82 protein-coding genes, 4 tRNA genes and 2 pseudogenes (1 of these 88 only partly in view) are annotated in these 97,141 nt (G+C 46.8%); 51 read left to right on the top strand and 37 right to left on the bottom strand.

Annotation, left to right across the window (positions count from 1 at the left end; translation table 11 throughout):
• On the bottom strand, positions 1-489 hold the beginning of the coding sequence (locus DWY57_RS09975) for a leucine-rich repeat domain-containing protein (RefSeq protein WP_117601473.1). It extends 564 nt beyond the left edge of the window; 489 of the gene's 1,053 nt are visible here — the first part of the coding sequence; the start codon lies at positions 487-489; its stop codon lies off the left edge, out of view.
• Between the two features lie 113 nt (positions 490-602).
• Between DWY57_RS09975 and DWY57_RS09980 the strand changes: the two genes are divergently transcribed.
• Positions 603-1,499: a type II CAAX endopeptidase family protein gene (locus DWY57_RS09980; protein WP_119961680.1), complete on the top strand. Its 897-nt coding sequence runs from the start codon at positions 603-605 to the stop codon at positions 1,497-1,499.
• Between the two features lie 39 nt (positions 1,500-1,538).
• On the opposite strand, the gene DWY57_RS09985 is transcribed toward DWY57_RS09980, so the two are convergent.
• On the bottom strand, positions 1,539-3,674 hold the full coding sequence (locus DWY57_RS09985; protein ID WP_119961698.1) for a Tex family protein: 2,136 nt from the start codon (positions 3,672-3,674) through the stop codon (positions 1,539-1,541).
• A 120-nt stretch (positions 3,675-3,794) separates the two neighbouring features.
• Between DWY57_RS09985 and DWY57_RS09990 the strand changes: the two genes are divergently transcribed.
• The 6 genes from DWY57_RS09990 (at position 3,795) to DWY57_RS10015 (ending at position 12,114) form a co-directional block, all read left to right on the top strand.
• A complete protein-coding gene (locus tag DWY57_RS09990) occupies positions 3,795-5,705 on the top strand; it encodes a HAMP domain-containing sensor histidine kinase (RefSeq protein ID WP_117601476.1) in 1,911 nt (636 codons plus the stop codon).
• A 26-nt stretch (positions 5,706-5,731) separates the two neighbouring features.
• A complete protein-coding gene (locus DWY57_RS09995; RefSeq protein WP_119961681.1) occupies positions 5,732-7,477 on the top strand; it encodes a bifunctional metallophosphatase/5'-nucleotidase in 1,746 nt (581 codons plus the stop codon).
• A 45-nt stretch (positions 7,478-7,522) separates the two neighbouring features.
• A complete protein-coding gene (locus DWY57_RS10000) occupies positions 7,523-7,861 on the top strand; it encodes a hypothetical protein (RefSeq protein WP_034525598.1) in 339 nt (112 codons plus the stop codon).
• Positions 7,862-8,012: 151 nt separating this feature from the next.
• A complete protein-coding gene (locus DWY57_RS10005; RefSeq protein WP_057258986.1) occupies positions 8,013-10,337 on the top strand; it encodes a TonB-dependent receptor in 2,325 nt (774 codons plus the stop codon).
• A 74-nt stretch (positions 10,338-10,411) separates the two neighbouring features.
• On the top strand, positions 10,412-11,290 hold the full coding sequence (locus tag DWY57_RS10010; RefSeq protein ID WP_005827957.1) for a helix-turn-helix domain-containing protein: 879 nt from the start codon (positions 10,412-10,414) through the stop codon (positions 11,288-11,290).
• 62 nt (positions 11,291-11,352) lie between these two features.
• The gene (locus DWY57_RS10015) at positions 11,353-12,114 is read left to right on the top strand and encodes a creatininase family protein (RefSeq protein ID WP_117966601.1); all 762 of its coding nucleotides are present in this window, start codon (positions 11,353-11,355) and stop codon (positions 12,112-12,114) included.
• Between the two features lie 187 nt (positions 12,115-12,301).
• Here DWY57_RS10015 and DWY57_RS10020 read toward each other — a convergent pair whose 3' ends face one another.
• The 4 genes from DWY57_RS10020 to DWY57_RS10035 form a co-directional block, all read right to left on the bottom strand.
• Positions 12,302-12,724 (bottom strand): hypothetical protein, encoded by a 423-nt coding sequence (locus tag DWY57_RS10020; RefSeq protein ID WP_117601479.1) that lies wholly within the window; start codon positions 12,722-12,724, stop codon positions 12,302-12,304.
• 22 nt (positions 12,725-12,746) lie between these two features.
• Positions 12,747-12,980 carry a phage integrase SAM-like domain-containing protein gene (locus tag DWY57_RS10025; protein WP_117601480.1) on the bottom strand — a complete coding sequence of 78 codons (234 nt, stop codon included), beginning with the start codon at positions 12,978-12,980 and terminating at the stop codon, positions 12,747-12,749.
• Positions 12,981-13,124: 144 nt separating this feature from the next.
• The gene (locus DWY57_RS10030; RefSeq protein WP_117966598.1) at positions 13,125-13,709 is read right to left on the bottom strand and encodes a cyclic nucleotide-binding domain-containing protein; all 585 of its coding nucleotides are present in this window, start codon (positions 13,707-13,709) and stop codon (positions 13,125-13,127) included.
• An 87-nt stretch (positions 13,710-13,796) separates the two neighbouring features.
• A complete protein-coding gene (locus DWY57_RS10035; RefSeq protein WP_117601482.1) occupies positions 13,797-15,146 on the bottom strand; it encodes an MATE family efflux transporter in 1,350 nt (449 codons plus the stop codon).
• Positions 15,147-15,373: 227 nt separating this feature from the next.
• On the opposite strand from DWY57_RS10035, the gene DWY57_RS10040 reads away from it, so the two are divergent.
• The 9 genes from DWY57_RS10040 to DWY57_RS10075 all read left to right on the top strand — a co-directional run bounded on the left by DWY57_RS10040 (position 15,374) and on the right by DWY57_RS10075 (position 21,927).
• A tRNA-Ser gene (locus DWY57_RS10040) sits at positions 15,374-15,463 on the top strand.
• Between the two features lie 3 nt (positions 15,464-15,466).
• Positions 15,467-15,539, top strand: a tRNA-Lys gene (locus DWY57_RS10045).
• 15 nt (positions 15,540-15,554) lie between these two features.
• Positions 15,555-15,626, top strand: a tRNA-Glu gene (locus DWY57_RS10050).
• Positions 15,627-15,725: 99 nt separating this feature from the next.
• Positions 15,726-16,139, top strand: coding sequence for a hypothetical protein (locus tag DWY57_RS10055; RefSeq protein WP_117601483.1), 414 nt, complete (start codon positions 15,726-15,728; stop codon positions 16,137-16,139).
• A 135-nt stretch (positions 16,140-16,274) separates the two neighbouring features.
• Complete coding sequence (locus tag DWY57_RS21540; RefSeq protein ID WP_255425209.1) at positions 16,275-16,403, top strand: hypothetical protein; 129 nt, start codon at positions 16,275-16,277, stop codon at positions 16,401-16,403.
• A gap of 42 nt (positions 16,404-16,445) precedes the next feature.
• A complete protein-coding gene (locus DWY57_RS10060) occupies positions 16,446-17,093 on the top strand; it encodes a DUF47 family protein (protein WP_119961682.1) in 648 nt (215 codons plus the stop codon).
• Between the two features lie 12 nt (positions 17,094-17,105).
• Positions 17,106-18,119 (top strand): inorganic phosphate transporter, encoded by a 1,014-nt coding sequence (locus DWY57_RS10065; protein ID WP_117601485.1) that lies wholly within the window; start codon positions 17,106-17,108, stop codon positions 18,117-18,119.
• Positions 18,120-18,212: 93 nt separating this feature from the next.
• A complete protein-coding gene (locus DWY57_RS10070; protein ID WP_117601486.1) occupies positions 18,213-19,883 on the top strand; it encodes a putative transporter in 1,671 nt (556 codons plus the stop codon).
• A gap of 55 nt (positions 19,884-19,938) precedes the next feature.
• Positions 19,939-21,927 carry a fructose-1,6-bisphosphatase gene (locus DWY57_RS10075; protein ID WP_005828043.1) on the top strand — a complete coding sequence of 663 codons (1,989 nt, stop codon included), beginning with the start codon at positions 19,939-19,941 and terminating at the stop codon, positions 21,925-21,927.
• 1 nt (position 21,928) lies between these two features.
• On the opposite strand, the gene DWY57_RS10080 is transcribed toward DWY57_RS10075, so the two are convergent.
• From DWY57_RS10080 to DWY57_RS10105, 6 genes are all read right to left on the bottom strand, one after another.
• Complete coding sequence (locus DWY57_RS10080) at positions 21,929-23,215, bottom strand: hypothetical protein (protein WP_119961683.1); 1,287 nt, start codon at positions 23,213-23,215, stop codon at positions 21,929-21,931.
• Between the two features lie 21 nt (positions 23,216-23,236).
• On the bottom strand, positions 23,237-24,895 hold the full coding sequence (locus DWY57_RS10085; protein WP_119961684.1) for a long-chain fatty acid--CoA ligase: 1,659 nt from the start codon (positions 24,893-24,895) through the stop codon (positions 23,237-23,239).
• Positions 24,896-24,995: 100 nt separating this feature from the next.
• A complete protein-coding gene (locus DWY57_RS10090) occupies positions 24,996-27,410 on the bottom strand; it encodes a TonB-dependent receptor (RefSeq protein ID WP_119961685.1) in 2,415 nt (804 codons plus the stop codon).
• 20 nt (positions 27,411-27,430) lie between these two features.
• Positions 27,431-28,507: a GDP-L-fucose synthase gene (locus tag DWY57_RS10095; RefSeq protein ID WP_022401522.1), complete on the bottom strand. Its 1,077-nt coding sequence runs from the start codon at positions 28,505-28,507 to the stop codon at positions 27,431-27,433.
• 26 nt (positions 28,508-28,533) lie between these two features.
• Positions 28,534-29,610, bottom strand: a complete 1,077-nt coding sequence (gene gmd, locus DWY57_RS10100) for a GDP-mannose 4,6-dehydratase (protein ID WP_005836261.1) — start codon at positions 29,608-29,610, stop codon at positions 28,534-28,536.
• A gap of 74 nt (positions 29,611-29,684) precedes the next feature.
• On the bottom strand, positions 29,685-30,845 hold the full coding sequence (locus DWY57_RS10105; protein ID WP_005837656.1) for a dicarboxylate/amino acid:cation symporter: 1,161 nt from the start codon (positions 30,843-30,845) through the stop codon (positions 29,685-29,687).
• Positions 30,846-30,973: 128 nt separating this feature from the next.
• On the opposite strand from DWY57_RS10105, the gene gnd reads away from it, so the two are divergent.
• Genes gnd through pgl form a run of 3 tightly spaced genes read left to right on the top strand, consistent with a single transcriptional unit; the run spans position 30,974 to position 34,676 of the window.
• Complete coding sequence (gene gnd / locus DWY57_RS10110; protein WP_117601498.1) at positions 30,974-32,449, top strand: decarboxylating NADP(+)-dependent phosphogluconate dehydrogenase; 1,476 nt, start codon at positions 30,974-30,976, stop codon at positions 32,447-32,449.
• 17 nt (positions 32,450-32,466) lie between these two features.
• The gene (gene zwf / locus DWY57_RS10115) at positions 32,467-33,963 is read left to right on the top strand and encodes a glucose-6-phosphate dehydrogenase (protein WP_034525610.1); all 1,497 of its coding nucleotides are present in this window, start codon (positions 32,467-32,469) and stop codon (positions 33,961-33,963) included.
• A complete protein-coding gene (pgl, locus tag DWY57_RS10120; protein ID WP_005836269.1) occupies positions 33,960-34,676 on the top strand; it encodes a 6-phosphogluconolactonase in 717 nt (238 codons plus the stop codon). Before zwf ends, pgl begins: the two co-directional genes overlap by 4 nt.
• On the opposite strand, the gene DWY57_RS10125 is transcribed toward pgl, so the two are convergent.
• The 3 genes from DWY57_RS10125 to DWY57_RS10135 form a co-directional block, all read right to left on the bottom strand.
• Complete coding sequence (locus DWY57_RS10125; RefSeq protein WP_119961686.1) at positions 34,669-35,712, bottom strand: DUF2776 family protein; 1,044 nt, start codon at positions 35,710-35,712, stop codon at positions 34,669-34,671. The genes pgl and DWY57_RS10125 overlap by 8 nt on opposite strands.
• Before the next feature lie 99 nt (positions 35,713-35,811).
• Positions 35,812-36,456 carry a pyridoxamine 5'-phosphate oxidase gene (gene pdxH, locus DWY57_RS10130; RefSeq protein WP_119961687.1) on the bottom strand — a complete coding sequence of 215 codons (645 nt, stop codon included), beginning with the start codon at positions 36,454-36,456 and terminating at the stop codon, positions 35,812-35,814.
• A 212-nt stretch (positions 36,457-36,668) separates the two neighbouring features.
• Complete coding sequence (locus DWY57_RS10135) at positions 36,669-37,355, bottom strand: energy transducer TonB (RefSeq protein WP_117966565.1); 687 nt, start codon at positions 37,353-37,355, stop codon at positions 36,669-36,671.
• A gap of 437 nt (positions 37,356-37,792) precedes the next feature.
• On the opposite strand from DWY57_RS10135, the gene DWY57_RS10140 reads away from it, so the two are divergent.
• From DWY57_RS10140 to DWY57_RS10150, 3 genes are all read left to right on the top strand, one after another.
• Complete coding sequence (locus DWY57_RS10140) at positions 37,793-38,641, top strand: mechanosensitive ion channel domain-containing protein (RefSeq protein WP_117601494.1); 849 nt, start codon at positions 37,793-37,795, stop codon at positions 38,639-38,641.
• 313 nt (positions 38,642-38,954) lie between these two features.
• On the top strand, positions 38,955-39,593 hold the full coding sequence (locus DWY57_RS10145; protein ID WP_117601499.1) for a porin family protein: 639 nt from the start codon (positions 38,955-38,957) through the stop codon (positions 39,591-39,593).
• A gap of 110 nt (positions 39,594-39,703) precedes the next feature.
• The gene (locus DWY57_RS10150; RefSeq protein WP_117601495.1) at positions 39,704-40,219 is read left to right on the top strand and encodes a porin family protein; all 516 of its coding nucleotides are present in this window, start codon (positions 39,704-39,706) and stop codon (positions 40,217-40,219) included.
• Between the two features lie 107 nt (positions 40,220-40,326).
• On the opposite strand, the gene DWY57_RS10155 is transcribed toward DWY57_RS10150, so the two are convergent.
• Both DWY57_RS10155 and DWY57_RS10160 read right to left on the bottom strand, forming a co-directional pair.
• The gene (locus DWY57_RS10155) at positions 40,327-40,854 is read right to left on the bottom strand and encodes a hypothetical protein (protein ID WP_117601496.1); all 528 of its coding nucleotides are present in this window, start codon (positions 40,852-40,854) and stop codon (positions 40,327-40,329) included.
• Entirely contained in the window at positions 40,851-41,102 is a 252-nt protein-coding gene (locus tag DWY57_RS10160; protein ID WP_117601500.1) for a YtxH domain-containing protein, read from the bottom strand. The genes DWY57_RS10155 and DWY57_RS10160 overlap by 4 nt, the downstream gene beginning before the upstream one ends.
• 1,053 nt (positions 41,103-42,155) lie before the next feature.
• Here DWY57_RS10160 and DWY57_RS10165 point away from each other — a divergent pair.
• The 6 genes from DWY57_RS10165 (at position 42,156) to DWY57_RS10185 (ending at position 48,808) form a co-directional block, all read left to right on the top strand.
• Positions 42,156-45,113: an AsmA-like C-terminal region-containing protein gene (locus DWY57_RS10165; protein WP_117601497.1), complete on the top strand. Its 2,958-nt coding sequence runs from the start codon at positions 42,156-42,158 to the stop codon at positions 45,111-45,113.
• 23 nt (positions 45,114-45,136) lie between these two features.
• Positions 45,137-45,274, top strand: coding sequence for a hypothetical protein (locus tag DWY57_RS20885; RefSeq protein ID WP_158562861.1), 138 nt, complete (start codon positions 45,137-45,139; stop codon positions 45,272-45,274).
• Between the two features lie 665 nt (positions 45,275-45,939).
• On the top strand, positions 45,940-46,266 hold the full coding sequence (locus DWY57_RS10170) for a hypothetical protein (protein WP_117600670.1): 327 nt from the start codon (positions 45,940-45,942) through the stop codon (positions 46,264-46,266).
• 634 nt (positions 46,267-46,900) lie between these two features.
• Complete coding sequence (locus tag DWY57_RS10175; RefSeq protein ID WP_117966556.1) at positions 46,901-47,182, top strand: hypothetical protein; 282 nt, start codon at positions 46,901-46,903, stop codon at positions 47,180-47,182.
• 1,181 nt (positions 47,183-48,363) lie between these two features.
• Entirely contained in the window at positions 48,364-48,546 is a 183-nt protein-coding gene (locus tag DWY57_RS10180) for a hypothetical protein (RefSeq protein ID WP_117600658.1), read from the top strand.
• 19 nt (positions 48,547-48,565) lie between these two features.
• Complete coding sequence (locus DWY57_RS10185) at positions 48,566-48,808, top strand: hypothetical protein (protein WP_117600657.1); 243 nt, start codon at positions 48,566-48,568, stop codon at positions 48,806-48,808.
• A gap of 732 nt (positions 48,809-49,540) precedes the next feature.
• Here the strand turns inward: DWY57_RS10185 and DWY57_RS10190 are convergent.
• The 6 genes from DWY57_RS10190 to DWY57_RS10220 form a co-directional block, all read right to left on the bottom strand.
• The gene (locus tag DWY57_RS10190) at positions 49,541-50,242 is read right to left on the bottom strand and encodes a LytTR family DNA-binding domain-containing protein (protein WP_117600602.1); all 702 of its coding nucleotides are present in this window, start codon (positions 50,240-50,242) and stop codon (positions 49,541-49,543) included.
• Complete coding sequence (locus DWY57_RS10195; RefSeq protein WP_117600601.1) at positions 50,239-51,306, bottom strand: histidine kinase; 1,068 nt, start codon at positions 51,304-51,306, stop codon at positions 50,239-50,241. Before DWY57_RS10195 ends, DWY57_RS10190 begins: the two co-directional genes overlap by 4 nt.
• A 245-nt stretch (positions 51,307-51,551) precedes the next feature.
• Entirely contained in the window at positions 51,552-52,772 is a 1,221-nt protein-coding gene (locus tag DWY57_RS10205) for an ABC transporter permease (protein ID WP_119961688.1), read from the bottom strand.
• Positions 52,773-52,825: 53 nt separating this feature from the next.
• Positions 52,826-53,572, bottom strand: a complete 747-nt coding sequence (locus DWY57_RS10210; protein ID WP_005828066.1) for an ABC transporter ATP-binding protein — start codon at positions 53,570-53,572, stop codon at positions 52,826-52,828.
• Positions 53,573-53,588: 16 nt separating this feature from the next.
• Positions 53,589-54,818 (bottom strand): efflux RND transporter periplasmic adaptor subunit, encoded by a 1,230-nt coding sequence (locus tag DWY57_RS10215; protein WP_117600599.1) that lies wholly within the window; start codon positions 54,816-54,818, stop codon positions 53,589-53,591.
• Between the two features lie 12 nt (positions 54,819-54,830).
• Positions 54,831-56,231: a TolC family protein gene (locus DWY57_RS10220; RefSeq protein ID WP_117600598.1), complete on the bottom strand. Its 1,401-nt coding sequence runs from the start codon at positions 56,229-56,231 to the stop codon at positions 54,831-54,833.
• A 211-nt stretch (positions 56,232-56,442) separates the two neighbouring features.
• Between DWY57_RS10220 and DWY57_RS10225 the strand changes: the two genes are divergently transcribed.
• From DWY57_RS10225 to DWY57_RS10235, 3 genes are all read left to right on the top strand, one after another.
• Entirely contained in the window at positions 56,443-56,664 is a 222-nt protein-coding gene (locus DWY57_RS10225; RefSeq protein ID WP_117600597.1) for a DUF4492 domain-containing protein, read from the top strand.
• Positions 56,665-56,788: 124 nt separating this feature from the next.
• Positions 56,789-58,351 carry a cytochrome ubiquinol oxidase subunit I gene (locus DWY57_RS10230; protein ID WP_035449218.1) on the top strand — a complete coding sequence of 521 codons (1,563 nt, stop codon included), beginning with the start codon at positions 56,789-56,791 and terminating at the stop codon, positions 58,349-58,351.
• A 32-nt stretch (positions 58,352-58,383) separates the two neighbouring features.
• Positions 58,384-59,532 (top strand): cytochrome d ubiquinol oxidase subunit II, encoded by a 1,149-nt coding sequence (locus DWY57_RS10235; protein WP_117600596.1) that lies wholly within the window; start codon positions 58,384-58,386, stop codon positions 59,530-59,532.
• 109 nt (positions 59,533-59,641) lie between these two features.
• On the opposite strand, the gene mtgA is transcribed toward DWY57_RS10235, so the two are convergent.
• The 7 genes from mtgA to DWY57_RS10270 form a co-directional block, all read right to left on the bottom strand.
• Complete coding sequence (mtgA, locus tag DWY57_RS10240; RefSeq protein WP_117600595.1) at positions 59,642-60,346, bottom strand: monofunctional biosynthetic peptidoglycan transglycosylase; 705 nt, start codon at positions 60,344-60,346, stop codon at positions 59,642-59,644.
• A 97-nt stretch (positions 60,347-60,443) separates the two neighbouring features.
• Positions 60,444-61,118 (bottom strand): OmpA family protein, encoded by a 675-nt coding sequence (locus DWY57_RS10245; RefSeq protein WP_117600594.1) that lies wholly within the window; start codon positions 61,116-61,118, stop codon positions 60,444-60,446.
• 100 nt (positions 61,119-61,218) lie between these two features.
• On the bottom strand, positions 61,219-62,547 hold the full coding sequence (locus DWY57_RS10250; protein WP_117600593.1) for an MATE family efflux transporter: 1,329 nt from the start codon (positions 62,545-62,547) through the stop codon (positions 61,219-61,221).
• Between the two features lie 32 nt (positions 62,548-62,579).
• Positions 62,580-63,917, bottom strand: coding sequence for an ABC transporter substrate-binding protein (locus tag DWY57_RS10255; protein WP_207805174.1), 1,338 nt, complete (start codon positions 63,915-63,917; stop codon positions 62,580-62,582).
• Positions 63,918-63,961: 44 nt separating this feature from the next.
• On the bottom strand, positions 63,962-64,753 hold the full coding sequence (locus DWY57_RS10260) for an ABC transporter permease (protein ID WP_117600591.1): 792 nt from the start codon (positions 64,751-64,753) through the stop codon (positions 63,962-63,964).
• Positions 64,750-65,523, bottom strand: a complete 774-nt coding sequence (locus tag DWY57_RS10265) for an ABC transporter permease (RefSeq protein WP_117600590.1) — start codon at positions 65,521-65,523, stop codon at positions 64,750-64,752. Before DWY57_RS10265 ends, DWY57_RS10260 begins: the two co-directional genes overlap by 4 nt.
• A gap of 137 nt (positions 65,524-65,660) precedes the next feature.
• Complete coding sequence (locus tag DWY57_RS10270; protein WP_117600589.1) at positions 65,661-67,046, bottom strand: ABC transporter ATP-binding protein; 1,386 nt, start codon at positions 67,044-67,046, stop codon at positions 65,661-65,663.
• Between the two features lie 343 nt (positions 67,047-67,389).
• On the opposite strand from DWY57_RS10270, the pseudogene DWY57_RS21290 reads away from it, so the two are divergent.
• The 5 genes and pseudogenes from DWY57_RS21290 to DWY57_RS10300 form a co-directional block, all read left to right on the top strand.
• Positions 67,390-67,542, top strand: a pseudogene (locus tag DWY57_RS21290) (mobilization protein); the annotation flags it as partial.
• 274 nt (positions 67,543-67,816) lie between these two features.
• Positions 67,817-68,707, top strand: coding sequence for a DUF4377 domain-containing protein (locus DWY57_RS10285; protein ID WP_117600587.1), 891 nt, complete (start codon positions 67,817-67,819; stop codon positions 68,705-68,707).
• A gap of 99 nt (positions 68,708-68,806) precedes the next feature.
• Positions 68,807-69,937 carry a DUF4852 domain-containing protein gene (locus DWY57_RS10290; protein WP_229135093.1) on the top strand — a complete coding sequence of 377 codons (1,131 nt, stop codon included), beginning with the start codon at positions 68,807-68,809 and terminating at the stop codon, positions 69,935-69,937.
• Positions 69,938-70,318: 381 nt separating this feature from the next.
• On the top strand, positions 70,319-71,080 hold the full coding sequence (locus tag DWY57_RS10295) for an SDR family oxidoreductase (protein WP_117600585.1): 762 nt from the start codon (positions 70,319-70,321) through the stop codon (positions 71,078-71,080).
• Positions 71,081-71,180: 100 nt separating this feature from the next.
• Entirely contained in the window at positions 71,181-73,385 is a 2,205-nt protein-coding gene (locus DWY57_RS10300) for an alpha-galactosidase (RefSeq protein WP_117600584.1), read from the top strand.
• Positions 73,386-73,709: 324 nt separating this feature from the next.
• Here DWY57_RS10300 and DWY57_RS10305 read toward each other — a convergent pair.
• Positions 73,710-73,782 (bottom strand) — tRNA-Lys (locus DWY57_RS10305).
• A gap of 139 nt (positions 73,783-73,921) precedes the next feature.
• Between DWY57_RS10305 and ettA the strand changes: the two genes are divergently transcribed.
• From ettA to DWY57_RS10365, 12 genes are all read left to right on the top strand, one after another.
• Positions 73,922-75,619: an energy-dependent translational throttle protein EttA gene (ettA, locus tag DWY57_RS10310; RefSeq protein ID WP_005828098.1), complete on the top strand. Its 1,698-nt coding sequence runs from the start codon at positions 73,922-73,924 to the stop codon at positions 75,617-75,619.
• Positions 75,620-75,843: 224 nt separating this feature from the next.
• Entirely contained in the window at positions 75,844-78,591 is a 2,748-nt protein-coding gene (locus DWY57_RS10315; protein WP_005828100.1) for a TonB-dependent receptor, read from the top strand.
• A gap of 12 nt (positions 78,592-78,603) precedes the next feature.
• Complete coding sequence (locus tag DWY57_RS10320; RefSeq protein ID WP_243634670.1) at positions 78,604-81,096, top strand: choice-of-anchor J domain-containing protein; 2,493 nt, start codon at positions 78,604-78,606, stop codon at positions 81,094-81,096.
• Between the two features lie 97 nt (positions 81,097-81,193).
• The gene (locus tag DWY57_RS10325) at positions 81,194-82,483 is read left to right on the top strand and encodes a DNA/RNA non-specific endonuclease (protein WP_035448193.1); all 1,290 of its coding nucleotides are present in this window, start codon (positions 81,194-81,196) and stop codon (positions 82,481-82,483) included.
• Between the two features lie 156 nt (positions 82,484-82,639).
• Entirely contained in the window at positions 82,640-83,977 is a 1,338-nt protein-coding gene (locus DWY57_RS10330) for a DEAD/DEAH box helicase (protein WP_119961691.1), read from the top strand.
• A 274-nt stretch (positions 83,978-84,251) separates the two neighbouring features.
• Positions 84,252-85,319 (top strand): 3-phosphoserine/phosphohydroxythreonine transaminase, encoded by a 1,068-nt coding sequence (serC, locus tag DWY57_RS10335; protein WP_005828105.1) that lies wholly within the window; start codon positions 84,252-84,254, stop codon positions 85,317-85,319.
• A gap of 110 nt (positions 85,320-85,429) precedes the next feature.
• A complete protein-coding gene (locus DWY57_RS10340; protein ID WP_117600581.1) occupies positions 85,430-86,353 on the top strand; it encodes an NAD(P)-dependent oxidoreductase in 924 nt (307 codons plus the stop codon).
• A gap of 47 nt (positions 86,354-86,400) precedes the next feature.
• A complete protein-coding gene (locus tag DWY57_RS10345; protein WP_119961692.1) occupies positions 86,401-87,648 on the top strand; it encodes a DUF1015 domain-containing protein in 1,248 nt (415 codons plus the stop codon).
• A 134-nt stretch (positions 87,649-87,782) separates the two neighbouring features.
• The gene (locus tag DWY57_RS10350) at positions 87,783-88,358 is read left to right on the top strand and encodes a flavodoxin family protein (RefSeq protein WP_119961693.1); all 576 of its coding nucleotides are present in this window, start codon (positions 87,783-87,785) and stop codon (positions 88,356-88,358) included.
• An 18-nt stretch (positions 88,359-88,376) separates the two neighbouring features.
• Positions 88,377-88,778: an FKBP-type peptidyl-prolyl cis-trans isomerase gene (locus DWY57_RS10355; RefSeq protein ID WP_016273512.1), complete on the top strand. Its 402-nt coding sequence runs from the start codon at positions 88,377-88,379 to the stop codon at positions 88,776-88,778.
• A gap of 64 nt (positions 88,779-88,842) precedes the next feature.
• A complete protein-coding gene (locus tag DWY57_RS10360) occupies positions 88,843-89,025 on the top strand; it encodes a hypothetical protein (RefSeq protein ID WP_005828120.1) in 183 nt (60 codons plus the stop codon).
• Positions 89,026-89,134: 109 nt separating this feature from the next.
• Positions 89,135-90,475 carry an MATE family efflux transporter gene (locus DWY57_RS10365; RefSeq protein ID WP_117600579.1) on the top strand — a complete coding sequence of 447 codons (1,341 nt, stop codon included), beginning with the start codon at positions 89,135-89,137 and terminating at the stop codon, positions 90,473-90,475.
• On the opposite strand, the gene DWY57_RS10370 is transcribed toward DWY57_RS10365, so the two are convergent.
• A complete protein-coding gene (locus tag DWY57_RS10370; RefSeq protein ID WP_119961694.1) occupies positions 90,472-91,623 on the bottom strand; it encodes a glycerate kinase in 1,152 nt (383 codons plus the stop codon). The genes DWY57_RS10365 and DWY57_RS10370 overlap by 4 nt on opposite strands.
• Before the next feature lie 130 nt (positions 91,624-91,753).
• Between DWY57_RS10370 and DWY57_RS10375 the strand changes: the two genes are divergently transcribed.
• The 3 genes from DWY57_RS10375 (at position 91,754) to DWY57_RS10385 (ending at position 94,215) form a co-directional block, all read left to right on the top strand.
• Complete coding sequence (locus DWY57_RS10375; RefSeq protein ID WP_117964485.1) at positions 91,754-92,350, top strand: YigZ family protein; 597 nt, start codon at positions 91,754-91,756, stop codon at positions 92,348-92,350.
• A gap of 157 nt (positions 92,351-92,507) precedes the next feature.
• Positions 92,508-93,632 carry an HpaII family restriction endonuclease gene (locus DWY57_RS10380; RefSeq protein ID WP_117964484.1) on the top strand — a complete coding sequence of 375 codons (1,125 nt, stop codon included), beginning with the start codon at positions 92,508-92,510 and terminating at the stop codon, positions 93,630-93,632.
• Positions 93,633-93,699: 67 nt separating this feature from the next.
• On the top strand, positions 93,700-94,215 hold the full coding sequence (locus DWY57_RS10385) for a nitroreductase family protein (protein ID WP_317126743.1): 516 nt from the start codon (positions 93,700-93,702) through the stop codon (positions 94,213-94,215).
• Positions 94,216-94,324: 109 nt separating this feature from the next.
• On the opposite strand, the gene DWY57_RS10390 is transcribed toward DWY57_RS10385, so the two are convergent.
• From DWY57_RS10390 to DWY57_RS10410, 5 genes and pseudogenes are all read right to left on the bottom strand, one after another.
• Positions 94,325-95,185: a DNA adenine methylase gene (locus DWY57_RS10390; protein WP_007562461.1), complete on the bottom strand. Its 861-nt coding sequence runs from the start codon at positions 95,183-95,185 to the stop codon at positions 94,325-94,327.
• Positions 95,182-95,820, bottom strand: coding sequence for a thymidylate synthase (locus DWY57_RS10395; protein WP_007562465.1), 639 nt, complete (start codon positions 95,818-95,820; stop codon positions 95,182-95,184). The genes DWY57_RS10390 and DWY57_RS10395 overlap by 4 nt, the downstream gene beginning before the upstream one ends.
• Before the next feature lie 66 nt (positions 95,821-95,886).
• Positions 95,887-96,129 (bottom strand): hypothetical protein, encoded by a 243-nt coding sequence (locus DWY57_RS10400; protein ID WP_007562467.1) that lies wholly within the window; start codon positions 96,127-96,129, stop codon positions 95,887-95,889.
• Positions 96,130-96,314: 185 nt separating this feature from the next.
• A complete protein-coding gene (locus tag DWY57_RS10405; protein WP_007562469.1) occupies positions 96,315-96,800 on the bottom strand; it encodes a hypothetical protein in 486 nt (161 codons plus the stop codon).
• Positions 96,797-97,141: pseudogene (locus tag DWY57_RS10410) on the bottom strand (hypothetical protein); the annotation flags it as partial. The pseudogene DWY57_RS10410 and the gene DWY57_RS10405, both read right to left, overlap by 4 nt.

Raw genomic sequence — 97,141 nt, forward strand, 5'->3', positions numbered from 1 at the left:
TGCTTCGGACAACAGATTGGGAGCCGTTTTCTTCCGTATCTGGCATATCTTGAGATTTTTGCATCCCTTAAAGGCAGCATCTTCGATGTTCTTGGTCTTGTCGGAAAGGATAACCCTAGTCAGTGTCTCCTTGCCAATGAAGGTACTGTCGTCCATTTGCTTGCAGAAGGCATATGCCGGAATGCAATTGGCAGGATATACGTAAAAACGGTTTGGATAAGTTCCGTTCTTGCCTGCATACGTGCTGATAGATGCGTTCGAGATGTCCAACTGCTGCAGATTCTTGAATTCATCTCTTAGATGCCTGAAGTCTATGGCATTCAGTTTGCCCTGCAGGGTTAGTTGGGTAATTTCATTAGCTTCCGCTTCAGTCATCAGCTCCACCAAGGTACCGGGTTTGGCTACGTAGTATCTTTTGGATTTTTGTGCCGAGGCATTCAGCATTAACGCCAGTCCGGCAATGGCTAAAAGTATTTTTCTTAGTTTCATGTTTATTGATTCTAGATTGATTTTTCAAATATAGGAAGAAAACGGCAGGAATACATGAGGTTTTTTCTTTTTATTATTATTTTTGTCGGATATTAATCAATATTGAGATACAAATGGAGACAGAAGAGACGGTAAAGGAAGGGCTTGTTACAGCAAGTAAAGCAAAAAGTATTTGGTTGGCATTCGTTGATATAGTACTGTTTGCTGTACTTTCAATGATTTTTCTGTTTTTGTTTGCCATACCTTTTGCATTAGTTTTTCCGGAGTTGAAGACGGAAGTTGGTGAAACAAACATTTACTTTCAGATGCTGAATGAAGTCTTGATGCTGGTCAGTGGGCTGATTGCCGCTTGTATGGTGTTGGGCTTTAGGAAGCTTCCTTTTTCGGGTTTGGGCTTGTCTTTGAAGGGATGGGGCAGGAGCCTGCTGAGAGGAGCTTTGTTTGTCGTGTTCTTGTATGTAGTCGGTTTTGGCTTGTCTTTGCTGTTAGGGGCAGTGGAGGTGGTAGGGTTCTTGTTTTCTCCCATATCTCTGCTGGTCAGTCTTTTGCTTTATTTTTTTGTGGCGCTTACGGAAGAAGTTATCGGACGCGGTTTTATTTTAGGGCGTATGCTGGATGGAGGCATCAATAAGTTTGTGGCATTGTTTATCTCTGCGGTGTTATTTTCGTTGATGCACCTTTTCAATCCTAACTTTGCCTTTGTCCCGTTTCTGAATATCATGCTGGCAGGTTGTTTCTTGGGGGCTTCCTATATATATACGCGTAACCTCTGTTTCCCCATTGCCTTGCATTGGTTCTGGAACTGGATTCAAGGTTCCGTTTTGGGATATAAAGTCAGTGGAAATGAATTCAGCAATGAGAATCTGCTGATTCTTCACTTTCCGGAAGAAAATTTGATAAATGGAGGAACCTTCGGGTTCGAAGGCTCCATTCTGTGTTCACTACTTTTAGTGCTTGGTACAGTAATTATCTTAAGACACTATTATAAGGGATTAGAGATTAAGGATTAATACGGAAACCATTAACCATTAATCCCTAATCCTTAATCCCTAATTCTGTTCCACTCCTTTCATTGTCAGCTGTATGCGTTTCCGGTCCATATCTATGCTGAGTACCTTTACGCGTATATGCTGGTGAATGGACACTACTTCATTAGGGTCTGATATGAATCTGTCGGCGAGTTGGGAGAGGTGTACCAGTCCGTTTTCCTTGATGCCTATATCGACAAATGCGCCGAAGTTGGTGATGTTTCCTACGATGCCGGGCAGTTCCATGCCTTCGCGCAGGTCGTTGATGGTGCGCACGTTCTTATCAAATTCAAATATCTTTATCGGTCCGCGCGGGTCACGTCCGGGCTTGTCCAGCTCTTGCAGGATGTCTTTCAGTGTCGGCATGCCCACGGTGGGGGAGAGGTAGCGTTCCGGATTAATCTTCAGACGCAGCTCCCGGCTGGCTATCAGTTCGGCTACGCTGCAATCCAAGTCCTTTGCCATCTGTTCTACGATGCAATAGCTTTCCGGGTGCACGGCAGTGTTGTCCAGCGGGTTCTTTGCCTGCGGAATGCGTAGGAAGCCGGCACATTGCTCAAATGCCTTGGCGCCCATGCGCGGCACTTTCATCAATTCTTTACGGGAGGTGAAGGCACCGTTTTCGGCGCGATAGTTCACAATGTTCTGTGCCAGTTGAGGACCCAATCCCGAGATATAGGTCAGCAGGTGGCTGCTTGCGGTGTTTAGGTTGACACCTACCAGGTTTACGCAGTTCTCTACAGTTTGGTCCAGCGACTTTTTCAGTTTTGTCTGGTCCACGTCATGCTGGTATTGCCCCACACCAATAGATTTCGGGTCAATCTTTACCAACTCTGCCAGTGGGTCCATCAGTCGTCTGCCTATGGACACGGCACCACGCACGGTGACGTCGTAGTCGGGAAACTCGTCCCGTGCAATTTTAGAGGCCGAATAGATGGAAGCTCCCTGCTCGCTGACGATAAATATCTGCACATCGCGGTTGAAGCGCTGATGCTTCAAGAACTCTTCCGTCTCGCGGCTGGCAGTTCCGTTACCTATGGCTACGGCATCTATTTTATAGGATTCCATCATCATTTGCAGTTTGGCGAATGCCTCCTTCTGCTTGCTGACTGGAGGGTGGGGGTAGATGTTCTCATTATGGAGTAGATTTCCTTGTGCATCGAGGCACACAACTTTACAACCAGTACGAAATCCAGGGTCTATACCCATCACACGCTTTTGCCCCAATGGTGAGGCCAGTAGCAATTGACGAAGATTTTCCGCAAACACTTTGATGGCTTCCTCGTCGGCGCGCTCCTTGCTTTGGGTCGCGAATTCCGTTTCTATGGACGGTTTTAACAGGCGTTTGTAAGCATCTTGTACAGCTTCTGCTACTTGCTGTCCACAGGCGTTGTTGCTCCGTACGAACTGCCGTTCTAGGCGCTCTGCACACTCTTCGTCATTGGGGCTGATGCTGACTTTCAGCAAACCTTCCGCTTCAGCGCGCCGGATGGCGAGCAGACGGTGGGAACTGCATCGCCGCAAGGATTCGGAGTAGTCGAAATAGTCGCGATATTTGGCCGCTTCTTCTTCTTTGCCTTTCACCACCTTGGCGGTCAGTGTGCCTTGGCGGACAAAGGAACTCCGGACGCTGTTTCTAGCCCGTTCATCTTCACTTACATGCTCGGCTATGATGTCACGGGCACCTTTCAGTGCATCTTCCACGTTCTTCACGTCTCCTTTCACATAACCGGCGGCGCGTTCCTCCGGATGGGGCTCACGTTGCAGCATCAGCAGGGTGGCGAGGGGTTCCAGTCCTTTTTGGCGGGCTGCTTCGGCACGTGTTTTCCGTTTGGGTTTGTAGGGAAGGTAGATGTCCTCCAGTAGGGTGTTCTCCCAGGTCTCCTCGATACGCTTCTGAAGTTCGGCAGTCAGTTTGCCTTGTTCTTGAATGGTGCTGAGGATGGTTTCTTTACGTTTGGCGGTTTCGCTCAGCTTTTCGTAGTGGGTCTTTATGGATTCAATCTGCACTTCGTCCAGTCCTCCCGTCACTTCCTTTCGGTAGCGGCTGATGAAAGGGATTGTCGCTCCGTTTTCCAGCAAGCCGAGGGTCTGTCTTATTTGTTTTTCTGATATGCCGAGAACGGCAGATATCATTCGATGAAAATCTTGTATCATTTTGTATCTCATTTTATAAATAGGGATCAAAAGTACAAAAAACAATTGTTGTTTTTCCTTTAGATTCCAACTTTTATCTATATTTGTCAAAGCTATGGAGCAATTAAACGAATCAATCAATTGAAACACATATATCGTACAATATTACCATGCGTGGTAGCGCTTTTCTGCTGCCTTTTGCCTGTTTTCTCAATTACGGGAGAGCATCCGGTATTGATTATCAGCTCCTATAATCCGGATGCCGGTCGGACTTCCAGCAATATCTCTGACTTTATGGAGGAATTCCAACGTTTAGGAGGGACAAATACCGTTGCATTGGAAAACATGAATTGCAAAAGTTTTTCCGAAGCTCCTTTTTGGGAAAAGAGAATGGCAGGGCTATTATCCAAATACCAGAATGATAAAAGTCCGGCATTGATTGTTCTTATTGGGCAGGAAGCTTGGGCTGCCTACCTTTCTTTGGAAGACTCTGTACGCGGCAATACTCCGGTAGTGAGTGCGCTATCCAGCCGGAACGCCATATTGTTGCCGGGAGATACCATCGATTTGAAAACTTGGATGCCTGAATCCGTAGATTTTTTCACGGATTTTCCGGATTCGCCTATCAAGGCCGGTTTCGTTTATGAGTATGATGTGGAGGCGAATATCAACATGGTAAAGCAGATGTATCCTGACACCGAGAATATCGCTTTTATATCAGACAACAGTTATGGTGGTGTTGCTATGCAAGCCTATGTAGTGAAGGAAATGAAGAAATTTCCCGAATTGGATCTGATACTGCTTGACGGACGTGTCAATACAATATATACTATTTGTGATAGGTTGCATGAACTGCCGGAACATACGGCAGTATTAATGGGGACGTGGCGCGTGGATATGAATGATGGCTATTTTATGCGTAATGCTACTTATGCCATGATGGAAGCTGCTCCAGCCTTGCCCACATTCTCTTTGAGTTCTGCAGGTTTGGGATACTGGGCTGTGGCAGGCATCGTTCCTGCCTACCGTGCTTTGGGCAAGGAGATGGCAAGGCAATCTTATCGTCTGCTGACTGACCCACAGGATGGGAATACTCATATGGAAGTCATTCCGAATGAGACCATACTGGACGGCAAGCTCGTGAAGGAAAAGGAACTGAATATTGCCAACCTTCCGGAACCGGTAAAGATGCTGAATGTAACCCCTTCTTTCTATGAACAGTACAAGTATCATATCTGGTCTGTCTGTGCTGTGCTATTGGTGCTGTTGGGCGGTTTGTTCGTTTCCCTTTATTTTTATTATCATACAAAGAAGTTGAAGGATGAACTGGAGGTATCCGAAGGTGCTTTGCGAGAGGCAAAGGACCGTGCTGAAGAATCCAGCCGCCTGAAGAGTGCTTTCCTTGCCAATATGAGCCACGAAATCCGTACGCCATTGAATGCGATTGTGGGCTTCTCGGACGTGCTGTCTGCCGGAGGAGCCTCGGAAGAAGAACAGCGTGGCTATTTTGAAATTATCAGGACCAACTCTGATTTGCTGCTTCGGCTGATTAATGACATATTGGATGTGTCCCGTTTGGAGGCCGACCGCGTCATCCTTTCTTTGGAGAGCTGCAATGTAGTGCAGATATGCCAGCAGGTAGTAGCTTCCGTGGCCCAGGCACGTAGGTCGACCAATCAATTCCTATTTGAGTGTGAACGTGAGGTGGTGGAGATGCGGACGGACGTGCAGCGTTTACAGCAGGTTGTGATAAATCTGCTTTCCAATGCGGACAAGTTTACAAAGGAAGGTACGATAACCTTGAAGCTGGAACTGGATACAGCAGGGAATGTAGCAGTATTTTCGGTGACTGACACCGGTTGCGGCATTCCTTTGGACAAACAGAAACGGGTGTTCGAACGTTTCGAGAAGCTGAACGAATATGTGCAGGGAACCGGCTTGGGCTTGTCCATCTGTAAGCTGACCGTTGAGAAGTGGGGCGGTGAAATTTGGATAGATCCTGCCTATACGGATGGAGCGCGGTTTGTATTTACCCATCCCATGAATTTATAAGGACTGACAAGAAATAAGGAAATATAATGAAAAGATTTAGTTGTTTTTTTATCTGGATTTTTGTCCTGACAAGCATACTGCCTGCGCAGGAAAGAGAGGTGAAACTGAAAGTCGTACAGACCAGTGATATACACGGAAACTACTATCCCTACGACTTTATACGCCACCGGGAGGCAACCGGCAGTCTGGCACGCGTGCATGCTTTGGTGCAAAAAGAGCGTGAGACTTATGGCGAAAACCTGATTCTCTTGGACAATGGCGACATTCTGCAGGGACAGCCCACTGCCTACTACTATAATTACATAGATACTGTTGCTCCCCATCTGACTGCAGAGATGATGAATTTCATGGGGTATGATGCCGGTAATATGGGTAACCATGATGTAGAGACCGGTCGTGCCGTTTTCGACCGTTGGGCAGGTGATTGCCGTTTTCCGATATTGGGTGCCAATATTGTGGATATTGCTACCGGAGAAACCCATTTCAAACCCTATGAGGTGCTGGAACGTGACGGAGTGAAAATTGTGGTTCTCGGTATGATAACTCCTGCCATTCCCGTATGGCTTTCAGAGAATCTGTGGAAAGGGTTGCGTTTCGACGATATGGAGGAGACTGCCCGCAAATGGATGAAGATTATCCGTGAGCAGGAAAAGCCGGATTTGGTTATCGGTATGTTCCATGCCGGTCAGGATGCCCAGCTGATGGGAGGCAAGTATCGCGAAAACGCTTCGGTGGAAGTGGCATGCAATGTGCCGGGATTCGATATTGTCCTGATGGGCCATGACCATGCTCGCGAATGCAAGAGGGTGTGCAACATAGTTGGTGACTCGGTACTGGTGATGGACCCTGCCAGCAACGGTGTCGTTGTAAGTAATGTGGATATAACCTTGAAATTGCGTGACGGCAAGGTTGTTGGCAAGAAGATAGACGGCATACTGTCCGATACGAAAGACTACGGTGTCAGCGAAGAGTTCATGCAGCGCTTTGCCCCCGAATATGCAGCTGTGCAGAATTTTGTTTCCAAGAAAATAGGTTCTTTTACCGAGACCATCTCCACACGTCCTGCCTATTTCGGTTCTTCCGCTTTTATAGACCTTATTCATGAGTTGCAGTTGGCAATCAGCGGAGCGGATATTTCTTTTGCGGCTCCTTTGTCCTATGATACGGAAATCCGTAAAGGAGACATTTTTGTGAACGATATGTTCAATCTGTATAAGTATGAAAATATGCTTTACACCATGCGTCTGACGGGAAAGGAGATACGCGATGCCTTGGAGATGTCGTATGATTTGTGGACCAATCGGATGAAGTCTCCGGACGACCATATCCTTCTCTTCCGTGAGAAGCGCCGCGAAGGTGCTACGGATAGGGCCTCATTCAAGAATTTCAGCTTCAACTTCGATTCTGCGGCGGGTATTATCTACACGGTGGATGTGACCAAGCCGGATGGCGAGAAGGTAGCCATTCTCAGTATGGCAGACGGTACTCCGTTCGATATGGATAAAATGTATAAGGTAGCGGTGAATTCTTATCGCGGAAACGGTGGCGGCGAATTGCTGACAAAGGGGGCCGGCATCTCGCAGGATGAATTGAAGGAGCGCATCATCCACTCTACGGATAAGGACTTACGCTATTATCTGATGCAGTACATTGAGCAGAAGAAGGTGATTGAACCGCGTGCGCTGAATCAGTGGAAGTTTATTCCCGAAGAGTGGGCGGCTCCGGCTTCCAAGCGTGATTATGAGTTCTTGTTTGGCAAAGTTAAAGAATAATTCACTATCTTTGCGGCTCAAAATCTATAGTATAAGTTTTTGGACGTGAAGCAGAAGAAAAAAATTATAGGTGCATTGAGCTTGCTGGTACTGTTTATCATGTACCAGGCAAGTATCACTGCGTTCACTCACGTCCATTATGTGAATGGGGTGATGATAACGCACTCGCACCCTTTTCATGGCACACACTCTCACTCTCAGACTTCCCTTCTGGTTATCGGGCATCTGTCGGTATTCCACTCTTCCGGGGTGGATGTGTATGAGGTTCAGCACCCGATGCGTCCTTTGCTGTCCATGCTCAGAGCCAAACCGGCAACGCCTACTGTAAAGGGGGAAGTTATACGTACTCTTTCCCTTCGCGCTCCTCCCGCTCTTTTTTCATAGTCATTAGGTTTAAAAACGCCTGGATTTTTTGCATGTAGATACCAGGTGTTTTAGTCTCGAATGTCCGGTATTTCAGTGAAAGAAGTGCGGTATGTCGGATTATTATCTTTTTTCAGACTTGAATTATTTTTTTATTTAGAGCGCTAATTTGATGAAACAATACATTTTGGCGTTGGTACTTGCAGTGGTAAGTGCCAGCGTAGCTTTTGCCGTAAATCCTATAAAGGAAGGCAATATGATTTCCGGCCATGTGATAGTGAAAGGTACGGAGGAAAATATACCGTATGCCACGGTTTTGATTATCGGCAGCGGTCAGGGAACGGTTTCCAATGAAGAAGGACAATTTGAGTTCCGCAAGCTTCCGGCGGGAAAATACAAGCTCCGTGTGTCTGCCGTGGGCTATAAGACCCAAGAGAAGGAAGTGACGGTGAGCAAGGACTTTACTGCCGTCATACATTTCCCGATGGAAGAGGAGAGTTTTATGACCGATGAAGTGGTGGTATCTGCCAACCGCAACGAGGTAAGCCGCAAGGCAGCTCCGGTAGTCGTGAATGTGATGAGTACCAAATTGTTCGAGATGGTCAACTCCACCGACCTTGCCAAGACACTGAACTACCAGTCGGGCTTGCGTGTGGAGAACAACTGCCAGAACTGTGGTTTCCCCCAGGTGCGCATCAATGGCTTGGAAGGTCCGTATTCGCAGATATTGATAAACAGCCGTCCCATCATCAGTGCATTGAGCGGTGTGTACGGATTGGAGCAAATCCCCGTGAACATGATTGAACGGGTAGAAGTGGTGCGTGGCGGAGGCTCTGCCTTGTTTGGAGCTAATGCTGTGGGAGGCACCATCAACATCATAACCAAAGATCCCATCAACAATTCCTTCCAGGTATCGAGTATGTTCTCCAATATGGACGGCAAGTCCTGGGAGCAATATATGGGTGGCAATGTATCGCTGGTTGCCAAAGATAACTCCTACGGCATTGCCCTTTATGAGAGTTACCGCAACCGTAACCCCTACGACCGCGATGGCGATGGCTTTTCCGAGCTGGGCAAGCTGAACATGAATACCTTCGGTTTCCGTGCCTATTACCGTCCTACGCATTTCAGCCGCATCAATCTGGAATACCATACTACTAACGAACTTCGTCGCGGAGGTAATAAATTTGATTTGCAGCCGCATGAGACGGACATTACCGAGCAGACCAAGCATATCATCAATAGCGGAGGCGTGAGCTACGATTTATTCTGGAAAGAGTACAAGCATAAGATTTCAGCTTACACCTCCATCCAGCACACCGATCGCAACAGTTACTATGGTGCCCAAAAGGACATGAATGCCTACGGCAAGACGAAAGACTTGACTTGGGTTGCCGGTGGCATGTATGTAGGCAATATGGACAACTGTTTCTTTGCTCCCGCTACCTTCACCGGCGGACTGGAATATCAGAACAACTCCCTGCATGACATTATGACCGGCTATCATCGTGACATGGAGCAGGATGTCCGCATTGCCAGTGCTTTCGTGCAGAATGAGTGGAAAATGAATGTACTGACCATGTTGGTCGGCGCCCGTCTGGACAAGCACAACCTGATTGACAAGCTTATTTTCAGTCCTCGCGTCAACCTGCTCTACAAGCCGACAGATGATTTTCAGGCACGCTTGACTTATTCTACCGGTTTCCGTGCTCCGCAGGCATACGATGAGGACTTGCACGTAACGGCAGTAGGCGGTAAGGGTGTCCAAATCAAACTGTCCGACAATCTGCGTGAAGAGCGTTCCAACAGTTACAGCGGTTCGGTAGACTGGACTGCCCATTTGGGGCACTGGCAGGCAAACATTCTGGTGGAAGGTTTCTATACAGACCTGCGCCATGTCTTTGTGCTCGAAGATATCGGCAAGAACGAAGTAGGGGATGTTATTAAGGAGCGCCGCAACGGAAACGGTGCACGTGTATATGGTGCCAATCTGGATGCGAGGATTGCCCATGGTAAGGAGGCGCAGTTCCAACTCGGATTTACGGCACAGCGCAGCCGCTATACCCATGAGGAAGCTTGGACAAAGGTGGACGGAAAAGACCTTACCACTAAGCGCATGCCCCGTACACCGGATTATTACGGGTACTTCACTTTCTCTTCCGCACCGGTAAAGAATTTTGATTTCTCTCTTTCCGGCACTTATACGGGAAAGATGATTGTTCCGCACTACGCACCGGAAGATGCTCCCGAGGGTGCCTTCTGTAATATCACTTCAGACCGCATGGAGCATACTCCCCAATTTCTGGATCTGAATGTGAAGTTGAACTATACGTTTGTGCTTCACGACCATATCAAGCTTCAGTTGAATACGGGTGTACAGAATATCTTTAACAGTTTCCAGAAAGACCTGGATAAAGGGGAATTCCGCGATGCGGGTTATTTCTACGGACCGACGCAGCCGAGAACCTTTTTTATCGGTTTCAAGATAATGAACTAAAAGTTTCCATTTAAGAATTTTTAGAGCTAAATTCCGCAAAATAGTCCTACATTTGTCGCCAAAGCACAAAAACCATGGATACTAAGAGAATACGGAATGTAGACATTTCCCAGATACATCATTTGCCGATGATTGATTTCATCGGCAATGATTTTGCTATTTTTAATGACATCAAGGATATGCCTTTGAGCTCTTATCCCACCCGTTTGAATGCTGCTTGCCTGACTGTCTGTTTGAAAGGGTGGTGCAAACTGGAACTCAACCTGCAGCAATGTGAAATGCGGGAAGGTATGTTGGGCATTATTCTTCCCGACCAGATTGTTCTGCAACGGGAACGCTCCGAAGATTTTTCCGGACTTTTCATTGCTGTTTCAAAGGACTTTATGGATATGGTGATACCTACCATGCAGCAGCTTTTCCCTATGTTCTTTATGATTAAGGAACGGCCTTTTGTCCACATCACTCCGGAGGAATCCCAATCATTTCAGGAGTATCACTCTTTTCTTTGGAGCAAGGTGAAGCTGAAAGACAACCCTTTTCGTAAGGAAATCACTCAGGGGCTGCTGTTGGCCCTTTTTTATGAGATATATAACATTTATCAAGGACATGTCGTTCAGGAACGCATTCCCAAAAGCAGGAAGGAAGACTTGTTCGAGCGCTTTATCCGTGCCGTTTCAGAGTCTTATAAAGAAGAGCGAAGTGTGTCTTATTATGCCGATAAGATGTTTCTCACCGCCAAGCACCTCTCCACCGTAGTGAAAGAAATCAGTGGAAAGACGGCAGGCGAATGGATTGATAGTCTTGTAGTTTTGGAAGCCAAAGCCTTGTTGAAGTCTTCCGAAATGAGCATTCAGGAAATTGCGGACGAGCTGCATTTTGCCAACCAGTCCTTCTTTGGTAAGTATTTCAAGCATCACACTGGCATGTCACCTAAAGAATATCGCCGGCAATAGGTTCAATGTGACGGAATAATGTTTATTTTTGCGGTAAAGATTTACCCCCAAAATAAACTATCATGGAAAAAAGAGAAATTGACCTTACTGTTTCCTGCTATGGAAAGGTGAAAGGAGTGAAGTATGACGTTGTCATCTTGCCGTGGGGAGCTACGGAGCCCCATAATCTGCATCTGCCTTATCTCACTGATTGTATTTTGCCGCATGACATTGCTGTAGACGCGGCTGCGCTGGCTTTGCAGAATTCCGGTGTACGCTGCATGGTGATGCCTCCCGTACCTTTCGGTGCACACAATCCGGGGCAGCGCGAACTTCCGTTCTGCATTCATACGCGCTACTCCACCCAGCAGGCCATTTTGGAAGACATAGTTGCCTCCCTCTATGCACAAGGCATGCGCAAGCTGATTATTCTCAGCGGTCATGGCGGCAACAACTTCAAGGGAATGATTCGTGACCTGGCGTTTGTATATCCCGATTTTCTGATTATCGCTGCCGACTGGTTCAGCATCGTCTCTCCCAAAGACTACTTTGAGGCTGCTGTCGACGACCATGCCGGCGAGTCTGAGACTTCCGTCATGATGCATTACCATCCCGAGCTGGTGAATCTGGCTGAGGCCGGTGACGGAGAATCCCACCCGTTTGCCATTCCTTCCTTGAATGAAAAGGTTGGCTGGGCTCCCCGCCATTGGGATAAGGCTACAGTCGACAGCGGGGTAGGGAACCCCAAAAAAGCTTCTGCCGAGAAAGGAGAACGTTATATGAAGCCGGTGGTGGAGAAGTTGGCGAAGCTCTTTAAGGAAGTCGGTCAGGGAAGTTTGTATTGATATACTTGGCTTCCGGCTATATATAAAAATAGGCAATAACCGTTGTGGATATTGCCTATTTTTTAAGTGCACCCTAAAAACTAATCTCTTTACTCTTACAAAAACTAATCTTTCTCTATTTCGAGTACAAAATTAGAAGGTTTTTACGGGTTATGAATTGACATAAGTCAAAAATCTCCTTTGGATATTATTTTTTCAAACGTGCCCAAAAGCCTTTCTTTTTCTGCCGGACCGGTTCACTGTTTTCGCGAAACAGTTCTTCGTAGGTCAGTCGGTCATGTATCATGCGGTAAATGCTTCCCCAGTCAGGCAGTCCGCCCAGGTTGCGGTCATCGATAAAGAGATCGGCTTTTACTTTGCGTGAAAAACCGGTGTGTGCGATGTCTTCTTCCGGATAGTCCCGGTTGACGGCATAGAATTCCACACCCCGTTCCCTGCACCATTCCACAGCTTCCTCCAGGAGCTTCCCTTCACGTACCGACCATAAAATCAGCCGGTGACGCTCGTTTATCAGCATCTTCAGCGTAGCGGTGGCAAAGGGAATTTCTTCTCCTATCCGGGGGTAGCGGTGTTCTACAATGGTACCGTCAAAATCAACGGCTATGGTCATAAATGAATAGCTTTTATTGGTTTCAGACTGTGGAGAAAATTATCCTTGACCGCCTGTGGCGCCGCCCTTCGCCGAGCAACCGGTCTTCGTATTGCTTGATGAGGTTGGGGGTAAGCTCTTCAAAGGTGATGGAACGGTTGCCGGTGAAGCGGAGAAAACTGTTCAGTGTACTGGTGTATATGCCGGAGGTGCTATAGCGTCCGGTTTGCCTTATGCTTCGTATCAGTGAACTTGTAAATGTATATATAGAAGTCATAATCTGAATTTTAAGTTTTAGAATTGCATATAAACGCTTCCGGGACTGAAAAGATTTCGTCCCGGTGGAACTTTTCTTCAGGAAGAAAAGAGGGGTTTCCGTATAAAACTCAGATATGTGGCCTTCGGGCAGACAGGAGGAGGGTTACAGTATGCCCGAACGTACCCGGCTCAGTGTTTCGGGGGTCATCAGCAGATAGGACGCAATATGCGACAAAGGAGCCCGCTTGATGACCTCGGGCTGTTGTTCCATGAGTTGGGTGTAGCGTTCGCGTGCAGTCTCAAATCGCCAGGAATCAGCCTTTATTTGTGAGACAATCAGGGAATATTCCAGAATCTTTCGGTAGAACATATTTATTTCCCATGAAATTTCGGTGAGCGTCAACAGCTTGTTGTACGGCAACAGATATACGACGCTCGGCTCAAGCGCCTCAATCATGAGATGGGTGGGTTCCTGCTTCAGAGTACTTTCGATGCAGATGATGATGCAGCCTTCATAGGAAAAGTGCTCGGTGACGTCTTTGCCATTCTTATAATAGAATTGGCGCAGCATACCTTTTCCTACAAGTACGATATTATGGCTTACCTGCCCTTCATTGAGTAACAATGCGCCTTTCTCGACTTCCTTGCGGATGAGGATTTTCTCTATCAGCTTTCTTCCTTCGGGAGCCATACTCGGATAACGGGAATTGACAGTGGCGTCTACGGTTTCTTTCAATAATGCATCCATAAGACCATGATTTATTTGTTCGGTAAGCAAGACCGGTAAAGTTCGGTCCGCTTCTGCTTTCGGGGAGCAAAGATAGGACTTTTGGAATTAAAAACAATTTCGGATGAAGCTTTTGTTTACCCATTTCATGCCATACCAACGGCGGACGAAAATGAATCCACGGATATTCTCGTCCAATAGGAAGGCTACCCACATGCCGCAGATGCCCCATCCGAGGGGGATTCCGAAAAGGTAGCCCGCTCCTACAGCCACGCTCCACTGCACTACCAGGCCTACATAGAAAGGATAGTTGACGTCGCCTGCTGCACGAAGGGCGTTGGTGGCGAAAATGTTGATGGGGCGTCCAATTTCGAGGAGGATATCTATAATAAGGATGGTGGCCCCCATGCGTATGATGTCGGGATTGGAAGTGAGCCAGCCAAAGATGGCATGCCCCGAAAGGGCGAGGATGCAGGACAGCATGACGGTTATCATGACGGATTTCTTCATGACGTATTTTCCCATAAGGAAGGCTGCGTGAGGTTTCTTCTCGCCTATCAGATGCCCGATACAGATGGCGCCGCCCTGGGCCATGGAGATGCTGAACAGATAAGCGAACATGATGATGTTGACACAATAGGTACGGGTGGCGAGCGCTTCCACTCCCAGCATGTTGATGAAGTAGGTGATGACGACTTGCGACGAGCTGTACGACAATTGTTCGCCGGCGGAGGGCAGGCCTACCTTCATCAGATTCTTTAGTTCTATCCATGGGAAAGGGCGGAAGTATGCCACTGGGAAACGGTGGATGTGCTTGCGGAACAGTATGAGGAACAGGATAATCATGGAGACGCCCCGGCTGAAGGCTGTAGAGATGGCGGCGCCTTCTACGCCCAGTTCCGGAAAGCCGAAGCGGCCGAAGATGAGGGAGTAGTTGCCGATAATGTTGAGGATGTTGACCACAACGGTGACCATCATCGGGTAGATGGCTTTGTTGGCGCTGCGCAGGGAGGCGGAGAGAGTGAGGGATAATGCCTGGAAGAAGGCGAAAGCGCCTACGATACGCATATAGTCCGTGCCGTCCTGCATCAATTCGGCGGTGAGGCCCATCAGCCGGAGGATGGGACGGGCGCAGGAGAACAGTACCAGGCTGACCGTGATACCTACCGCCAGGTTGACGAGGATGGATACGCCGACCACTTGCACTACTTTCTTGTGTAGTTTCGCACCGAGATACTGGGAACACAGAACGGACGTTCCGAGATTGATGACTTCGAAAACGAGGAAAGTGAGCATGATAATCTGGTTGACTACCCCTACGGCGGCAACACTGTTGTCCGAGTGGCGGCTCAGCATGATGGTGTCCACCGCACCGAGCATCATGATGAGAAGTGTCTCTATAAAGATGGGGGCGGCCAGCTTGGCAAGCCGCTTTTTCAGGCTTTCTTGTTGTATCATTGTCCGTGTATGTGCACTATACTTTAAAAATCGCGCAAAGATAAGGAAAGGTTGAAAAGGACGGTTTGATATGTATCAAATTTTTTTTCTTGTTTTAGGGTTTGAGTGTTAACGTGTTATCTCAAATTGCATGAAAACGGTGAAAAAAATATGTAGGAAAGATTTGCACAGTCCAAAAGTTTGCCCTACATTTGCACCGCATTTGAAAAGAATGCTGGTTATAAAAAGGAAGTTTGGGTGAGTGGCTGAAACCACCAGTTTGCTAAACTGACGTACGGGTAACCGTACCGGGGGTTCGAATCCCCCAGCTTCCGCCAGATGCACTCTTAGCTCAGTTGGTAGAGCAACTGACTCTTAATCAGTGGGTCCAGGGTTCGAATCCCTGAGGGTGTACAAGACAAATGCGAGGGTGGGTTCATCTAACGGTTAGGATACATGCCTCTCACGCATGGTATACGAGTTCGATTCTCGTACCCACTACAAAAACAAGAAAGCGGTTGACTGATGAAACGGTTGACCGCTTTTTGTTTTTTATTTTTCTGTTGTAATCCGAAAATAGTTTCTATATTTGCACTCGCTATGGCGAAATGTATATTCTATACCTTGTTAGGGTTGTTCCTCATATCGAAGTTCACTTCCGTTTCTGATGATATGGAGGGATGTAAGACACTCCCTACCGCGGATGTGCATTATTTCTCCGGAACCCGGTACAACTTGTCGGGGGCAGATGGCAGACAATGCCAGGGAAAAGGGGAGGACGCGAATTACAATTGCCTGGCAGATGCCGGTTGCATAGGAAATACCTTCTCATTGCGGCATGTCTCTTGCTCGAAATTATTGAGGCTTAATCCTGACTTCATTGCTGTCAAGGTCGCGAGAACCCTGAAAACTCTGCTTCCGGAAGAAAAGACAACTTCTTTCCCTTTTACTTTCCATCCTCATAAGATTTCATATAGATATTATGTATATACGCTGAGGCGTATTCTTATTTAGTGCTTTTCCCCCTCTCTTTCGGGAGCCGGAGAGATTTCCCGTCTCCCCATGCCGAGTTTTTCTCTATTTTTAAGTACTGATAATCAATATATAATGGAATTTCTATTGGATTTTATTCTCCATATTGATCAGTATATGATTGATATAGTGCAGGAATATCATATGTGGGCGTATGTCATATTGTTTCTGCTGATTGTGGTCATTATTATGATTTCCATACTGCCGGCCGTGGTAGAAGTGCTGCGTGCAAGACTGAAACAATGAAAACAAAAATAAATTAATATACTTAGTACATTTTTATCCGTTATGAAGAATTCTTTTTTTAGCCGGTTCACACCGAAAGAACCGAAATTCTTTCCTTTGCTGAAGCAATTGTCTGAGATTTTATTGTCCTCGTCGGCTCTGTTGATAGAAATATTGGGCCATGACTCGCCTGAGAAGAGGGCGGAAGATTATAAACGAATCAAAGATTTGGAGCGCGAGGGCGATAAGCTGACCAATCTGATTCTGGATGAACTGGGCACTACTTTCATTACTCCTTTTGACCGGGAGGATATCCACGACCTGGCTTCGGGCATGGATGATGTGATTGATGGAATAAACAGCTGTGCCAAGCGTATCACTATCTATAATCCGCATCCTATTTCGGACAAGGGGAAAGAGCTGGGACATATGGTCCAACAGGAAGCGGCCCTCATTGACCAGGCCATGGATGAACTGGAAGCATTCCGCAAGAGTCCGGATAAGCTGCGCGCATACTGCAACCAAATGCATGACATAGAAAACCGGGCGGATGATGTCTATGAATTCTTCATCACCAGGCTTTTTGAAGAAGAGAAGGACTGCATTGAACTCATCAAAATCAAGGAGATTATGTATGAGCTGGAGAAAACGACGGATGCAGCCGAACACGTGGGCAAGATTTTGAGGAGCCTGATTGTGAAATACGCATAAACGGACGGACGTATGGAACTATTAGTGATTATCATTGTGCTGGCTCTGATATTCGATTATATCAACGGTTTTCATGATGCGGCCAATTCTATTGCCACCATTGTGTCTACCAAAGTGCTTACACCGTTTCAGGCGGTGATATGGGCGGCTTTCTTCAATTTTGTGGCCTTTTTTATCGCCAAGTGTGTCATCGGCGGTTTCGGCATTGCCAACACCGTATCGAAAACGGTGATGGAGCCTTACATTACTTTGCCTATTATTCTGGCCGGTGTGATTGCAGCCATTGCCTGGAATCTGTTTACTTGGTGGAAGGGGATTCCTTCCTCTTCTTCGCACACGCTTATCGGAGGTTTTGCCGGAGCTGCCATCATGGCACACGGTTTTGAGGCCATCCAGCTGAGTATCATTCTGAAGATTGCGGCATTCATTTTTCTGGCTCCCTTGATTGGTATGGTGGTGGCATTCGGTTTTACGTTGTTGGTTTTGTATATTTGCCGCAGGGCGCATCCTCATACGGCCGAGTTGTGGTTCAAGAAACTGCAGCTGGTGTCTTCGGCTTTGTTCAGCATCGGGCACGGTCTGAATGATTCACAGAAGGTAATGGGTATCATTGCTGCGGCCATGATAGCCGGACATTCGGAAGGATTGGGAATGGGGATAAACAGTATTGATGACCTGCCGGACTGGGTGGCATTCTCTTGTTTTACGGCCATTTCACTCGGTACTATGTCCGGTGGGTGGAAGATTGTGAAGACCATGGGAACCAAAATTACGAAGGTAACACCGCTGGAAGGGGTGGTTGCGGAAACTGCCGGTGCGTTTACGCTCTATCTGACGGAGTATCTGAAGATTCCGGTGAGTACGACACACACCATTACAGGAGCCATTATCGGGGTAGGGGCCACGAAGCGGCTTTCGGCCGTACGCTGGGGAGTTACGAAGAGTCTGATGACCGCCTGGGTGCTGACTATCCCCGTCAGTGCTTTGCTGGCAGCAGGGATTTATTGTATCGTATCTCTTTTTTAGAAGTGCTGCCGCATAAAAAATAGACGGGTTCGTTTTATTTTGCATTAGGTTTGCACTATCTTTGCAGCTTGAAACTGTAAAATAGAATGCACATTGGACTGGCTATATAGTTTATTCGTTGAACACTCCGCCTTGCAGGCGGTTGTGGTACTCTCGTTGATTTCCGCTATCGGATTGGGATTGGGAAAGATACATGTTTGCGGCATTTCATTGGGAGTGACGTTTGTATTCTTTGCCGGCATCATTGCCGGGCATTTCGGGTTGTCCATAGACCCGCAGATGCTGAATTATGCGGAAAGCTTCGGGCTGGTGATATTTGTGTATGCCTTGGGCTTGCAGGTGGGACCGGGCTTTTTCAGTTCTTTCCGTAAAGGAGGGGTACAGCTGAATATGCTCGCCACGGGTGTAGTGCTCATCGGCACCCTGCTGACTGTAGTGGGCAGCTATGGGTTGGGAGTATCCCTGCCGGATATGGTGGGTATACTTTGCGGTGCCACGACAAACACACCGGCACTCGGTGCGGCACAGCAGACATTGAAACAGATGGGATTGGAGTCCAGTACCCCTGCTTTGGGGTGTGCGGTGGCATATCCGCTGGGGGTGGTAGGGGTCATTCTGGCCGTACTGTTCATCCGTAAGACGCTGGCGCATAAGGAAGACCTGGAATTGAAAGAGAAGGATGACGTGAACAAGCCTTACATTGTTGCGTTCCAGGTGCACAATCCTGCCATCTTCAACAAGAGTATCAAGGAAATAGGCGGGCTGAACAGCTATCCGAAGTTCGTGATTTCCCGCTTGTGGCGGGATGGGAATGTGAGTATTCCTACTTCGGAAAAGATTATAAAGGAAGGTGACCGCCTGCTGGTGATTACCTCGGAGAAAAATACACCGGCACTGACCGTGCTCTTCGGCGAGCAGGAGCATACCGACTGGAACAAGGAAGATATAGACTGGAATGCCATTGACAGCCAGCTGATTTCGCAACGTATCGTGGTGACACGTCCGGAGCTGAACGGCAAGAAGCTGGGCTCTCTCCATCTGCGTAATCATTACGGTATCAATATCAGCCGGGTTTATCGTAGCGGCGTGCAGTTGTTGGCCACAGCGGAACTGACCTTGCAATTGGGTGACCGCCTGACCGTAGTGGGCGAAGCCGCTGCCATACAAAATGTGGAGAAGGTGCTGGGCAATGCAGTGAAAAGCCTGAAGGAACCGAACCTGGTGGCGGTATTTATCGGCATTGTCATCGGTCTGGCTTTGGGAGCTATTCCTATTTCCATTCCCGGCATCAGCGCTCCCGTACGGCTCGGATTGGCAGGAGGTCCTATCATCGTAGGTATTCTTATCGGGACATTCGGTCCGAGGATGCACATGGTGACTTATACTACGCGCAGTGCGAACCTGATGCTCCGCGCATTGGGGTTGTCTCTTTATCTGGCTTGCCTGGGACTGGATGCGGGTGCCCATTTCTTCGATACGGTATTCCGGCCGGAAGGACTGTTATGGATTGCCATAGGTTTTGCGCTGACTGTGGTTCCGGTATTGATTATGGGTATCGTTACCTTCAAGTGGCTGAAGATAGATTTCGGAACAATGGCAGGTATGCTGTGCGGAAGCATGGCAAACCCCATGGCGCTGAACTACGCCAACGACACCATCCCGGGAGACAATCCGTCTGTAGCGTACGCTACGGTCTATCCGCTGTGTATGTTTCTACGGGTAATCATAGCCCAAGTGCTGCTCATGTTCTTCATTAATGGATAATGGGGAATGGAGGGCACTATTAATTATCAACTATCAATTATTCAATTAAATAACTATGGGAAATATAACTCCGGAAAGTATTGTCAATGACTTGCGTTATTTGCAATTATTATCACGCAGTTTTCCTACCATTGCTGATGCCAGTACGGAAATCATCAATCTGGAGGCTATTCTAAATCTGCCGAAAGGTACAGAGCATTTTCTGACGGATATTCATGGCGAGTATGAGGCTTTTCAGCATGTGCTGAAGAATGCATCGGGGGCAGTGAAACGTAAGGTGAACGAAATATTCGGGCATACGCTGCGCGAAAGTGAGAAGAAGGAAATCTGTACGTTAATTTATTATCCGGAAGAGAAGCTGCAACTTATCAAGGAGCAGGAAACGGACCTGGATGACTGGTATTTGATAACACTGAACCAGTTGGTAAAAGTATGCCAGAACGTTTCGTCCAAATATACCCGTTCGAAAGTACGCAAGGCACTTCCAGCAGAGTTCTCGTATATCATTCAAGAGCTGTTGCACGAATCGAGCATCGAACCTAACAAACATGCCTATATCAATGTCATAATCAGTACCATTATCTCTACGAAGCGTGCGGATGATTTTATTGTGGCGATGTGCAACCTTATCCAGCGCTTGACCATCGACTCGCTGCATATCGTGGGCGATATATACGACCGCGGACCGGGTGCGCATATTATCATGGATACTCTCTGTGATTATCATAATTTCGACATCCAATGGGGTAACCACGATATTCTGTGGATGGGTGCCGCATCGGGTAATGATGCTTGTATAGCCAACGTAATCCGTATGTCGATGCGCTATGCCAATTTAGCAACGCTGGAGGATGGTTATGGCATCAATCTGTTGCCGCTTGCAACGTTTGCCATGGATACCTATGCGGATGACCCTTGCACCATCTTTGCGCCGAAAATGAACTTTGCCGATGCGGAATACAATGAGAAGACCTTGCGGCTGATTACACAGATGCACAAGGCGATTACGGTTATCCAGTTGAAACTGGAGGCGGAAATCATCAGCCGCCGTCCTGAGTTCGGTATGGAGAACCGGAAACTGCTGCATCTGGTGGATTTCGAGCGTGGTGTGTTTGTATACGAAGGCAAGGAATATCCGTTGCGCGATGTGAATTTCCCCACCGTAGACCCGGCGGACCCGTATCGTCTGTCGGACGAAGAGCGCGAACTGATGCACCGGATTCATTCTTCTTTCATGAACAGCGAGAAGATGAAGAAGCACATGCGCTGCTTGTTTACGTATGGCGGCATGTATCTGGTGTGCAACAGTAACCTGCTTTATCATGCTTCCGTGCCTCTGAATGCGGACGGCAGTTTTAAACATGTCCGCATCGGCCAAAAGGAATACTGGGGACGTAAGTTGCTGAAAAAGACCGACCAGCTGATACGTACCGCTTACTTTGACGAGGACGGTTCGGACGAGAAACAGTTTGCACTGGATTATGTCTGGTACATGTGGTGCGGACCGGATGCCCCTTCCTTCGATAAAGACAAGATGGCTACCTTTGAACGCTATTTTGTGGCCGACAAAACATTGCATAAGGAGACGAAAGGGCATTACTATGCTTTGCGCAACGAGGCTGAGGTGTGTGACCGCATTCTTGAAGAGTTCGGCGTGAAGCCGGGGCCACACTCGCATATCATCAACGGGCATGTACCGGTAAAGACCATTAAAGGTGAGAAGCCTATCAAAGCGGATGGTAAGCTGCTGGTGATTGACGGTGGTTTTTCAAAAGCCTATCAGCCGGAAACGGGAATTGCGGGATATACGCTGGTATATCATTCCCATGGCTTGCAACTGGTGCAGCATGAACCGTTCCAGAGCCGTCAGAAAGCCATTGAAGAAGGGCAAGACATCAAGTCGACAACCCTGGTTGTCGAATTCAATTCGCAGCGTATGATGGTGAAGGATACGGACAAAGGAAGTGAACTCGTTACGCAGATTCAGGATTTGATGAAACTGCTGGTGGCGTATAGGACGGGGCTGATTAAGGAGAAACAATAATTTATAATTTCAGTATCGTCACCCCGCCCTCTACAATGATGCCTTTGTCATAGGTTTTCCCTTGGGTGTAGTAGCGGCTGCCGCCATAACCGCCGGTGAGGAATATGCCGAAGCGGTCGGTCAGGTGGTATTCCAGATTGACACGTGCCTGGAGGGCATAGAGACGTGCCGGAATGCCGTAGTCCTTGTTCTTGAAGGTTTCTATATGTTGGTATCCCAGATCTCCGCTGATAAACAGCTGTTTGTAGAGCGGTAGTTCAAGACCGGCACGGTAGAAGAGGGAAGCGGAAAACTTGTCGCCGAAATCCAGATAATGGGTGCCGCCGCCGAGGATGGTATAGAAGAGCCGGTTCTTGAAACGGGCACCTACATTCAGCTTGGTGGCATTACCACCGAAAAACATCAGTTGAACTTTTGTTTGGGGATTGGCATTGACTAATCCCAACTGGAAACCGTCTAATTTCTCTTTGTAGTAGTTGAATAGACCTATTTGAAGCCCTTTGGCGCGTATAGCCATATTGGCAGCGCCTATTTGTAATCCCCGGGCTGTACCACCCACCACATTGCCCAGGCCGGAAACCTGAACACCGGTCATATCTCCGGCGGTGATGTTGGCAAGGGCGGACATCTGCATGCCATTCAAGTCTTCACCGATTACACTTAACAGGCCGGCCCCTGAAAATCCTTTGAAATTTCCGCCGGAAATATTGGCGAGTCCGGCAAAGTGTATGCCGGAAGCACCTTCTCCGCTGATATTCAACAAGCCGCCTATGGAGGCGCCACGATTATAGTCCCCACTGATGTTTGCCAGACCGGAAATGATGACACCTTGCGCATGGTTTCCGGTGATGCCTACCAGTCCCGAAACGGATACTCCGATAAGGTTGTTGCCATTGATGTTGGTAATTCCTGCTATCTGCATGCCTCGCATGCTTCCCCCCACCATATTTGACAGACCTGCCATCTGTACACCGTTCACATCCCTGCCGGTTACACTGCCAAGAATATTCATGCCGAGGCCATTCAGACGGTTCATGGAGGAGAACACACCCAGATTGAAGCAGGTGCTTCCTACGGTGTCAGTCCGCTGTGTGGAGATGTTTTTCCATAAGGAGATATTGATACCTACCGGGCCATGGTCTGTTTGTGGAGAGCGTTGTTTCCGGAAAGTATTTTCGGAGGATTTCTGAATCGTGTCCGGCTGTACGCTGCCCGGATTATGTTCTTGGGCAAGAGTTATCCCTGCAAAAAGCAGGGATGTAAAGAAGAATAAAAGAAGTTGTTTCATATTGGTTGAACCCTATTGGCTTTATCCTTTGGCCTCCTGATACAAGAAGCGCTTGATAGATTTCTTCGGCGTTTTTTCAAATTCTTCAGGATAGATTTTCATCTTGAATATCTGGCTGTATGCGGGCAGTTCTGCATTCAGTGCCACACGGTTTTCCTCCATGACGCGTTCGATGTCGTCATTGTTCAGCCCATGGGCAAAGGCATCATCGAAGTCGGGATAAACCAGACCTACCAGTTTCTCGTTCTGCTGCACGATGATGCTTTCGGCTACGTACGGCATATTGTTCAGTTTGTCTTCTATCTCTTCCGGGTAGATATTCTGACCGCTCGGGCCGAGGAGCATGTTCTTGCTGCGTCCCTTGATGCTAATGTTGCCTTCGGCATCCATCAGGGCAAGGTCTCCGGTGTGCAGCCAGCCGTCTTTGTCGAGTACCTGCACGGTGGCTTCGTCGTTCTTGTAGTAACCCAGCATGACATTGGGACCACGGCAGACAATCTCTCCCGGAATGTTTTCGGGATCGGATGATAGGATTTTCACCTCCATACGCGGTGCGGCCTTTCCGCAAGAACCGGGTTTGAAGCGGGTCCAATCCTCGTAACAGATGATGGGGCCGCATTCCGTCATTCCATAGCCTACCGTATAGGGGAAATCTATCATCTTTAAGAACTGCTCCACTTCCTGGTTGAAGGCAGCTCCTCCTACAATGATTTCTGTAAAGTTTCCGCCAAAGGCTTGAATCATCTGGTCGCGTACGGTCGCTTTTATCTTGTCGTTAATGATGGGTACTTTCAGCAACAGCTTCATGGCGGGAGTTTCCAGCTTGGGCAGTACGCTCTTCTTTATAATCTTTTCGATAATGAGCGGAACAGCCACAATCAGGTTAGGCTTCACTTCGGTGAAAGCCTGGAAAATGATTTTGGGGCTGGGCATACGAGTGAGGAAGAATATGTGGCAACCTACGGCGAATTCATACAGAAACTCGAATGCAAGTCCGTACATATGTGCCATTGGCAGCATGGAGACAATCTTGTCACCGGCTTTCAGCGGCAATACTTCGAAAGCAAAAGTGGTGTTTGACCAAAGGCTGCGGTAGGGCAGCATCACTCCTTTGGAGTAACTGGTGGTGCCGGATGTATAGTTGATGACCGCCAGTTCGTCGGGCTGGTCCTTGTGATAACTGACATGCTCCTTGCGGAAGTTCTTGGGGTATTTCTTACCGAACATTTCGTTGAGATGTTCGCGGGCATAGTCCAACTTTTCGCTGCGGGAGACAAGAATGTAGAAGTCTGCCATCATCATGATGCCCTCCAGCAGCGGCATGGCACTTTCGTTGAGGTTTTCCCAAACCTGGTCGCCTACGAAAAGCAGTTTGGCTTCGGAATGGTTCACGATGTTGTGTACATTGTCTGCCTTGAACTCGTGAAGGATGGGGACGATTACCGCACCGTAGGTCAATGTTGCGAGGAACGTTACGCCCCAGTGGGAACTGTTGCGGCCACAGACGGCAATCTTATCGCCTTTCTTGATGCCGCTTGCCTCGAAAATGATATGCAGCTTTTCTATTTTGCGGGCTACGTCCTTATATTGTAGGGTTGCTCCCTTATAGTCGGTCAGAGCGTCTAAATCCCAATTTTCCTTTATGCTATTCTCTATATAGGCGATAAAACTTTGTTCCATGATATTAATTGCACATTTGGTTGAAAATTGTGCAAATATAAGGGTTTATATATAGAAAGCAAACTTTTATAGGGAAAATAGTTTTTATGGCGGCTATTTGCTAAAACTCGACAGTTATACCTAAAGTAGGCAGGATAGTGCCGCTTTCCTGCTTGAGGTATTTCATTTTATAGCGCTGTTCGGCAACAGGAGCAGACGGATTTTCGATGATGCCCGTACTCATTATCACATCCGGCTGCTTCAGTTTGTTGCCGGTGATATTCTGTATGTCCAGATAGATTCCTATCATGCAGTGATGGAAGTAGAAGGACTTGTCCACACGCAAGTCTAACTGGGCAAAGTTGGGAAGCCGCCCGGTATTATAGTACGCATAGTCGTAGTAGGGCTGTCCTTTGGCATCCCATGCTTCTACGAGTGATGATTTGTCTTCATCATAGGGAGTGTAGGGGCTGCCGCCTATATAGCTTAGCTTGCCTCCTATGCTCCAGCGCCGGGGCAGGTTGTATGTACCGCTCATGTTGAGTATGAAACGGTTGTCCCAGGCAGATGGAATGAAGTCTCCATTTGAACGGTTGCGGTATTCGCTGCGGTATAAGGTGAAGGAGGATACGAGATTGAACTTGCCGGATGCCTGCCAGCGGAACATGGTTTCCAGTCCGTAGGCCCTGCCGCTGGCTGTAGGGGCGAGTGCTTCGTTGCCGGTGACACCGTAATCGTTTCCTTTGCATGCCAACGGAATGTTGTCTTGGAGGGAAAGTGGCATACGGCTGTAACGCTTGAAGAAACCTTCTGCAGAAACCATGAACCGGTCTTGCAGGTGCCAGTCCAGACCGAGGCTGCTTTCAAAGACCTGCATGTACTTCAAGTTTTTGTTGAGATATTGCCCTTCATTGTCTTTATATCCCAAAGCGGTGTAGGGAGGCAATTGGTGGTAGAGGCCGGTACTTCCGCTCAGGGTCCATTGTTCCGAGAGTTTGTAGGATGCAGAGAGGCGTGGGGAGAACTGTTTCCATAGCTGCCGCATCTTTCGGTTGTAAGTGTTGCCATCCATACGGATACCGGCAGAAAGGGCCAGACGCTTGTCGGCGGTGGTATAGTTGGAAGAGAAGAAAGCCCCCCAGCCGAAGATGTCGAGTGAGGTTTCGTAGATGGAAAGCGTACCCGAATGACTGCCGTATAGTCTTTGCCTGCTGTGGTTTGTATAGATGGAGTTGTTCAGTTCTGCTCCTTCTTTTAGGGTCCATGCTCCCAAGCGCGTTTGGTTTTCGAAACGCAGGGTGGTCTTTTGTTCTGTGGAGCGTAGGCGCAGGGTCAGGTTGTCTTCGGAAGAGTCATCGTTGTTGCGGTATTTCAGATTGCGGTTGTTCAGGTAGTTATGGCTCAGTATAAGGGATTGTACGTGCCTTCCATTGTAGTGTCTGTAAGAGGCTCCGAGAGTGAATGTTTCCTGATGGATAGTGGGGAGATAGCTGAGCAGATATTCGGCATCTTCTCCTTTTTCATCGGTATTCAGTTTCATCTTGTCAATGCCTGCAAGACCAAGCAGGGTCAGCTCGCTGTGCTCGTTGAAACGGGTTTTTGTTTTGAATTGTCCGTCAATGAAATTGGGCAGGAAGGGCAGTCCCAAAGCCTTGAACAAAAGTTGCAGGTAGGACTGGCGTGCGGAGAACAGATAAGTGGTGCGCTGCCCCAGATGGCCTGCTCCGCTGAGCGAGACTTCCGATGCGCCGATGGTGGCTTTGAACGCCTGCTTGTCCGGATTTCCGTCCTTGAGTTGGAAGTCGAGGACGGAACTCAAGGCTCCGGAGCGGTTGGCGGGGAAGGCGCCCGTATAAAATGTAATCTCGCGTATCAGGTCGGCATTGACAATACTTACCGGTCCTCCGGATGCACCCTGAGTGGCAAAGTGGTTGATGTTGGGGATTTCGATGCCATCCATATAAAAGCGGTTTTCGGAAGGAGAACCGCCCCGAACAATCAAGTCGTTGCGATAGCCGATGGGAGAGAAAGAGACGCCGGGATAGGAGCGTACGATGCGCGAAACATCCCGGTTGGCTCCGGGACTTTTCTCTATTTCCTGCAAGCCGATGATACGCATGCTGACCGGGCTTTCGATACTTCGCCGGAAGGGGGAAGGCACCACCACTACTGTGTTCAGCAGATTGGCATCCTCTTCCATCTCTATCTCGATGAACGGGGTTGAGGCTGAAACGATATATTCGGGGGTGGAAACAGTCTGGTATCCTATGCAGGATGCCTCAAGGCTATAGATGCCCGGAGGTACCTGCTCTATCTTGAATGTGCCGAGTGAATCGGTGGATGCCCCTTTCCCGGGGATGCCGGCAACGAAAACGTTGGCGTAGGCCACGGGTTGTCTGGACTGTCTGTCGATGACTTTGCCGCGAACGGAATAGGTCACGGGAGCTATCATGGCATTCATGGTTGGGCTGATACCTGATAAAAGTATCAGCAATATAAACAATACAGTTTCCACCTTGTACCGTATGGCATTCATGGCTAATCAGACGTCACTAATTACTTTCCCAAGTACCATCGGTACATGCGTTGCACACCTTCCTCGATATCAATCTTATGATGCCATCCCAATGCATGTAACTTACCGGGATCGGTCAGTTTGCGCATGGTGCCGTCGGGTTTGGAAGTGTCGAAGGTCAACCGGCCCTGATAGCCTACGGTGTTGACAATCAGCTCTGCCAACTGGCGGATAGTGATTTCCTTGCCCGTACCGATATTGATGTGACAGTTGCGGATTTCCTTGTCGCCCGGCTTGAAGGTATCTTTGAAGTCGACGTGTTCCATGACGAAGACGCTGGCATCTGCCATCTCCTCGCTCCAGAGGAATTCGCGCAAGGGGGTGCCGGAACCCCATAATCTCACTTCTTCTTCGCTGATGCCGTATTTCCGGAGGATATTCAGAATGTCCTCTTTGCTGCTGTCGCCGTTGATGCCTTCCACCGGACGCAGGTTCATGTCGTGGCGTACGGCATCCCAGTCGCCTTGTTTCAGGCAGTGGGCGAGGTGTATCTTGCGTATCATGGCAGGGAGCACGTGGCTGCGTTCCAGGTCGAAGTTGTCGTTGGGACCGTAAAGGTTGGTGGGCATCACGGCAATGTAGTTCGTACCGTATTGAAGATTGAAGCTTTCGCACATTTTCAGTCCGGCTATTTTGGCGATGGCATAGGGCTCGTTCGTGTATTCCAGCGGAGAAGTGAGGAGTGCGTCTTCTTTCATCGGCTGTTCGGCATCACGGGGATAGATGCAGGTGCTGCCCAGAAAGAGAAGTTTTTTCACTCCGTGGCGGAAGCTTTCGCCGATGACGTTCTGCTGTATCTGCAAGTTCTTGTAGATGAAGTCGGCACGGTAGATACTGTTGGCCATGATGCCACCCACAAAGGCGGCGGCAAGGAATACATATTCGGGCTGTTCCTCGTCGAAGAAGCGGCGTACGGCAACTCCGTCGAGCAGATCGAGTTCTGTGTGGGTCTTGCCGATGAGATTGGTGTATCCTTTCTCCTCAAGATTTTTCCAGATGGCAGAGCCTACCAGTCCCCGGTGGCCTGCTACATATATTTTGGCATTTTTGTCTAACATTGTTGTCTGAAAGTTTAATAGTTCATTCAAAGCTCTTTGCTTCTTAAATACAGTTTCTTCACAAATTTCATGTCGTGCTCTGCCATGATGCGTACCAACTCTTCAAAACTGGTCTGCCTCGGATTCCATCCCAGCAGTGTTTTTGCTTTGGTGGGGTCGCCCAGCAATTGTTCCACTTCGGCAGGCCGGAAATATTTGGGGTCGACTTCCACGAGGACTTTTCCGGTCTGTGTGTCGATACCCTTCTCATCCACTCCCTGGCCTTCCCAGCACAGAGTGATGCCTACCTCCCGGAATGCCAGTGTCGCAAATTCGCGTACGGTATGCATTTCTCCGGTGGCAATGACGAAGTCTTCGGGGGTGTCGTGCTGCAGGATGAGCCACATGCACTCGATGTAGTCTTTGGCATATCCCCAGTCGCGCCGGGCATCCAGATTGCCCAGATACAGCTTGTCCTGGAAGCCTTGGGCGATGCGGGCAGCCGCCAGTGTGATTTTTCTTGTCACGAAGGTTTCACCTCGGCGTTCGCTCTCGTGGTTGAAGAGTATGCCGTTTACAGCAAACATGCCATAGCTTTCGCGGTAGTTCTTTGTAATCCAAAAGCCATACTGTTTGGCTACGCCATAGGGGCTGCGGGGATAGAACGGGGTCGTTTCGCTTTGCGGCACTTCCTGCACTTTTCCGAAGAGCTCGGAAGTGGAGGCCTGGTAGATGCGTGTCTTCTTTTCCATACCGAGAATGCGTACGGCTTCGAGCATGCGCAGGGTGCCTACGGCATCGGTTTCGGCGGTATATTCGGGCACGTCGAAGGATACTTTGACATGGCTTTGGGCGGCAAGGTTATATATTTCGTCCGGCTGCACACTCTGGATGATACGGATGAGAGAGCTGGAGTCTGTCATGTCTCCATAGTGCAGGTTAATGGTACGTTTCTGTTTCATGTCGCGTACCCACTCATCGAAGTAGAGGTGTTCGATGCGGCCGGTGTTGAAAGAGGAAGAGCGACGCAGGATACCGTGCACTTCATATCCTTTCTGCAGGAGGAATTCGGCAAGGAACGAGCCGTCCTGCCCGGTAATGCCGGAGATAAGGGCTTTCTTCATAATGTATGCTTCTTGTTATTATGTCTTTTCGGACTGCAATATTCGTTATTTTCCACGAGATGGCAAAATATAAACTATTTCTTTCCCATCACTTTGTCGATAATCAGTGCGATTGCCCCGTCGCCCGTCACATTGCAGGCAGTACCGAAGCTGTCCATCGCTATGTATAGTGCAATCATCAGCGCTTGTGCCGACTCGTCGAAGCCCAGCATGGATTGCAGGATGCCCAGTGATGCCATGATGGCGCCTCCCGGTACCCCGGGAGCGGCTACCATAGTGATGCCCAGCATGAAGATGAATCCTGCAAATAGAGGGAAATCATGGGGCATGCCTTGCATTATCATCAGTGCCAGGGCGCATGCCACAATCTTCAATGTGCTACCCGACAGATGGATGGTGGCGCAAAGTGGGATGACGAATCCGGCAATATCGGCAGAGACGCCGTTCTTCCGACTTTGCTCCAATGTTACAGGGATAGTGGCGGCACTGGATTGAGTGCCTAGAGCCGTGAAGTAGGCAGGCATCATCCGTCCCAGTAGTTTGAGAGGGTTCTTGCGGACAAACAGTGCCGCAATGCTGTATTGGAATACCAGGAGAAAGATGTGAAGCAGGAAGATTACACCGATAATCTTAATAAAGACCATCAGGATGCCGAATACTTGTCCACTGTGCGTCATGTTGAGGAAAATGCCGAAAATATAGATGGGAAGCAGCGGCAATATCACTGCACTGATCATGCGGATGACAATCTCTTGAAAATCGCGTGCCGCATTTTTCAGTACCTCACTTTTCAGATGAGCCAGGCCCAGCCCCAGTGTGAAGGCAAGTACGAGTGCGGTCATAACATTCATCAAGGGCGGGATACCCACGGAAAAATAGGGAAGAATGCCTTGAGACTCACTGACTTCTTCTAACGGCACCCCGGTTTCTATGAGGGAAGGAAATACCGCCATACCGGTGAAATAGGAGAGAAAGCCGGAGAATAAGGTAGCTCCGTAAGCAATGAGCGCCGTGACGACCAGCATCCGTCCGGCTCCTTTGCCGATGTCGGCAATGGCAATCGTGACCAGTCCCACAATGATGAGGGGGATGGAGAAGTTCAGGAATTCACTGAAAATGGCATTGAATGTTACGAACAGCCGTACCAGCGAAGCCGGTAGGAAATTTCCGAAAAGTATACCTAAGATAATGGCAATGATGATGCGTGGCAATAGTCCGATGTGGAAGTTCTTCATGAGCATTGGTTTTCTGTCTGGTTGAAAAATAGGCTTTCGCTGACAAAAGTACTATTTTATTTTCGTAATTCATACGAACAAATGCTGTTAGCATTTTGTTTCCATATAAAGACAAAATTTACATGAATATGAAGAATTTAAATAAAACAGACATTGGACTTATCGGTCTGGCAGTTATGGGCGAGAATTTGGCCCTCAATATGGCAGATAAGGGATGGAATGTTTCGGTATATAATCGTACGGTTCCGGGAGTGGAAGAAGGGGTGGTGGAACGTTTTGTGAACGGCCGCGCCAAAGGGAAAAAAATTGAAGGCTATACAGATATAGCCGAATTTGTAACTTCCATTGCCATACCCCGCAAAATAATGATGATGGTTCGTGCCGGCAGTGCGGTGGATGAACTGATGGAACAGCTGTTTCCCCATTTGTCCGAAGGGGATATCCTGATTGACGGTGGCAATTCCAATTATGAGGACACCAACCGGCGTGTGGCATTGGCCGAAAAGAAAGGCTTCCGTTTTGTGGGAGCTGGAGTTTCCGGTGGAGAGGAAGGAGCGCTGAACGGCGCGTCTATCATGCCCGGAGGATCTGAAAGTGCCTGGCCTGAGGTGAAGCCTATCCTGCAGAGTATTGCGGCAAAAGCATCTGACGGTACTCCGTGCTGCCAGTGGATTGGTCCTGCCGGTTCCGGTCATTTCGTCAAGATGATACATAACGGTATCGAATATGGAGATATGCAGCTTATTGCCGAAGCTTATTGGGTGATGAAGAATCTGCTTGGTCTGGACAATGGACAGATGGCAGAAATCTTTGCTGATTGGAATGAGGGTAAGTTGCGTAGCTATCTCATTGAAATTACCGCCAACATACTGCGTCATAAGGACAAATCAGGAGGTTACCTGATAGATAAGATATTGGATACCGCCGGACAGAAAGGTACGGGCAAGTGGTCCGTTATCAATGCGATGGAGCTGGGCATGCCGTTGGGGCTGATTGCTACGGCTGTGTTCGAACGTAGTTTGTCGGCACAGAAGGGCTTGCGTGAAACGGCTTCCAAGCAATTTGTATGCCGACGCTCGCAGGCGGTGTACAACAAGTCGGAGATGGTGAAGGATATCTATTCCGCACTCTATGCTTCCAAATTAGTGTCATATGCTCAGGGATTCGCTGTGTTGCAGCGTGCATCCGACGCTTTTGCCTGGAACCTCGATTTGGCATCCATCGCACGCATGTGGCGGGGCGGCTGCATCATCCGTAGTATTTTCCTGAACGACATAGCTACGGCTTTCGAGGCTAAAGACAAGCCCAAACATTTGCTGTTGGCACCTTATTTCAAAAATGAAATGCAGCTGTTGCTTCCTGGCTGGAAACATCTGGTAGCACAATCCATGAAAGAGGAACTTCCGGTGCCTGCATTCTCGTCCGCCTTGAATTATTTCTATTCGCTGGTGTCTGCCAAGTTGCCTGCCAATATGATTCAGGCGCAACGTGACTATTTTGGTGCGCATACCTTTGAAAGGACAGACGAGTTGCGTGGACAGTTTTTCCATGAAAATTGGACGGGACACGGAGGAGATACGAAATCGGGTACGTACAATGTGTGAGAAAGGGGGAGAAGATGATGAATAAATTAGTGATTGTTATATTCGGCGCTTCGGGTGACTTGACGAAGCGCAAACTGATGCCGGCGCTCTATACTTTATATAGTGGCGGGCGGTTGCCGGAAGGATTCTCCATTCTGGGGATAGGACGCACCGAGTATACGGATGCCCGTTACCAAGAATATATAATGAGTGAATTGAGTAAGTTCGTAGCTTCCAAAGAGCAGGTGGAAGATAAAATGAGGGATTTTTGCAGCCATCTGCATTACCAGACATTGGATCCCGCCGAGGTTGAAGGCTATCATCTGCTGGACGGACGTTTACAAGAGTTTACCGGTGAGCAGAAACCGGACAACCTGCTGTTCTATCTGGCTACTCCACCTTCCTTGTACGGTGTCATTCCCTTGCACTTGAAGGCGGCCGGTCTGAACCGTCCTGATACGCGTATCATCGTTGAAAAGCCGTTCGGTTACGATTTGGAGTCAGCCAGAAAGCTGAATAGCATTTATGCTTCCGTTTTCAAGGAGCATCAGATTTACCGCATCGACCATTTTCTGGGTAAGGAAACGGCGCAGAACATTCTCGCCTTCCGTTTTGCCAACGGAATCTTCGAACCGCTATGGAACCGTAATTATATAGACTATGTGGAGATTACAGCCGTAGAGAATCTGGGTATCGAAGGACGTGGCGGATTCTATGAAGGTGCCGGAGCCCTGCGCGATATGGTACAAAACCACCTCATACAGCTTGTGGCGCTCACAGCATTGGAACCGCCTGCCGTTTTCAATGCCGATAATTTCCGCAACGAGGTGGTGAAGGTCTATGAGTCATTGGCCCCCTTGACAGAGGAGGATTTGGAGGAACACATTGTCCGCGGACAATATACGGCTTCGGGCTCGAAAGCCGGGTATAGGGAAGAGAAGAACGTGGCACCTGATTCGCGTACCGAAACGTATATTGCCATGAAAATCGGTATTAACAACTGGCGGTGGAAGGGTGTTCCTTTCTATATCCGTACCGGCAAACAAATGCCGACAAAGGTGACTGAGATTGTTGTACATTTCCGTGAGACGCCCCATCAGATGTTTCGTTGCGAGGGTGGACATTGTCCCCGCGCGAATAAGCTGATTCTCCGCCTGCAACCCAATGAAGGCATTGTGCTGAAATTCGGCATGAAGACTCCCGGACCGGGATTTGACGTGAAGCAGGTGATGATGGACTTCAGTTATGACCAGTTGGGTGGGTTGCCTACCGGCGATGCCTATGCCCGTCTGATAGAGGATTGCATACAAGGTGACCCTACACTCTTTACCCGCAGCGACGCGGTAGAGGCTTCATGGCGCTTTTTCGATCCCGTGTTGCGTTATTGGAAAGAGCATACGGATGCTCCTTTATATGGGTATCCCGTAGGTACGTGGGGACCTTTGGAAAGTGAAGCGATGATGCACGAACATGGTGCTGAGTGGACCAATCCGTGTAAGAATTTGACTAATACAGATGAATATTGCGAGTTATGAAAAGTTATGTTTACCATTCGGCTACAGCTACGGCACATGCGTTGATTGAACATTTGATTGCGATGATGGAGCGTGAGCCGGAAAAGACCTTTTATTTTGCATTCAGTGGGGGAAGTACTCCTTCGCTGATGTTTGACATTTGGGCCAACGAGTACAAGGAGGTGACTCCTTGGATGCGGATGCGGATTTATTGGGTGGATGAACGGTGTGTGCCGGCAGAGGATTATGAGAGCAATTATGGTACCATGCGCCGTTTGCTGTTGGATGAAGTAGGCATGCCCGATGAATACGTTTACCCTATTTATGGAGTGAACCGCCCGGAGATTGAAGCAAAGAACTATTCGACGCTGGTTTGCCGCACGGTTCCGCTTTGGGGTGGCTTCCCGGCCTTCGATGTCGTTTTGCTCGGTGCTGGAGACGACGGGCATACCTCCTCTATCTTTCCGGGGCAGGAATATCTGCTTTCTTCCTTTCATCCTTATGAGGTGAGTGTCAATCCCTATAATGGGCAGAAACGCATAGCCATGACCGGCTGCCTTTTGTTTGCTGCGAAGAATCTTATTTTCTTTATTACCGGCAAGAATAAGGCGGATGTGGTCCGCGATATTCTTGATTCCGGGGATACCGGTCCGGCAGCTTATGTGGCCCACCATGCCGAGCGTGTGGAATTGTTCCTCGATGCTCAGGCCAATGGCGGGAAAATGTCTACTTAGATGTACCGCTCTCCAGAATGCTTACGATGGAGAATAATGTAAAGCAGATGCCTCCCAAACCTGCCAGTACGCGTGCAGGGACAAAATAGGCATTGTGCAGGCTTGCCATCTCAAACAGAAAGGCGGAGAGAAACAGACAAGCCAGGGCCGTGAAGACCGGAATCAGCGGGATGCGGTTGGCCAGCTTGAAAGTGTTCCGCCAGATGGCGGCAAGCAGGATGACTTTGCTGGAAATGCTGTAGCATACCAGTCCCAGACCTATCATAATATATCCTGTGGAGGAGAGTGCCGGATTGCTGTTGGCTAAGACCAGAAGTCCCCAGAGAATGCTGATGCTGCCCATTATCAAAACAAGGGCCGGCCACCGTTTCCGCTCAGCCTTTGTATAGTTGTTGCGTATCTGGCGGACGATGGTTGCAACCAGCGCCACCAGGCTGGAACAGATACAAGCAAGTCCTGCCATGACATGGCCTGCTACATAATATGCATTGTGCCCGCTGCTTTTTGACAATAGCCAGAAGGCCCATATCCATGCCATTACTGCCATAAGGGTGGCAACTGCTATTAGGATATATCCCTGGGAGGAATTGAATGCATCGGCAGGTTGTAGCTGGTCGGTACGTTCCGAGTTGGCGGGAATGAGGGTGAAGCGGGTGGAGGCTGTGGCTGTGGTAGCTACACAAGCTGTGATGAAACCGACTCCGCAAATCACGTGTCCTGCTACGAAATTGCTTGCCGTGGCAGCTTCGTGCATATAATTCCAACCATAGATTACTGTGAGTACGGCTGCCAGGTAACCGATAACCGGAAGTGCGTATCTGGCTATCGGATTGTAGGTATGAATAATTTGTCTAATGATTGTTGCCGCTGTGGCGAACAAGGCAATGCAAATCATCCCTAAGGAAAATACTACCGGACCGGCCACAAATTTTGCCGAATCCAGTCCTTCGTGGAGCACAAAGGCTCCGTAGCCGAAACAGAAAAGGGCCATCAACAAGGGTATAGCCCTGAAAAGAATACTGATACCGTAATTCATAACTGTTGTTTTTAGAGTTTCCCCTTCAAACAGCGTTTCTGCGGCTTTGTTCCTCCTTTTAAGATTTATTTGTGATGAGAAGTGTTTCCCTGTCCGTATTTAGGGAGCCAGCCTCTCCTTTTTCCAGCTGCCATCCGCTTGTTGGGAATAGAGGAAACGGTCGTGTAGCCTGCTTTCCCGTCCTTGCCAGAATTCAAAACGGAAAGGGGTGACGGCAAAACCTCCCCAGTTGTCGGGACGTTTGATACTTTGCCCTATCCATGTTGCCGCTTCGCGGACGAACGCGCGCATTATCTCCATACGGCTGCCGATGACGTGACTTTGGGGTGAAATCCTCGCCCCGATTTTACTTTTGTAAGGCCTGCTTGCAAAATAGGCGTCAGAATCGGCAGGAGCGCATCTTTCAGCTTTTCCTTCAATGTGTATTTGCCTTTCCAGTTTGTGCCATACGAAAGATAAGGATATATACGGATTTGCAGTCAGTTGCCGGCCTTTCCTGCTTTCGTAGTTGGTGAAGAAGATGAACCGGCCATTTTCCACCCCTTTCAGCAACACTGTGCGTGTAGAGGGATGCCCGTCTGTCGAGGCTGTAGCTACCGTCATGGCGGTGGGCTTGTACTCATCACTATGGATAGCATCGTTCAGCCAATGGTCGAATTGCTCAAGGGGATTGTCGTTGAGGTTACCCGGCGTCAGTCTGCCTTTCTTATATTCTCTTCTGATGTCAAAGAGTTGTGATTTCATTATCGTGTGGTTTTATCAAGAATGATGTTTTTCTATGTAACAGTCTGAGAGGGCTGAATGTTTTTGTTTCTCTGCGGAAAGAAAATATGGAAGAAGGAAATGGTTGTGTTGATACTTAAAAAAATGGCATCCCGATTGTGGTGGCTATCGGGATGCCGGATATTGGAGATTACTTTATGGAGACAAGTGGGAAGTGGACACTGGCATGTCTGCTATTGTAATTTAAACATTACGGGAACTGTGAATTTACAACGGACCGGTTTGCCTCGTTGCTCACCGGGTTTCCATTTGGGCATGGTGGAAATCACACGGATAGCTTCTTTATCCAGGTAGGGATCTACGCCTCTTACTACTTTTACATCTACGATGCTGCCGTCTTTGTTGACAACGAATTGTACTATTACGCGCCCTTGGGTTCCGGTTTCTTGTGCAATAGTCGGGTATTTTATGCTCTTACCCAGATATTGCATCAGACTCATGCCATTATAAGAAAACTCAGGATTCTTCTCTACAACTTCAAAAATCTCGTCCTCTACCGGAATCTCTTCATCTACGGTTGGAGATATGGGTTTGATGATTACAGCTTCACCGATTTCTTCGGAAGAGGCAATGGCTGTTTCTTTCACATTGTCATTATCATCCACAATTGTCAATACCTCGGCAATTGCAGGAGCTTGAGGGGGTGGCGGAGCTGCTAATTCGGGTTGCTCCGTGATAGGAATTTCAATTTCCTGCTCAAATACGTTCTCGGTAATAGCACCGCTCATGTCAATCCTAACATCACGCTTCGACCATTCAAATGCAACGAACATGAAGACCAGCACAATTACATAACCTACAAGTAGCCAATTTGACTTCTTGTTTTCCAGGCTTGCTTTGGATGTTTTCTTGATTTCCATAATTTATAAGATTATTACTGTATAATGGTTGTCGCGAAACTAATATTATACAGATGTGATTAGTAAAATCATAAAACATGCGTGCCCACTTGTTTCTGCATTAAAGATAAGAAAATGAATGTTATGTTGTTGTTTGATATATGGTTATATATAGTTTTTTAAATTTGCTTTGATAATTTTTCCGCTTATGAATTAAATAGTGTTGAGGTGCAAAAAAGCGCTTCCAATGTTCGCTTATGGAGAAAGGCTTCACACAAAAACAAATTGTATTTATAGTATTGAAATGCGGTTATAGCTTTTGTATCAATTCTTTAGTATGTTGGTTGGAATCAGATGCTGGCAATAAATATAGATTATATATGATAGCCATTTGAATTTGACTATCTTTGTACGCTGAATTTAACCCTATTTTATAATCTTATTTTATTTATACGGAAATGATTTTGTTTTTATTGAACACGTCTGCCGCTGGAGGTAAACTTGAACAGGCATTGGAAAAATTGGTGGATTTTGGTATGGATGCCGGTAAGGATATATTAATCGCTATTTTAATCTATGTAATCGGGCGTTTCATCATCAAACAGATAAGTGCATTAGTAGCTAGGATACTTGAAAAACGGAAGATTGAAACCAGTGTACAGACCTTTTTGAAGAGTCTGATAAAGATACTGCTGAACATGATTCTTGCTTTTGCCATAATCGGCAAACTCGGTGTGGAGACCACCAGTTTTGCGGCGTTACTCGCATCTGCCGGTGTAGCTGTGGGTATGGCGCTGTCCGGTAATCTCTCAAATTTTGCCGGTGGACTGATTATACTTATTTTCAAACCGTTTAAAGTAGGTGACTACATAGACGGTCCGGGAGTAAGTGGTACGATAAAGGAAATACAGATATTTCACACTATACTTTCCACTCTTGATAACCGCATGATTTATGTACCTAATGGAAGTCTCAGTGGTAATGCCGTCACTAATTACAGTAAGCAGGACAAGCGTCGTGTTGAATGGGTATTCGGTGTTGAATACGGTGAGGATGTAAAGAGAGTCAGAGCCGTTTTACAGCGCATAATCAATGCAGACAGCCGTATATTGGATACACCGGCTCCCCTTATTGTCTTAGGTTCATTGAGTGCAAGCAGCATCGATATTACAGTCCGTGTCTGGGTAAAAAGTGTGGACTACTGGAATGTGCTGTATGATATCAATGAAATAGTTTATACTACATTTAATGAAGAAGGAATAGGATTTCCCTTCCCGCAGCTCACTCTACATCACGCAAAAGATTGAGCTTATTATCTATAACAGTTTCCATTTATCAAGAATTTGAAGCTTTATGTTTGCTCTGAAAAGTATGCTATACTGTTCATTAATTCCGAAAAAGAAATCATAAACTCCTTTTGTTTGCTTTTAAACATTATCGGTTGCTAATTTATTGAAGCTTTATATATAGATTTGCAAGTATTTCTTAATTAGGATATGATATAAAAAGATTATTTTAACTGTTTCAGCTTTTATAGCTGTTAGTGGTGTTTATGACAAAAAAGCGGTAGAAGGTTTTGACAAGAATAACAACCTAATATTTTTTTAATTTGTAATTATGATGAAAAAAAGTTTCTTGACTGTTCTATTTGCGCTGTTCTGCACGATGGGATTTGCGCAATTGTCTTTCAATGTAAAGGCCGGTCTTAATCTCAGCAGTTACATCGGTGAAAACTCTGACCATTCCAAATTTAAACCAGGAGCACGCATTGGAGTGGGAATGGAATACCAATTCAGCGACCTTGTTTCCTTACAGCCCTCGCTATTCTTCTCACAGAAAGGTGCGAAATATTCAAGTGGATATAGCGGTAGCGTCGTAGATGCGGATGCAGATGTGAAGATCAACCAGCTTTATTTGGAATTGCCCATCAATGTACAATTCCGTTTCAATATTGCAGACAATACTAACCTGGTCATTGCGACAGGGCCGTATCTTGCCTGTGGGGTAGGTGGTAAAGCCAAGTTCGATGGCAAGGCATCTGTTGGAGGTATCAATATCAATGGAGATGAGAAAGTCGATACATTCAGTGATGACGGCTTGAATTACAATAGGTTCGATGCCGGTTGGAACATCGGTCTTGGGGTAGAGTTTGGCCGAATTCTTGTGGGGGTTGACACACAGCTTGGCTTCTGCAAGATTATGGATGGGGATGCTCCGCACAATGCGAATATCGGTATTACTCTGGGGTATAAATTTTAAATAGTTCCCTTACGATCCCTTGATTGAGTATATTTTTATTAATAGTTTAACTTTTTTATTGTAGACAATCTATAAATTATTTTATCTGTTTTAAAATAAAACGGTGTAGTATGAAAAAATTATTCATTTTATTAGGAACTCTTTTTTTGTTGTCAGTAGGTGCTTATGCGCAGAAAGGGAAACAAGCCATAGGTTTCGGTCTTGGTTATGGTACAGAAATTGAAAGTATCGGATTGGGAATCAAGTATCAGTATAATATAACCAATCCTATGCGTATCGAGCCCTCTCTTAATTATTTTTTTGAAAATGACAATGTAAGCATGCTGGATGTGAACGTGAATTTTCATTATCTGTGTCCGGTAGCTAGCAATGTCAAGCTTTATCCACTGTTTGGGTTGACTTTGTCCAACTGGATGTTTGATATGTATGATGTTGACTGGGATGGGGATCATGTTCATGTGGATGGCGATGGGAATCATAATGAATGTCGTTTCGGTGTAAACTTGGGAGTTGGAGCCGAATTTGCATTGAGCCGTAATTGGGCCATGAATCTTGAATTTAAGTACCAGTTGGTCAGTGATTTTGATCAGGGTGTCATCAACATCGGGGCTGCGTACAGATTTTGAAGAAAATATCGGAACAGAAATCTCATTGATATAAAAGAGGGGATAGGCATAGTTTAATGCTTATCCCCTCTTTTTTAGTGTTTCAATGCTTGGATTTCAAAGCCAAATCAATCGTCATCATCATCATCATCGTCATCATCATCGTAATATCGATAGTGCTTCTTGTGGTGTCTCTTCGGTTTTTTATATTTGTGTTTCTTATGGTGAAATTTATCATGGCGCTCACAGTATGAATTATAGTATTCATGCCAGCAGTCACTATGGTGATGGACTCTGTCATAGAAAGGGGTATAATATACACTTCCCGGATTTATGCCAATCTCCACAAGAATACGGTTCCATCCGTAACGTTGATACCGGTTGTAATAATCGCATACATCATGCATCTTTTTTCCGGAAGTTCTGGCTACCTCAAGTGCAATCCCCACATTTCCCCAGTCTTTTCCACAGCGTTTGTAGTAATCGTCCAAGGAACGGCTTGAAATGTTGTATTCCAGACATAGCCGTTTCTTATAATCAGAAAGCTCCACGGCTGCGTAGCGGTTGGCTCTGCCAATAAAGATGGAAATACCATCCTGGGCAGACAAGGTGCAGGCTAATAGGAGGAAAAGCAGTAGTAAATTAATTTTTTTCATAATGTTTCTAAGTTAAATGGGTTCTTGTCTTTTGCTTTTTCAATTTCATCTCCAGCTTCATTCAGAGCCTTCTTTACATCATCTGTCCTTTCTTCAATCTGTTTCTGTGTCTTTTCAAGGTTTTCTTCGACGGATTCCTTTACATTTTCCAGATGCTCTTTAACTTTGTCTTTAGCCTTTTTCTCTCTGCATGATGCAAAGACAAGCGTAGCTGTACATGCCAACATGACAAATAATAACTTTTTCATATCCTTATATTTAGTGATACTATATAATTGGTTAAAATCCAAATGTAGAAATAAATATTGTTTTTAGCAAATTAGGGAAAAGCTTTTGAACATAATGTTGGGGTAAAATATCTTGTTTGTTAATGCATCCTATACTGGAAGTCTTTTCAAATCATCGGATGAATTAGAGATAAACTTGACTTTGAAATGTTGTTTGTGAATATATACAAAAAAGGCTATCTATCCCAGACAGCCAATCTTAGTTTAACCTTATATCTAATACTATGAAAAACACATTGCAAATGTACGGATTTGCAAGGACTGTGCAAATTTTCAACCTTTTCATTGCCATCTTATAACAAGGTTTAGCTGGTAAATATATTCGTTAACGATTTAATAGTGCAAATGTTAAATTTAAGCTCCAGATACGTTAAGGTATTGCTTTCTCAATTGCGGCACTGTAGAGCGATTCTGCAATATTGTGGAATATTCCGCACAATTCCACACTGGAGTAAAAAATTAAATTGTTTTATGTTGTTGAAAATGAGAATAACGTCGATGCGCTGATATTTTGGCATCAATTTTGTACTATGATTTATGTCCTAAAATTTATCAGTAACTTATAGTTGTTATGGTTAGACAATAGGTATTAGTTGCATTAAGGTTTAAAGCTATTTTGTTCATATTGATTTTCATTCGGAAACTCTCTTTGTTTAGTATTGCATCCCGGTCTGTGAAGCATCGGGATGTTTTTCATTTTGGAGGATTACAGTTTTCGACTGAATGCTGCAATCTTGTATAGTTAGTCAATACTGCTTTCATTATTCTTTGGGGGAATAATGAAAGCAGGCTTAGTCTATGAGGATTGGATACACTTTATTTAAAGGCTTTATATTTCTAATGAGGCAAGATATAAAAAATCAATCTGTGTTTATCTACTCTGAGAAGTATGCAGTACTGTTCATTAATTCCGAAAAAAAAATCATAAACTCTTTTTATTTGCTTTTAGACATTGTCGGCTGCTGATTTATCGATGCTTTATATGTAGATTTGCAAGTGTCTTTTTATCAAGATATGGAAAAACAAACTAGAAAAATTTTAAAAATATCCGGCATTATATCAGGAGGGCTGATTATAGCCGCCTTTATAGTAATTGCAATTGCTCTGAATTTTGTGTTTACTTCTGAAAAGTTAACTCCGGTGGTATTGAAAACTGCCAATCAGAATTTGAATGCAAAATTGGATATAAAAGATGTAGAACTTACTTTCTTTTCCACCTTTCCACGGCTCGGATTGAAACTGAAAGACGGAACATTGGTTTCAAAGGTTATCCGTGACACCATGTGGCAAAGGACTGACACATTATTGTCTTTCAAGAAAGCCGTATTGGTAATTGATGTAATGGATTATTTGCAACAGCAAAAGGTAAATATCCATCAGCTTGCCTTAGACAGTGCCAATATCTATGCATACAAGGACGGGACTGGAGCTGCAAATTGGGACATTTTGTTCCCCGACACGACAAATATAGCTTCATCATCAACAGATACGGCCAGGCATGTGAATGAACTTAATGTCGAACAGGTTGCCATAAAACATGCTACGGTAACCATGGATGACCGAGACACACATATCTTTGCCAATCTATGGGACATGAATCTGGACTTGAAGGCAAACATGAAAAAGGAACATTCTGTATTGGCTTTGGATTTCAAGAACAAGAATGTCCTTTTCTGGCAAAATGGGCAACTGATAACTAATCGTGTCGGCATTCATCTGAGGACTGACATTGAACTGGATGCCGTTCATCGCACTCTCCTTCTGCGTGACGCTCTAATCAATATAAACGGTACTAAATTAGGGGTAAAGGGAACATTGCGTCATGATGCAATAGCCCAAACCCTTGATTTAGACCTGCAATATGGGTTGCACGCTCCTTCGTTGGAAACCGTATTGCACATGATTCCAGAAAGTATTCTGCAAAAGAAAGAGGTATCTGTCAAAGGAGAGGTTGCTTTCAAAGGAGAGCTGAAAGGAACCTATGGAAAACAAAAATTACCATTGGCCACATTGGACATCAAAATTAAGGATGCCTCTGCCCGGTATGCCGGATTGCCTTATGGCATAGACAAATTAGAAGCCGATTTTTTTGCTCAAATAGATCTGATGCACGATAGCCCCTCCTATCTGAATCTGAAGGCATTCCATTTTAAAGGGGCAAATACCAGCATACAGGCTGATATGAAAGTAGAGAATCTGTTGGCTGATCCCGATATCACTTTCCATGCTGAATCAACCATAGACCTGAATGCGCTGAAGCATGCTTTTCCATTACAAGAAAGCATCAGTATGGAAGGGGAAATGGAAACCGATTTGGGAGTACGCTGCCGTATGTCCTCTATAAAGAAGCGGGATTGGGGACGTATCACGGCTGAAGGAAAACTCAAGACTGATAAATTCATGCTACGTGATACTCAGAGGAATTTTGAGTTCATAAGTAACGCATCTTTGGCCTTTGCCGGCAATGAATGGTTAGGGGGGCATGCCCAAATCAAGGATATGATTCTCCGTTCTCCTCAATTAGACTCTGATATGAAAAGTCTTGTGGCTACCGTCAGGACCATTCCTTCCAAAGACACAACCCGAATGGCTCAGGTAGAATGTAAAATGGAAATGCACAAGCTAAAAGTTGCTTTAGGGGATTCTCTTGGTTTGTTTTGCGGAAAATCCTCTGCTACATTGAAAGTACAGCCGGGGGAACATAATCCAAGCAAGCCCCAAATAGAACTTGTTATGGAGACAGACACCTTGTTTTGTCGCATGGGAGGAGTCAAAGCTGGAATGAACAAAGCAGGTATAGGAATCACCGCAGAAAAAATACGTGATTCATTGTGGATGCCCGATGGCATCGTGGGGTTTAATCATATGGCTGTCTGTATTCCGGAATGTGCACTTCCCATACATATGCAAAAAACCGCTGTAACAGTGGGAAACCGTACTGTCACCTTACGTAACGCTACCATGCGTATAGGTAGATCTGACATTACGGCAAGTGGGGTAATCCATGATTTGTATGGAGCTGCGAAACATCACAAAGTTTTACGTGCCAAGCTGAATGTTTCGTCGGAGCATTTAGACTGCAACCAGCTGATACATTCAATATCCTTTCCCTCGGATACAATTATGGCAGAAACAGATACAATTTCTACGAATCTCAAATTGTTTGTCATACCACCGAAGTTAGACTTTGAATTGCAAACCCATTTCCGACAAGTATTTTATGAAAAAGTGATCTTCAATGATGTCCACGGGGCCGTAGATATTCGTAACCAATCTGTGTACCTGAAGGAGCTTAGCATGAAGGGTATGGGTTCGGAAATGAACACTACGCTTGTTTATCAGGCAAAACGTCCGGAACAAGGATTTGCGGGTTTTGATTTCCGCTTGCATAACATTAACATAGGAAAGTTGGTCGACCTTGCACCCTCTTTGGATACAATCGTGCCCATGTTACGTTCATTCGAAGGAACTGTGGATTTCAATATGGCGGCAGCTGCGGCATTAGATTCCAACCTTAACATCAAGATACCGACCTTGCGCTCGGCCATTCATGTAAAAGGGGACAGTCTTGTACTGATGGACGGTGAGACTTTCGCTGAAATCTCAAAGAAATTCTTTTTCAAGAACAAAAAGAAGAATTTAATCGATAGTATTTCAGCAAATATTAGTATCAGAGACGGTAAAGTGACAATCTATCCTTTTGAAGTTTCGATGGACCGTTACAAAGCGGCGGTAGGGGGTACGCAAGGATTGGATATGAACTTTGACTATCATATTTCCATCTTGAAATCACCGGTACCGTTCAAATTAGGTTTGAACATATCGGGGACTTTGGACGACATGAAATTCAAGTTGGGCAAAGCCAGATACAAGGACGCTGTTACACCGGCAGAAATACATAAGGTGGATAGTGCTATAGTAAACATGGGACGACAAATTGAAATTGATTTCAAGAAAATAATGAAAAGATAACATAGACAAATTATCAAGTGGATATGGCGGTAATATCATTGATGTGGATGGCGAGGAGTTCAAGGCGGGAGTGCAACATGTTCATTCAGAAGTGGGTTTCAGAGAAGAAATGGCGATTTGTGAAACAGCTTGAACGGCTTCGTAAGGCGCAGGATGAATAATTGATGTTGAAAAAACTAATCTGGATTTAAAAATGGAGTTGGAGCTGAAACAGTGAGAGAAGAAGAAGCGTAGTGACAAAGAATCGCAAGATGGGTAATGATACGTGGAAAGGGATTGAAAAAAACACCTTCCTCTTGCGCTCAAAAGGAAGGTGGCCTTAAACGAAACATACAAAGCTTAAAAAAATGCGTTTTTTTGAAACTGCTACAGATAAAGGTGCTTTGATATGAAATTTTAGGCTAAAGTAGCTCTCTTTTTTCTTTTTCTCAAATATAGGCATAGAAAAATTGTTTTAATGTCCGTTTTATGTATCTTATTGTCTCTTTTTTGTAATTTTGTTCAGTCTTATGGAGGGAATAAGGCATAAGAAAGTTCCTTTTCCTTAGTCCAGACTTTCCCAAGTACGGACTTTATTGTTATCCAAGGTTTATGTAACTTTTAATGTCATCTCTCATTTCAGGAAATTAAAGCTATTCTACTGTGGTATTATTCCCCTTATGTGGTATTCTGTTCTACACATTTCTACACATGATAATTCCTTGCTTCTTTATTAAAACCCTATTTAATAGGTTATTATATTCTCATTTCTGTTTTGGCATTTGTTTTGTTCTATAATTACTGTAATGAAAGGCATAAAATTAATATCCATTTAAAAATTACGATTATGAAAAAAGTATTAGTAGCATTAGCAGTGGTTGTGGGATTAGGTAGTTCAGTAGCATTCGCTCACGTTACATCAGAAGTACAGTCTGTAATTCAGGCTTTGCAAGATCCCCAAGATGAATTTACAAAAATCGAAGTGAAAGATCTTCCCCAGGCTGTAGTAAACACATTGGCAAAGGACTATGAGAGGGCTACAATAAAAGAAGTGTTTGTTGCAGAGAAAGAAATCGGCAAGGTTTATAAAGTCGTATTGGTTCTTACTAAAGATGACCAGTCCGCTGAAGAGGTAACGGTTCTTCTGAACGAAAAAGGTGAATCTGTTGAATGACAATTTTCTTTTTCCCTATTGGGGAAAATTACATAATTGATGGAAATGAATGTCAATAAGTAATTGATATGAAAAATCGGTACCATTCATAAGATTGTGTAAATGATAACTCGGATATAAGATATCCGAGTTGTTTTTTACCTTTATAATTGAAAAAACGATGGATACTGGGTTAAAGAACACAAAGCTGTTTCTGCAGAACTATTGAGTAAAGAGTTTTAAGCCAGTTTAAGACTGAGTAGGAAGGCAGGCTATTGTCATAAATATTTGCAAGTCAGATATGTTAGAGAAGATGTTTGAGGGAAAGTTGGATGCTTATCTTGGTTACTTTCAGCCATTATTGTGTGCTTTAATTGATTGTATATATTGAAAGGAACATGCTGGACCTCAGCTTTTGTGTGGCTGAGGTTTTGTCGGAGATAAGAGAGCGTTGTTAAACGTGCGATAGTAGATATATGTTTTACTGATGATTAGTGGATATTTGTTGACTGTTTATGGAAAAGGCGACTGAATAGTCACTCTTTGGGTTTATAATTGTAATAATAGTTTGTTTCTTATTTGTCAGATATTTCTGTTATAGAGGGGTGTCTTATATAAATAATGTTTATATTTGTATTCTAATCTCTATTATGTTATGAATGACAAACAACGACTTCTAATTGATTGTATTTCCCTTCTTCCCGTTATAGGCATTCTGGTTTTGATAACTGTTGCCAATGACCAGTTTGTTACTATGGTTGCTGCCTATGTGCTTTGCGGAGAACTCTTATGTGTATTGGTTAGCAGGATATTAAATTTGTATTATATTGATGTGGCTTTTGTTTGGTTGGGTGGAGTTATGCTTTGGTTGTGGTATTGGTTCTGGTTGGAGTCAAGCCATGTAGTGATGGAAATTGTGGAAAAGACAGTTGGATGAATTGCTTCTTTTCATTGAAAAATCCCCGTAGCTTTCTGCATGTATTTGTTTATAATTTCTTTGGTTTACAGTGGGATAGAGAGTGCGGTTTTACTTTCACCGCTTTTGTTTCAAAGAAACAAATCTCATACAAGACATGCTGAGAAATAGAAAGTCAATGGCTTGTTTGAATTCTCTTGTAACCCGTCCAAGCCGTCACGGATAGAACGGGTAAAATACTTTTTGTCAATGCTGTCCGTTCATGGGGCAGACAACATAAAACCTAAACACTTAACTGGAATAATTGGCGGCATTACCCACCAAAAGCATCCGACCCTCACAGGCTGAGAATACTTTCATTATTCCAAAGAATAAAATAGTATTATATCGGCTAACTATACAAAGTTATAGTATTTAGTCGAAAACCGCAATCCTCCAAGGTAAAAACATCCCGATACTTCACAGACCGGGATGCAATACTAAACAAAGAGAGTTTCCGAATGAAAATCAATATGAACAAAATAGCTTTAAACCTTAATGCAACTAATACCTATTGTCTAACCATAACAACTATAAGTTACTGATAAATTTTAGGACATAAACCATAGTACAAAATTGATGCCAAAATGGCAATGTAACAATGTTGCATTCATTTTCAGCAATATAAAGCAAACTCTTTTTTACTTCCTTGTGGAATATCGTGGCGCATTCCACAGTATTGTAGAATAACTCCACAGTTTTAAGTAAGAGCTACTGACTCCCATTCGCTCCAAGTAAACGCACGAAAGTTCTTATACCTCCGTTTCCTCCCATTGTACTCATAATTTGAGTTATCCAAGCAGGGGAATAACCGGTTGTCGCTATGAAGCTATATCCATTTGGAATTGGGCATTTAACAAGTTTATGACAAATGCGGTATTTTTTTATTGTATAGTGTGCCTCGGCTTATGTCGAGGCTTTTTGTTTCATAATGAAAGCCTTCTCTTCTTTAGATTGAGGAGGGAAGGCTTTATACAGCTAAACAAGAATCATAAGCCTCACGGCTTCATGTGTACAAATATAATGCCTGCTTTTATCTTTTTAAAGGATGAGTGTTCTGAATTTATAGTCAAGTCCTCTGTTTTTTTACTATGGAAATCACACTGATATTTTTTTATATTCCGAATCTCCTTACCTTTGTGTAATTATATCTGCTTATTTCAATGAAAACTGAATTGATAGAGAATATAGCTTTTACAAAGGAAGACTATATTCAAAAGACAACGAATGAGAGCATGCCTTCCTTTGATGAGCTCTTGGATACCATAGTCGCATTTGTGGAGGAGAACGGCGGTAGTCTGGAGGATGCCGTTGATATGGCGAACGATACGTATTTTCAATTATAAATGATTAGATAAAGCAATTATGGCAGAAGAGAGTAAATATGCATACGACGAGGAATCCGTCAAGGTAATAATTGAATGGGCACAAACAGCCCAATTACCCAAAAAGGTGATGCTAAGTGAGGCGGAACATATCTTTGACACCTCTCTGTATGTTAATGCGAATATCTGCGATATTAAGCAACATTATCCGGATGCATTCTATAATCCGGCCATTGATAGATTGTGTCGGTTGAAGGAAATAATAGAAGGAGCGGCTAAATAGTCGCTCTTTTCATATCTTAAGTATAATAAAAGTCATCCTCTCTTTTCGCTAAAAGAGAGGATGATACAAACAAAACAAACATTTTTTGTGTCTTCACAGACACAAAAGAATAAAAATGTAAAATGTTCAGGAGAACATTTATATATGCAAAAGTATGACATGTTTTTTTATAAAACAGGACAAAATATATAAAAGTCTACAAATAATATTTAAGGAAGGTAGAGCTGTGCATAGATTTTATTGCTTTTGAATAAATTATACAATTTATCAGCCTGATGTGCTACATTGAGAGATGGCCATTATGGATAACTGGGAGCTGATATTGGGTAATTGATATAAAAATCCCAGGTACGCTCGAATGGTCTAATTCCACTTCTGCAAATCGCCCTCATACTTTACAAATGTTTTTGATGCAGGTCTATATAGCTTTTCTGATTTATTTTTGTTTTTGCAATTTTTCGGCAATTATTTAGCCCCAAAAGTGAAACTATTTTTAATTTGCTTGTTTTTCGTAAGTACTTGTTGCACCTAAAAAAGCACTTCCAACGTTCGCTTACGGAGGAAGTGCTTCACACAAAAACTAAACTAGACTTAACTAAACTATTCTATTGGGGGAGTTTCACAACTCCTATCTGTTCAGCGCAAAGATAAAAAAACATATTTTAATCTGCAAAAGGATTCTATAATAAATCGACGGCTTTTCCGATTTTATCGACGGATTGGTCGATTTTTTTAGCTTCTTTGGTCTAAAAATTCTTGAAAAGCTTGTTTGTAGCTGTCGCTTATCGGGATGTAATTCTTTCCGAATACGATGCGACCACGGTCTATAATACGTATTTTATCCTTTTGGACAATGTAGGAACGGTGAACGCGCATGAAACGCGAGGTGGGCAGGAGTTCCTCCATAGCCTTCATGCTCATTAAAGACAAGATGGGCTTGGGGGAATCTTCCTCGTAGATTTTAAGATAGTCTTTCAGCCCCTCTATGTACAGAATTTTACTTAGTTCGATTTGTACCAGCTTATACTCGCTCTTTACGAAAATACTCTGAATTTCTTCCTTTGGCTGTTGCAGCAGTTCGAACCATTGTACAGCCTTGTTGGCAGCCTGCAGAAAGTCGATGTAGGAGATGGGTTTCAGCAAGTAGTCCAGCGCATTGACTTTGTAACCGTCTATGGCGTATTGGTCGAAGGCGGTGGTGAAGACTATGCGGGTATTGAAATCGACCATCTTTGAAAATTCGAGTCCGTTCAGTTCGGGCATCTGGATGTCGAGGAAAAGCAGGTCGATGTGCTTTTCGGGCAACTCCTTGATGGCTTGCACGGCACTGGAGTATTTACCGGCCAACTCCAGAAACGGGGTTTTGTTGACGTAGCTTTCCAGAAGCCCCAAAGCAAGGGGCTCGTCGTCTACAATGGCACACTTCAGATTCATATCTTTATGATTAAAACAGATTTATACTCTTTCATGTTTTCGCTCACTCCTTGCTTCCAGTCATAATGACCGGGATAGGTCAGCTCCAGGCGTTTGCGCACTTGCTCCAGACCGATGCCGCTTCCGCTTTTGTCCGCCATGCTTTTGGGATGGTAACTGTTGGTTATTTCACAGTATATCTCTCCGGGGCTTTCACTGAAATGGATGCGGATAAAGCTGGGCTCGGTGGGAGAGATGCCATGTTTGAAAGCATTCTCTATGAGGGAAATAAAGATGAGCGGAGCTATTTCCGTACGGCTGTCCGGTCGAACGTCTATCTTTGTTTCCACAGTGACGTTGGCGGAGAGGCGGATGCGCATCAGTTCGATGTAGTTGCGGATGAAGTCCATCTCCTTGTCTAGGGTAACGAAGTTCTGCTGATTGTCATACAGCACATGGCGTAGCAACCGGCTCAGTTCCTGCACGGCAGTCTGTGCCTTGTCAGTGTCAAAGGCGATGAGGGCGTAGATGTTGTTCAGCGTATTGAGCAGAAAATGCGGGTTGAGCTGGTTGCGCAGGTTCTTCAACTCGGCTTCCGTGCGGCTTTTCTCGGCTTCGCGGCGGGCGGCGTCCATCTGCGCCCAGCGGCGGCTCAGCTTGATGGCAGCGCTGAGGCCGGCGGTGAGAATCATGGTCGAGACATCGCGCAAGATGAATATCCATTTGGGAGGACCCATGTGCTGACCGTCATCATCGCCGCGCAGATGGTTCTGGAATGTGTATTCTTGCCAAAGGTGGGCGCCGGTGGTAATGCAGATGATGAGCAGTGTGTTCAGCAGGAGGTACTGCCGGATGCGTCCTTCGAACAAGTAGCGGGGAATGAGGAGACAGTAGTTGATGTAGAATACAAGGAAGAACGAGAGGGTACTGCTGCTACCGTGGCGCAGATAGTCCGCAAGGCTGATGTTGAAGCCACTGCGTGTCATCATCAGAAAGGGGAAACCGATGACGATACCCCAGACAATGATGTGTATCAGGGTTTCGATGCCGCGGCGGCGTGGGTTAGGGAGCTGTTGTTTCATCATGATACAAAGATACGGATTTTAGGTGGATATTGGAAATATCCGCTGCCTGCGAAGCAAATCTCTGTTCGCAGGTTGCGGATAAGCGTTTCCAGGTTGCGGATATGTATCCCAAGCTTGCGGATGTCTATCCCAAGGCTTGGGATAGAGATTATCCTTGGTTTCGCATAACTTTTTTCCCTATTGCCGGAAACTTTTTTCCTAATACTTAAGAACTATTTGGCTAACTTCCGGCAAGGGAGAAAAGGTTATTCGTAGCGTATGGCCTCTATCGGGTCGAGGTCCGCAGCTTTCTTGGCGGGATACCAACCGAAGAATACTCCGGTGACGGTACATACGGCGAAGGAGAGGAATACGCTCCACGGCTGTATGAAGATGGGCCAATGGGCGACGCTCTTTACTATCCAACTGGCTCCGCATCCTATGATGACGCCTATGATGCCTCCCGTGATACTGATAAGAATAGCTTCGATGAGGAACTGGCTCAGGATGTCGACACCACGGGCGCCTACACTCATGCGCAGACCGATTTCGCGTGTACGCTCCGTCACCGATACGTACATGATGTTCATAATGCCGATGCCGCCCACTACGAGCGATATGCCGGCGATGCAGGCAAGCAGCGTGGTCATCAGGTCAGTAGTGGAGTTCAGCATGGTGCTGAGCTCCTGCTGGCTGCGGATAGTGAAGTCGTCATCGTCACTCTCCTTCAGCTTGTGGTTGCGGCGCAGTATCTCGGTGATTTCGTCGGTGGCATTGTCCGTCATGTCCTCGGTGAGGGCGGAGGCAAAGATGCCGCTGAGGTAGGTCTGTGCCAGCAGGCGTTTCATCACGGTGCTGTAAGGGGCAAGTACGACGTCGTCCTGGTCCATGCCCATGGAGTTGTAGCCTTTAGACTTCAGTACGCCCACCACGCGGAAAGGAATTTGGTTGAAACGTATGATACGTCCTACGGGGTCTTCTCCACCGGGGAAAAGGTTGTCTTGGATGGTCTTTCCGATGATGCACACCTTGGCAGAGGTCTGTATGTCGGTTTCGGTAAACATCTCACCGTTCTCCACGCTGAGCTGCCGGATTTCGAGATAGTCCGTGCCCACGCCGCTCACGGAGGAGGGGTAGTTGTTGTTGCCCGCGATGAGCTGCCCGCTGGAGGAGACATTGGGGCTGACGGCAACCAGGAAGTTGGTTTCGTTGCGCAGGGCTTCGTAGTCAGTCAGCTTCAAGGTCTGCATGGCGCTGGGGTCTTGGCGGACACCGCCGCGCATGTCGGCACCGGGGTGAATCATAATCATGTTGGAGCCCATCTCGGAGATTTGCGCCTGGATGCTTTTCTTCGAACCTTGTCCGATGGCAAGCATCGTGATGACGGACGCCACGCCGATGATGATGCCCAGCATGGTGAGGAATGCGCGCAGCTTGTTGTTGTTCAAGGCTCGCAAGGCTATTTTGAAAAGGTTTGTTCCGTTCATATCGTTTTAATGGAAAGTTTAAAATTAATCCCTAATCCTTAATCCCTTATCCCTCATTCCTCCTCCTGCTTAGGCAATGCTGCCAGGGCTTCGGCTGCATTCTGGATTTGGGTGTTGATGGTATCGTCCTTGATTTGTCCGTCGCGCAGCACGATGTTGCGGCTGCTGTACTGGGCTATTTCGGGGTTGTGGGTGACGAAGATGATGGTGCGTCCTTCGGCATGCAGCTTTTGGAACAGTACCAGAATCTCGAAAGAAGTACGGGTGTCCAGGTTACCCGTAGCTTCGTCTGCCAGGATAACGGCGGGATTGTTCACCAAGGCGCGGGCGATGGCTACGCGTTGCATCTGGCCGCCGGACATCTGATTGGACTTATGTTCCAGCCGGTCGCCCAGCCCCACGGCTTGCAGGGCTTCGATGGCACGTCTCCGCCTTTCGGAAGCCGAGACGGAGGAGTTGTACATCAGCGGTAGCTCTACATTCTCCACGGCAGTGGTTTTAGGCAGCAGGTTGTAGCTCTGGAATACAAACCCGATTTTACGGTTGCGCAATACGGCACGTTGAGGCTTGCTCATGGTGCGTACGGAGATGCCGTCCAGCAGGTACTCTCCGCTGGTGGGCGTGTCCAGGCAGCCGAGCGTATTCAGCAAGGTCGACTTCCCGGAGCCCGATGTACCCATGATGGTGACAAACTCACCTTCACGGATGGTGAACGAGACGCCGCGCAGGGCATGTACGGTTTCGTCCCCCACCTGGAAGTTGCGTTTGATATTTTGAAGTTCAATGACTGCTTTATTCATAATTCTTTTCTTTGTATTATTTTCCGTTCTTCTTCTTACTTCCCGGAGGGCCAGGCATGAACGGACTCTTCTCGCCGCCGGGAGCTTCCTGACTCATGGCCGGAGCGCCGCTGCCGGGCATGCTGCCGATGGTGGCTTCGGTCACCACTACGGTACCTTCGTTAATGCCGCTGATAATTTCCGTGTTGACTCCGTTGGAGATACCTATCTTCACCGGATGGGCGGTAAAGGTGTTGCCTTCGCGGGTCCAGAGTTTATGTTCCCCTTCGCAATCCTTCACGATATCATTGTCGCCGATAAGCGGTTTTTCGGGGTTGAAGCGCAGGGCACGGGCAGGAGCGCACAGTACGTCTTTGCGGTCGAGGGTGAAGATGGTGACGTTGGCTGTCAGGCGTGGTTTCAGTTTCAGGTCCGGGTTGTGGGCGGAGATGACTACTTCGTAGGTCACAACCGTGCTGGTGCTGGCGCTCGACGTGCTGCTTGAGCTGGCATCTCCCAGACGGATTTGTGTGACCACTCCTTCGAACACGTCATTCGGGTAGGCGTCTACGGTAAACGTGGCGCGCTGTCCCTCTTCCACACCGCCTATGTCGGCTTCATCCACGTCGGCCACAACCTGCATCTGCGTCAGGTCGGCAGCGATGGTGAACAGTGTCGGTGTCTCGAAGCCGGAAGCCACGGTCTGTCCTGCTTCCACGTCGCGGCTGATGACCACGCCGTCGATGGGCGAGGTGATGGTGGCGTAGGAGAGGTTGCGTTCAGCCTTTGCCAGTGATGCCTGGCTGCTTTCGTAGTTGCTCTTGGCCTTCTCATAATTATAGACGGACTGCTCATAGTCCGTGGCGGCGATGAGCTGCTTTTCGTTCAGCGTCTTGTTGCGTTCGTAGAGTTTCTTCTGGTACTCGTATTCGGCCTTTGCGCCGTTGTAGGCGGCGCGTTGCGAAGCGAGTTCGCTTTGCAGTGTCACGCGGTCCATCTCGGCAATGAGCTGGCCTTTGGTTACTACGGAATTGTAGTCTACATGAATTTTGTCGATGATGCCACTCACCTGGGTACCCACTTCCACTTCCGTCACCGGTTCGATGGTTCCCGTGGCGGTTACGGATTCGGAAATCTCGCCTTTATGGATGGTTGCTGTGGCGTAGGTCACCTTGTGCTTGGCCTTGGCACCACCGAAGAGCCATATGCCGCCGCCCACTATGATTACGGCAGCTATGGCAATGAGGATGATTCTTTTTTTGTTCATATATATAAGGTATTATAATTCGATTTTTTCTCCTTGATAGAATTTCAGCAGTTGCATGTTCAGTATCGCCATGTATTTGGCTTGCAGTGTCTCCTGCTGTGCGCTGAGCAGATTGCTTTTTTCCGTCAGCAGTTCTACGGTATTCTTCATGCCTAGGTTGAACTGCTCCTGAATCAGTTCATAGCTGGTTTGTGTGCTTTTCAGCTTCTCCGTGGCAGCGGCGTAGCGCTGCTGGGCGCTGTTGGCATCGAGCCAGAGGGTTTCGATGGTCTTGTACAGCGTTTTTTGGTTGTCCAGCAGGTCCAGTTCGCTGGTCTGTTTCTGAATCTTGGCTTTCTCTACGGCACTCTTGGTCTGCCGGTTGCTGAAGATGGGCACGCTTACGGTGAAGCCCAGCGAGTTGTTCCAGTTCTGTTTGACTTGCTCGCTGAAGGTGAAGTCATTACCGTTGGCATGGCTGGTTCCGATACCAGCACTGAGGCTCAGTGTGGGCAGATAGCCAGCACGGGCAATTTTGATGTCGAGGTCGGATGTCTGTATGTTCAGCTTGCCGGCTTCTATTTCCGGACGGAGCACGAGAGCGGATCGGTAAACGTCCGTTTTGGTGGGCAGGGGTGCCAGTACATTTTCCGTGCCGAGGGCGGGGATGTAGAGGTTCATCTCGGATTCGCCGTCCAGTTCCAGGAGTTGTTTCAGTTGCAGTTTGTAATCTTGTAGGGTGGCTTGCGCTGTCACCAGTTGGTACTTGTCGGTGCTTACCTGCGCTTCCAGTTGTGCCAGGTCGCTTTTGGCGATGCTTCCTGCTTCAAGAAGTTGGCGGGCACGTTCGCATTCGGCCTGGCTCACTTCCAGAGTCGATTCATTCACTTTCACGGCTTCGGAGGCATAGAGTATCTGTACGTAGGTCTGTGCGATGCTTTCCTTAATGCTGTTTTCGCTTTGGGCCACGTTGAGCTCGGCAACGCGGTTGTTCAGTTGCTGCTGTTTGATGGTGTTGAGGCGCTTTCCGCCGTTGTAGAGGGTCCAATTGGCATCGATGCCGTAGCTGCCGTTGTAGGAAGTCTTGCTCTGGCTGCTGGTGATGTTGTCGCCGTCAATGATGGTGTTTGTCTTGCTCTTCGGGCGATTTACGACACGCTGGCTCACACTGGCTGAAAGATTGGGGAAGAGGGCGGCTCGGGCGGTCTTTACATCTACCTGGGCACTTTCCGCGCTGAGGCGGTTCTTGCGGATGGTGATGTTTTGTTGCAAAGCATAGTCGATGCAGGTCTGCAAATCCCATTGGGCGGGCAGGCTGTCGGCAAGCTGCCCGGAGCTGCCGGGCGTTTGCGCGGAAGTGTCGTTTTGGGCGGCCACTCCCATGCAGCTTGCCACACATAGCGCTATCACTGTCAATCTCTTTACGTTCGTCATATCTTCGTTATTCTATGGTTTTACATTGGCAAATGTAGTGGGGGGGGAGAGAGGATTGCAAAAGTGATAGACGTTGGGGGAATTTTCCTCGCCTAAAATCTTTTTTGTACCGATGAATGGGAGAAGTCTTTTTTCTGTTCAACTTTTCACCTTTTTATTTGTTTTTTATATAAAAGTATTTTATATTTGTAATCATTATAATTTTATCAGCATGAAACGAACTGCGGTAAACATTTGGCGTTTTTATCTGGAAGGTTTTCGAAGTATGACGTTAGGGCGTACTTTGTGGCTTATCATCCTTGTGAAGTTATTCATCATGTTTTTTATTCTCCGTCTTTTCTTCTTCCCACGGTTTCTGAATACTCCCGTGGTGGGTGACGACAAAGAAGGCTATGTTAGTAATGAACTTATCCACCGGAGCCTGGGTGACTAAATACGGAGACACAGAGCCACAGAGTTTATGTCCTTGCCTTTATAAATTCTCCGTGTCTCTGTGTTCTTACTCGACAACCCAATAACTCAATAACTCATAACTTATAACTCATAACTTGATTCTTATGCTTGGACACATTGACACTTCTCTGATTGACTGGTCGAGAGCCCAATTTGCCTTGACCGCCATCTATCACTGGATTTTTGTGCCGCTGACACTTGGACTGGCGGTAATTATGGGCATCATGGAAACGGCGTACTACCGTACGGGTGACGAATTTTGGAAACGTACTGCTAAATTCTGGATGAAGATTTTCGGTATCAACTTTGCCATTGGTGTAGCAACCGGTATCATTCTGGAATTTGAATTCGGTACGAACTGGAGTAATTACAGTTGGTTTGTGGGCGATATCTTTGGTGCACCGCTTGCCATCGAGGGTATTTTGGCTTTCTTTATGGAAGCAACGTTTATCGCCGTCATGTTCTTCGGCTGGGATAAGGTGAGCAAGCGTTTCCACCTAGCATCTACCTGGCTTACGGGGCTGGGCGCCACGATTTCCGCCTGGTGGATTCTGGTTGCCAATGCGTGGATGCAGAATCCCGTAGGCATGGAGTTCAATCCCGATACGGCACGCAACGAGATGGTGGACTTCTGGGCTGTGGCCACTTCGCCGATGGCTGTCAACAAGTTCTTCCACAGTGTGCTGTCCGGCTGGGTACTGGCTGCCGTGTTTGTAGTGGGGGTGAGCTGCTGGTATCTGTGGAAGAAGCGCGAGAAGAAATTTGCGCTGGCAAGTGTAAAGATTGCCGCATGGGTAGGTCTGTGTGCCGCCGTGCTGTCTGCCTGGACGGGCGATGGCTCCGGCTATCAAGTGGCGCAAAAGCAGCCGATGAAGTTGGCTGCTATGGAAGGTTATTATGAAGGGCGGCAAGGTGCCGGATTGGTAGCGTTCGGGCTGCTGAATCCTGCCAAGCAGACGCCGCAAGACGGAGTAGACCCATTCCTTTTCCGTGTGGAAATCCCTAAGATGTTGTCGTTGCTTGCCGAACGGAAGACGGATGCCTTTGTTCCCGGCATCAATGACCTGCTGAAAGGCGGATACCCGTTGAAGGACGGTACTGTGGCGCTTTCGGCAGAAGAGAAAATAGAAAAAGGGAAAACGGCCATCAGTGCGTTTGCCGCCTATCGTGCAGCCAAGGCTGCGGGCAATGAGGCGGATGCGGAGGTGGCTGCCAAAGTGTTGAAAGATAATGTAGCCTATTTCGGTTACGGTTATATCAAGGATGTGAACGAATTGGTGCCGAATGTGCCTCTTACGTTCTACATGTTCCGTGTGATGGTGATGTTGGGTGGATATTTCATCCTCTTCTTTATCGTGGTGCTGTTCCTGGCCTATAAGAAAGACTTGTCGCGGATGCCGTGGATGCATTGGGTGGCCATGCTCACCATTCCGCTGGGCTATCTGGCCGGACAAGCCGGATGGGTGGTTGCCGAATGTGGTCGCCAGCCGTGGGCCATCCAAGACATGCTGCCCACAAGTGCCGCCATTTCCAAGTTGGATGTCGGTTCCGTGCAGACCACGTTCTTTATCTTTCTGGTACTTTTCACTGTCATGCTGATTGCCGAGGTGGGAATTATGCTGAAGGCCATTCGCAAAGGCCCGGAAACAGAAACGCATAATTCATAACATAACTCATAACTTATAATTCATAATTCACAATGAATACCTATATTTTTCTTCAACACTATTGGTGGTTCGTAGTCTCCTTGCTGGGAGCACTGCTGGTATTCCTGCTGTTTGTGCAGGGAGGTAATTCGCTTCTGTTCTGTCTGGGGAAGACGGAGGAGCAAAAGAAGATGATGATTAATTCTACGGGACGGAAATGGGAGTTTACGTTTACAACGCTCGTCACGTTTGGAGGCGCGTTCTTTGCTTCGTTTCCGTTGTTCTATAGTACGAGTTTCGGAGGAGCCTATTGGTTGTGGATGATTATTCTGTTCAGCTTTGTGTTGCAGGCTGTCAGCTACGAGTTCCAGTCGAAGGCGGGAAATCTGCTGGGCAAGACAACGTATCGCACGTTCCTGGTGATAAACGGAGTGGTAGGTCCGGTATTGCTGGGTGGGGCAGTGGCCACGTTCTTCACGGGGTCCGAATTTTACATCAATAAAGGGAATATGGCAGATACGGTGATGCCGGTCATCAGTCAGTGGGCCAATGCAGGACACGGGCTGGATGCGCTGCTCAATCCGTGGAATGTGGTGCTCGGGCTGGCTGTGTTCTTCCTGGCGCGCATCTTGGGGGCGCTCTATTTTATTAATAACATCAATGAGGACGACTTGGTGAGACGCTGCCGCCGGGCACTCTGGGGAAATACGGCATTGTTCCTGGTGTTCTTCCTGGCCTTCGTCATCCGTACACTGGTGGCCGACGGCTACGCTGTCCGTCCGGAAACGGGAGAGGTGTTCATGGAACCTTACAAGTATCTGACGAACTTCTTGCAGATGCCGGTAGTGCTGTTTGTATTCCTGATTGGTGTGGTGGCTGTGCTTTGGGGCATCATCCGTACGCTGTGGAAGCCGACGTTCGACAAGGGAATCTGGTTTGCCGGTGCAGGGACGGTGCTTGCGGTATTGGCATTGCTGCTTGTGGCAGGCTATAACAATACAGCCTATTATCCTTCCACCCACGACTTACAAAGCTCGCTGACGTTGGCAAACAGTTGTTCGAGCCAGTTCACACTGAAGGTTATGGCTTATGTCTCTATCCTTGTTCCTTTCGTTCTTGCCTATATCTTCTATGCATGGCGCAGCATTGATAATCGTAAGATTGATGCGAAGGAGATGGGAGAGGGAGGCCATGCGTATTAATTAAAAATTAAAGGGGATGTATCAACCCCCTTTGAACGCTTTTTTTTAGGCGCGGATTACGCAGAATAACATTATGAAAGTGCTCATGTACTTTGGGCACGTCCTCTTTTTATTCTTTTGTCTGTTTCTCATTTAGCTGGAATTTGGGTATCAGTTTCATCAATCGTAGAATCTGTCCTTGCCTTTTCTTTATGTAAGGGGAGGGGTGTGCTGAGTCGAAGCGTATGGGGTTGGGTAGTGTGGCTGCTATCAGTGCACATTGTCCGGCAGAGAGTTTGGCTGCTGTAGTCTTGAACTTGTATTTGGCGGCGGCTTGTGCGCCATAGATGCCTTTCCCCATTTCGATGGAGTTGAGATAGACCTCCATGATACGTTCTTTGGACCAGAAGAATTCTATCAGTACGGTGAAGTAGGCTTCCAGTCCTTTGCGTACCCAGGAAGATTGGGGCCATAGGAATACATTCTTTGCCGTCTGCTGGCTGATAGTACTGGCGCCCCGTTTCCGTTTTCTTGTTTCATTCTCCTTTATCGCTTTCTGTATCTCAATGAAATCGAACCCGTTGTGTGTGGCAAACCGGTTGTCTTCCGAAGCAATGACGGCCATCGGCAGGTGAGGGGATATCTTGTCGGAAGATACCCAAGTATGGTGCCAACGGGGACTTTCGCCCTTGAAGACTTGCTGCACGCTGCGGATAACCATCAATGGCGTGATGTAGACGGGTACAAAACGATAAACCACTACCGCCAGGATAGTGGAAATAAAGAAGAATAATATGATGTTGCGGAGGAACCGCAAAGGTTTCGGGAGTTTCATGGAGAGAGTGCCAGTGTGATTAATGTACTAATATGTCAATGTGATTAATGTGTCAATATGCCAATTAGCACATTGGCACATTGATCACATTAGCACATTAATTATTCGCCTCCGCATTCTTAATCATCTGTTCGCTGGCATACATATATACCTCTACGCGTCGGTTCTGGTCGGCAGACAGACTTTCATCGTATTCGTTGTATCCCACGCCTTCCACTTTCTTGAACTGGGCAGGAGATACACCGCAATCCTGCAAATAGTTTTCTACAGCATAGGCGCGGTTCTTGGAAACCTTCATGTTGGCTTCGTAGGTACCCACCTTGTCGGTATGGCCGATGATGGCAATGTCCGTTGTCGGGTCTTCCTTCAGAATCTGTGCAAGTTCGCGCAGGGAGGCCTTTGCCTCGTTGCTCAGTGCTGCGGAGTTGAAGCCGAACAGAATACCTGCCGCAAAGGATACTTTGACAGCCGGCAAGCCGTTGGCATCCGTTACCTGCTCCACTTGGGCACCTTCAATCTTGGCAGCTTCGGCAGCCTTCTTGTCCATTTTGTGTCCGATGGCAACACCGGCACCTGTACCTACTGCCGCGCCTACTGCCGCGCCAATGGCTGCCCCCTTGCCTTTACCTATCAGTCCGCCGATAATGGCACCTGCCGCTGCGCCGGAACCACCACCGATTATTCCACCTTTTGCCTTGTTGTTCATGGTGCCGCAACTGCCCAGCAGCAATGCACTGCATAAAAACAATACTGTAAATTTCATTTTCTTCATAACTCTTTTTTCTTTAAAAGTTGATCTTATCTTTAATGTTGCAAATTTATGTATATATAACCATATTTCTCTTCCTAAAGTTCGTCAGTTCTGTTCTTTTTTAGAGAATTTTCCTTTTGATGGATATGAACCAGGCTGTCAGTATCAGACCTTTGGCAATGGTGGTTCCACTCACTGCCCACCAGATGGCGTCCACTCCCATACCCATATGTACCAGTAGCAATGCTACCGGAATGCGCATATAGTTGCATCCGATACTGACAATAGCAGGCGGTACCGTTCGTCCCAGTCCGTAGAACACACCTTGCATGGTGATTTCCATCATCATGAACATTTGTGAATAACCGTCGATGCGGAGAAAGTCACCTCCCACACGGTAGGCTTCGGCTTCGGGCACGAAGATAGAGAACACTTCACTGCCAAAGAAGATAAAGAGCAGTGAGCAGAGACTTCCGAATACGCCCGTCATCCATAGGGTGGTGTGCCATGCCTGCTTCACGCGCGACTTTTGTCCGGCAGCATAGTTCTGTGCAATGAATGTACTCAGTCCTGTAGAGAATCCTTGTGAAGTGTTCCAGGTGATGGCCTCGATTTGTCCTCCGGTAGTGAATGCCATCAGTCCGATGTGCCCTCCCTGCTCCGAAGCGGTGCGCGAGAGGAACATGTTGACGAAAGCAAAGAGTGTGTTCAGTGTGGCCACGGGCAGGCCGAGCTTGAAGATACGCCGGGTGTACTTCTTCTTCAGACGGACGAGGAAGGAGAATCCGCCGAGTACAGCGCTTTTCCCCCGGAGTTTGTAGACGAAGATGCCGAAGACCATGGCTTCGGACAGCCAGGTGGCAAGTGCAGCCCCTACCGTCCCCCAGCCAAAGCCGAAGATGAAAAGAGGGTCGAGGAGGATATTCATAACCAGTCCCGTTCCGCTGATGTAGAACGGAATCTTGCTACGTCCTGCCGCGTTGTAGATGCCCGTGAAGGCAGCGGAGAGAAAGACAAACGGCAGTCCCGTCGACACGATGCGCAGATAGGTCACGGCGGCGTCTGTGATATGCTGTTTCAGTTCGAAGATGTTCAGGATGGGGCGGGCGAAAAGAAACAGCAGTCCTCCCCAGCAGACGGAGATGAGCAGGGCAATTGTAATGTTGTGTGAAGCAAAACTGCGTGCATCCTCTTCGCTGCGTGCACCGATGGACTGGCCTACGCTGACTTCGGCACCTACCTTGTTCAACAAGGCGATGGAACCGGACATCCACGTCAGTATGCCTACCGCACCTACTGCAGCCACGGACTCACTGCCCAGACGTCCTACCCATGCCATGTCTGTCAGGCTGTAGGCCATTTGGATGAATGAGGTGGCCATGATGGGCATTGCCAGCGTGAATAGCTGGCGGTTGATGGGGCCTTGTGTCAAATTCTTAGTTCCTTGCACGTTAACGTTTTTTTAGATAAACAATGTATTAATCATCTCCTTTTTCGCTTTCTGCGGAGGCGGTGGCGGCGTTTCTGCTTGTACTTTCGTATCTTGGTATATACCAGCCAGATGAAGAGCAGACCGAAGACGGCGAAGATGAGCAGTACGATGCCCGTATTGAGATTGTCACCTTTCACGCGGCTCCACATTTCGAGCATCAGTTCCGTGCGGTCGCCGAAGTCGCGTATCATGGCGCAGCGCTCCACTACGCGGCGGTCGGGGTACTGGACCGGGTCTATCTGTAGGCTGTCGGCTCCGGACAAGGGACCGAAGAAGTAGCTGAGGTCGGAATGCACGTCAAGCGTGGTGTCGGTCTTCGCCTCCATGATTTCCGGTGTGGCGACGGCGCTGACGTAACCGATGGCATCCATGTTGCGCAGCGCCACGGAGGGCTGGCAGAGGTAGTTGATGAAATAGCTTGCTGCCTTCACGTTGCGGGCGTAGCGGGGGATTACCCAGCCGTCATACCAGATGTTGCTGCCTTCGCGGGGGACGGTGTAGTCCAGTTCCACACCCACGGCATCGGCCTCCTCGATGGCCCAGACGGCGTCGCCGCTCCAGGTGAAGTTGATCCACGCCTTGTTCTTGGTCATCATTTCCTTGCCGAAGTCGGCTTCCCAGCCGGCGATGTTGGGTTTCATCTCCTTGAGGTATTTCTCGGCAAGGGCGATGGCCTGCGGGGAGTTGTCGTTCATCAGTTGCTCTACGGTGACGGTGCTGTCGGCAAGTTCCCGGGCATGGGCGTAAATGATGGCAGTGCCGTAGGCGTCGCGGTAGCTGTCCTTCATCAGTATCTTGCTACGGTTTTTGGGAGTCCAGAGGATATTCCACGTGCTTGCCTCTTCGGGAGTAATGAACTTCTTGTTGAAGAGGATGCCGGCGGTGCCCCACATATAGGGCACGGCATAGTCCTCGGTCTGGCGTTCAGGTTGCGAGGTCTTGTTCAGCTCGTGGCGGATGTAGGGCGACACGTTGGGGATGTAGTCCGGTGTGCGGCCGAAGTTGCGGTCGATGGGTAGCAGGAGGTCTTTGCGGAGCATACGTTCGATGATGTACTCCGAGGGGCATACGACGTCGAAGTCCTCGTGCCCGCGCTCAATTTTGGTGAGCATGATTTCGTTGATATCGAACACCTGGTAGATGATACGGAGGTCTTCGCCCGTCTGCTGCTTGTACCAGTCGGGAAATTCGGCAAGCACATCTTCATCGATGTAGTCTGCCCAGTTGTATATCTTCAGTACACGGCTGCGCTCTTCTGTAGAGTTTCCACAAGAGGAGAGGGATGCGATACAGCACAGTAGAATCAGTATGTTTATTATCCTTTTCATCATCTTGTTTTTGACAATTGATAACTTATAACTCATCACTCACATCAATCGTTTTTTGTCCGTTCGGCCCGCTTGTTGATTACAATCAGCAACACCAGCACCGTCACGAAGATGATGGTGGAGAGTGGCCGCAGTTCCGGCGTCAGTCCACCCTTGCGCGCATCGGCGTAGATGTAGGTGGAGAGCGTTTCCAGCCCCTGGTTGCCGATGGTGAAGATGGTCACGGCAAAGTCGTCGATGGAGAGCGTGAAGGCAAGGATGAAGCCGCTTATCATACCCGGAAATATCTCCGGAAGAATAACCTTGCGCAGTGCTTGGAACGGTGTGGCGCCCAGGTCGAGTGCCGCCTCGTAGACATTCTGGTTCATCTTCTTGAGCCGGGGCATTACGCTGAGCACCACGTAGGGTGTGCAGAAGGTGATGTGTGCCAGTACCACTGTGGTAAATCCTTGCGATATGCCGAAGCTGACGAACAGCAGGAACAGCGACACACCGGTGATAATGTCTGCATTCATCATCGGGATGGCATTGGCGAAGTTCATTACCTGCCGTGTGCGCGAGCGCAGGTTGAAGATGCCGATGGCTGCAATGCTGCCCAGTGCCGTGCTGGCGGTGGCGGCAAGCAGGGCAATGGCGAATGTGTTCCAGATAGCGTTCATCAACGAGTGGTGCATCCCGCCCGTGAACAGCGAGCTGTACAGCTTGGTGGAGAACCCCGTCCAGTTGCCCAGCACCTTTGCTTCGGTGAAGGAGAATATCATGATTATCAGGATAGGCGAATAGAGCAACGTCAACAGCAGCCACAAGTAGCCGCGGGTCAAGATTCGTGTCATCATATCACACCTCCGCTTTCATTCGATGCGCCGTCTTCCTCGTTGGTGAAGAGGACGGTGATGCCTATCAGCAGTAGCATGATGAGCGAGAGGGCGGCACCGTAGTTCCACATTCCATTGTAAATATTCTCTTGTACCGTGGTACCGAAAAGCTTGATGTTGTTCATCGTCAGCAGCTCGGCGATGGCGAAGGTGGATACCGTAGGCATAAACACCATTACTATACCACTCATCACACCCGACATGGACAGCGGTAGAATCACCTTGCCGAATACGTGCGTGGGGGAGGCTCCCAAGTCTTGCGCAGCCTCAATCAAATTGTGGTCCATCTTCTGAAGGGTGTTGTAAATGGGGTATATCATGAACGGCAGGAAGTTGTAGACCATACCGAACACAAGTGCGCCTTCACCCAGCGGCAGGTTCAGGAAGTCGAACAGCGCCACTGTGGCAAGCGTACGTATCAAGATGTTCACCCACATGGGCAGGATGAACAGCACCACCATGGTGCGCGAGGCGTTGAATTGCTTCTGACTCAGGATATACGCCGCCGGATAGCCCAGCAGCAGGCAGATCAGCGTAGTGATAACGGCTATTCCGATGGAGTAGACAAACGTGTTCATCGCTTCGGGGTGCATCATGAACTTGCGGAAGTTGGCGAGTGTGAACGCTCCTCCGTCGTCCGTAAAGGCGTAGAGCACGATGAGCAGCAGCGGTACTATGACAAATACAAGCAGAAACAGCGCGTAGGGTACCGTCCAGTTGCGCCGGCGCATAAAGAAAGTTATCATCTTTATTAGGGATTAAGGGATTAGGAATTAAGGGATTAAGGATTAGGGATTAAGGATTAGGGATTAAGGATTAAGGGTGAAGGATAAAGAATTTATAATAGCTAACCCTTAATCCCTAATCCCTATTCTTTATTCCTTATTCTCACGTTTTCGGGTGCGATGATGATACCTACACGGTCGCCGTCGTCCCACACGTCGTTGGTGTCGACAAAGATGTCTTCGTCCCAGTCTGTAAACACGGTCAGGTGGTAATGGTTTCCTTTGTAGAGGATGAATTTCACTTCACCCGTCAGACGGCCGTCCTCTTCGTTGTCTTCGAGGATGACGTCCTGGAAGTCCACTTCCACTTGCACGCTGCTGCCCGGTTCGATGCCTTGCACGGGCAGGCATTCGAAGTTACAGCCCAGGAATTCTACGTGCGTTTTGTCCACCAGTTTTCCTTCGAAGGTGTTGCAGGTGCGTTCTTTCTTCATCACATGGATGTCGAAGGGTTTTACCAGCAGACCGACTTCGCGTCCTGCCTCGAAGGCATGGTAGTCCTGCACCATCAGCTCGTAGCCTTCGCGCGTTTGCACCAGCATTTCATAGTGTACGCCTTTGAAGATACAGCTGGTTACGGTGCCCGTCAGCTGTGCGGCGTCGGATACATCGAAGATGTAGATGTCTTCGGGGCGAATTACTACGTCCACCTGCATCTGTTCACCAAATCCTGTGTCCACGCATTCAAATTCGTGCCCGCAGAAGGTAACGGCCTTATCTTTTATCATGACTCCGTTCAAAATGTTGCTTTCGCCGATGAAGTCGGCTACAAAGGAGTTGATGGGCTCGTTGTAGATGTCCGTAGGCACACCTATCTGCTGGATGCGTCCTTCGCTCATCACAACGATGGTGTCGCTCAGGGTGAGTGCCTCTTCCTGGTCGTGGGTCACGTATACGAAGGTGATACCCAGCTTCTGGTGCATTTCCTTCAGTTCCATCTGCATGTCTTTGCGCATTTTGAGGTCCAAGGCAGCGAGAGGCTCGTCCAGCAGCAGCACTTCGGGTTCGTTGACGATAGCTCGGGCGATGGCTACGCGCTGTTGCTGTCCGCCGGAGAGGGAGTCCACGTCGCGGTCCTCATAGTCTGTCATGCCCACCATGCGCAGGGCTTGTTTCACTTTCTTCTCGATAGTGGCACCGGGCAGCTTCTTCAGCTTCAGCCCGAAGGCTATGTTGTTGAATACGTTGAGGTGGGGGAAGAGGGCGTACTTCTGGAACACGGTGTTCACCGGACGCTTGTGCGGCGGTGTCTGTGTGATGTCCTTTCCGGCAATGGTTATCACTCCTTCCGAGGCTGTCTGAAAGCCTGCAATGAGGCGTAACAGTGTTGTCTTTCCGCAGCCGGACGGTCCTAGTATTGTTACAAACTCGCCCTTACGGACAGACAAATTCACATCATTCAGCACGGCCTTGTCTCCGAAGAATTTCGATACATGTTCCACACCGATGATGCAATCGGACTTTTGCATAAGCGTCTTTTACTTTATCCAAACGAATTAAACGAATTTCGGGCTTTCAAAAAAGCGAGTGCAAAGTTACATAATTTATCGGGAATTTTCGCTTTACTCTAAAATTCATTATCCCTATGAAGTTAAAATAAACACATAGCGAAAAAGTAATTTTTGGTAAAGTGTAGATAATCAGCTGATATATCGTTTGTTACTTCCGAGCCGCAATACTCCGTATCGCTGAAAATTCTCCAATAGGGCAAGGGGCAAGCCCCTCTGCACACCCCGTCGAGGACGGTATTTCGCCGCCCTCAAAGATAGTTAGATTTATTGTTTCACAAGCCAAAAAAGAAAGGAAGGATATATGGGTTTCGTAGTTTTACACATGGAAAAGGCGCACGGCAGCGACAGCGGAACGACCGCACATATCGAGCGTTTCATCATTCCGAAGAACGCCGACCCCACATGTACCCACCTAAACCGCAGTCTCATCGAATACCCCGACGGGGTGAAAGACCCCACGGACGGGACGAGACTGGTTCTTGCCATTGACCGAAAGCCCATTGTCGAGTGGTTCAAAGAGCAATTCGACAAGCTACGGCAGAGCATACACCGACCTATACAGCCGCAAAGGAAAGGCAGGGGAATGAAGATATAACCGTTTTATCTTGCTGGAAAACAATAAAAAGTGCTGTTCATAATGCCTTATGAATGGCACTTTTTATATATTTGCACACAAAATAAGGATAGAGCAAATAAAAGTAAATACAGAATCGTAAAATTTGACAGATATGAAAACACAAAAATTAGAAATACTGATATTATTCCTCTGTATATTCGGCTTTATAGGCTGTGATAACAAAGATGAAGAGGGTGAGAAAGTGACAGACTACAAGGAATATTCTCTAACCATTGCATCAAAGAAGATACCCGGTGTTTGTTGGTCAGACGGATTTAATTATTTATCTGATGTATATGCTGTAAAGAAAGAAAATGCCCAAGAATGGGAGAGCCTTGGAGTCATTGATAAATTTGAGTTTGAGAAAGGATATGAATATAAGGTAAAAATCAGTGAAACAAATTATTTGGATTATAGCATGGAAAATCCCGCATGGACGGAATATGAACTACTTGAAATAATATCTAAAAATAGGAAAGATTCAGAAAATTTGCCTTTACATTTTATCCCTAAATCATACTACGAGAATGTACAGCTTCCTAAATACAAATATGTAGTAGATGCAGATAATAATCAAAAACTTATTGAAGAAGAATTGGAAAAAGAATCTCTTATTCCTTTGGATTTTCACTATATATTTTGGCGGAGCGAAGACAAATTCCTAAGATGTATTGCAATAAAAGACGATAATAATACACTGGGACCGTGTATTATAAAAAACGAAAACAAAGCTCCGGAAGAAATGCCAGAATCTTACAAATTACTTCCTCCAGAGGGAAATGTGTTTGGTTATGGAAAATGGACTTTTTCAGATGAACAGGGAAATGAAACGAATTATCTTTCATTTGATGTGTTTATGGGTCGTTCTGCTAAATCAAGAAACGTAGATTTAACTCCCGATGTAGCTTATCTTTATAAAGACCTTTCTGAATACTACAAAAATAAATATCCGCAAGCCGGAGTAAAAACAGTTGTGGTTTCTTATGCCGTTTCTATTAAATAACATAAAATCCTCAGCGAGCATCAATTATCCTAATTATCATTGCAACTATTATAAGAATCTATTAATATGAGAACTATAGAATTAAGCATAAAAAAACGTATGAAAAGAATGAATTTGACCGCTTTATTGTTAAGCAGTGTCTGTTTGTTATGCCAACCCCTTCAAGCCCAACAGAGCATTGATGCTTGTGACGGTCGTACTTATAAAGTAGGCGACACGCTCCGTATTGGCGAACCATTGCCTTCGGGCTATCTATTTATTAGGCAGCTAAACGCCAATAATCAATTCGACAGTCTGGATCCGAAAAACTCAACCGGACGGACTGCCGTCATTACCGACATACCTACTTACCAGCCCGAACTCTATCAACAGTTCGGCATTTACCAACAGCCGGAAACGCCCCAAATAGTCTTTGCCGAACAAGGGGATTTCAAGATCGGCGTATATCTAAACATGGCTTTAAGCAAAGGAAACATCATGTCCGGACATCATGTTTCCCTTATGAATGGAGCTGTTGACCTTACCCCAGCTATCTTGTTCGCCTACGCACATAAGCTTTACGGCAAACCTATCGACACAACATCAGTTGAAACCTATGCCTCTCTCCGTGCTCCCAAACAATATGCAGAAGCAGCCAATGACCCGTTTGTACTGGAAGAACTCCGTACAACATACCGGAAAGAACTGGAACAAGCTGTAGCAAAGGCAGATTTCAATAAAGTGTTCCGCATCAAATGTTTCTCGGAACTCCAAATGTATGACATTAATCAACAGCATTTTCCGATTTCGGGCTTAACGTGTGTCGATGTGGAAACCAAGCAGAACAGAGAATTATCCCAACAAGGTTATTGCTTATGGGGAACTTGTGCCTTTCATTTCACTAACGCTCCGTCATTTACCACCCTGCCTTGCAAAAAAAACATTGCCCAAGGCATCTATACCATGCGTAAAATGACCTCGGCGACCTTGCCACCAACAGCTACCCTATATGTATATGTGCGCATCCTCCAACAGCCAGTATCACTTCCTGATAAACGTACCATGGTGATGCGTCCCGGAACCTCATTCGATTTCGAGTGGTCAACACTCCGTAAAGCATACGGTCAAAAAGCTTTGAACATGGAAATTGTACAAACAGACGGTTATTATAATGTCTTCCCTTATAACATACAAGAAGTGACATACAATTATCTTGGTACACAAACGTTACCTGAAAAGAACAATAAATAGTAATATGAAACTAAAAAATATCATTCTGACTACATTGGTAACAATCGCCCTGACATCATGTTATACATCCAGTCGAATAAGTAAATTCAGCTCTGAAAATATAAAATTGGTATAGATAAAATCTTTTCATAAAAAGATATGGAAAGCCTTTTAATAAGGAAATATCCTATATACAAGACAATCAAGAGAAAGAAAAATCTTCTATAAAGAAGAATTAAACAAAGGTACATGGTATATTATAACAACAGCTTTTACTTTTATTGATGATAAACTTATAAAGCAAGAGGTTGTAAAAGAAGAAAGGACTTTTCAAAAATGTGATTGTAATAAATAATAAGTAATACCTTTGCTGACAGTATTGATATAAAAAACTATTACACGATGGAAAAGAAAATTGTACTCATCACCGGAGCCTCCTCCGGAATAGGGGAAGGCTGTGCTCGCAAGTTTGCCATGAACGGTTACCGGCTTATACTCAATGGTCGTAATGTGGAGAAACTGAATGCTGTAAAGAAAGAATTGGAAGAAAAATTCGGAGCCGATGTGTATCTGCTTCCTTTTGATGTCCGCGATAGGCAGGCTGCTTGTGCCGCCCTCGAATCCCTTCCGGTGGAGTGGAAAGCGATAGACATACTGATTAACAATGCCGGACTCGTCATCGGAGTAGACAAGGAGCACGAGGGTAATCTCGACGAATGGGATGTGGTGATTGATACAGACGTGAAAGCGCTTCTCGCTATGACCCGCCTCGTAGTTCCCGGCATGGTGGAGCGCGGACGCGGTCATGTCATCAACATGGGGTCTATTGCCGGAGACTACGCTTATCCGGGCGGCAGTGTGTACTGTGCCTGCAAAGCCGCCGTCAAGGCCCTTTCCGACGGACTCCGCATCGACTTGGTGGATACTCCGGTACGCGTGACGAACGTCAAGCCCGGACTGGTGGAAACCAATTTCTCTGTCATCCGTTTCCGTGGCGACCGGGAGGCGGCTGACAATGTATATAAAGGTATACGCCCGCTAACCGGTGACGATATAGCCGAAGTGGTTTATTTTGCCGCTGCCGTCCCCGAGCATATCCAGATTGCAGAAGTGCTGGTGATGCCTGCCAACCAGGCTACCGGGACAATTGTCAGCCGGAAATAGAATTTGTATAAGAATATGATAAAATGATACTATTTTATCTTCGGGGAAACGTCTACATTTGCCCACAGCTAAATGATTATAGAATCTAAACAAGAAAAGCATGAATTTTAAGAAACGAACAAATTTCCTTTTTGGAGCACTGCTGCTGACCGGCAGTTTGTTGGCTCAAAACGTATGTGTATCCACTCCGAAAACTTCTTTGGTGCTTTCGGCTCCTGAAGGCGGTACACTGAGACACTTGTATTATGGTAACAGACTTTCTGAAACCGATTTGCTGAATATTGCCACGGCAGAAGCAGGCCACACGGCCTATCCCGAATATGGATTGAATACCCCCGTGGAGACGGCTCTTGCTGTGAAGCATGCTGACGGTAACATGACCCTCCAGCTTGAAGTGCTGAATGTGACTACCGAGAAGGAAGGAAATGCCGTGACGACTGTCGTGGCGCTGAAAGACAAAGTGTATCCCTTTTTTGTCAATGTCTGCTACCGAGCCTGGCAAGATGCCGACGTGATAGAATCCTGGACTGAAATTTCTCATCAGGAGAAGAAGCCGGTAGTGCTCAATCAGTTTGCCTCCGGCTATCTGCCCATCCGCCGCGGTGATGTGTGGCTCTCCCATCTCTCCGGTTCCTGGGCCAATGAGGGCTTTTTGACGCAGGAACCTCTCACTCCGGGCATGAAGGTTATCAAGAATAAGGACGGTGTGCGAAATTCTCATACCGACCATGCGGAAGTGATGTTCTCCCTTGACGGCCGTCCGCAGGAGAACACGGGCAACGTGATTGGCGCAGCCCTCTGTTACAGTGGTAACTACAAACTCCGCATCGAGACGCATGATGATGAATATCACCATTTCTTTGCCGGAATCAACGAAGAGAACTCTGCTTATTCCTTGAAGAAAGACGAGCTTTTCCGCACTCCCGAACTTGCCCTGACCTATAGTAACGAGGGATTGAGTGGCAGCAGCCGTAACTTCCACCGCTGGGCGCGTCTGCACAAGTTGGCGCACGGCACTACTCCCCGTAAGATTTTATTGAACAGTTGGGAAGGCGTGTATTTCGACATCAACCAGCAGGGTATGGACCAAATGATGGCGGACATCGCCTCCATGGGCGGCGAATTGTTCGTGATGGACGATGGCTGGTTTGGCGACAAATATCCCCGTAAGAACGACAGTTCATCACTCGGCGACTGGGTGGTGGACAAGAACAAGCTTCCGGACGGTGTCAAAGGGCTGTTGAGTGATGCCAAAAAGCGCGGCATCAAGTTCGGTATCTGGATTGAGCCGGAGATGGCAAACACCACTAGCGAACTTTACGAACAACATCCGGATTGGGTGCTCAAAGCTCCCGAACGCGACCTCGTACTGGGACGCGGCGGTACGCAGGTGGTGCTCGACCTTGCCAATCCTGCCGTACAGGACTTCGTGTTCGGTGTTGTTGACAATCTGATGACTTCTTATCCTGAGATAGACTATATCAAATGGGATGCCAATATGGCTGTCATGAACCACGGTTCCCAATACCTGACCAAAGAAAATCAGAGCCACATGTATATAGAGTATCATCGCGGCTTTGAGAAGGTGTGCCAGCGCATCCGTGCCAAATACCCCGACCTTACCATCCAGGCATGTGCCAGTGGCGGTGGCCGTGCCAACTACGGAGTGCTGCCTTACTTCGACGAGTTCTGGGTGAGCGACAATACCGATGCCCTGCAACGTGTCTATATGCAGTGGGGAACTTCCTATTTCTTCCCCGCCATAGCCATGGCATCGCACATCAGTGCCGCCCCTAACCATCAGACATTCCGTACCATCCCTCTGAAGTACCGCATCGATGTGGCTATGAGTGGCCGTCTGGGTATGGAAATCCAACCCAAGAACATGACAGAAGAGGAAAAGGCGCTTTGCAAGAATGCCATTGCCGAGTACAAGACCATTCGTCCCGTGGTACAATTGGGAGATATCTACCGCTTGATATCCCCTTATGACAAGCAGGGTGTGGCTTCATTAATGTACGTGGCTCCAGAGAAGGATAGGGCAGTCTTCTATTGGTGGAAGACGGAACACTTCTGTAACCAGCATCTGCCGCGTGTGAAGATGGCCGGTCTCTGTGCCGACAAGCAATACCGAGTACATGAGCTGAACCGCATAGATAATGTTCCCTTGAACTACGAAGGAAAGGTCTTCAGTGGTGCCTACCTTATGGCAAACGGGCTGGAGATTCCATACAACCATAGGGTGGACTACCACAAGCAGAACGACTATTCGAGCCGTGTGCTTTATCTGGAAGAGGTGAAATGACGTGAACAAAGGTGAGGTTTAGTCGCGTAAAGGTGAACTTGAGCAGTGTAAAGGTGAGGTTGATGGGTACAGTTGGTACAGTGGGTACAGCGGTCCTTTTGCCTCACACACGCATGTATATAAATAATGTACGCGTTATAAAGCAATGTACATAAGCGCATGTGTGTGAAGCAGAAGAAACGCTGTACCTACTGTACCAATTGTACCACTGTTTGGATGTCCAATCTTTTCTTTTCGTGGTAAGATGGAAACATAAAAAAGTCCTACAATACGTTGATATTGTAGGACTTTTTTATGTTTGTAGCCTTCTGGCTTTTTTCTCTGTGAACCGCTTGGGGCTCGAACCCAAGACCCCAACATTAAAAGTGTTGTGCTCTACCTGCTGAGCTAGCGATTCAATCCTTTAGTGCTGTTAAGCGGGTGCAAAGATAGATACTTTTTTGAAATTTGCAAAATAATACCATCTTTTTTCTTATCTTTGTCCCCATTAACCCTTGATATTAATCATTAATCACTGAACGTTAATCATTAAATACATGGCAACAGTAGACGATAAAAAGATTATCTTTTCTATGGTTGGGCTGAATAAAACCATTCAGCAGAACAACAAGCAGGTACTGAAGAACATTTACCTCTCGTTCTTCTACGGGGCAAAAATCGGTATCATCGGTCTGAACGGTTCGGGTAAATCGACCCTGCTGAAGATTATCGCCGGATTGGATAAGTCCTATCAGGGCGAAGTGGTGTTCTCGCCGGGATATTCTGTGGGATATCTGGCTCAGGAACCGTACCTCGACCCCACCAAGACCGTGAAGGAAATTGTTATGGAAGGTGTGCAACCCATTGTGGATGCGCTGGCAGAATACGAGGAAATCAACCAGAAGTTCGGCTTGCCCGAATATTATGAGGATCAGGACAAGATGGACAAGCTTTTCTCCCGCCAGGCCGAATTGCAGGACATCATCGACGCGACCGATGCTTGGAACCTCGACAGCAAGCTGGAGCGCGCCATGGACGCCCTTCGTTGTCCGCCCGAAGATCAGTCCGTAGAACATCTTTCCGGTGGTGAGCGTCGCCGTGTGGCCCTTTGCCGCCTATTGTTGCAGAAGCCCGACGTGCTTCTCCTCGACGAGCCCACCAATCACCTCGATGCCGAATCCATTGACTGGCTGGAACAACACTTGCAGCAGTACGAGGGTACGGTGATTGCCGTAACGCACGACCGCTACTTCCTCGACCACGTTGCCGGCTGGATTCTTGAGCTGGACCGTGGCGAAGGTATTCCCTGGAAAGGTAACTACTCCAGCTGGCTGGAACAGAAGACCAAGCGTATGGAGCAGGAGGAAAAGACTGCCAGCAAGCGCCGCAAGACGCTGGAACGTGAGTTGGAGTGGGTGCGCATGGCTCCCAAGGCCCGCCAGGCAAAGGGGAAGGCACGTCTGAACTCCTACGACAAATTGCTGAATGAGGACGTGAAGGAGAAGGAAGAGAAGCTGGAAATCTTTATCCCGAACGGTCCCCGTCTGGGTAATAAAGTGATTGAAGCCAAGCATGTGGCAAAGGCGTTTGGCGACAAACTGCTGTTTGATGATCTCAACTTCATGCTTCCGCCCAACGGAATCGTGGGTATCATCGGCCCTAACGGTGCCGGTAAGACCACGCTTTTCCGCCTTATCATGGGGCTGGAAAAGGCAGATAAAGGCGAGTTTGAGGTAGGGGAGACCGTAAAGGTGGCCTACGTGGACCAGCAGCATAAGGATATCGACCCCAACAAGAGCGTGTATCAGGTCATTTCCGGCGGAAACGATTTGATCCGCATGGGTGGACGCGACATCAATGCACGCGCCTATCTGTCCCGTTTCAACTTTTCCGGTGCCGACCAGGAGAAGCTCTGCGGAGTGCTTTCCGGTGGTGAGCGCAACCGTCTGCATCTGGCGCTCTGCCTGAAGGAAGAAGGTAATGTGCTGTTGCTGGACGAACCCACCAACGACATCGATGTGAACACGCTCCGTGCTCTCGAAGAAGGTCTGGAAGACTTTGCCGGATGTGCCGTGGTCATCAGTCACGACCGTTGGTTCCTCGACCGTATCTGTACGCATATCCTCGCTTTCGAAGGAGACTCCAATGTGTTCTTCTTTGAGGGCTCTTATTCCGAATATGAGGAAAATAAACAGAAACGTCTTGGGAAAGAAGAACCCACCCGTGTACGTTATAGAAAGCTTATGAATGACTGATTTCGGTGCGAATTTGAAAGTATATTCTTTTACTTGTTGACAATACGAAAGCTCTGCTGTAGAATGCAGGGCTTTTTTTGTTTAAAAATATCTCAAAAAAGCCTTTCTACCTTCAAAAAAGGTAACATAAATATAACATTAATCTCGTTTTTATTAGTTATATTTGCGACTTAAAACATAAATTAATGTTTAATTAACACTATCTATTAACAAAAAACAGAATTATGAGAAAACATCTAATTCAATTCCTGTTGGTTGCAGTGTTGTCGGTATTTAGTGCCGCTGCATTTGCTCAGACTACAGTGAGAGGTCAGCTTGTTGATTCAGAAACAGGTGAACCGTTAGTGGGTGCTGCCGTCATGGTGGAAGGTACTACACAAGGATCGGTGACCGACATTGATGGCTATTTCAAGCAAAGCGTTGCTTCGAATGCGACATTACTATTCAAGTACGTGGGTTATAAAGACCAGAAGAAGAAGATCACGCAGAAGGGCGCTTCTGTGGATTTGGGTGCTATCCCAATGGAACCGGATGCTGTGATGCTGAAGGACGTAGTGATTACATCGTCTATTGCTGTGGCACGCAAGACTCCGGTTGCTGTATCTACTGTCGACCCCGTATTTATTGAAGATAAGATAGGTTCTCAGGAGTTACCGCAAATCTTGAAATCTACTCCGGGTGTTTATGCTTCTAATGAGGGAGGTGGCTTTGGTGATTCCAACATAAAGATTCGTGGTTTTAAGTCAGAATATGTGGCTATGATGATTAACGGTGTACCCATGAACGGAATGGAAAACCAGAAAGTATACATGAGTAACTGGGGTGGTTTGATTGATGTGGCCAGCAGTATTCAGGTACAACGTGGACTTGGTGCCAGCAAGGTGTCAACTCCTTCAGTAGGTGGCTCACAAAACATTATAACCAAGACTACTGATGCCAAGAAAGGCGGCTTCATCTCTTACGGCATGGGTAATGACGGCTACAGTAAAGTGATGTTCAGTGTCTCTTCCGGTCTGACAAAAGATGGTTGGGCCTTTACTTTATTGGGTGCCAGAGATAAACGCGACGGTTATATTCAAGGTACGGAATCAGAGGCCTACACTTGGTTCATGAGTATTGCAAAACGTATCAATGACAACCATCAACTTTCATTTACAGCTTTTGGAGCACCTCAGTGGCATAATCAGCGTAATATGGCAAATGGTTTGAATATCAAGGAGTATCAGCGTGTAAAACAATGGATGGGTGAGGAAAGTCCCTATCGTTACAATTCTACTTTCGGTTATCGCAATGGACAAGTGATGAACTCTTCACGTAACGAATACCATAAGCCCCAGATGTCTCTTAATCATTTGTGGCAAATCAACCATAAGTCAAGCCTCAGTACAGCAGCTTATATGTCTATCGGTACTGGTGCGGGCTATAGTGGTACGGGGGTAACGGGGTACACCAGCTCTTGGTACGGTACGGCCAGTGATGGTACGGTGAACACTCAGTTCCGTTGTCCTGATGGTACTTTTGATTATGATGCTGTGGATAAGCTCAATGCAGATAACTATACTAATCCGGTGAATGTGAGTGGAATGCCCGGTTATAAAGGTTCGCTGATGATTATGAACAAAGCCTCGAACGACCATTTCTGGACAGGATTGATTTCTACTTATACCACTAAGTTTGGTGATTACTTTGATTTCTATGGTGGTATTGACTTCCGCTATTATAAAGGTTTGCACAAGAATGTCATTACCGATCTTTTTGGAGGGCAGTATTATGTAGACTCTTATAACCGTAAGAGTGTATTGGCTGAGAATAGTGTGAATGGTGGAGTCACCTCCTGGGTAAACCAGAAGTTGGGAGTAGGAGATGTGATTCGTCGTGACTACGACGGTTTTGTGATGTACGAAGGTGGTTTTGCCCAATTGGAGTATAATAAAGATAAAGTGAGTGCATTTGTTTCAGGTGGTCTTACAAATACCAGTTATTGGCGTAAAGACCGTTTCTATTATAGTGGTGACAAACAGCTGTCTTCGAAGAAGCATTATTTGGGAGGCAATGTGAAAGCTGGTTTGAACTACAACCTTGATGATTACAATAACGTATTCTTCAATACCGGATTTATCAGCCGTGCTCCTATTTTTGATAATACCTTTATCAATTCTCAGAGTTCACATGAGCGTAATCCTGATGCTAAGAATGAGAAAGTTTACTCTTTCGAATTAGGTTATGGATATCGTAGCCAGTATTTCTCAGCCAATGTAAACGCCTATTATACTATGTGGAAAGACAAGGCTTTATATGATACCGGATCCTATGAAGACGTAAACGGGGCTTCTCAGCGTTGGACAATGAATATGACCGGTGCGCAGGCTAACCACATGGGTATAGAGCTTGACTTTATTGCCAAGCCTTTCCGCTGGATGGAAGTTAACGGTATGTTCTCTTGGGGAGACTGGCGCTGGAATGGGACAGCGAAAGGCTTCATGATGAATACTGAAGGCCAAATTATGGCGAATAGCCGTGGTGAAGTGGTGACAGATATGAGTAATGTAGACCAGTACAAGTATACCATTGAAATGGATAATGTACAGGTGGGCGGTTCTGCTCAGACTACAGCTGCTTTGGGAGTGACATTCCGCCCAATGAAAGGCTTGCGTCTTAATGCAGACTGGAACTTCTTTGCACGCAATTATGCCGATTATGACATTGATGCGAGCCAAGCCACTCAAAAAGAGGCTTACGTGGTGGAAAAACCTTGGGAGATTCCCTCATGGAGCACATTTGATGTAAGTGCAGGATATACCTTTGACTTCGGTAAGATTCGTGCTACACTGAGCGGCAATGTGAACAACTTGTTCAACCAAGAGTATATAGCCGATGCACGCGACGGAAGTAACCATGACTGGGAGACGGCCACACGTGTTATCTATGGTTGGGGACGTACTTATACTGTAAGATTGAAGTTGAATTTCTAAGCGAACATATTTATGAAAAAACATATATTATTAGGAACCGCATTGGCTTCGCTGTTTGCACTCGGGGCCTGCGATTATAACGAGGATAATTTCCCCGGATTTGATGAAAAAGAAACCATCACGGATGTCAGTACCGATACCCTCGTATTGGCTGATGCCCATTATGGCAAAATAGCTTCTATGCCGAAGAACCAAGGGATAGCTCTCGCCAAGGATCCCGAGGGGCAGACTTATCTTACGGCATTGAACCAGCTGGGTAAAACCAAGATGTTTACTGATATGGTAGCTCCCGAAGACTATCTGCCTGCATTTGTCGATTCGCTCTACGCATATCTGTCAGATGGTTCCAAGGTGCTGGTACAGTACAATATCGGCAAGGAGCAACCTGAATATCTCTCGAAGATAAACGAAGCTCAGACTTTCGAACTTACTTCTGACAATTACGCTACAGTATGGGGGGAAAGCATGGTAGTAAAATATCTCACCCCTTCTACGTTGAAGAAGCTTCCTGCTTTGTTGAAGGAAGGTATCAAGAACCCGAAGACGGGAGATGTGTGCCAAGTGAATTACGCTTGGTCGGAGACCGAGCCCAGTACAGGCGGCGGTGCAGTGAAAATGGTATATCAGAAAGTAACTTCTATTGATGCCGAAGGAGGTAATTATGTCATTGTGGCTCCGACGAAGGATAATACTTGGATTCCTTTCGGTCAGTTCAAAGACCCGGATAAGACGTATGGTTATATGGAGGGTGAACCGGTAGAGATTGCGGATGGTTTCATCACCAGCGATGTGTCCAATCATATAATGACACTTACTCCTACGGAAAAAGGTTTCACTATGCAACGCCCGGATGGCAAGTTCATCTATCAGAGTGGTACGTTTAACAGCTTCAACATCGGTACTTCCATACCCGAGGGTGGGGATTGGAGCTTTGCTTATAACTATGACCGTAAGGCATTTGATGTGAAAAATGTGGAAAAGGACAAAATCATCAAGCTGAATTTCTATGAAAAAGAAAGCTCTTATTCATACGGTTCTTATCCGAATGCTACGTTGGGCATTTATATGAATGAGTCGTTCAATGGAAACGAGGGCGGTTTCACTACTCAGAATGTGAAACTTACCGGCACGTTGACCAATGTATGGAAGGTGGATGGCAAATATGGTTGGAAGGGTAGTGCCCATGTGGGAGATAGCGATTTTGAATCGGAAGCATGGGTGGTTTCTCCTATTATAGATTTAGCAAAAGCGAAGGCTCCTCTTCTTAAGGTAGATATTGCCATTAATTTCTTGAATGGTAACAATCGTGCTGATTTTATTGAACTGCTGGCTTCGGAAGATTATGTGGATGATGTGGCTGCTGCTGAATGGAAGGCTCTGAATGTACCTCAATGGCCGGAAGGCAAGAATTGGAATTATGTAAATTCCGGTGATATTGACCTGAGTGCTTACGAGGGCAAGAAGATAACCATTGCTTTCCGTTATAAGAGTACTACAGAGTGTGCGCCTACTGTAGAGTTTAAGAATATGTCACTTACAAGTACCGTATCAGGGTATTATGAGGGTGTGGATATTTATAAGGAGATTCCTGAATCAGAAGCTGAAATACCTGCTCGTGCCGTTACCCGTGCATCAGACGTGAAGCCAAATGCTTCTGCTCTCTATCAGTATGACGGTTCGGCTTGGACTGCCTACGAAGAAAGCGCAAGTATCGGTATCCGTGTGATGCAACCTGCCGATTATGTTTCTACCGGTTCGGACTATTTGAGCGATGCTGATGCCGTATTGCCCGTTTATCTGAAGAATGCATTCCCTTACGCACAGAGCGGGGATGTCAAGGCAGTAGTTTATTTCGGAAATAAGGAGTATGATGTGATGGCCGATGAATATGGCTTCGATGGCACTGCATGGGTGAAGAAGAATACCGAAACGGAAACTGCAGAAATGGCATTCCTGAAAACTGACGGCAAATGGATGGAAGCAAAAGAGTATTATAGCAATGACTTTGCTGGTGAACTTCATAACGATGCTCAGATTGTGAATGTGAAGCTTGATGGCATGAATTATGTATGGAGTGCAGGTGCAGGTTATACCCGTATCAAGGCAAGCGGTTATTATCAGCGTAACCGAGATACGGAGGCATGGCTTGTAACCGGTGAGGTAGACCTTACCGAAGCTATTGCCCCACAGATGGTATTCACTGCTTCGGCAGACTATTTGTATGGAGGTAAGATTGAGGATGCAGTGTCTGTACATGTATCCGAAAATTATATTCCTGCAGCTTCTACTGCTACTGATGAAGAGAAGATTGCAGCATTGCAAGGAGCGGCTTGGAGTGATCCGTTGTCGTTCGAGTGGCCTACAAGCTCTAAAGAGATCGAAATGCGTACTTCCATGGCCGACTATGTGGGCAAGAAAGTATATGTGGCATTCCGTTATGCAAGTAATACTGACCCTGGATTTGCTCCTACATTCTACATGAGTAACTTTGTGGTGAAGGAATAATTCCTGAGGTTGTGCAATAGACAATGTGGTAATGGACAGTAAAGTCCATTACCACATTTGCATTCTTAGTATCGTAAAATCAAATTTAGAAACATAGATGAAAAAACTGTCTTACTTATTTCTTTTGCTGGTCGGAATTTGGCTGGCTGGATGTGATGATTCTTCAGAGGCTTCGCTCATTCCCGAGATAATACCTACCGAGCAAGGTTCGGATACTTACGTGATGAAGGGCTATGAGTCGAGCGACAATGGTTTCAACGTGTATAAGCCCAAGGCTATCGGCACCCCTTTCTATATCCAATCCAAAGCTTTTACCGGGCGTAATTACGCATTTGCTCCTGTTAATAGTGAGTCGCTGGAAGGGCTTACTGCCGTCCCGTCTGCCGATGCTTTCAGCGAAAGCGTTGAGGTGAAACCCTCTACGTGCTATTGGGTGCGTTTCAACCGCTACAATCATTATCAGATGGGCAAGCTCCGCGTGGCCTATATTCACGGTAATGAAGTGGGCATAGAGTATGTGGCTTCTGAGGATATAGATGTGAAAAATGCCAATATTGCTGATAACAATAAAGCAGACAATCTTGAAATCCCAGCTCTCAATGCAACCAATCAATATATTGAATACTATGCAGGCGTGTCTGATGAGGAAGGTGCCGGGCAGGTACTCAATTTCTCCTTGGAATACATCGCTTCCAAGAAGCATTCGGCTTGGGTGGCATTCAGTTTCGACCCGATTACTGCGCAAGACAACGTGAAGCGTGCCAACGAGTGGAATCAGGACGACCCCAATATTGACAACAGTGTGGAGGTGACTGAATCCATGCATAAGAGCGATGGGTACGACAAGGGGCATCTTTGTGCCAGCGAAGACCGTGTGTACAGTAAAAGTGCCAATAAGCAGACCTTCTACTACAGTAATATCTCGCCACAGATAGGGAGTTTCAATCAAAAGTATTGGGCGGCTCTTGAGAAGCAGGTGCAGACTTGGGGACGTTCCACCATCAATGGCACATACGACAAGCTTTATGTCGTGAAAGGTGGTACTACTGACCGTTTGCTTACCAATTTCACTGGTGTGAAGAAAGCCAACGACGGGCTTTATCCCACCACCAATGCCGACGGGCTGACACTTGGCGGACTCATTTGCCCCAGCTATTATTACATGGCTCTGTTGAGCGAGAAGGCAGGGGTTTATCATACTATCGCTTTTTTAGTCCCTCATTCTGAATTATTACCGGAAAAACCTGGAAAAGATGAATTTATGGTTTATGCCGTTTCTATTAAAAATTTGGAGTACGAAACCGGTATCGACTTCTTCTGTAACCTGCCTAATGAGATAGAGAAGACTGTAGAAGCTACTTATAGTGCTGACGATTGGGCTTGGTAAAAGCTTCAGAAAACTATATTGTAAAAGGGGAGTCTCCCCTTTTAGTATGACGGGACATGCCATGATTTAGGTAGCTTTCTTAAAAGCTGTTTTCGTTTTGATGGAAACTGACTTCTTATCTGTATCTTTGCACATTGATTAAAAAAAGAGATATTCATGGAACTTTCGGATATACTTCATAACTTGAAGATACAGGAACTCACTCCGATGCAGGAGGCGGCTAAAGAAGCCTATCAATCAGCCAAAGATTTAGTGCTTCTTTCGCCCACCGGTTCGGGTAAGACACTGGCTTTTCTCCTTCCGCTGGTACAGACTTTGAAAGCGGAAATACAAGGTGTGCAGGCTCTTGTACTGGTACCTTCCCGCGAACTGGCTTTGCAGATAGAAACTGTGTTCAAGTCCATGGGAACTCCCTTTAAGGCCATGAGTTGTTATGGCGGACGTCCTGCCATGGAAGAACACCGGACAATGAAAGGCATTCATCCTGCCGTCATTATCGGTACTCCGGGACGTATGAACGACCATTTGAGGAAAGAGAATTTCAATGCCGCCACTGTTGTCACTTTGGTGATAGATGAGTTCGACAAGTGTCTTGAGTTTGGTTTTCATGACGAGATGGCGGAGGTTATCGGACAGCTTCCCTCACTGAAAAAACGTGTGCTTCTCTCGGCCACCGATGCAGAGGAAATACCGCAATTTGCCGGAGTAGGAGGTGATTCCCCGTCTTCCGTCTCCCGGTTCATGAAGCTTGATTTTCTTGCTCCGGAAGCTCTTGCTCCGCGTTTGCGGCTGCACAAGGTTATTTCTCCGGAGAAGGACAAGCTGGAGACCCTCTATAACCTGCTTTGTACTCTCGGCTATCATTCCACCTTGGTATTCTGCAATTATCGTGAAAGCGTGGAGCGTGTTGTTGGGTACCTGAACGCCAGGAAGTTCCCTTGCGACATGTTTCATGGCGGTATGGAGCAACCCGACCGCGAACGTGCGCTTTACAAGTTCCGCAATGGCAGTTGCGCCGTACTGATATCCACCGACCTTGCCGCCCGCGGACTTGACATCCCGGGTATAGACAATGTGGTGCATTACCATCTGCCCATAAACGAGGAAGCTTATACACATCGTAATGGACGTACCGCCCGCTGGGAGGCATCGGGAAATGCGTATCTTGTCCTGCATGCCGAGGAGCGGGTACCCGAGTATATCTCTGAAGACATCGCAATGTACGAGTTTCCGGAGGCGCTTCCCAAACCGGCCAAGCCCCGATGGGCTACCTTATATATAGGTAAAGGGAAAAAGGATAAGTTGAATAAGATAGATATTGTCGGCTTCTTGTATAAAAAAGGAGAGATGGCGCGTGAAGATGTCGGGCAGGTGGACGTAAAGGAACACTATGCCTTTGTAGCCGTGCGCCGCAGTAAAATGAAACAATTGTTGACGCTGGTACGCGGTGAAAAAATCAAGGGAATGAAAACTGTTATAGAGGAAGCAAAGTGATTTATCTTATAAATATTCATTTTATTTGCGCTTATTCTTTTGAATATGAAGTAATGAAACCGCCTTGCTTTTAGTTTCTCTAAAAGTATTATCCTTGATAAGTAAAGATAACAAAATGGTGCATATATCTTGTATAAACCATTAAAAAGTAAGCTAAATGCGGCTTAAAAATAGAATTTCATCAGGAAAGGTTTGTTTTGAAGAAATATTTCCGTAATTTCGCAAAGTCGAAAGACATTAATGAACGAAATTGTATAACCAAAACAAACTTCAAATGAAAAAGCATAATTTCAATGCAGGACCTTCTATCCTTCCTCGTGAGGTGATTGAGAATACGGCACAAGCTATTCTTGATTTCAATGGCTCAGGCCTCTCACTGATGGAAATCAGCCACCGTGCCAAAGACTTCCAACCCGTTGTGGACGAAGCTGTGGCATTATTCAAAGAATTGCTCAATATCCCCGAAGGATATTCGGTACTGTTCTTGGGCGGTGGTGCCAGTTTGGAATTCTGCATGGTACCCTTCAACTTCCTTGAAAAGAAAGCTGCTTACCTGAATACGGGTGTATGGGCCAAAAAAGCCATGAAAGAAGCTAAGGCATTCGGTGAAGTAGTTGAAGTCGCTTCTTCCGCTGAATCTACTTATACCTATATTCCGAAGGACTATACAGTGCCTGCCGATGCAGACTATTTCCACATCACTACCAACAATACAATCTACGGTACGGAACTGAAAGAGGATTTGGACGTAAACGTTCCGATGGTGGCCGATATGTCTTCTGATATTTTCTCCCGTCCCATCGACGTATCCAAATATATCTGTATCTATGGTGGTGCACAGAAGAATCTGGCTCCTTCCGGTGTTACATTCGTCATCGTGAAGAATGACGCTCTGGGTAAGGTATCCCGCTATATTCCGACCATGCTGAACTATCAGACGCATGTGGATAGCGGCTCTATGTTCAATACTCCTCCCGTTGTCCCCATCTATGCAGCCCTGCAGACATTGCGCTGGATTAAGGCAGAGGGTGGCGTGAAGGAAATGGAACGCCGTGCCATCGAAAAGGCCGATATGCTGTATGCCGAAATTGACCGTAACAAAATGTTTGTGGGTACGGCTGCCAAAGAAGACCGTTCACGCATGAACATCTGCTTTGTGATGGCTCCCGAATACAAGGAACTGGAAGCTGACTTCCTGAAGTTCGCTACCGAAAGAGGTATGGTAGGTATCAAGGGACACCGTTCTGTAGGCGGATTCCGTGCATCCTGCTACAATGCCATGCCGAAGGAAAGTGTGCAGGCTTTGATTGACTGCATGCAGGAATTTGAGAAACTTCATTAATAATATTGTTTTTCACCACAGATTACGCAGATTTGCACAGATTGTTTTTATGATTAAACTCTGTGATAATCTGTGTCATCTGTGGTGAGTCTTTTTAATATCATGAAATTATGAAAGTATTAGTTGCAACAGACAAACCGTTTGCCAAAGTGGCAGTAGACGGTATCCGTAAAGAAATAGAAGCAGCAGGTTACGAACTCGTGCTGCTGGAAAAATATGGTGAGAAAGCCAAGCTGCTGGAGGCTGTGAAAGATGCAAACGCTATCATTATCCGCAGTGACATCATTGATGCTGAAGTGCTGGATGCCGCCAAGGAACTGAAGATTGTGGTGCGTGCCGGTGCCGGTTATGACAATGTGGACCTGGAAGCAGCTACTGCCCACAATGTATGTGTAATGAATACTCCGGGACAGAACTCCAATGCTGTGGCCGAGTTGGCTTTCGGCTTGATGGTGATGGCTGTCCGTAATATGTATAACGGTACTTCCGGTACTGAACTGATGGGCAAGAAACTGGGTATCCACGCTTATGGTAACGTGGGTCGCAACGTAGCCCGTATTGCCAAAGGCTTCGGTATGGAGATTTATGCGTTCGACGCTTTCTGCCCGAAAGAAGTAATCGAGAAGGATGGAGTGAAGGCTGTGGGTTCTGCCGAAGAGCTTTACTCTACTTGCGATGTCGTTTCCCTGCATATTCCTGCAACTGCCGAAACGAAGAATTCCATCAATTATGCATTGGTGAACAAAATGCCGAAAGGCGGACTGCTGGTGAACACAGCCCGTAAGGAAGTCATCAATGAAGCCGAGCTTATCCAGCTGATGGAAGAGCGTACCGACTTGAAATACATGACCGACATTATGCCTGCTGCCAATGAAACATTTGCAGCCAAGTTTGCCGGACGTTATTTCTCTACACCGAAAAAGATGGGGGCCCAGACTGCCGAAGCCAATATCAACGCAGGTATTGCCGCTGCCAAGCAGATTGTAGGCTTCCTGAAAGACGGTTGCGAGAAGTTCCGCGTAAATAAGAAATGAGATGAATAGTAAGACTATTCTCAATAATCCATATAAAACACTCTCTTATGGCTATAATTAAACCCTTTAAGGGGATTCGTCCCCCTCAGGATTTGGTGGAACAAGTAGCGTCCCGTCCTTACGACGTATTGAATTCTGCAGAAGCACGTGCAGAAGCGGAAGGTAATGAGAAGTCCCTATATCATATCATCAAGCCGGAAATAGATTTTCCCGTCGGTACGGATGAACATGACGAACGTGTTTATCGGAAAGCTGCAGAGAACTTCCGTATGTTCCAAGAGAAAGGCTGGCTGGTGCAGGATGATAAAGAAAACTATTACATCTATGCCCAGACCATGAACGGCAAGACACAGTACGGTCTTGTTGTTGGTGCCTATGTTCCCGATTATATGAACGGTGTTATCAAGAAGCACGAGTTGACTCGTCGTGACAAAGAGGAGGACCGTATGAAGCATGTCCGCGTGAACAATGCCAATATTGAACCCGTATTCTTTGCCTATCCCGATAACGCTGCGCTGGATGCCATCATTTCCCGTTATACAGCGGGGAAACCGGTATACGACTTTATCGCTCCGGGTGACGGTTTCGGTCATACCTTCTGGATTATAGACAAGCAGGAGGATATTGATGCCATAACCAAGGAGTTTGCCAAGATGCCCGCCCTCTACATTGCCGATGGGCATCATCGCAGTGCCGCTGCCGCTTTGGTGGGTGCGGAGAAAGCCAAGCAAAACCCCAATCACCGTGGTGACGAAGAGTACAATTACTTCATGGCCGTGTGCTTCCCTGCCAACCAGTTGACTATTATTGACTATAACCGGGTGGTGAAGGACTTGAACGGTATGACTCCCGAAGAGTTCCTGACCGCTGTGGGCAAGAATTTCATCGTGGAGGAGAAAGGTGAGGACATCTATAAGCCGTCCGAATTGCATAACTTCTCCCTCTATCTGGACGGAAAGTGGTACAGCCTTACTGCCAAACCGGGTACTTATAATGATAACGACCCCATTGGTGTACTGGATGTAACCATCTCCTCTAATCTGATACTGGATGAAGTGCTTGGCATCAAAGACCTCCGTTCCGATAAGCGTATCGACTTTGTAGGTGGCATCCGTGGTTTGGGAGAGTTGAAGAAGCGGGTGGACAGCGGTGAGATGAAAGTGGCATTGGCCCTCTATCCCGTTTCCATGAAGCAACTGATGGATATTGCCGATACGGGCAACATCATGCCTCCCAAGACAACTTGGTTTGAGCCGAAGTTGCGTTCGGGACTGGTGATTCATAAACTGGACTAAATGAATTGATATAAACTGAAACGGGGATGTCTTCCACTAAAAGACATCCCTGTTTTTTTCGGATTAAAACAGAATAATAAGTAAGGTTATTATGTAGAAAATGCCGACCTTTGCCGAAAAATTGAGAGTATACAATGAAGGTATTGATTCTTAACGGCAGTCCTCGCCGTCATGGCAACATATCGAAAATGTTGGAGCTGATGAAGCGGGAACTTGAAGGTTGCGGAGCTGAGACTGTTTATATAGACGTTCCGCGGTTGCAGGTGCATCCCTGCATCGGTTGCATGAAGTGCCGCAGTTCATTGAAGTGTTGTTTGCCCGAGGATGGCGCACAGAGAGTGTTGCAGTCTATGAAGGAAGCCGATGCACTGATAATCGGTGCTCCTTGCTATTGGGGAAACATGCCGGGAGAAGTGAAAGTGCTTTTCGACCGTATGGTTTACGGTATGATGGGGGAGAACTCCTGGGGAATGCCCCTTCCGCTTCATAAGGGTAAGAAAGCGATTGTGGTAAGCACTTGTACTACCCCTTATCCTTTCAATATTCTCTATAATCAGACGCACGGTGTGGTGAAAGCTTTCAGGGAGATTCTGAAATGGAGTGGTTTCAAGATTGTGAAAACCATTGAGAGGGGAGGTACTAAGAAGCATCCTGAGCTGACGGAAAAGGATATGCGGAACTGCAAGAAAGCAGTGCACAAATTATTGTAAAGTATTGAAAAAGTCAATATGGGTAGAAAAGAAGAATATAAATTGCAGAACGAACAGTTTCTGGAGCAGTTGCGTACGGCAGAAGGAATCAAGGAATTGCCTTGCGGCATACTTTATCGGGTATTGGAGGAAGGCAGAGACGGTCCGACACCACGTCTCAACAGTGTAGTATCTGTGCATTATAAAGGCACGCTTATCAATGGGCGTGAGTTCGATAATTCGTGGAAACGGAATTGTCCGGAGGCTTTTCGTCTGAATGAAGTGATTGAGGGCTGGCAGATTGCCTTGCTACGAATGCATCCCGGAAGTCGTTGGATTGTATATATCCCTTACACCATGGGATACGGTACACGTACCAGTGGACCCATTCCGGCGTATTCCACACTGATATTTGAAGTGGAATTACTAAATATCTCGTGACACTGCTGAACAATTTGCTTTTTTATCTTGTTCTCATATAAGAATTTAGAAAAACTCAATAGGTATGAATATAGATAAGAAAGCAGGGCATATTGACCCGAAAGTAGCATTGTCCCAGGCAGAACATGAAAAGGGAACAGTACCCGGACAACAGATTGGCCTTTACGGTAATGCAGACAAGAGAGATGTTCGTCAGGTCGTAAAGATTCTGAATCCTGACAAAAACAGTATGGAGAGCAGAGGTTAACCCTCTGCTTTTTTTATTACATGCCTCTTTCTTCGTCGAGTCCAGATGATTTGTTGGAGGGTTTTGTATCTTTGTACCCGGAAATGAAACTCTTAAAAACAAAAGCAGGATGCTACGGAAAGGAGACCTCACACAAGGAGGCATAACCGGTACTTTATTACATTTTACCCTACCCATGATGGTAGGGTCTTTTTTGCAGCAATGCTACAACATTGCAGATACGCTCATTGTAGGCCAATGCATTGGTGCAGGGGCGTTGGCGGCGGTCGGTTCGGCATACACATTGATGGTTTTCCTGATATCCGTTTTGCTGGGACTGGCGATGGGCAGTGGTACCGTATTCTCCCTGCATTATGGCGCCGGAAACTATGTAGCACTGCGTCGTAGCATATTCAGTTCGTTTGTACTGATAGGTATCGTGACACTGATACTGAATGTAGCCGTTTTTATCTGGCTCAATCCTATTCTCCGGCTGTTGCAGGTTCCGCAAGACATATACGGCATGATGCGCAGCTACTTGTGGATAATCTTCTGCGGTATAGTTTTCACCTTTATCTATAACTTCTACGCATCTCTGCTGCGTGCAGTAGGGGATTCTGTCACTCCGCTTTGGTTTCTGGCAGTTTCTGTCGTTCTGAATATAGCGCTCGACTTGTTTTTTATCCTACAACTGGATTGGGGGATTCAGGGTGCGGCTTCGGCCACTGTCCTCGCTCAAGGAGTAGCTGCTCTGGGCATCATCATTTATACTTACAGAAGGCGTCCGGAACTGCGATGGCATCATGAAGACATATGTTTTGACCGTACTTGCTTGAAGGAAATAGCTTCCTTCTCTACACTGACTTGCATCCAACAGTCGGTGATGAATCTGGGAATCCTGATGGTACAGGGGCTTGTCAACAGCTTTGGAACAGCGGTAATGGCAGCTTTTGCGGCAGCTGTGAAGATTGACTCTTTCGCCTATATGCCCGTGCAGGAATTTGGGAACGCCTTTTCCACCTTCATTGCACAGAACTTTGGGGCAGCACGTTACGACCGTATCCACCGGGGTGTTCGCAGTGCATTTGTCACGACTGTTGTTTTTTCGCTCCTTGTGTCCGTATTGGTTTTCATCTTTGCCAAACCGTTGATGCTTATCTTTGTCCGTCCGGACGAAACGGAGATTATTGCGGTGGGAGTGGCGTACCTACGCATCGAAGGTGCTTTCTACTGTGGCATCGGCATCTTGTTTTTGCTGTACGGATACTACCGAGCCATCCGTATGCCGGGCATGTCTGTTGTGCTGACCGTGCTGTCGCTGGGCACCCGTGTCGTTCTTTCTTACTGGCTTGCTTCGATACCTGAGATTGGGGTGACGGGCATCTGGTGGTCCATTCCCATCGGCTGGCTGATTGCCGACGTGGTCGGTATCTGGTGCTATCGGTATGTTAAAAGAGTTAGAGGGAGTTAAAAGAAAATCCGGCAAATTTGCTCCACTGTCCTTCGGATATTTTCTTGAGCAAATTCAGGCTGCATGGCCTGCTCCAAAGAGACGGGAGAGGGGGTAATGGAGAATACGCCCCGGAATCCGGCTGCATTCAGTATCCCGGCATCCTCTATCGCTCCTGCCAGCAGGATGACGGGAATATGTTGCCTTCTTGCTTCCTGCAAGATGCCCGAAGGCACTTTCCCCATGAGAGTCTGCCGGTCCGATTTCCCTTCTCCGGTGATGATGAGGTCGGCATCCTTAATCTTTTCTGCAAAGTCCAGAGTTTCCAAAAGAAGCTCTATGCCGGGTTTCAACTGTGCATCCAGAAATGCGTGGAGACCGCCCCCCATACCACCTGCCGCACCGGCACCGGGATGCAAGGATACGTCTTTGCCGGTAGTGTGGAATATGACGTCCGAAAGATGCTGCATGGCAATATCCAGTTCCTTCACCATATCCGCGTCTGCTCCTTTTTGGGGAGCAAATACGTGGGCTGCTCCATTGGGACCGAAGAAAGGATTGCGTACATCACACGCCGCCGTGAAACATGCCTTTTTCAGTGTGGGATGGGCAGAAGAGCTGTCTATGGAGCTGATTTCCGATAGAAGGGCACCGCATAGGGCGATGCCTTTTTCCATGCTTCCCACTTCGTGTCCTTCTTTATCGAAGAAACGGAATCCCAATGCTTGCAGCATTCCCAGACCGGCATCGTTCGTGGCGCTCCCTCCAAGTCCGATGACGAAACGGAGGCATCCCCGTTCCAAGGCATCGCGTATCAGTTCACCCGTTCCGAAGGTGGTGGTTTTCATCGGATTCCTTTTGTCGGCAGGAACCAGTGGCAGGCCGCTGATGGCAGCCATTTCTACGAATGCGGTATTGCCGTCTCCGGAGATGCCGTAACTGGCATCGCACGGTTGCATCAACGGGTCGTGGGCACGGACGGTAATACGTTTTCCGTTACTGGCTGCAAGCAGGACGTCGAGCATGCCTTCTCCACCGTCGGCCACGGGGAGCACCATGGTCCGACATTCGGGACATGCGGCATGTACCCCTTGGGCGGTAGCTTCTCCTGCTTCTGCCGAGGTGAGGCAGCCTTTAAAGGAATCAAGGGCAATTACTATCTTTTTCATAAATACGTTTTTTATAGTTTCGTCATGCTTCGGATGACAAGTTGTACAATTACAAAGGTATATACAAAATTTCATTTCTTTTTCATGCAAGCATGAAAGTTCTGTCTTCAGTTTGCATTATCTTTGCAGCATGAGCGAAGATACGTATAAAACCATCGTTGCCCTTTCCGAGGGCATTTACACTGAAAAGCGCAGCAAGTTCATTGCTATTGCCCTGCCGGTGCGTACAGTAGAGGAGGTGAAGGCGCATCTGGAAACTTACCAGAAGAAATACTACGACGCCCGCCACGTGTGCTATGCCTACATGCTGGGCCATGAGCGGAAGGACTTCCGTGCCAACGACAACGGGGAGCCTTCGGGCACGGCAGGCAAGCCGATTCTGGGACAAATCAATTCCAACGAACTGACGGATATTCTCGTCATCGTAGTGCGCTACTTCGGCGGTATCAAGTTGGGTACGAGTGGACTGATTGTAGCCTATAAGGCTGCTGCCGCCGAAGCCATTGCCGCTGCCACCATCATTGAAAAGACGGTAGATGAGGAGGTGACTTTCCTCTTCGAATACCCCTTCATGAACGATGTGATGCGGGTGGTGAAGGAGGAGGAGCCGGAAATTCTGGAACAGTCGTATGATATGGACTGCCGTATGACGCTCCGCATCCGTCAGTCCATGATGCCGAAGTTGCGGGCACGGTTGGAGAAAGTAGAAACATTAAGGTTTGAATAATATAACAAATGGGATAAGAGCCCCTTTTAATAGGGAAATTGTTTGTTTCCTTTAACGGAACGAGTTGTTTTGTCCTTCGGAACAGACTGTTTTCTTTGCGGAAACGGCATCACTCCTTATGAAAGGCTGACTCCCTCCTTTAAACAAAAGAAAGTTTATGGCATTTAGTGCAACAAAAAGAGAACTGGGTGAGCTCTACACCTTCTTTCGCCTGCTGGCGGATGGAGCCGTGTCATTGGGTACACCGAAAGCAGAAAAAGACGAAACCCTGCGCTGGCCCGTTGCCTTGATACAGAGGGAAGAGCATGACGGTACGCGCCGTTACTATATCGAAGCGCAGGAAGTGCGCATTGTCAGCGGAACTACCGGGAAGGACGGTTCGTTTGTTCCGGGCGAGAAGGAGGAACTGTGTTTCCCCCGCGAAGACTTTGGTGATGCGGCAGAGTTGGTTCTGCATCTGTTGAAGAACGTTTCGGGCGAGGAAGTGGAAGTGTCCGAAGGTTTGGAAGCCTTTTTGGATGCTGTCAACATCTTCGACCTGGAAGCAAAGACGGAGGACCGTACCGACTTCTCCGTTGCCTTCTGGCATCCCGAAGCACCTCTGACGGGCTTCAATGTCCGTTGTCGTCTCGCCCCGATGAATCCGTTGCTGGACGGAGGGCGCACGGCGAATCTGAAGCTGGAGCAAAGCGGTGTCAAGTTTGCCGTGCCCACGGTGAACAAGGTGAATGCCCTGCCGGAATCTCCTACGGAAGTGGCAGAACGCATGATGATGATTGAGCGACTGGGTGGCGTGCTGAAGTATGCCGACGTTGCCGACCGCGTATTCCGCTGCAACCTGCTGATGATAGACCTCCACTTCCCCCGCATGCTTGCCGAGATGGTGCGCTTGATGCACTTGGACGGCATTACCCGCATCAGCGAATTGACGGAGCGCATCAAGGAGATGAATCCGCTGAAGATAAAAGACGAGTTGATAAACAAGCACCGCTTCTACGAGTTCAAGATGAAGCAGTTCCTGCTGGCACTTGCCCTCGGCATGCGCCCTGCCAAAATTTATAACGGTACGGACTCTGCCGTCGAAGGCATCTTCCTGACGGACGGCAACGGGCAGATACTCTGCTACCACAAATCCCGTCCGCAAGTCTTTGCAGACTTCCTTTATCAGAACACGCGTTTGGAGAAAGGTGCCGTAGAGAAAGATAAATACGGCTTCTTGGAGCGCGAGAACGGCGTCTGGTACTTCAAGCTGAATGTGAAGATTGGACTGGTGAAACGATGAAACAGCCCTACTGAATACGCACCGATTTGCATTATCAATAATCAACTATCAATTCTCAATTAAACAAATGAACGAGACATTACAAACTATCAAGGCACGCCGTAGCGTCCGTGCCTATATGGAACAGCAGGTTTCCGCAGAAGATTTGAATCTTATCCTTGAGGCGGCTACTTATGCCCCCAACGGTATGCATTTGGAGACGTGGCACTTCACTGCCATTCAGAATAAGGAAGTACTGAAAGAGTTGAATGATAAAATCAAAGGCGCCTTTGCCAAGAGTGACGACCCTCATACACGGGAACGTGGACATAGCCAGACTTATTGCTGCTACTATCATGCCCCCACGCTGGTCATTGTCTCCAACGAGCCTACCCAATGGTGGGCTGCTATGGATTGCGCTTGCGCTCTGGAGAATATTTTTCTTGCCGCCAAGTCCCTCGGCATTGGTTCCTGTATAATCCGCAAATCCAAATTTCCGCAGAATCCGAAACGAAGCGTTCGATTTTCAGGGAAAAGGACAAAACGAAGCGTTCAAAAAAGGAAAGCGCGCAACACTCAAAAAGCCGAAACAAAAGTTTTGTAATGACCTCTGTTTCGGCTTTATAATTTCATAAAAAATGGCTTTATAACGGCATTAAAATAAGGCTCAAAAGTTTGGCCTTCTACTTGAAAAATTGTATCTTTGTTCAGTGCTAAGCAGCTGTTTTATGAACTAATTTTTCCTGTTTCTTATACAGCATCATGTCTGTATATTCGGCAGAATAATTCATGTGGGCATTGAATTCCTTTTTTGTACAACCCTCAAAAGGATTGCCAATGGTTTTGTTTGCTCCAATCCATTCACACAGTTCAAGTATGGAGGATTTATTGGATGTGAAATAAACGAAGGAATGCTTTTCGAGTATCTTTAAAACATCCAAATAATCAGACAAGCGCCAATACATATTGTACGTACCAACATCAGTGGAAAGATAAGGCGGATCAATTAAAAAGACGACTCCGGGAACATCCTTATATTGGTTGAATACTGCTTTGTAGTCGCATGATACAATTTCAAGCCCTTTTAAGTAGTCAGAAGACTCCGGATAACCGGTCTTGCGAATGTTGTTATAAAGGACTTCCTTGCGCATTTCGGCTACAGACAATTTATACTTCATGGAGAACATAAGTGAGGATGATAAGGTTATAAAATCCACGTACCCAACATTTAGTTCTTCTTCCTCGATACGTTTAAAAATGCGTTCTCTAAGTTCCCCTTTAATTGGTTTATGTTTGGGTATCGAATTACCCACCAGCTCCCTAATATCGGCAAGCAGTTTATTTGTCTGTGGGATATTTTTCAGTCTGAACCGGTAGTTGTCGAAGTCATTGTAGACAACAGTAGCATCGGGCTTGCTTCTTTTGGCTATATGCGAAAGAAGTCCGGAACCGCCAAACAAGTCCACAAACACGGTATCTTCAGGGAACTGTTCCAAAACTTTAATAAACTCTTTAGCAAACATTCTTTTTTGGCCTACAAATGGCAGTGGTGCAGATAAATTCATATTCTTCATACGTTCAAGTCAAATTTAATGTTTTCAACTCCGGATAACAGTTCCAGAGTCCGGTCAATGTTATTTTCATATATATGCACATTTCCAAGGTCAAGGGTTATGGACTTCAGGGGAAGCTCCACCTGCCTTGCCATCAGATAAAGATGATAAATATCAGCCGGAAGCCCAAGGTTCGCATCAGAACTACGCTGATATGCAGATAGCACCAATTCTCCCTCATCAATTTGGAACTGCACAAGACTCAGGCAGGGTGCCTGGTTGCTTTCCACCCCGGTTTCTCCAAGAAACAGGACATAATTCTTGCTGTTGCGCTTTTCCCGGTTAATCCTGGTTATGAGGGGTGGAAGCTTTTCAAAGTAAGTTGGATAGCTGTTTACAAGGGTATGGCCGCAATAATCCCACCAGGTAATCCCTGCCTCTTTGTATTTTTCCACATCCCGGACTCCTTGCATAAACAGTTTCAATTCCTCTTTCAGCTTTTTCCTGGCTATCCCGTGGCTTTCAAATATGTCAAGTAAATCAGCGGGGGTTAGCATGAGCCTTTCGTTTAATAGATACTTGATACGCCCTTTCCTATTGGTCTGGATTTTGCCCGTTTGGAGTATCTTGTCTAATGTCTGGTAATACTTATTCATGAGCTTTATTTTTGGTTGTACAAAGGTAGCTCTACCGGACAACACAAGGCATCCCCGGCACATCAATCACACTGCACCGAGCGTGCAGTGCTTTCCAAACCGTTTGATAACATCATACACCTTACGTTCGCTTACCGAATATTTATTTGCCAAAAACGCCACTGCATAAGTGGTCTTTTCACCTTGTTTTTTCATGACCTCATACTCCGTATATAAGTCTATGAATCGAAGGTCATCCTGCTTGCCGCCCAAACTTATAAGCATTTCAAGCGGTTCTCTGTTAAATTTAAGTGCTTCAAACAATGTCATATCCAATCATTTTTGTACTTTTGCAATGCCAATCATTTATTTAATGCGTAAAAACGCCACGAGAGTGCGGCAGAGGGCATTGCCCCCGGTCGCGCACTCTCGTGGCGTTTTGTGTTAATAAATGATTGGCGTCTATATTAACAGGCCGGGGGCTTTTTTTATCCCTCCCCCGAAGGGATTGTCAATCACTCAATCCGATATAATTCCAAATTGAACTTGTCCTTTTTTTCCCAGCCTTCAGCCAGAACTGTCTGAATGAATCCTACTGCTTTTGTATAGAAATCTTTCAGTTCTTCTAACTGAGTAAAAGTATGGTATTCCGGTTGTTCATCCGAACCAAACTTAAACGTCACTGGCAGGGTTTCTCCGCCCGTCTGAACGGCCAAATCGTATGCTGCCTTATAGTTGTACTGGTTCTCCACAGAAAGCCATACATGGGCACCATTATAGGCGAATCCGGATAGGATAGCCGCATCAGTCTGGCTGTTATACCAGGACATAACCAATGTGTGGATTTCCTCATCAGTAGGCTTATGCCCGAACTCCTCTTCCATGTAGGAGGCAGAGCCGTTCTCTTTTTCCTGCACATCCCATCGGATGCGCCATTTGTCTTTAACCGGGTTCGTGCATTCCATCAGCGAAACCCCGGAACTTCCTTCAACTCTTCTCATGTAAACACGTATTTGGTTCTACCTTTGCCGAATGTCTCTGTCTTGATGGTCGTTTCAAACGGGAAACCATCCGGCATTTCCTTTACTTGTGCGAGAATATTCTTCATTTCCTCGCTGTTGGTGAAGAACTTCTTTGCCTCGCCGTTCACTTCGATGGCCACAATACAGCGGTCTTCTCCCTGCTCGGTTTTGATACCGGTCTCAAAGTCCTTCACTACAATGGGTAAGTTTACCAGTTCCCGGATGCTTACCACCACTCCGGGGAATCGCTTTTTACCGTCTTCCGGCTTGTAAGCGACATTCAAGTCTTTAAAACTTCTCATTTCTTTGCCTGTTAATTT

The sequence above is a fragment of the Bacteroides sp. AF25-5LB genome, assembly GCF_003602965.1.
GTDB lineage: Bacteria > Bacteroidota > Bacteroidia > Bacteroidales > Bacteroidaceae > Bacteroides > Bacteroides uniformis.

Coding starts and splice junctions, on each gene's coding strand:
- DWY57_RS09980 (WP_119961680.1), top strand. CDS start 603: ATGGAGACAGAAGAGACGGTAAAGGAAGGGCTTGTTACAGCAAGTAAA.
- DWY57_RS09985 (WP_119961698.1), bottom strand. CDS start 3,674: ATGATACAAGATTTTCATCGAATGATATCTGCCGTTCTCGGCATATCA.
- DWY57_RS09995 (WP_119961681.1), top strand. CDS start 5,732: ATGAAAAGATTTAGTTGTTTTTTTATCTGGATTTTTGTCCTGACAAGC.
- DWY57_RS10005 (WP_057258986.1), top strand. CDS start 8,013: ATGAAACAATACATTTTGGCGTTGGTACTTGCAGTGGTAAGTGCCAGC.
- DWY57_RS10010 (WP_005827957.1), top strand. CDS start 10,412: ATGGATACTAAGAGAATACGGAATGTAGACATTTCCCAGATACATCAT.
- DWY57_RS10015 (WP_117966601.1), top strand. CDS start 11,353: ATGGAAAAAAGAGAAATTGACCTTACTGTTTCCTGCTATGGAAAGGTG.
- DWY57_RS10020 (WP_117601479.1), bottom strand. CDS start 12,724: ATGACCATAGCCGTTGATTTTGACGGTACCATTGTAGAACACCGCTAC.
- DWY57_RS10025 (WP_117601480.1), bottom strand. CDS start 12,980: ATGACTTCTATATATACATTTACAAGTTCACTGATACGAAGCATAAGG.
- DWY57_RS10030 (WP_117966598.1), bottom strand. CDS start 13,709: ATGGATGCATTATTGAAAGAAACCGTAGACGCCACTGTCAATTCCCGT.
- DWY57_RS10035 (WP_117601482.1), bottom strand. CDS start 15,146: ATGATACAACAAGAAAGCCTGAAAAAGCGGCTTGCCAAGCTGGCCGCC.
- DWY57_RS10055 (WP_117601483.1), top strand. CDS start 15,726: ATGGCGAAATGTATATTCTATACCTTGTTAGGGTTGTTCCTCATATCG.
- DWY57_RS21540 (WP_255425209.1), top strand. CDS start 16,275: ATGATTGATATAGTGCAGGAATATCATATGTGGGCGTATGTCATATTG.
- DWY57_RS10060 (WP_119961682.1), top strand. CDS start 16,446: ATGAAGAATTCTTTTTTTAGCCGGTTCACACCGAAAGAACCGAAATTC.
- DWY57_RS10065 (WP_117601485.1), top strand. CDS start 17,106: ATGGAACTATTAGTGATTATCATTGTGCTGGCTCTGATATTCGATTAT.
- DWY57_RS10075 (WP_005828043.1), top strand. CDS start 19,939: ATGGGAAATATAACTCCGGAAAGTATTGTCAATGACTTGCGTTATTTG.
- DWY57_RS10080 (WP_119961683.1), bottom strand. CDS start 23,215: ATGAAACAACTTCTTTTATTCTTCTTTACATCCCTGCTTTTTGCAGGG.
- DWY57_RS10085 (WP_119961684.1), bottom strand. CDS start 24,895: ATGGAACAAAGTTTTATCGCCTATATAGAGAATAGCATAAAGGAAAAT.
- DWY57_RS10090 (WP_119961685.1), bottom strand. CDS start 27,410: ATGAATGCCATACGGTACAAGGTGGAAACTGTATTGTTTATATTGCTG.
- DWY57_RS10095 (WP_022401522.1), bottom strand. CDS start 28,507: ATGTTAGACAAAAATGCCAAAATATATGTAGCAGGCCACCGGGGACTG.
- gmd (WP_005836261.1), bottom strand. CDS start 29,610: ATGAAGAAAGCCCTTATCTCCGGCATTACCGGGCAGGACGGCTCGTTC.
- DWY57_RS10105 (WP_005837656.1), bottom strand. CDS start 30,845: ATGAAGAACTTCCACATCGGACTATTGCCACGCATCATCATTGCCATT.
- gnd (WP_117601498.1), top strand. CDS start 30,974: ATGAAGAATTTAAATAAAACAGACATTGGACTTATCGGTCTGGCAGTT.
- zwf (WP_034525610.1), top strand. CDS start 32,467: ATGAATAAATTAGTGATTGTTATATTCGGCGCTTCGGGTGACTTGACG.
- pgl (WP_005836269.1), top strand. CDS start 33,960: ATGAAAAGTTATGTTTACCATTCGGCTACAGCTACGGCACATGCGTTG.
- DWY57_RS10125 (WP_119961686.1), bottom strand. CDS start 35,712: ATGAATTACGGTATCAGTATTCTTTTCAGGGCTATACCCTTGTTGATG.
- pdxH (WP_119961687.1), bottom strand. CDS start 36,456: ATGAAATCACAACTCTTTGACATCAGAAGAGAATATAAGAAAGGCAGA.
- DWY57_RS10135 (WP_117966565.1), bottom strand. CDS start 37,355: ATGGAAATCAAGAAAACATCCAAAGCAAGCCTGGAAAACAAGAAGTCA.
- DWY57_RS10140 (WP_117601494.1), top strand. CDS start 37,793: ATGATTTTGTTTTTATTGAACACGTCTGCCGCTGGAGGTAAACTTGAA.
- DWY57_RS10145 (WP_117601499.1), top strand. CDS start 38,955: ATGAAAAAAAGTTTCTTGACTGTTCTATTTGCGCTGTTCTGCACGATG.
- DWY57_RS10150 (WP_117601495.1), top strand. CDS start 39,704: ATGAAAAAATTATTCATTTTATTAGGAACTCTTTTTTTGTTGTCAGTA.
- DWY57_RS10155 (WP_117601496.1), bottom strand. CDS start 40,854: ATGAAAAAAATTAATTTACTACTGCTTTTCCTCCTATTAGCCTGCACC.
- DWY57_RS10160 (WP_117601500.1), bottom strand. CDS start 41,102: ATGAAAAAGTTATTATTTGTCATGTTGGCATGTACAGCTACGCTTGTC.
- DWY57_RS10165 (WP_117601497.1), top strand. CDS start 42,156: ATGGAAAAACAAACTAGAAAAATTTTAAAAATATCCGGCATTATATCA.
- DWY57_RS20885 (WP_158562861.1), top strand. CDS start 45,137: ATGGCGGTAATATCATTGATGTGGATGGCGAGGAGTTCAAGGCGGGAG.
- DWY57_RS10170 (WP_117600670.1), top strand. CDS start 45,940: ATGAAAAAAGTATTAGTAGCATTAGCAGTGGTTGTGGGATTAGGTAGT.
- DWY57_RS10175 (WP_117966556.1), top strand. CDS start 46,901: ATGAATGACAAACAACGACTTCTAATTGATTGTATTTCCCTTCTTCCC.
- DWY57_RS10180 (WP_117600658.1), top strand. CDS start 48,364: ATGAAAACTGAATTGATAGAGAATATAGCTTTTACAAAGGAAGACTAT.
- DWY57_RS10185 (WP_117600657.1), top strand. CDS start 48,566: ATGGCAGAAGAGAGTAAATATGCATACGACGAGGAATCCGTCAAGGTA.
- DWY57_RS10190 (WP_117600602.1), bottom strand. CDS start 50,242: ATGAATCTGAAGTGTGCCATTGTAGACGACGAGCCCCTTGCTTTGGGG.
- DWY57_RS10195 (WP_117600601.1), bottom strand. CDS start 51,306: ATGATGAAACAACAGCTCCCTAACCCACGCCGCCGCGGCATCGAAACC.
- DWY57_RS10205 (WP_119961688.1), bottom strand. CDS start 52,772: ATGAACGGAACAAACCTTTTCAAAATAGCCTTGCGAGCCTTGAACAAC.
- DWY57_RS10210 (WP_005828066.1), bottom strand. CDS start 53,572: ATGAATAAAGCAGTCATTGAACTTCAAAATATCAAACGCAACTTCCAG.
- DWY57_RS10215 (WP_117600599.1), bottom strand. CDS start 54,818: ATGAACAAAAAAAGAATCATCCTCATTGCCATAGCTGCCGTAATCATA.
- DWY57_RS10220 (WP_117600598.1), bottom strand. CDS start 56,231: ATGACGAACGTAAAGAGATTGACAGTGATAGCGCTATGTGTGGCAAGC.
- DWY57_RS10225 (WP_117600597.1), top strand. CDS start 56,443: ATGAAACGAACTGCGGTAAACATTTGGCGTTTTTATCTGGAAGGTTTT.
- DWY57_RS10230 (WP_035449218.1), top strand. CDS start 56,789: ATGCTTGGACACATTGACACTTCTCTGATTGACTGGTCGAGAGCCCAA.
- DWY57_RS10235 (WP_117600596.1), top strand. CDS start 58,384: ATGAATACCTATATTTTTCTTCAACACTATTGGTGGTTCGTAGTCTCC.
- mtgA (WP_117600595.1), bottom strand. CDS start 60,346: ATGAAACTCCCGAAACCTTTGCGGTTCCTCCGCAACATCATATTATTC.
- DWY57_RS10245 (WP_117600594.1), bottom strand. CDS start 61,118: ATGAAGAAAATGAAATTTACAGTATTGTTTTTATGCAGTGCATTGCTG.
- DWY57_RS10255 (WP_207805174.1), bottom strand. CDS start 63,917: ATGAAAAGGATAATAAACATACTGATTCTACTGTGCTGTATCGCATCC.
- DWY57_RS10260 (WP_117600591.1), bottom strand. CDS start 64,753: ATGATGACACGAATCTTGACCCGCGGCTACTTGTGGCTGCTGTTGACG.
- DWY57_RS10265 (WP_117600590.1), bottom strand. CDS start 65,523: ATGCGCCGGCGCAACTGGACGGTACCCTACGCGCTGTTTCTGCTTGTA.
- DWY57_RS10270 (WP_117600589.1), bottom strand. CDS start 67,046: ATGCAAAAGTCCGATTGCATCATCGGTGTGGAACATGTATCGAAATTC.
- DWY57_RS10285 (WP_117600587.1), top strand. CDS start 67,817: ATGAAAACACAAAAATTAGAAATACTGATATTATTCCTCTGTATATTC.
- DWY57_RS10290 (WP_229135093.1), top strand. CDS start 68,807: ATGAAAAGAATGAATTTGACCGCTTTATTGTTAAGCAGTGTCTGTTTG.
- DWY57_RS10295 (WP_117600585.1), top strand. CDS start 70,319: ATGGAAAAGAAAATTGTACTCATCACCGGAGCCTCCTCCGGAATAGGG.
- DWY57_RS10300 (WP_117600584.1), top strand. CDS start 71,181: ATGAATTTTAAGAAACGAACAAATTTCCTTTTTGGAGCACTGCTGCTG.
- ettA (WP_005828098.1), top strand. CDS start 73,922: ATGGCAACAGTAGACGATAAAAAGATTATCTTTTCTATGGTTGGGCTG.
- DWY57_RS10315 (WP_005828100.1), top strand. CDS start 75,844: ATGAGAAAACATCTAATTCAATTCCTGTTGGTTGCAGTGTTGTCGGTA.
- DWY57_RS10320 (WP_243634670.1), top strand. CDS start 78,604: ATGAAAAAACATATATTATTAGGAACCGCATTGGCTTCGCTGTTTGCA.
- DWY57_RS10325 (WP_035448193.1), top strand. CDS start 81,194: ATGAAAAAACTGTCTTACTTATTTCTTTTGCTGGTCGGAATTTGGCTG.
- DWY57_RS10330 (WP_119961691.1), top strand. CDS start 82,640: ATGGAACTTTCGGATATACTTCATAACTTGAAGATACAGGAACTCACT.
- serC (WP_005828105.1), top strand. CDS start 84,252: ATGAAAAAGCATAATTTCAATGCAGGACCTTCTATCCTTCCTCGTGAG.
- DWY57_RS10340 (WP_117600581.1), top strand. CDS start 85,430: ATGAAAGTATTAGTTGCAACAGACAAACCGTTTGCCAAAGTGGCAGTA.
- DWY57_RS10345 (WP_119961692.1), top strand. CDS start 86,401: ATGGCTATAATTAAACCCTTTAAGGGGATTCGTCCCCCTCAGGATTTG.
- DWY57_RS10350 (WP_119961693.1), top strand. CDS start 87,783: ATGAAGGTATTGATTCTTAACGGCAGTCCTCGCCGTCATGGCAACATA.
- DWY57_RS10355 (WP_016273512.1), top strand. CDS start 88,377: ATGGGTAGAAAAGAAGAATATAAATTGCAGAACGAACAGTTTCTGGAG.
- DWY57_RS10360 (WP_005828120.1), top strand. CDS start 88,843: ATGAATATAGATAAGAAAGCAGGGCATATTGACCCGAAAGTAGCATTG.
- DWY57_RS10365 (WP_117600579.1), top strand. CDS start 89,135: ATGCTACGGAAAGGAGACCTCACACAAGGAGGCATAACCGGTACTTTA.
- DWY57_RS10370 (WP_119961694.1), bottom strand. CDS start 91,623: ATGAAAAAGATAGTAATTGCCCTTGATTCCTTTAAAGGCTGCCTCACC.
- DWY57_RS10375 (WP_117964485.1), top strand. CDS start 91,754: ATGAGCGAAGATACGTATAAAACCATCGTTGCCCTTTCCGAGGGCATT.
- DWY57_RS10380 (WP_117964484.1), top strand. CDS start 92,508: ATGGCATTTAGTGCAACAAAAAGAGAACTGGGTGAGCTCTACACCTTC.
- DWY57_RS10385 (WP_317126743.1), top strand. CDS start 93,700: ATGAACGAGACATTACAAACTATCAAGGCACGCCGTAGCGTCCGTGCC.
- DWY57_RS10390 (WP_007562461.1), bottom strand. CDS start 95,185: ATGAAGAATATGAATTTATCTGCACCACTGCCATTTGTAGGCCAAAAA.
- DWY57_RS10395 (WP_007562465.1), bottom strand. CDS start 95,820: ATGAATAAGTATTACCAGACATTAGACAAGATACTCCAAACGGGCAAA.
- DWY57_RS10400 (WP_007562467.1), bottom strand. CDS start 96,129: ATGACATTGTTTGAAGCACTTAAATTTAACAGAGAACCGCTTGAAATG.
- DWY57_RS10405 (WP_007562469.1), bottom strand. CDS start 96,800: ATGAGAAGAGTTGAAGGAAGTTCCGGGGTTTCGCTGATGGAATGCACG.